The 112,805-nt window shown below is 59.9% G+C and carries 114 protein-coding genes, 1 tRNA gene and 1 pseudogene (1 of these 116 only partly in view); 47 read left to right on the top strand and 69 right to left on the bottom strand.

What is annotated here, in order from left to right:
• Positions 1-430, top strand: partial view of a cation diffusion facilitator family transporter gene (locus tag BM399_RS05555; protein WP_092865288.1) — the end only. It extends 554 nt beyond the left edge of the window; the window shows 430 of its 984 coding nt (coding positions 555-984); the start codon falls outside the window, past its left edge; it ends in the stop codon at positions 428-430.
• Between the two features lie 434 nt (positions 431-864).
• Here BM399_RS05555 and BM399_RS05550 read toward each other — a convergent pair whose 3' ends face one another.
• Positions 865-1,401 carry a single-stranded DNA-binding protein gene (locus BM399_RS05550; RefSeq protein WP_092865285.1) on the bottom strand — a complete coding sequence of 179 codons (537 nt, stop codon included), beginning with the start codon at positions 1,399-1,401 and terminating at the stop codon, positions 865-867.
• Between the two features lie 449 nt (positions 1,402-1,850).
• Between BM399_RS05550 and BM399_RS05545 the strand changes: the two genes are divergently transcribed.
• Positions 1,851-2,219 (top strand): YkgJ family cysteine cluster protein, encoded by a 369-nt coding sequence (locus tag BM399_RS05545; RefSeq protein WP_092865282.1) that lies wholly within the window; start codon positions 1,851-1,853, stop codon positions 2,217-2,219.
• Between the two features lie 644 nt (positions 2,220-2,863).
• Positions 2,864-3,256, top strand: coding sequence for a GFA family protein (locus BM399_RS05540; RefSeq protein WP_092865279.1), 393 nt, complete (start codon positions 2,864-2,866; stop codon positions 3,254-3,256).
• A 26-nt stretch (positions 3,257-3,282) separates the two neighbouring features.
• Here the strand turns inward: BM399_RS05540 and BM399_RS05535 are convergent, their stop codons facing one another.
• Positions 3,283-4,830, bottom strand: a complete 1,548-nt coding sequence (locus BM399_RS05535; protein ID WP_092865276.1) for a DHA2 family efflux MFS transporter permease subunit — start codon at positions 4,828-4,830, stop codon at positions 3,283-3,285.
• Entirely contained in the window at positions 4,830-5,873 is a 1,044-nt protein-coding gene (locus tag BM399_RS05530) for an HlyD family secretion protein (protein WP_092866391.1), read from the bottom strand. Before BM399_RS05530 ends, BM399_RS05535 begins: the two co-directional genes overlap by 1 nt.
• 679 nt (positions 5,874-6,552) lie before the next feature.
• Here BM399_RS05530 and BM399_RS05525 point away from each other — a divergent pair.
• Positions 6,553-7,170 (top strand): AAA family ATPase, encoded by a 618-nt coding sequence (locus tag BM399_RS05525; protein WP_092865273.1) that lies wholly within the window; start codon positions 6,553-6,555, stop codon positions 7,168-7,170.
• On the opposite strand, the gene BM399_RS05520 is transcribed toward BM399_RS05525, so the two are convergent.
• Positions 7,163-7,780, bottom strand: coding sequence for a hypothetical protein (locus BM399_RS05520; RefSeq protein ID WP_092865270.1), 618 nt, complete (start codon positions 7,778-7,780; stop codon positions 7,163-7,165). The two genes, BM399_RS05525 and BM399_RS05520, sit on opposite strands and share 8 nt — an antisense overlap.
• 336 nt (positions 7,781-8,116) lie before the next feature.
• Between BM399_RS05520 and uvrA the strand changes: the two genes are divergently transcribed.
• The 3 genes from uvrA (at position 8,117) to BM399_RS05505 (ending at position 13,523) form a co-directional block, all read left to right on the top strand.
• Positions 8,117-11,035, top strand: a complete 2,919-nt coding sequence (uvrA, locus tag BM399_RS05515; protein ID WP_092866388.1) for an excinuclease ABC subunit UvrA — start codon at positions 8,117-8,119, stop codon at positions 11,033-11,035.
• A gap of 138 nt (positions 11,036-11,173) precedes the next feature.
• Complete coding sequence (locus BM399_RS05510) at positions 11,174-12,598, top strand: AAA family ATPase (RefSeq protein ID WP_092865268.1); 1,425 nt, start codon at positions 11,174-11,176, stop codon at positions 12,596-12,598.
• A gap of 1 nt (position 12,599) precedes the next feature.
• Positions 12,600-13,523 carry a DUF4435 domain-containing protein gene (locus BM399_RS05505; protein ID WP_092865265.1) on the top strand — a complete coding sequence of 308 codons (924 nt, stop codon included), beginning with the start codon at positions 12,600-12,602 and terminating at the stop codon, positions 13,521-13,523.
• 973 nt (positions 13,524-14,496) lie between these two features.
• On the opposite strand, the gene arsH is transcribed toward BM399_RS05505, so the two are convergent.
• From arsH to BM399_RS05480, 4 genes and pseudogenes are all read right to left on the bottom strand, one after another.
• A complete protein-coding gene (arsH, locus tag BM399_RS05495; protein WP_092865258.1) occupies positions 14,497-15,216 on the bottom strand; it encodes an arsenical resistance protein ArsH in 720 nt (239 codons plus the stop codon).
• The gene (locus tag BM399_RS05490) at positions 15,216-15,923 is read right to left on the bottom strand and encodes an aquaporin (RefSeq protein ID WP_092865255.1); all 708 of its coding nucleotides are present in this window, start codon (positions 15,921-15,923) and stop codon (positions 15,216-15,218) included. Before BM399_RS05490 ends, arsH begins: the two co-directional genes overlap by 1 nt.
• Positions 15,924-15,953: 30 nt before the next feature.
• Positions 15,954-16,160 (bottom strand): annotated as a pseudogene (locus tag BM399_RS05485) (arsenate reductase/protein-tyrosine-phosphatase family protein); the annotation flags it as partial.
• The gene (locus tag BM399_RS05480; RefSeq protein ID WP_092865252.1) at positions 16,157-16,504 is read right to left on the bottom strand and encodes an ArsR/SmtB family transcription factor; all 348 of its coding nucleotides are present in this window, start codon (positions 16,502-16,504) and stop codon (positions 16,157-16,159) included. The pseudogene BM399_RS05485 and the gene BM399_RS05480, both read right to left, overlap by 4 nt.
• Positions 16,505-16,842: 338 nt before the next feature.
• Here BM399_RS05480 and BM399_RS05475 point away from each other — a divergent pair, with 338 nt between their 5' ends.
• Entirely contained in the window at positions 16,843-17,316 is a 474-nt protein-coding gene (locus BM399_RS05475) for a VOC family protein (protein ID WP_244531084.1), read from the top strand.
• 181 nt (positions 17,317-17,497) lie between these two features.
• Here the strand turns inward: BM399_RS05475 and BM399_RS05470 are convergent, their stop codons facing one another.
• The 6 genes from BM399_RS05470 to BM399_RS05440 all read right to left on the bottom strand — a co-directional run bounded on the left by BM399_RS05470 (position 17,498) and on the right by BM399_RS05440 (position 21,556).
• On the bottom strand, positions 17,498-17,908 hold the full coding sequence (locus BM399_RS05470) for a hypothetical protein (RefSeq protein WP_092865249.1): 411 nt from the start codon (positions 17,906-17,908) through the stop codon (positions 17,498-17,500).
• 218 nt (positions 17,909-18,126) lie between these two features.
• Positions 18,127-18,621, bottom strand: a complete 495-nt coding sequence (locus BM399_RS05465; RefSeq protein WP_092865246.1) for a TIR domain-containing protein — start codon at positions 18,619-18,621, stop codon at positions 18,127-18,129.
• 10 nt (positions 18,622-18,631) lie between these two features.
• Positions 18,632-19,498 carry a DUF4231 domain-containing protein gene (locus BM399_RS05460; RefSeq protein WP_092865243.1) on the bottom strand — a complete coding sequence of 289 codons (867 nt, stop codon included), beginning with the start codon at positions 19,496-19,498 and terminating at the stop codon, positions 18,632-18,634.
• Positions 19,499-20,394: 896 nt separating this feature from the next.
• Entirely contained in the window at positions 20,395-20,628 is a 234-nt protein-coding gene (locus BM399_RS05450; RefSeq protein ID WP_092865240.1) for a hypothetical protein, read from the bottom strand.
• Between the two features lie 189 nt (positions 20,629-20,817).
• A complete protein-coding gene (locus BM399_RS05445; RefSeq protein ID WP_092865237.1) occupies positions 20,818-21,102 on the bottom strand; it encodes a hypothetical protein in 285 nt (94 codons plus the stop codon).
• A gap of 205 nt (positions 21,103-21,307) precedes the next feature.
• On the bottom strand, positions 21,308-21,556 hold the full coding sequence (locus BM399_RS05440) for a hypothetical protein (RefSeq protein ID WP_143111336.1): 249 nt from the start codon (positions 21,554-21,556) through the stop codon (positions 21,308-21,310).
• Positions 21,557-21,683: 127 nt separating this feature from the next.
• Here BM399_RS05440 and BM399_RS05435 point away from each other — a divergent pair, with 127 nt between their 5' ends.
• On the top strand, positions 21,684-22,064 hold the full coding sequence (locus BM399_RS05435) for a hypothetical protein (protein WP_092865231.1): 381 nt from the start codon (positions 21,684-21,686) through the stop codon (positions 22,062-22,064).
• 23 nt (positions 22,065-22,087) lie between these two features.
• Here BM399_RS05435 and BM399_RS05430 read toward each other — a convergent pair whose 3' ends face one another.
• Entirely contained in the window at positions 22,088-22,450 is a 363-nt protein-coding gene (locus BM399_RS05430) for a c-type cytochrome (protein ID WP_092865228.1), read from the bottom strand.
• A 254-nt stretch (positions 22,451-22,704) separates the two neighbouring features.
• Between BM399_RS05430 and BM399_RS05425 the strand changes: the two genes are divergently transcribed.
• Positions 22,705-23,877 carry a serine hydrolase domain-containing protein gene (locus BM399_RS05425; protein ID WP_092865225.1) on the top strand — a complete coding sequence of 391 codons (1,173 nt, stop codon included), beginning with the start codon at positions 22,705-22,707 and terminating at the stop codon, positions 23,875-23,877.
• 134 nt (positions 23,878-24,011) lie between these two features.
• Positions 24,012-24,206 carry a hypothetical protein gene (locus BM399_RS05420; RefSeq protein WP_092865222.1) on the top strand — a complete coding sequence of 65 codons (195 nt, stop codon included), beginning with the start codon at positions 24,012-24,014 and terminating at the stop codon, positions 24,204-24,206.
• A 163-nt stretch (positions 24,207-24,369) separates the two neighbouring features.
• Here BM399_RS05420 and BM399_RS05415 read toward each other — a convergent pair whose 3' ends face one another.
• Complete coding sequence (locus BM399_RS05415; protein WP_092865219.1) at positions 24,370-24,657, bottom strand: hypothetical protein; 288 nt, start codon at positions 24,655-24,657, stop codon at positions 24,370-24,372.
• Between the two features lie 198 nt (positions 24,658-24,855).
• Between BM399_RS05415 and BM399_RS05410 the strand changes: the two genes are divergently transcribed.
• The 3 genes from BM399_RS05410 to BM399_RS05400 all read left to right on the top strand — a co-directional run bounded on the left by BM399_RS05410 (position 24,856) and on the right by BM399_RS05400 (position 27,189).
• Entirely contained in the window at positions 24,856-25,209 is a 354-nt protein-coding gene (locus tag BM399_RS05410) for a bactofilin family protein (protein ID WP_092865216.1), read from the top strand.
• 185 nt (positions 25,210-25,394) lie between these two features.
• Positions 25,395-26,102, top strand: coding sequence for a carbonic anhydrase family protein (locus BM399_RS05405; RefSeq protein WP_092866379.1), 708 nt, complete (start codon positions 25,395-25,397; stop codon positions 26,100-26,102).
• A gap of 241 nt (positions 26,103-26,343) precedes the next feature.
• On the top strand, positions 26,344-27,189 hold the full coding sequence (locus BM399_RS05400) for an SDR family NAD(P)-dependent oxidoreductase (protein WP_092865213.1): 846 nt from the start codon (positions 26,344-26,346) through the stop codon (positions 27,187-27,189).
• 65 nt (positions 27,190-27,254) lie between these two features.
• Here BM399_RS05400 and BM399_RS05395 read toward each other — a convergent pair whose 3' ends face one another.
• The 5 genes from BM399_RS05395 to BM399_RS05375 form a co-directional block, all read right to left on the bottom strand.
• Positions 27,255-27,512 (bottom strand): hypothetical protein, encoded by a 258-nt coding sequence (locus tag BM399_RS05395; RefSeq protein WP_092865210.1) that lies wholly within the window; start codon positions 27,510-27,512, stop codon positions 27,255-27,257.
• Between the two features lie 303 nt (positions 27,513-27,815).
• Entirely contained in the window at positions 27,816-29,051 is a 1,236-nt protein-coding gene (locus tag BM399_RS05390) for a GGDEF domain-containing protein (RefSeq protein WP_244531083.1), read from the bottom strand.
• Positions 29,052-29,389: 338 nt separating this feature from the next.
• Positions 29,390-30,652: an MFS transporter gene (locus BM399_RS05385; protein WP_092865204.1), complete on the bottom strand. Its 1,263-nt coding sequence runs from the start codon at positions 30,650-30,652 to the stop codon at positions 29,390-29,392.
• A 43-nt stretch (positions 30,653-30,695) separates the two neighbouring features.
• Positions 30,696-30,923 carry a hypothetical protein gene (locus BM399_RS05380; protein ID WP_244531082.1) on the bottom strand — a complete coding sequence of 76 codons (228 nt, stop codon included), beginning with the start codon at positions 30,921-30,923 and terminating at the stop codon, positions 30,696-30,698.
• On the bottom strand, positions 30,868-31,602 hold the full coding sequence (locus BM399_RS05375) for a hypothetical protein (RefSeq protein ID WP_092865201.1): 735 nt from the start codon (positions 31,600-31,602) through the stop codon (positions 30,868-30,870). The genes BM399_RS05380 and BM399_RS05375 overlap by 56 nt, the downstream gene beginning before the upstream one ends.
• A gap of 192 nt (positions 31,603-31,794) precedes the next feature.
• Here BM399_RS05375 and BM399_RS21475 point away from each other — a divergent pair, with 192 nt between their 5' ends.
• On the top strand, positions 31,795-31,926 hold the full coding sequence (locus tag BM399_RS21475) for a hypothetical protein (protein ID WP_280140530.1): 132 nt from the start codon (positions 31,795-31,797) through the stop codon (positions 31,924-31,926).
• Between the two features lie 198 nt (positions 31,927-32,124).
• The gene (locus BM399_RS21470) at positions 32,125-32,247 is read left to right on the top strand and encodes a hypothetical protein (RefSeq protein ID WP_280140529.1); all 123 of its coding nucleotides are present in this window, start codon (positions 32,125-32,127) and stop codon (positions 32,245-32,247) included.
• Between the two features lie 81 nt (positions 32,248-32,328).
• Here the strand turns inward: BM399_RS21470 and BM399_RS05365 are convergent, their stop codons facing one another.
• On the bottom strand, positions 32,329-33,363 hold the full coding sequence (locus tag BM399_RS05365) for an energy transducer TonB (protein WP_092865195.1): 1,035 nt from the start codon (positions 33,361-33,363) through the stop codon (positions 32,329-32,331).
• Between the two features lie 220 nt (positions 33,364-33,583).
• Between BM399_RS05365 and BM399_RS05360 the strand changes: the two genes are divergently transcribed.
• Together BM399_RS05360 and BM399_RS05355 are read left to right on the top strand one after the other, a co-directional pair.
• Complete coding sequence (locus BM399_RS05360) at positions 33,584-34,426, top strand: DUF72 domain-containing protein (protein ID WP_092865192.1); 843 nt, start codon at positions 33,584-33,586, stop codon at positions 34,424-34,426.
• A gap of 111 nt (positions 34,427-34,537) precedes the next feature.
• On the top strand, positions 34,538-34,885 hold the full coding sequence (locus BM399_RS05355) for a hypothetical protein (RefSeq protein ID WP_092865190.1): 348 nt from the start codon (positions 34,538-34,540) through the stop codon (positions 34,883-34,885).
• A gap of 23 nt (positions 34,886-34,908) precedes the next feature.
• Here the strand turns inward: BM399_RS05355 and msrB are convergent, their stop codons facing one another.
• Positions 34,909-35,322, bottom strand: a complete 414-nt coding sequence (gene msrB, locus BM399_RS05350; protein WP_092865187.1) for a peptide-methionine (R)-S-oxide reductase MsrB — start codon at positions 35,320-35,322, stop codon at positions 34,909-34,911.
• Positions 35,323-35,946: 624 nt separating this feature from the next.
• Between msrB and BM399_RS05345 the strand changes: the two genes are divergently transcribed.
• The gene (locus BM399_RS05345) at positions 35,947-36,231 is read left to right on the top strand and encodes a hypothetical protein (protein WP_092865184.1); all 285 of its coding nucleotides are present in this window, start codon (positions 35,947-35,949) and stop codon (positions 36,229-36,231) included.
• A gap of 96 nt (positions 36,232-36,327) precedes the next feature.
• Here BM399_RS05345 and BM399_RS05340 read toward each other — a convergent pair whose 3' ends face one another.
• Positions 36,328-36,765 carry a hypothetical protein gene (locus BM399_RS05340; RefSeq protein WP_092865181.1) on the bottom strand — a complete coding sequence of 146 codons (438 nt, stop codon included), beginning with the start codon at positions 36,763-36,765 and terminating at the stop codon, positions 36,328-36,330.
• Positions 36,766-37,059: 294 nt separating this feature from the next.
• Here BM399_RS05340 and BM399_RS05335 point away from each other — a divergent pair, with 294 nt between their 5' ends.
• Positions 37,060-37,515, top strand: a complete 456-nt coding sequence (locus BM399_RS05335; protein ID WP_143111335.1) for a hypothetical protein — start codon at positions 37,060-37,062, stop codon at positions 37,513-37,515.
• A 5-nt stretch (positions 37,516-37,520) separates the two neighbouring features.
• Here the strand turns inward: BM399_RS05335 and BM399_RS05330 are convergent, their stop codons facing one another.
• On the bottom strand, positions 37,521-37,802 hold the full coding sequence (locus tag BM399_RS05330) for a hypothetical protein (RefSeq protein WP_092865175.1): 282 nt from the start codon (positions 37,800-37,802) through the stop codon (positions 37,521-37,523).
• Positions 37,803-37,985: 183 nt separating this feature from the next.
• On the opposite strand from BM399_RS05330, the gene BM399_RS05325 reads away from it, so the two are divergent.
• Together BM399_RS05325 and BM399_RS05320 are read left to right on the top strand one after the other, a co-directional pair.
• Positions 37,986-38,396, top strand: a complete 411-nt coding sequence (locus BM399_RS05325; RefSeq protein WP_092865173.1) for a thioesterase family protein — start codon at positions 37,986-37,988, stop codon at positions 38,394-38,396.
• A 79-nt stretch (positions 38,397-38,475) separates the two neighbouring features.
• Positions 38,476-39,678: a DUF1134 domain-containing protein gene (locus tag BM399_RS05320; protein ID WP_092865170.1), complete on the top strand. Its 1,203-nt coding sequence runs from the start codon at positions 38,476-38,478 to the stop codon at positions 39,676-39,678.
• 60 nt (positions 39,679-39,738) lie between these two features.
• Here BM399_RS05320 and BM399_RS05315 read toward each other — a convergent pair whose 3' ends face one another.
• The 3 genes from BM399_RS05315 to BM399_RS05305 form a co-directional block, all read right to left on the bottom strand.
• On the bottom strand, positions 39,739-40,596 hold the full coding sequence (locus tag BM399_RS05315) for a L,D-transpeptidase (protein ID WP_092865167.1): 858 nt from the start codon (positions 40,594-40,596) through the stop codon (positions 39,739-39,741).
• A gap of 208 nt (positions 40,597-40,804) precedes the next feature.
• Positions 40,805-42,271, bottom strand: a complete 1,467-nt coding sequence (locus tag BM399_RS05310) for a cryptochrome/photolyase family protein (RefSeq protein ID WP_092865164.1) — start codon at positions 42,269-42,271, stop codon at positions 40,805-40,807.
• A 40-nt stretch (positions 42,272-42,311) separates the two neighbouring features.
• On the bottom strand, positions 42,312-43,988 hold the full coding sequence (locus tag BM399_RS05305) for a tetratricopeptide repeat protein (RefSeq protein WP_092865161.1): 1,677 nt from the start codon (positions 43,986-43,988) through the stop codon (positions 42,312-42,314).
• A gap of 181 nt (positions 43,989-44,169) precedes the next feature.
• Here BM399_RS05305 and BM399_RS05300 point away from each other — a divergent pair, with 181 nt between their 5' ends.
• The gene (locus BM399_RS05300; RefSeq protein WP_092865158.1) at positions 44,170-44,730 is read left to right on the top strand and encodes a thioesterase family protein; all 561 of its coding nucleotides are present in this window, start codon (positions 44,170-44,172) and stop codon (positions 44,728-44,730) included.
• Here the strand turns inward: BM399_RS05300 and BM399_RS05295 are convergent.
• Complete coding sequence (locus tag BM399_RS05295; protein WP_092865155.1) at positions 44,727-46,292, bottom strand: NAD(P)H-hydrate dehydratase; 1,566 nt, start codon at positions 46,290-46,292, stop codon at positions 44,727-44,729. The genes BM399_RS05300 and BM399_RS05295 overlap by 4 nt on opposite strands.
• 305 nt (positions 46,293-46,597) lie before the next feature.
• On the opposite strand from BM399_RS05295, the gene BM399_RS05290 reads away from it, so the two are divergent.
• Both BM399_RS05290 and glnA read left to right on the top strand, forming a co-directional pair.
• On the top strand, positions 46,598-46,936 hold the full coding sequence (locus BM399_RS05290; protein WP_045838054.1) for a P-II family nitrogen regulator: 339 nt from the start codon (positions 46,598-46,600) through the stop codon (positions 46,934-46,936).
• 100 nt (positions 46,937-47,036) lie between these two features.
• On the top strand, positions 47,037-48,446 hold the full coding sequence (gene glnA, locus BM399_RS05285; protein WP_092865152.1) for a type I glutamate--ammonia ligase: 1,410 nt from the start codon (positions 47,037-47,039) through the stop codon (positions 48,444-48,446).
• Positions 48,447-48,511: 65 nt separating this feature from the next.
• Here the strand turns inward: glnA and BM399_RS05280 are convergent, their stop codons facing one another.
• Both BM399_RS05280 and BM399_RS05275 read right to left on the bottom strand, forming a co-directional pair.
• Positions 48,512-48,820 (bottom strand): hypothetical protein, encoded by a 309-nt coding sequence (locus BM399_RS05280; protein WP_092865149.1) that lies wholly within the window; start codon positions 48,818-48,820, stop codon positions 48,512-48,514.
• 69 nt (positions 48,821-48,889) lie between these two features.
• Positions 48,890-50,086 carry an MFS transporter gene (locus BM399_RS05275; RefSeq protein ID WP_092865146.1) on the bottom strand — a complete coding sequence of 399 codons (1,197 nt, stop codon included), beginning with the start codon at positions 50,084-50,086 and terminating at the stop codon, positions 48,890-48,892.
• Positions 50,087-50,309: 223 nt separating this feature from the next.
• Between BM399_RS05275 and BM399_RS05270 the strand changes: the two genes are divergently transcribed.
• Complete coding sequence (locus tag BM399_RS05270; protein ID WP_177228047.1) at positions 50,310-50,852, top strand: TetR/AcrR family transcriptional regulator C-terminal domain-containing protein; 543 nt, start codon at positions 50,310-50,312, stop codon at positions 50,850-50,852.
• 19 nt (positions 50,853-50,871) lie between these two features.
• On the opposite strand, the gene BM399_RS05265 is transcribed toward BM399_RS05270, so the two are convergent.
• From BM399_RS05265 to BM399_RS05255, 3 genes are read right to left on the bottom strand one after another with little or no spacing between them, the layout of a single operon-like run.
• Positions 50,872-51,978, bottom strand: coding sequence for a pyridoxal phosphate-dependent aminotransferase (locus tag BM399_RS05265; RefSeq protein ID WP_092865140.1), 1,107 nt, complete (start codon positions 51,976-51,978; stop codon positions 50,872-50,874).
• Between the two features lie 26 nt (positions 51,979-52,004).
• Positions 52,005-52,442, bottom strand: a complete 438-nt coding sequence (locus BM399_RS05260) for a DUF1489 family protein (RefSeq protein WP_092865137.1) — start codon at positions 52,440-52,442, stop codon at positions 52,005-52,007.
• A gap of 56 nt (positions 52,443-52,498) precedes the next feature.
• Positions 52,499-52,930, bottom strand: coding sequence for a hypothetical protein (locus tag BM399_RS05255; protein WP_092865134.1), 432 nt, complete (start codon positions 52,928-52,930; stop codon positions 52,499-52,501).
• Positions 52,931-53,109: 179 nt separating this feature from the next.
• On the opposite strand from BM399_RS05255, the gene BM399_RS05250 reads away from it, so the two are divergent.
• From BM399_RS05250 to BM399_RS05230, 5 genes are all read left to right on the top strand, one after another.
• Positions 53,110-53,568 carry a hypothetical protein gene (locus BM399_RS05250; protein WP_143111334.1) on the top strand — a complete coding sequence of 153 codons (459 nt, stop codon included), beginning with the start codon at positions 53,110-53,112 and terminating at the stop codon, positions 53,566-53,568.
• Positions 53,569-53,623: 55 nt separating this feature from the next.
• On the top strand, positions 53,624-54,109 hold the full coding sequence (locus tag BM399_RS05245) for a methyltransferase family protein (protein WP_092865128.1): 486 nt from the start codon (positions 53,624-53,626) through the stop codon (positions 54,107-54,109).
• Positions 54,110-54,122: 13 nt separating this feature from the next.
• Entirely contained in the window at positions 54,123-54,854 is a 732-nt protein-coding gene (locus BM399_RS05240) for a hypothetical protein (protein ID WP_092865125.1), read from the top strand.
• Between the two features lie 95 nt (positions 54,855-54,949).
• Complete coding sequence (locus BM399_RS05235) at positions 54,950-56,290, top strand: hypothetical protein (protein ID WP_092866376.1); 1,341 nt, start codon at positions 54,950-54,952, stop codon at positions 56,288-56,290.
• Positions 56,291-56,371: 81 nt separating this feature from the next.
• Positions 56,372-57,394, top strand: a complete 1,023-nt coding sequence (locus BM399_RS05230) for a DUF6232 family protein (protein WP_244531081.1) — start codon at positions 56,372-56,374, stop codon at positions 57,392-57,394.
• 8 nt (positions 57,395-57,402) lie between these two features.
• Here BM399_RS05230 and BM399_RS05225 read toward each other — a convergent pair whose 3' ends face one another.
• Positions 57,403-57,843, bottom strand: a complete 441-nt coding sequence (locus BM399_RS05225) for a GNAT family N-acetyltransferase (RefSeq protein ID WP_092865122.1) — start codon at positions 57,841-57,843, stop codon at positions 57,403-57,405.
• A gap of 239 nt (positions 57,844-58,082) precedes the next feature.
• On the opposite strand from BM399_RS05225, the gene BM399_RS05220 reads away from it, so the two are divergent.
• Positions 58,083-59,192 carry a polysaccharide deacetylase family protein gene (locus tag BM399_RS05220; RefSeq protein WP_092865119.1) on the top strand — a complete coding sequence of 370 codons (1,110 nt, stop codon included), beginning with the start codon at positions 58,083-58,085 and terminating at the stop codon, positions 59,190-59,192.
• A gap of 119 nt (positions 59,193-59,311) precedes the next feature.
• Here BM399_RS05220 and BM399_RS05215 read toward each other — a convergent pair whose 3' ends face one another.
• The gene (locus BM399_RS05215; RefSeq protein WP_092865116.1) at positions 59,312-59,854 is read right to left on the bottom strand and encodes a DUF1269 domain-containing protein; all 543 of its coding nucleotides are present in this window, start codon (positions 59,852-59,854) and stop codon (positions 59,312-59,314) included.
• 326 nt (positions 59,855-60,180) lie between these two features.
• Between BM399_RS05215 and BM399_RS05210 the strand changes: the two genes are divergently transcribed.
• The gene (locus tag BM399_RS05210) at positions 60,181-61,701 is read left to right on the top strand and encodes a Do family serine endopeptidase (protein WP_092865113.1); all 1,521 of its coding nucleotides are present in this window, start codon (positions 60,181-60,183) and stop codon (positions 61,699-61,701) included.
• 150 nt (positions 61,702-61,851) lie between these two features.
• Here BM399_RS05210 and BM399_RS05205 read toward each other — a convergent pair.
• Positions 61,852-61,938, bottom strand: a tRNA-Leu gene (locus tag BM399_RS05205).
• A 252-nt stretch (positions 61,939-62,190) separates the two neighbouring features.
• On the opposite strand from BM399_RS05205, the gene lipB reads away from it, so the two are divergent.
• Entirely contained in the window at positions 62,191-62,898 is a 708-nt protein-coding gene (gene lipB / locus BM399_RS05200; protein ID WP_092865110.1) for a lipoyl(octanoyl) transferase LipB, read from the top strand.
• Positions 62,899-63,002: 104 nt separating this feature from the next.
• Here lipB and BM399_RS05195 read toward each other — a convergent pair whose 3' ends face one another.
• A complete protein-coding gene (locus BM399_RS05195; protein ID WP_092865107.1) occupies positions 63,003-63,380 on the bottom strand; it encodes a hypothetical protein in 378 nt (125 codons plus the stop codon).
• Positions 63,381-63,623: 243 nt separating this feature from the next.
• On the opposite strand from BM399_RS05195, the gene BM399_RS05190 reads away from it, so the two are divergent.
• Positions 63,624-64,472, top strand: a complete 849-nt coding sequence (locus BM399_RS05190) for a LysR family transcriptional regulator (protein WP_092865104.1) — start codon at positions 63,624-63,626, stop codon at positions 64,470-64,472.
• 112 nt (positions 64,473-64,584) lie between these two features.
• On the opposite strand, the gene BM399_RS05185 is transcribed toward BM399_RS05190, so the two are convergent.
• From BM399_RS05185 to rpoZ, 11 genes are all read right to left on the bottom strand, one after another.
• Positions 64,585-66,603 carry an acetyl-CoA carboxylase biotin carboxylase subunit gene (locus BM399_RS05185; protein WP_092865101.1) on the bottom strand — a complete coding sequence of 673 codons (2,019 nt, stop codon included), beginning with the start codon at positions 66,601-66,603 and terminating at the stop codon, positions 64,585-64,587.
• Between the two features lie 215 nt (positions 66,604-66,818).
• Positions 66,819-67,829: a hypothetical protein gene (locus BM399_RS05180; protein WP_092865098.1), complete on the bottom strand. Its 1,011-nt coding sequence runs from the start codon at positions 67,827-67,829 to the stop codon at positions 66,819-66,821.
• Positions 67,830-68,416: 587 nt separating this feature from the next.
• Positions 68,417-69,136 carry a DNA repair protein RecO gene (gene recO / locus BM399_RS05175; protein ID WP_092865095.1) on the bottom strand — a complete coding sequence of 240 codons (720 nt, stop codon included), beginning with the start codon at positions 69,134-69,136 and terminating at the stop codon, positions 68,417-68,419.
• A gap of 21 nt (positions 69,137-69,157) precedes the next feature.
• A complete protein-coding gene (era, locus tag BM399_RS05170) occupies positions 69,158-70,096 on the bottom strand; it encodes a GTPase Era (RefSeq protein WP_092865092.1) in 939 nt (312 codons plus the stop codon).
• Positions 70,089-70,796 carry a ribonuclease III gene (rnc, locus tag BM399_RS05165; protein WP_092865089.1) on the bottom strand — a complete coding sequence of 236 codons (708 nt, stop codon included), beginning with the start codon at positions 70,794-70,796 and terminating at the stop codon, positions 70,089-70,091. Before rnc ends, era begins: the two co-directional genes overlap by 8 nt.
• A 21-nt stretch (positions 70,797-70,817) precedes the next feature.
• The gene (gene lepB / locus BM399_RS05160; protein ID WP_092865086.1) at positions 70,818-71,576 is read right to left on the bottom strand and encodes a signal peptidase I; all 759 of its coding nucleotides are present in this window, start codon (positions 71,574-71,576) and stop codon (positions 70,818-70,820) included.
• A gap of 197 nt (positions 71,577-71,773) precedes the next feature.
• Positions 71,774-72,190, bottom strand: coding sequence for a holo-ACP synthase (gene acpS / locus BM399_RS05155; protein ID WP_092865083.1), 417 nt, complete (start codon positions 72,188-72,190; stop codon positions 71,774-71,776).
• Positions 72,187-72,999: a pyridoxine 5'-phosphate synthase gene (locus tag BM399_RS05150; protein WP_092865081.1), complete on the bottom strand. Its 813-nt coding sequence runs from the start codon at positions 72,997-72,999 to the stop codon at positions 72,187-72,189. The genes acpS and BM399_RS05150 overlap by 4 nt, the downstream gene beginning before the upstream one ends.
• A 49-nt stretch (positions 73,000-73,048) precedes the next feature.
• Positions 73,049-73,603: a DUF2062 domain-containing protein gene (locus BM399_RS05145; RefSeq protein ID WP_092865078.1), complete on the bottom strand. Its 555-nt coding sequence runs from the start codon at positions 73,601-73,603 to the stop codon at positions 73,049-73,051.
• A 57-nt stretch (positions 73,604-73,660) separates the two neighbouring features.
• A complete protein-coding gene (locus tag BM399_RS05140; RefSeq protein WP_092865075.1) occupies positions 73,661-75,886 on the bottom strand; it encodes a RelA/SpoT family protein in 2,226 nt (741 codons plus the stop codon).
• Between the two features lie 101 nt (positions 75,887-75,987).
• Entirely contained in the window at positions 75,988-76,452 is a 465-nt protein-coding gene (gene rpoZ, locus BM399_RS05135) for a DNA-directed RNA polymerase subunit omega (RefSeq protein ID WP_092865072.1), read from the bottom strand.
• A 392-nt stretch (positions 76,453-76,844) separates the two neighbouring features.
• Between rpoZ and BM399_RS05130 the strand changes: the two genes are divergently transcribed.
• Together BM399_RS05130 and BM399_RS05125 are read left to right on the top strand one after the other, a co-directional pair.
• On the top strand, positions 76,845-77,486 hold the full coding sequence (locus BM399_RS05130) for a LabA-like NYN domain-containing protein (protein ID WP_092865069.1): 642 nt from the start codon (positions 76,845-76,847) through the stop codon (positions 77,484-77,486).
• 30 nt (positions 77,487-77,516) lie between these two features.
• Complete coding sequence (locus BM399_RS05125) at positions 77,517-78,179, top strand: uracil-DNA glycosylase (protein WP_210186948.1); 663 nt, start codon at positions 77,517-77,519, stop codon at positions 78,177-78,179.
• Here the strand turns inward: BM399_RS05125 and BM399_RS05120 are convergent.
• From BM399_RS05120 to dapA, 3 genes are read right to left on the bottom strand one after another with little or no spacing between them, the layout of a single operon-like run.
• Entirely contained in the window at positions 78,160-78,702 is a 543-nt protein-coding gene (locus tag BM399_RS05120) for a peroxiredoxin (RefSeq protein WP_092865064.1), read from the bottom strand. The two genes, BM399_RS05125 and BM399_RS05120, sit on opposite strands and share 20 nt — an antisense overlap.
• 33 nt (positions 78,703-78,735) lie before the next feature.
• Positions 78,736-79,209, bottom strand: coding sequence for an SsrA-binding protein SmpB (gene smpB / locus BM399_RS05115; RefSeq protein ID WP_045836749.1), 474 nt, complete (start codon positions 79,207-79,209; stop codon positions 78,736-78,738).
• Positions 79,210-79,232: 23 nt separating this feature from the next.
• Positions 79,233-80,123: a 4-hydroxy-tetrahydrodipicolinate synthase gene (dapA, locus tag BM399_RS05110; protein WP_092865061.1), complete on the bottom strand. Its 891-nt coding sequence runs from the start codon at positions 80,121-80,123 to the stop codon at positions 79,233-79,235.
• A 282-nt stretch (positions 80,124-80,405) separates the two neighbouring features.
• Here dapA and BM399_RS05105 point away from each other — a divergent pair, with 282 nt between their 5' ends.
• The gene (locus BM399_RS05105) at positions 80,406-82,613 is read left to right on the top strand and encodes a lytic transglycosylase domain-containing protein (RefSeq protein ID WP_092865058.1); all 2,208 of its coding nucleotides are present in this window, start codon (positions 80,406-80,408) and stop codon (positions 82,611-82,613) included.
• Positions 82,614-82,643: 30 nt separating this feature from the next.
• Positions 82,644-83,627 carry an alpha/beta fold hydrolase gene (locus tag BM399_RS05100; RefSeq protein ID WP_092865055.1) on the top strand — a complete coding sequence of 328 codons (984 nt, stop codon included), beginning with the start codon at positions 82,644-82,646 and terminating at the stop codon, positions 83,625-83,627.
• On the opposite strand, the gene BM399_RS05095 is transcribed toward BM399_RS05100, so the two are convergent.
• The 7 genes from BM399_RS05095 to BM399_RS05065 form a co-directional block, all read right to left on the bottom strand.
• Positions 83,567-85,393: a hypothetical protein gene (locus tag BM399_RS05095; protein ID WP_092865052.1), complete on the bottom strand. Its 1,827-nt coding sequence runs from the start codon at positions 85,391-85,393 to the stop codon at positions 83,567-83,569. The genes BM399_RS05100 and BM399_RS05095 overlap by 61 nt on opposite strands.
• 198 nt (positions 85,394-85,591) lie before the next feature.
• Entirely contained in the window at positions 85,592-87,742 is a 2,151-nt protein-coding gene (locus BM399_RS05090) for an OmpA family protein (RefSeq protein WP_092865049.1), read from the bottom strand.
• Positions 87,743-88,098: 356 nt separating this feature from the next.
• Positions 88,099-89,121 carry an NAD(P)-dependent oxidoreductase gene (locus BM399_RS05085; protein ID WP_244531080.1) on the bottom strand — a complete coding sequence of 341 codons (1,023 nt, stop codon included), beginning with the start codon at positions 89,119-89,121 and terminating at the stop codon, positions 88,099-88,101.
• Positions 89,122-89,267: 146 nt separating this feature from the next.
• Entirely contained in the window at positions 89,268-90,602 is a 1,335-nt protein-coding gene (locus tag BM399_RS05080) for a cytochrome c (protein WP_092865043.1), read from the bottom strand.
• Entirely contained in the window at positions 90,599-92,752 is a 2,154-nt protein-coding gene (locus BM399_RS05075; protein ID WP_092866370.1) for a xanthine dehydrogenase family protein molybdopterin-binding subunit, read from the bottom strand. Before BM399_RS05075 ends, BM399_RS05080 begins: the two co-directional genes overlap by 4 nt.
• Before the next feature lie 11 nt (positions 92,753-92,763).
• On the bottom strand, positions 92,764-93,216 hold the full coding sequence (locus tag BM399_RS05070) for a (2Fe-2S)-binding protein (protein WP_092865040.1): 453 nt from the start codon (positions 93,214-93,216) through the stop codon (positions 92,764-92,766).
• 164 nt (positions 93,217-93,380) lie between these two features.
• Positions 93,381-94,301: an alpha/beta fold hydrolase gene (locus BM399_RS05065; protein ID WP_244531133.1), complete on the bottom strand. Its 921-nt coding sequence runs from the start codon at positions 94,299-94,301 to the stop codon at positions 93,381-93,383.
• Positions 94,302-94,709: 408 nt separating this feature from the next.
• Between BM399_RS05065 and BM399_RS05055 the strand changes: the two genes are divergently transcribed.
• The 4 genes from BM399_RS05055 to BM399_RS05040 all read left to right on the top strand — a co-directional run bounded on the left by BM399_RS05055 (position 94,710) and on the right by BM399_RS05040 (position 98,666).
• Positions 94,710-95,375: a DedA family protein gene (locus tag BM399_RS05055; protein ID WP_092865031.1), complete on the top strand. Its 666-nt coding sequence runs from the start codon at positions 94,710-94,712 to the stop codon at positions 95,373-95,375.
• A 191-nt stretch (positions 95,376-95,566) separates the two neighbouring features.
• Positions 95,567-97,027, top strand: a complete 1,461-nt coding sequence (locus BM399_RS05050) for a phenylacetate--CoA ligase family protein (RefSeq protein ID WP_092865028.1) — start codon at positions 95,567-95,569, stop codon at positions 97,025-97,027.
• A 78-nt stretch (positions 97,028-97,105) separates the two neighbouring features.
• On the top strand, positions 97,106-97,375 hold the full coding sequence (locus BM399_RS05045) for a hypothetical protein (protein ID WP_092865025.1): 270 nt from the start codon (positions 97,106-97,108) through the stop codon (positions 97,373-97,375).
• 283 nt (positions 97,376-97,658) lie between these two features.
• Entirely contained in the window at positions 97,659-98,666 is a 1,008-nt protein-coding gene (locus BM399_RS05040; protein WP_092865022.1) for a zinc-dependent alcohol dehydrogenase family protein, read from the top strand.
• A gap of 57 nt (positions 98,667-98,723) precedes the next feature.
• On the opposite strand, the gene BM399_RS05035 is transcribed toward BM399_RS05040, so the two are convergent.
• The 9 genes from BM399_RS05035 to ccoN are packed head-to-tail and all read right to left on the bottom strand — an operon-like array spanning position 98,724 to position 107,257.
• Positions 98,724-99,416: a sulfite exporter TauE/SafE family protein gene (locus BM399_RS05035; RefSeq protein ID WP_092865019.1), complete on the bottom strand. Its 693-nt coding sequence runs from the start codon at positions 99,414-99,416 to the stop codon at positions 98,724-98,726.
• Positions 99,409-99,594, bottom strand: a complete 186-nt coding sequence (gene ccoS / locus BM399_RS05030) for a cbb3-type cytochrome oxidase assembly protein CcoS (RefSeq protein WP_092865016.1) — start codon at positions 99,592-99,594, stop codon at positions 99,409-99,411. Before ccoS ends, BM399_RS05035 begins: the two co-directional genes overlap by 8 nt.
• The gene (locus BM399_RS05025; protein WP_092865013.1) at positions 99,591-101,786 is read right to left on the bottom strand and encodes a heavy metal translocating P-type ATPase; all 2,196 of its coding nucleotides are present in this window, start codon (positions 101,784-101,786) and stop codon (positions 99,591-99,593) included. Before BM399_RS05025 ends, ccoS begins: the two co-directional genes overlap by 4 nt.
• Positions 101,771-102,259 carry a FixH family protein gene (locus BM399_RS05020; RefSeq protein ID WP_092865010.1) on the bottom strand — a complete coding sequence of 163 codons (489 nt, stop codon included), beginning with the start codon at positions 102,257-102,259 and terminating at the stop codon, positions 101,771-101,773. The genes BM399_RS05025 and BM399_RS05020 overlap by 16 nt, the downstream gene beginning before the upstream one ends.
• A complete protein-coding gene (gene ccoG, locus BM399_RS05015) occupies positions 102,256-103,734 on the bottom strand; it encodes a cytochrome c oxidase accessory protein CcoG (protein ID WP_092865007.1) in 1,479 nt (492 codons plus the stop codon). The genes BM399_RS05020 and ccoG overlap by 4 nt, the downstream gene beginning before the upstream one ends.
• Positions 103,731-104,654 carry a cytochrome-c oxidase, cbb3-type subunit III gene (gene ccoP / locus BM399_RS05010; protein WP_092865004.1) on the bottom strand — a complete coding sequence of 308 codons (924 nt, stop codon included), beginning with the start codon at positions 104,652-104,654 and terminating at the stop codon, positions 103,731-103,733. Before ccoP ends, ccoG begins: the two co-directional genes overlap by 4 nt.
• Positions 104,651-104,866: a cbb3-type cytochrome c oxidase subunit 3 gene (locus BM399_RS05005; RefSeq protein WP_280140527.1), complete on the bottom strand. Its 216-nt coding sequence runs from the start codon at positions 104,864-104,866 to the stop codon at positions 104,651-104,653. Before BM399_RS05005 ends, ccoP begins: the two co-directional genes overlap by 4 nt.
• The gene (gene ccoO / locus BM399_RS05000) at positions 104,841-105,578 is read right to left on the bottom strand and encodes a cytochrome-c oxidase, cbb3-type subunit II (protein WP_092864997.1); all 738 of its coding nucleotides are present in this window, start codon (positions 105,576-105,578) and stop codon (positions 104,841-104,843) included. The genes BM399_RS05005 and ccoO overlap by 26 nt, the downstream gene beginning before the upstream one ends.
• 14 nt (positions 105,579-105,592) lie before the next feature.
• Positions 105,593-107,257: a cytochrome-c oxidase, cbb3-type subunit I gene (gene ccoN / locus BM399_RS04995; RefSeq protein ID WP_092864994.1), complete on the bottom strand. Its 1,665-nt coding sequence runs from the start codon at positions 107,255-107,257 to the stop codon at positions 105,593-105,595.
• 140 nt (positions 107,258-107,397) lie between these two features.
• Here ccoN and BM399_RS04990 point away from each other — a divergent pair, with 140 nt between their 5' ends.
• Positions 107,398-108,030 (top strand): hemerythrin domain-containing protein, encoded by a 633-nt coding sequence (locus BM399_RS04990; RefSeq protein WP_092864991.1) that lies wholly within the window; start codon positions 107,398-107,400, stop codon positions 108,028-108,030.
• A gap of 4 nt (positions 108,031-108,034) precedes the next feature.
• Entirely contained in the window at positions 108,035-109,369 is a 1,335-nt protein-coding gene (hemN, locus tag BM399_RS04985; RefSeq protein WP_092864988.1) for an oxygen-independent coproporphyrinogen III oxidase, read from the top strand.
• Positions 109,370-109,454: 85 nt separating this feature from the next.
• On the opposite strand, the gene BM399_RS04980 is transcribed toward hemN, so the two are convergent.
• Complete coding sequence (locus BM399_RS04980; RefSeq protein ID WP_244531078.1) at positions 109,455-110,789, bottom strand: amidohydrolase family protein; 1,335 nt, start codon at positions 110,787-110,789, stop codon at positions 109,455-109,457.
• Here BM399_RS04980 and BM399_RS21335 point away from each other — a divergent pair, their 5' ends adjacent.
• Positions 110,790-111,074 (top strand): hypothetical protein, encoded by a 285-nt coding sequence (locus BM399_RS21335; RefSeq protein WP_244531077.1) that lies wholly within the window; start codon positions 110,790-110,792, stop codon positions 111,072-111,074. It begins immediately after the preceding gene.
• A 1,109-nt stretch (positions 111,075-112,183) separates the two neighbouring features.
• Positions 112,184-112,486 carry a hypothetical protein gene (locus BM399_RS04970; RefSeq protein ID WP_092864979.1) on the top strand — a complete coding sequence of 101 codons (303 nt, stop codon included), beginning with the start codon at positions 112,184-112,186 and terminating at the stop codon, positions 112,484-112,486.
• The last annotated feature ends 319 nt before the right edge of the window (positions 112,487-112,805 follow it).

The following is a 112,805-nucleotide window of genomic DNA, read 5'->3' as shown; positions in this document are numbered from 1 at the left end:
TCTTGGTGGATACGATTGGGCCGATGGCGTCGCATCGATCTTGATCGGTTGCGTTCTCGCTTGCGTCGCGATCTTCATGTCGAGCGAAATCCGCTCGCTCATCGTCGGCGAAGCGGCATCGCGACCCGTTCAAACCGGCATACGCGAAATCATCGAAACGGAAACGGGCTCCGGCAAACCGATCCGTAAGATCAACGAAATTCGGACGATGCACCTCGCACCCCAGGACATCCTGGTAACGGCGAGCGTCGATTTCGATGATTGGGTAAGCGCGAGGACGGTCGAGGACGTGACGGCGCGACTGCAGAAGGCGATCAAATCACGCTATCCGGAAGTCCATAATCTCTACATCGAGGTGCAGTCGGAGCAGACGTTTGCAGCGAGCAGAAACGCGTCTCACGTCCAAGTCGTTGGCAGCGCCGCCCACTGATACGCAGAACGCTGCGATTCCGCCAACGACTGTCCCTCTGTCCGAAACCAGCGCCCGTCGCGGCTCGCGCCGGGGGAAATTAAGAGGCGACATCGCATCAAACAATAATGGGCTGACTAAACACCCATGTTGACGCCATTTCAAAACAAACCCGCGTGACGACCGGTTTCTCAACATATCCGCAAGACCGCGGATGGCGACGGGCACTCACAAGAGCGCCACGAGCAATCAGACGTCCGCACTTGGCGGCCGCCTCCCCGGAGGGGAGTCGCCAAGTGCCAAGTAGAAATCTGGCGTCCCCACAAGGCCGCTCGTGGCGGCCGGCTCGCAGAACGCGAGTCGCCACGAGCAAAATCAAACTTCCGCACTTGGCGGCCGGCTCCGCGTAGCGGAGTCGCCAAGTGCAAACTAATAAAGCGTCGCCAAGTGCAAACTTAGAAAGGAATCTCGTCGTCGATTGCCTTGTCGAAGCCGCCCTTCGGAGCGCCGGTCTTGGCGACGCGACGCGTGTCGCCACCGCCTGAGCTGCCAGAACCCGAGTTGGACGAGCCGAACCCGCCGTCCGAACCGTAATCGGCGCCGCTCTCCTGCATCCCGACCGATGCGCCACGACCGCCACCGGCGCCATCAAGCATCGTCAGCGCACCATTGAAGCCCTGAATGACGACCTCGGTCGAATACTTCTCGGCGCCGCTCTGATCGGTCCACTTGCGCGTCTGCAGCGCGCCTTCGATGTAGAGCTTCGCGCCCTTCTTGACGTACTGCTCGATGACCTTGCAAAGCGGCTCGCTGAAGACGACGACGCGATGCCACTCGGTCTTTTCCTTGCGCTCGCCCGTTGCCTTGTCGCGCCACGTATCGCTCGTCGCGATGCTCAAGTTGGCGATCGGTCGGCCGTCTTGCGTGCGGCGGATCTCAGGGTCCTTGCCGACATTGCCAACCAGAATGACCTTATTGACCGACCCTGCCATTCGTTCGTCTCCTTAAATGAAATGCGATGACCGCCAGATCGCATATTGCGTTGGCCGCCAGATCGCAGCGCCGACGGAGTTCCTACACGCCAGCACCAATTGAGTTGCATCGACACGCCGCTCAAGCGAGCGGAATCTCTCTGCCGATATTAAAGGCTCGTCGACCGGCCTTCTTCCAATCATTTACTGTTGTCCACGGCCTTGGCGTCTGAAGTCCAGACGCGCGGCAGACCGTGGGACGTTCTCTAATTGTTCTATATAGGAAACCGCCCCATCCGCGCAAGTGGGGTCGTGCAGGGCCTCACAGTGACACTGCGAATCCTCACCCCCCGCCCCAGCCGCCAAATTGTGTTGCGGTGCCAGGAATGTCTTCTTGACTGACATGCAGCATCGTCTAGGCCGTTGTAGATAATAGCGCGAGCGCGCGCCCTCGGAGCACCACGCCGCAAATGGCACACTACAATTGCCTCAACTGTCCGGGATATTGCTGTTCGTATCCGGTTATCGCGCTGAACAAGCGCGACGTCGAACGCCTCGCCAAACATTTCACGCTGAAATACGAAACGGCGAAGCGGCGATTCACGCGCGAAGGCCACGGCCACAAATACCTGATGCGCCGCAAGGGCGATAAAATCTACGGCCGCATCTGCCAGTTCTTCGACACCAAGGAACGCCGCTGCACGATCTATAAGGCGCGCCCGGCCGCCTGCCGCGATTATCCGGGCCACGGCCGCTGCGGATATTATGATTTCCTGATGCACGAGCGCCGCTGCCAGAACGACCCGACGTTCGCCGCCATCACCAATCACAAAGACTGACAGAATTTGCCGCGCGTGGCGGCCGGCTCCAAGCGGAGTCGCAAGCGCAATAACGTCCGGCACAGGCGGCCGGCTCCCCCGCAGGGGAGTCGCCAACGCGCAATCAAAATAGAAAACCCCGCCGGATCCTCGGATCACGCGCGGGGTTCTAACCTTCGATGGATGGCCCAGATTATAACCGGACCTTAATTGAGGATGCGGTTTCGCCGCCCTCACGAATAATCCAAATTGTTATGGAAACAGCCCAGCCAAGCGCGGCCAAGTTCTCGAGAGCGCTCACCTTAGCTGCTGACCTCGCGAACGTCCTCGAGGTCTCGTCTGATAACCCGGTGGAGTCATCTCCTCTCCTCGCAAGAATTGCGCCGTCACGCCTGCTACCTACCGCATCAGCTCGGGGCCATTACGCGCTCACGAACAGACACGGCTCGCTGTCCAAACCGCAGCTCATCGGCCCATCGGCCGAGACGCATTTACCGGAACGGTCAGCGAAAGCAGCACCGTCACAATACAAATGTGTGCTTCAAACCTCTTGTCGTCAACCCGTCACGAAGCGGAAATCGATCACATTATCGCCCCCGCATATTTCCTCTGTTATGTACGGGCACTCGCGTCAGAACTGAAATCACCAACGAAAGACGACAACGATGACAGCAAAGAAAAGCGGCGGTTGCCTCTGTAAAAGCGTGCGTTTTGAAGTCGACGGCACGCTCAATCCCATTGTGGCGTGTCACTGCTCGCAATGCGCCAAGACGAGCGGTAACTTTGCGACAATGACGAGCACCGCTGCCGGCAACGTTGCGATGTTGTCCGACGAAGCGCTCCGTTGGTTTCAATCGTCCGAGACGGGGAACAGGGGCTTCTGCTCGCGCTGCGGCAGCAATCTGTTTTGGAAACAAACAGATGCCCCCGACATCTACATCACAGCCGGAACACTCGACCAACCGACGGATCTCAAGATCAGCGGGCACATCTTCGTCGCGTCGAAATCCGACTACTACGACATCACCGACGGCTTGCCGCAAAAAGACGAATGGTGACGATCGGCTGGCGGGGGCGCGTCACGTTACGCGCTTTCGCCGGCCGTGGCGTGATGCGCCTTCACCGGCTTGGTATGGCGCAGCAAGAACACGAGCGGCATCGAGAGAATGGTCAGGTACATCATCAGCCGGAAATTATCTTCGTAAGCGATGTTCGCCGCCTGGGCGTTGACCAGATCGTTGACGATCGCCTTGCCCTTCTCCGTGTGCAGGTCGATCGTCGAACCGAGATCTTGAACGGCGCGGCTATAGGGTGAGATGTGGCCGGCGAGGTCCGAATGCATGATGTCGGAATTTCGGGTCAACAGGAACGACGTCACCGAAATGCCGACGCTCGATCCGACATTGCGCATCAGGTTGAAGAAACCGGTCCCTTGCGCGTTGAGCGCATCGGGCAGCGTCGCGAAAGTCACTGTGCTGAGCGGCACGAAGACGAAGCCGAGACCGAAACCTTGGATGATCCCGGTATTGATGATCGTCGCTTGCGAGATATCCGCCGTGAACTGGCTCATCTGATAGAGCGAGATGGCGGTCATGACCAAGCCGGCCAACAATAGATATTTGCTGTCGACGACCGATATCAGCCGTCCAACCAATACCATCGCCGCCATTGTGCCGAGGCCCCGCGGGGCGAGAACCAGTCCGGCTGTCATCACCGGATAGTTCATTAGATCTTCAAGATAAGGCGACAGCAGAGACAACGTCGCAAGCAGCACCGCGCCGACGATGAAAATCAGCACATTCCCCATCACGAAATTTCGGTCGACGAACAATCGACCGTCGAGGAACGCCTTTCGCGCCGTCGCCGTGTGGACGATGAAGAGGTAGAAGCCGAGGATCGCGAGCGCAAATTCGATCTTGATTTCCGTCGACGAAAACCAGTCGAGTTGCTGGCCCCGGTCGAGAAATAGCTGCAGAGACGCTATCCCTAGACTAAGCGTCGCGAAGCCCATCCAGTCGAGCTTTTCGTTGGGTATTTTGTCCCTTTCCGCCAGAAAGAACCAGCCGAGCACAAACGTCAGGACACCGAACGGCACGTTGACGTAGAACACCCAGCGCCAGTTGTAATTCTGGGTCAGCCAGCCTCCGAGCGTCGGCCCGAGGATCGGCCCCAGCATCACGCCGATGCCGAAGATCGCCATCGCCTGTCCGCGCTGAGAGAGCGGATAGCTGTCGAGAAGAACAGCCTGAGACAGCGGTACGAGTGGCGCGCCAAACACGCCCTGCATGACGCGGTAGGTGACCATCTCGCTGATGTTCGTGGCGGTCCCGCAAAGCATCGAGAAAATAATGAAGCCGACGACACAGATGAGGAACACCGGGCGCCGGCCGAAACGCGCATCGAGCCAGCCCGTCGCCGGAGTGATGATCGCGGCGGCGACGATGTAGGAGGTGAGCACCCATTCGATCTGGTATTCGGTCGTTGCGAGGCTGCCCTTCATGTACGGCAGCGCGACGTTGGCGATCGTCGAATCCAACGCCTCCATCAGCGCCGCCGTCATCACGCAAACAGTTACGAAGGCCAGTGTCGAACCCGCCAACGGCCTTGGTGCTGCTGCGGCGGCGCCCGACATCAGCTGAATCCCACCAAGCCGGTCAGGTCGCGCCACAGCGTTCTAAGCGTGCGGTGATAGCCGGTATCGATCGAGACGGTCGCGCTCGCGCCGTCGCGCATCACGACGTTCGGGTCGGGCTTCGTGACGATGAGCCGAACCGGCATGCGCTGCACGACCTTGACCCAGTTGCCGGAGGCGTTCTGGGCCGGGATCAACGCGAACACGGATCCGCTTGCCGGCGTGATGCTTTGCACTTTCGCCTGCAGCGTCTGCCCCGGATAGGAATCTAGAACGATCGTCGCCGGATCTCCGACCTTGATGTGCGTGAGATCCGTTTCCTTGATATTCGCATCCACCCAGGTATCAGACCCGATCAACGAGAAGGCCGACGCCCCGACGGTCAAATAGCTCCCCGGCTGGATATTCTCGACCCTTGTTGCGGTCCCGGCGAAAGGCGCGAGGATACGGGTGAGGCGCACATTGCGCTCTGCGAGAGCGACCTTCGCTTTCGCCGCCATATAGCTGGCGTGCTGTTCGATCGGTATGTCGACGTTGCCGCCCAAGTCCGCCAAAGTGGCTGCGGCATTGGATTCTGCTGCCCGCTCGGCCTGCTGGGCGACGCGCAGCTCCTTCTGCGCCTGATCGAATTGCGCCTCCGTTGCCACGGCATCCTTCACGAGCGCACTGATGCGATCGAATTCCTGTTTGGCGTAGACGACGTCAGCCTTAGCCTGCGCCACATCCGCTAGATTCTGCTTGTAGGTCGCGACGAGCGCTCTGAGCTTATGGCTGACGGTCTCCAAGTTGGCCTTCGCTCCGTCGAGCGTGATCTGGAAGGGCTCCGGATCGATCACGAACAGCAGCTGGCCTTCCTTCACGAGTTCGTTCGGCCCGACTGCCACCCGGCTCACCTGGCCCGCAACCTGCGGGTTGATGGTGACATTGGCGGCGTGGACGTAGGAATCCTGCTCGCTGACATACGTGCCGCCGGTCAGGTAAAGCCAAAGCCCAATACCAGCGGCGACGACTGGCCCCAGGATCAGCAATGTTCGCCGTATCACCGGATGCTTCGGCTTGTCGTCAACCGTAACGTCTTTGGTTTTGAGATCCGTGGCAGTCGAGGTCACAATGGCGCTCCAACAGTCGCCCCCCTAAGGGTCGCCCCCAAGGCACGTTTCCCCTCCGGCGCATCGGGACGGCAGTTCGGCCCCACTGAAGGCTGGCTTCCGCCTCAAAAGCGCGGAACATTTGCAAGCGCAGGTCTTTGCTGCCTCGAAGGAACACCAGGCCCAGCCATTATGAAGCTGGCGGGAAAGAGCAATGTTCCATCGAGAGAGTATCAGCCCGGATTCTTGCGGGACGACTTCTTGAGTTGCTCGGTATTTGCTAAAACGAGCCGCAACTTCGCGGCACCCCGAGATCGCACTTAGCGAACCGCACTTAGCGAACCGCATCGCTGGATATTTCGATCAGCAAATCCGTTACTTGATCGGACACGCCTTATCGCAAGGCTGAGCCTCGCTCTTTTCAACGGAAGCGCGGAAAATGGAAACCGTTTCCTTCACGCAGTGCCCGCCCGCCTGAACGACACGGCTGAACGACACGCACGATGTTGTCGCCGGCCTTCCCCTCTGGCATAGCTCGGACGCATCTTCCGCGACCACGATCGGCTCGACGCGCCGCGCAGAACACAGCGGCCGTCTTGACCCAAAAAGAAACTTAGGAGCGACCCTCAAAGCCATGCCTCTATTCCTGATCACGGGCCACAGCGGAACAGGTAAATCGACGCTCGCCGCCGAGTTGTCCCGGCGCGGATTCCGCGCGATCGACGCCGACATCGATCAGACCCTGACCGAGTGGAGATGTCTGAAAACAAAGAAGGCCATCCCAACGCCGGAGCGCCCCGTCGATGTCAGCAAGCACGGGATTTTCTGGAATGAGGAGATAATGGAAGAATGGCTTCGCTCACCGAAACCGAGATTTATCTGCGGGATTAGCGGCAACGTGGAAATGTACCTGCCGCGCTTCAAGAAGATTTTTGTGCTTGAAGCATCCGAAGCCACGACGCGACGACGCCTCCTTTCCAGGACCGGCAACTCTTTCGGACAAGACGCGCGCGAATGGAAAGGGATTGTCGCCGCCCGGAAGAAATGGAACCCCTGGTACGCCCATAGGCACACGGTATTGAACGCCGAAAGTCCCGTCGACGACCTTGCCGAACAGATCATCGAAACGCTTCCGGCATTGGCGCGATTCGATGCCTATTCGAGGCTGGCGAAGGCCGTGCCGCGAGAATTCGCTTTTCTAATTGCGCATGTTGCAACAACAGTTGCGGAACCTGCGCTTTGCCTCACCTGATCGGGCACGCCTTATCGCACGGCACCGGCTCGCTCTTCTCGACGGAGCCGCGGAAAATGGAAACCGTTTCCTGGACGCACTGCCCGCCCGACTGAACGACGCGGATGATGTTGTCGCCCGCCTTGCTCTGGCAAAGCACGGCAGCATCCTGCGCGATCACGATCGGCGTATCGCTCGACGGCTGCAATTCATCAGCGAAGGCGCGCGATATCAGAAGATCGACGAGGCTTCCCGATCTCGAGGCCGGCTTCGGCAACTGCTCGAACGCGATCCACTCGTAGTTCACCTGGCCATCAGGGCTCTTCACCCGGATCGAGATATCGCCGGTCTTTGAACATGAGCCCACATCCACCCGCGCATTGCCTTGCGTCGCGAGCGACCGGTAGTCGATCTTGCAATCGAAATTCTTCTCGAGAAGCTTGGCCTGCGCCAGCCGGTGATCGACCTGGTTGAACGGCACGTCGTTTTTCCACGAGAAATAGAGATTGCGCGCCGTCGGGACGGCAGCTGCAACGGAAACCGCAAGCACGAGCAGCTTGACGACCGAAATGCTCCGGTTCACCGGATGCGCGGGGTGCGCAAGATTCAGCAGAGATGGAGCTTCGCTCATTGATATGCCCTCCCGGTAGCGACGCTTGACTGGTTTCGGCGAGCCTTACCGTGCCGTCAAGGCTGAATGCTGACGGCTTGCTGACAGACCCGTGAACGGATGCCCGGGAGGAAACATTCTCGCCGGGCAGGGCTGAGCCGGGCTTCCGGGTCGCCGGGGTACCGCCCCCACCGGCAGCCGGCTCCGAAAGCGACCTAAAGCCTTGAAATCCCGACGCCCGCGCATCATCTGTGAGCGCTTGCTCGGGTCGCATTGCCGCCCCAGCCCCCCTCGGGTAGACGTTACCTCATGAAATCACCTGCGAAAAAGCCGCCCGCCCGCGCCGGGTCCGAACTGATGAAAACTATCCACGTGCGCGGGGCGCGTGAACACAATTTGAAAAACGTCGATCTCGAGATCCCGCGTGACGCGCTCGTCGTCTTTACGGGGCTGTCGGGCTCGGGGAAGTCGTCCCTGGCGTTCGATACGATCTACGCCGAGGGCCAGCGCCGCTATGTCGAAAGCCTTTCGGCCTATGCCCGCCAGTTCCTCGAGATGATGCAGAAGCCCGACGTCGATCACATCGACGGTCTGTCGCCCGCCATCTCGATCGAGCAGAAGACGACGTCGAAAAATCCCCGCTCCACCGTCGGCACGGTCACCGAGATCTACGACTATCTGCGTCTCCTCTTCGCGCGCGTCGGCGTTCCGTATTCGCCCGCGACCGGGCTCCCCATCGAAAGCCAGACCGTCGCGCAAATGGTCGACCGCGTGCTGGCGCTGCCTGAGGGCACCCGCCTTCTGATCCTCGCGCCGGTCGTGCGCGGCCGCAAAGGCGAATACAAGAAGGAAATCGCCGAGTGGCAGAAGAAGGGCTACCAGCGCGTCAAGATCAACGGCACCGTCTACGACATCGGTGACGCCCCGAAGCTCGACAAGAAGTACAAGCACGACATCGACGTCGTCGTCGATCGCATCGTCGTGAAGAAAGACTTAGGCACCCGCCTCGCCGATTCCTTCGAGCAATCCCTGAAGCTCGCCGACGGCCTCGCGATTGCCGAATACGTCGACAAGCCCCTCTCGAAATCCGAGACCGAAGGCGCGAACAAGTCGAAGAACGATACGCACGAGCGGATCATCTTCTCGTCGCGCTTCGCCTGCCCCGTCTCGGGCTTCACGATCGACGAAATCGAACCCCGGCTCTTTTCGTTCAACGCCCCCGCGGGCGCCTGCCCCGTCTGCGACGGCCTCGGCTCCGAACTCCGCTTCGAGCCCGACCTCGTCGTGCCGGACGGATCGCTCTCTCTCGAAAAGGGCGCGATCTATCCGTGGGCGAAAACCGGCGTCTCGTCTCCCTATTACGAGCAGACGCTCGAGAGCTTGGCGAAGCACTACAAGATTTCGATGAAGACGCCGTGGGAGCGGCTGCCGAAGCACGTGCAGCTCGCGATCCTCTTCGGCTCGGGCGACGAAGACATCGTCTTCACCTACTGGGACGGCACGCGCAATTATTCGACCGAGAAGCCCTTCGAAGGCGTCATCGGCAACATCGCGCGGCGCTTCAAGGAAACCGACTCTGACTGGGTCCGCGAAGAGCTGTCGCGCTATCAGGCGGCGCACCCGTGCGAAGGCTGCGGCGGCTACCGGCTGAAGCCGCAGGCGCTCGCCGTGAAGGTTGGCGGCAAGCACATCGGCGAAGTCTGCGATCTCTCGATCAAGACCGCCAACGACTGGTTCGCGGAAATCCCGAAGACCTTCACCAAGCAGCAATCGGAAATCGCAACGCGCATCCTGAAGGAAATCCGCGACCGCCTGAAATTCCTGAACGACGTCGGCCTGACGTACCTCACGATGTCGCGCGCATCCGGCACGCTGTCCGGCGGCGAAAGCCAGCGCATACGCCTCGCGTCCCAGATCGGCTCGGGCCTGACCGGCGTGCTCTACGTCCTCGACGAGCCGTCGATCGGCCTCCACCAGCGCGACAACGATCGCCTGCTCGACACGCTGAAGCACCTCAGAGACATCGGCAACACCGTGATCGTCGTCGAGCACGACGAGGACGCGATCATGAGCGCCGATTACGTCGTCGACGTCGGACCGGGAGCGGGCATCCACGGCGGCCGCATCGTCGCGCAAGGCACGCCGCAGGACGTCATGGACAATCCGGCGAGCCTCACCGGCGAATACCTGTCGGGCGTCCGCTACGTGCCGGTCCCGAAGAAGCGCCGCGCCCCCGACAAATCGAAAATGCTCACTGTCACCGGTGCGCGCGAAAACAACCTGAAGAACGTCTCCGCCTCGATCCCCGTCGGCCTCTTCACCTGCATCACCGGCGTCTCCGGCGGCGGAAAATCGACGCTGCTCATCGACACGCTCTTCAAGGCCGTCGCGAGGAAGCTCAACAACGCCAAGGAACATCCGGGCGAGCACGACAAGATCACCGGCATCGAGCACTTCGACAAGATCATCGACATCGACCAGAGCCCGATCGGACGCACGCCGCGCTCGAACCCCGCGACCTACACGGGCGCCTTCACGCCCATCCGCGAATGGTTCGCAGGCCTCCCCGAAGCGAAAACGCGCGGCTACGAGCCGGGACGCTTCTCCTTCAACGTCAAGGGCGGACGCTGCGAAGTCTGCCAGGGCGACGGCGTCATCAAGATCGAGATGCACTTCCTGCCCGACGTCTACGTCACGTGCGAGGAATGCAAGGGCAAGCGCTACAATCGCGAGACGCTCGCCGTCACCTTCAAGGAGAAGTCCATCGCCGACGTGCTCGACATGACGGTCGAGGAAGGCGCAGAGTTCTTCAAGGCCGTGCCGTCGATACGCGACAAGCTCGAAACGCTCGCGCGCGTCGGCCTGGGCTACATCCACATCGGCCAGCAGGCGACGACGCTATCGGGCGGCGAGGCGCAGCGCATCAAGCTGTCGAAGGAGCTGTCGCGGCGCGCGACGGGACGCACGCTGTACATCCTCGACGAGCCGACGACCGGCCTCCACTTCCACGACGTCGCGAAACTTCTGGAAGTGCTGCACGAGCTTGCCGACGCGGGCAACACCGTCGTCGTCATCGAGCACAACCTCGAAGTCATCAAGACGGCCGACTGGGTCATCGACCTCGGCCCCGAAGGCGGCGACGGCGGCGGCACTATTGTTGCTGCCGGCACCCCCGAAGACGTCGCCAAGACCAAGGAAAGCTACACCGGGCAATACCTGAAGCCCGTCCTCGCGCGAAAGCCCAAGCCCGCGAACAAGAAACTGGCAGCGGAGTAACTTAGGAGATTAGGCTAAATGGCCCGGGCTTAGCAATCCGCCCCCGGCGTCATAGGGACTCCAGCTGTGGTTGCAAGATTCCCTATCTTATGATGTTAGTTCTTCAGTGAAATCCTATTGCTTAGCATTAGAGGGAAGATGTCTGTGGCAAATGGAGATGAACCCCTCATTAGTTTCCAACTCATTGGACTTCACGGATACAAAAACATCCGGCTCGATTTTCAGAACAAAACAAAAATTGTGATTGCCGAAAATGGCGCCGGAAAAACAATTTTTCTATCCTCGCTTGACGCATTTCTTTCGCGCAATTTTTTAAAACTATCAAATCTTCAGTTCGACCGAATAGAATGTGAACTGGCGGGACTACCACGTCCACTCATACTCCACAGAAATCAACTGCATACAATCAGCGAGGACGCTCAAAGGTTACTTCAAGAATTTACCCTGTATTCAGATGCGAGCGAAGCCGACGTACGCGACGCTGTCCGTCGAATAAAGCACCACGATTTTCGCGAAGTCCCAATATTTCACCGCGTATGGACGAATTCGCCCTGGTCATCCGAAGGGACATTAGATCGCATTCGTGTGCTTCAAACAGCTCTCGATGTTGATCATTCAGATGAGGCCGAGAACGTCAGCTCCACACTCAAAACCATTCTAGGATCCACCGAAACTCTATATTTACCCACCTATCGTCGTGTAGAACTATCGAGATCCAAACGCGAAAATCGACGCCTACACGGTCGCCCATCGCGACTACAACGAAGATCTCTTTCTGAGGAGCCTTTTGAGCAACCTCTTTCCACGTCAGGCATCAACTATGGCTTGGCTGACGTCGAAGACAGATTGGGGTATCTCACCGAATACATACAGCGTCAGTCAAATATCGGTTACCGCAAAATTAGCGCAGCCATTATCGACGATTTGCTCGCAGGCCGTTCTGCAGTTCGTGATGCGCAGCATGAACCGCTTCCAGAAATTGACACGCTGAGATTATTTTTTTCCCGAATCGAACAGTCATCAAACGATGCAAAACAGCGGCTTGATGCTATTACAAACCTTTACAATAGCGGCCAAATAAATGACGTGGGCCACGAGCCTTTGCGTTATTTCCTGGCGCGACTTGCGAAGGTGGTGAACCAAACCAAGGAAGTTGAGTCGGATATAGAAAGATTCGTTCAGATTTCGAATGAATATCTTAGCCGCTCTGGTGACCAGAAGCTACTTCTGTACGACGCGACTCAGATGAAAGTCAAAGTCATGAACGTCTGGACAGGGACTGAAATTCGGCTGGACGATTTATCATCTGGAGAAAAACAAGTCATTTCTTTATTCGCGCATCTCTACCTGAGTCAAAGGCAGAAAATCGTTTTGATTGATGAACCAGAATTGTCATTATCAATAGAATGGCAGAGACGGTTGTTACCAGATGTTGTCAACTCCCCAACTTGCCTTCAGCTGCTAGCGATTACACACTCTCCCTTTGTTTTTGAAAACGAGTTAGATGCATGCGCGAGTCCGTTCGACGTCACGCGCACCCGCAATGAAACAATAGGATCCTGAAATGTCGTCTTTGGTCTCAGATCTAAGACGGAGTAGGAAAAGTCCAATTGTTCTCAAATTACAGATTCTAGCTGTTCGATCGCGTGAGAAAACAAAGCCGATCTTTGTATTCGAGGGCTTCGAAGATATTGGACCTTATTGCGTATGGATATCGCGTTGTGACGACTCAATCATTTTCGAACCCATACTCGCAAACGGAAAAGATCAAATACTTATATTCAGATCGAAATTTGCCCCTCACGACAAGCAGTTAAGCCAGGGAGTGCATTTTTTCGTCGACCGCGACTTTGACGATCTGAAGGGGCAGTCACAAAGTTCCGACATATTCATGACTGACATGTACTCGACCGAAAACTATCTTGTTTCACCAAAAGTTCTCTCAAGTGTTCTTATCGATGAATTTAAATGCATCGGCGAACAAATTGATCGAGCGCTTTCTGCCTTCGCTAAAGACTTAGAGAGTTTTTGCGAAGGTATGTCGCCAGCAAACAGGCGCATTTTCTATGCTCGCCGACTCTCAATCGGATTGATAGGCAGCGGAATTGATAATCGTCTCGCCAAATACGTTTCGACGGAACTCGCGGCCGTCAGAATAATAGCGACCTCAGACGATTTGAAGGCTTTGATCCCCCTTATGCGCGAGCCTGGAGCTGAAGAGACAAAGCAAATCGATCTAGAGTTTGAGGGTCTGGATTCGCCCTCCCGACATCGGGGCAAATTTATCTTGGCATTCTTCCTGAAATGGCTTGAACTGTTAGCTGTAGAACGCCAGGCAGGTAGCAGAGGGATATTCGACAACTCGGTTCGACTTCATTTTTCCACCCAACACCTCACTATGCGATCTCTTGCGACAAGGTCCGATGTACCGCAGGGACTGAGTGATTTTTTGAGACAAGTTGGGAAGCGGAACATGGGTCCAGCTTAAATATCCTGCTCTCTATTTTGGTTGCGCATCGCGACTCCGCTCTGCAGAACAGACCGCGATGCGCGGCGCTTGGTTAACCCCCACAAAAAACTTATCCCCGCCCTCTCCGCATCCCCAATAATCCCCTCACCCATCCGGCAAGGGCATCGCACGAGGCGTCGCGCGGCGCTCGGATGGGGCAGCCTCACCCGCGAGCCCTTACTTGTCTGCTTCTGACCCAAATCGGACACGCATCGATGGCCATGCGGTGCGCCTCATAAATCGCACTGCGGGAAATATCTGTGCCGGCAACGGTCCTTTACTTGGCAACCGCCAAGCACTGGACTAGCGTTCGAGTAGATTTGTCCGCACGGGGGGTTGCAATGCAGGTTTTCAAGTTAGGCTTCGTGGCCGCGGTCATGGTAGGCGCACTTTCCGCGATGGCTCAGGCAGCCGAATGTACGAGGGTCGGAGCCATTGGCGATAACGTCACCCACGATTTGGCAGTTCTGTTCTCCACAAACGCACTTAAGAATACGATTGCCGGGCGAGGGCTTATAGGGAAGGGGCCCGTGAAAACCACCTGCACCGGCTCGGGGATGATCGAGTGTCACTCCTCGCAGATGGCCTGCAAGGGCGGGACGCCCGCAACCTGCTTAGGCGCCTGGCTTTGCTTCTGAACGCGGAGTTAGACGTGGACTCGTGATGCTTTGGGCTACTTTTGGCCCGAAGCAGACCACTTAACCCGCGCTCTCAATTTGCACCCAGCGCCTTCTACGTTCCCCCAAAAAAAACTTATCCCCGCCCTCTCCCCATTCCCGATAATCCCCTCACCCATCCGGCAAGGGCATCGCGTGAGGCGTCGCGCGGCGCTCGGATGGGGCAGCCTCAACCGCTTTGCGAGCACGCGCGCGATGCGGACAAGACGCGACATTCCCGCGCCTTCCGGCCGGCTCGCCGGAGGCGAGTCGGAAGGCGCAATCGAAAAGGCGCGCTAGATGGAGCGTTGGTTGACCCGCCGTGACAGCTCCTCGGCGCTCTCCTTCCGCTCGCTGTAGCGATCTACGAGATAGTCCGCGCGGTCGCGGGTGAGCAGGGTGAACTTCACCAGCTCCTCCATCACGTCCACCACGCGGTCGTAGTAAGACGACGGCTTCATGCGGCCGTCCTCGTCGAACTCGGTGAAGGCCTTCGCCACCGACGATTGGTTCGGAATGGTGATCATCCGCATCCAGCGGCCAAGCACGCGCATTTGGTTCACGGCGTTGAAGGACTGCGAGCCGCCGCTGACCTGCATCACCGCGAGGGTTTTGCCCTGCGTCGGCCGAATGGCGCCGGAGGACAAGGGTATCCAGTCGATCTGGGACTTCATCACCCCGCTCATCGCGCCGTGGCGCTCCGGCGAGCACCACACCTGTCCTTCAGACCACGCTGCAAGCTCGCGCAGCTCCTGCACCTTGGGGTGCGTTTCCGGCACATCGTCCGGCAGTGGAAGCCCGTGCGGGTCGTAGATCTTGGCTTCGGCGCCGAAGTGCTCCAGCAGGCGCGCCGCCTCCATCGTGAGGAAGCGGCTGTACGACCGCGCGCGGAGCGAGCCGTAAAGAAGAAGGATGCGCGGCTTGTGGCTTGCCGTGGCGGCGAGCTTCTCGGCGGCCGGAATGTGCAGATGATCATGGACGACGTTGTGCAGGTCATCCGCGCCGTTGTTGGCCATTACGCTATCTTCCTTGTCAGCACAGTGTTGGTCTCTCTTCTAGGTGAAGGATGGAAGAGCCATCCAGCCACGAGCATGGCGAGCAGCGCACCCGCGAGCTGCGCGGCAATGAAGGGTGGAACGTCGGCTAAACGGATGCCCGCGAAGGTGTCGGAGAAGGCGCGGGCAATCGTCACCGCCGGATTGGCAAACGAAGTCGATGCGGTGAACCAATACGCGGCCGTGATGTAAAGACCGACGTTGACCGCCATGGCCTTGGGTCTTGCCTGCAGCGTGCCGAGAATGGTCAGCAGCAGGCCGAAGGTGGCGACGCCTTCCGCGAACCATTGACCGGTTCCGGTCCTCGCCTTCGTCGCCATCTGCATCAGCGGCAGGTCGAACATCGCGTGCGCCGCAGCCACGCCGACAAGACCTCCACAGACTTGCGCCAGGACGTAAAGGAGCGCGAGGCGGAAGCTGATCCCGCCGCGCAGGCAAAACACGCCTGAAACGGCGGGATTGAAGTGCGCGCCGGAAACAGGGCCGAGGACCGTGATCAACACGACGAGAATGGCTCCGGTCGGAAGCGTGTTGCCCAACAGCGCGAGAGCGTCATTCCCGGCCGAGAGCTTGGCGCCCATGATACCGGAGCCGATGACCGTGGCGAGGAGCATCGCCGTGCCGAGGAACTCCGCGCCAAGACGCTGGCCAAGGGCATACGGTCCCACGTCTCACGCCCTCTCAGGCGTCACGTCGATTTTGGCCCGCAGCGCGCTCGTGTCGTAATTGAGTTTGTTGAGCAGATTGATCGCCAGCGGATGCACTTGCCCCTTGGGCATGCTTCCGGCGCTGTAGCCTTTGAATTTTCCCGCGCCAACGCGGTTGATGATGGCCTCGGCGATGATCGAACGGGCGGAATTGCCCGTGCAGAGAAAGAGAACGTTGAGGGGGCGGTCTTCGGTCATTTCGCATCTCCCTTACACAACTTGCGCGCTTTCTTGATCGTTGAACCGCAAAGCTCCGGCTGACCCTGGCAGCAGTCTTCCGTCAGGAACGTCAGCATCTGGCGAACCCTGTCGAAATGCACCGCATAGCGGATGTAGCGGCCGACCCGCGTGGCGTGGATGAGGCCCGCACGGTCCAGCTCCTTCAAATGGAAGGAAGCCCCCGTTGGGGTCGCGCCGACGGCATCGGCAATCTCTCCTGCAGGCAGACCGGAAGGGCCTTCCCTCACCAGAAGGCGGAAGATGGCCAAACGCTGGTCATGGGCCAGGGCGGCAAGGCAGGTCACGGCGTCTTTGCTGTTCATAATTACACACTACAACATTTGTTGAATCATGCAAATGTAAAAATGGATCGAGACGAAGCATTCGAGGCGCTCGCACGAAGACCCAACGCCGCGGAACATTGGTTGGCGCAACCGACTCGCGTTCCGCGAGCCGGCCGGTTGCGCACGCTTATTGCCTTATTCGAACTTCAATAATGCATGAAAGAAGCAACATTCCCGCGCCTTCCGGCCGGCTCGCCGGAGGCGAGTCGGAAGGCGCCCACAAAAGACACTTCCCCATGTCGGAACTGGACCGGCGAGACCGTCTTAAGAAAACCAAGCACCTAAGCGATCGAAACGTCTCTCAGGGAGGACACCGCGTGCCCAAGAACACGATTTGCGTCTGGTACGACAAGGACGCCGAAGCCGCCGCCCACTTCTACGCCAAGACCTTCCCGGACAGCAAAGTCGGCGCCATCCACTACGCGCCGAGCGACTACCCGTCCGGCAAGAAGGGCAACCCGCTGGTGGTCGAATTCACCGTCGCCGGCATCCCGTGCATGGGCATCAATGGCGGCCCGGAGATAAAGCACAGCATAGCTTTCTCCTTTCAGATCGCCACCGACAATCAGGAGGAAACCGACCGTTATTGGAATGCCATCGTCGGCAACGGCGGCAAGGAGAGCGAGTGCGGGTGGTGCAGCGATAAATGGGGCGTCAACTGGCAGATCACGCCGCGCGTATTGATGGAGGCGCTGGCTGCCGGAGGCGACGAAGCAAAGCGCGCGTTCGAAGCCATGATGACCATGCAGAAGATCGACGTCGCCGCCATCGAAAAGGCCCGCCGCGGCTGACGCCATCGAGTCCGCGCCCGCGATCACTTACCTCCCCCTTGCGGGGAGGGTGGCGCAAAGCGCGGCTTCCGGCCGGCTCCGCGGAGCGGAGTCGGAAGCCGCAATCAAAAAGCGCCGGGTGGGGGAAGCGGCCAGCAGCGCACGGCGGCCGGCGCGCGGAACGCGTGTCGCCGTGCGCCAACTAGAAAAATCTACCTAGAAACATCGCGGCTTCATCCGAGATCCCGACGATCTTGTTCGTCGCCTGCCGGTAGAATTTGAAATTGAGCTCGGTCTCCGGACGGCCGTCGTTCCAATCGGAGAAAGCCTTGAGCTTGGCACGACCCAGCGGCTGCTTCGCGAGCGCTGTGCGGCGGATCGTGACGCTCACGCGCGGAGTTTGCCGCTCGACACCGGGCTTCCTCGGAGTCGCCTCAGCCGAAGTGACGACGCCGCGCGCGATGAGCCCCTGCCCACCCTCGTTCTCGCTCGCGAACACGAAAATAACGTCGCCCTCGGCGATGAGCTTCCCGCCGTACATCGTCTTCTGCGCGACGAACACAAACGTCCCCGCACGCGGATCGACAACCTCAGCCTTGATCGCGAACGCCATGCTTCCTCCGCTGCACCGAGGTCAAGGAAACCAACACGGGACAGTATCATGAAGCCGGTGCTGGCGAGAAAGCCGAAGCCTGCGAGCAAGAAGCAAGCGGCGGAATAACTTACCCTCCCGCTTGCGGGGAGCGCGGCGCGCAGCGCCGGGTGGGGCCGGCAAACGAAAGTACGTAGCCTCTCGCGAACCCTTTGCCTATTCGGGCAGGGCGGACACGTCTACGTATCGAACTGCTTGTATGAATACGTCGTCTTGGCCTTCTTTTCTGCTGCACTCAATCGGCGGAAAAATCCGGGAAAGTTGGTCATGGCGTGCTTGAGCGCCTTAAGGGTATAGGGAATATGCACCACACAGGCCTTATCTCGAATAATGGCAGGACACAGGTCAGCATCCTGTCCATTCGTTTTGTTAAGATTGGCCGCGATAATGGGTAGGCCGAGATCAAGCGCGAGGTCCAATTCCCATCGAATGTATTTGTAAAGATTTTTCGTTTTTTCGCCGATCAAAACAACAACCGCGTCTGATTCTTCCATCCGCTCTCGCAACTTCGACTTAACATATTGCTCGTATTGCGCACGCCCGCTCATTGAGTCCAGATCGTGAGCATCGTTATAGTCAAAATCGATATTTTTATTTTCTTTCCATCCCTTAATATAGGCGTATGCCCACTTGTCGTTGTCGCCATCGAAGACGATGTATGCAACATTAGCCACAGCCCCCCCCTTAATCCGATTGTCTCGCAATCCAAAGAGTGTGCTCTCGCGAAAACGCCTTCTCTGCATCATTCACGAACTCTGAAAAACTCGCTTCATTGGTCACAGCGTCCGCCATGGGACGGATCAATCCTATTTCGTGGGCAGCAACCGTGTAAGCGGCGGCGAGCTCATTGAATTTTTTAATCTGCATCCAACCAACAATAGACGTGGCAACGACGATCAGCGGTTCAATCGGCCAAAACTTCCAATCGGGATAAGCAATGCGAGATAGGACCATACTGCCCGCGAGAACGTAAGCGATGCCGCTTATCCAAAACCACAACTTTGCGCAGTCTCGATTGGTCTTTGACTTGCGATTGTACCAACCGCGCTGTTCATCTACGCGGTGTTTAAGGTAATAGGTCATCCGATCGACCCGCTTTAGCCCTCGCACCTCGACCATAGCTTCTGTTATCTGATTGTTGCCCGACCAGTCATTGGTTATCTGCTTTGCCACATCCTTGTTCTCACGAAACATTTTGTGCAGTTCGTCGCGTAATTTTAGCTTAGCAGTCGCTTCATCACCCTCAAAAGGCGTGGCTCGCATCATGTAGCGCCACGTTAAAGTTTTCACGCTCTCAGCGAGTGCGCGACAACGATACCACCACTGCTCTGGCTTGGTCTGCGCCCGACTCACGAGGACGAGCAAACCCACGAAGAAAACACCTGCGTAAAGCACGCCATAAATAACATCGGTAAAAAAATTCATTGAGAATACGGCCGCGAGGAATAGTACCATGTACTCTCCACGGATAAGCCGCAAGAACTTGGACTGATACAGGTTAGAGGCTGCATCAGCGTCAAGGAATAAAGCAGGATAGTCTTCTTGCTTCATGTCGTCTTCGTCCCCCAGCGAAGCGTGCTCCGCAAATATGATTCAAGCTGGGCCCCATTACAACAATCGCGGAATAAAGAAATGAACGCGGAAGTGCAAAACGTAAAATAACTAGCTTTGCAAGCGAAGTATCGATTAGCACGGATCCGATCCGGCGAAGAGACGGGAATTTCTGGATGAGATCGAGAACAAAAATGAATCTTAGCATCCGTGCACTAGTGACAGGATTTATTTTCCTGCCAGGAATCTCTTATGCATCATGTTATAAACCCGACGCACCATCATGCGTGTATGGCTACAGCAGATTTGACGACCAGAACGAATTCGACAGCTGCAAACGCGGAATGGTGTCTTACAAATTCGGAATCGAAGAATTTTTGTCTTGCTTGAGACGAGAAGCCGATGAAGCCACTACCGATTACAATAATGCAGTGACGAAGTTTAATAGCCGCGCATCGCAATAATCCCACCAATAAAACTTATCCCCGCTCTCTCCGCACACCCCATACTTCCCCTCACCTCGCCTCGACGACCGACGGACAGTCTCGAGACCCGTTTAGCGACTGGGGGTGGGGCGTAGGTGATCGTTCGCGCGCAAGGACGTAACGGCCCAAGGCGCGAACGCAGGATTTGGCGCGATGCTCGGAGTATGCAGCACCCCTGCTGGCGGCATAAGGAACCGCCCATATCGCCCAAATGGAAAAGAGTGCCTGCGGCGGAGCGCCCCCGAAGCGCTTTAAAGTTCCGGAACACTTTTAGCGCTTCCCGCGCTCCGCTTCCGTTTTTTATTTGCACACGGCGACTCGCCTACTGCGAGCCGGCCGCCGTGTGTGCTTGCTTACTTCACCGGCCGCTTGCGCGCGCCCGTTGCGTCTTCCTCACATCAAAAACTCAAATTAATACCCGCCATTCGGCGGGCTGCGATGGACGCGGCCGCTCGGGATGTGGCGGCCGGTACCGGTACCCCATCTGTGCAGCATCGAGCGCTCGCGCGGGCTCAATGGCTCTCCCGTCCGGGCCTTTGCGCGAGCGCCCTCGACGCCGGAGATCGACTCAGCCTGCGCCAACGGCGCAAAAAACGACGCCAAGATCAACGCTGCGCCCGCAGCAGCCGTCCAATTCCTTTTCATCACTGAACTCCTTGTCGTGTATCCGGCCCCAAGTCTTCAGGCGGGAGTGCCAGCGCATGGATGCTCTGACATAGCGTTGCCAACTCGAACGCTTCGCGACCGTTCCAACGAAGCGGGCCGCGGCATTAGGCCCAAAAGAAAAGCGGCGGACCGGAAGTCCGCCGCTCAAATCGGTGCAATTCGATGCAATTAGTAATCGTACGGTCCATAGTATCCGCGCGGACCAACGTACACGCTGACGCCCGGACCATCGTAGCCGTAGCTGTAGTCATATCCACGATAGCCGCGCCAGGAATCGTCGTTGCCGCCGTAGCGGCGCAGCTGCTCGCGATCCTGTCTGTTCAGATATCGGCCCTGGCGTTCCTTCGCACGCGCACCCTCGACACTGGAAATCGAGTCCGCCTGCGCCATAGGGGCAACGAACGCCACCATCAATGCGGCCGCTGCCGCTGCCGTCCAATTCCGTTTCGTCATTGCGCTCACTGTGTCTCTCCGACTGTTCGGTTAAGCAGGCGTTGACATGCCCGCGCATACTGTTGGGAACGCGATGCGCGAGCCCCTGTTCCGGCCACCCGGGCGGCGGAAAGACACACCAGCTGCGCTGGAAACGCCTATCTTCCCGCATTTGCTCGCGAAATCACCCGGCCGAGCAACGGCCGCCCCGCTCGGGCCGCCTGCCCTATCTGTAGCCGCGTTCCGCAGCATGGCGACGGGCCCGGCGATACTCGAAATCACGGTCGCCGCCGCGCCAAGTCTCGTGCTGACCGCTGAAACGCTCTGCGGGGTACGCGGGGTAAAGGTTCCGGTGCTGATAGTTCTTAGCGCGTGCAGCACGCGCCGCGCTTGCCGCCGTCTCCGCCTGCGCCGCCGGTGCAGCAAACATGACGATCAACGCGGCACCCGCCATAAGCCGCCAATTCCATCTCATCACTGAACTCCTTGTCGTATCTCTTAGCCACGGCTAATCAGACGACTCGAATGCCTTCGCCAACCGTTTCTGCAATGCCATTTGGGCACTACTGGCGGAAAAGACAGACCTGACGGGGAGAACAACAATGACCGGATTAGCAAGCCGCTTCTTCGCATCCGCGCTGATTTACGCCGTGCTCGGCATGACGCTTGGCCTTGTGATGGGCATGACGGAAGATCATGCTCAAATGCCGACGCACGCACACATGCTCGTCGTCGGCTGGGTCAGCTTCGCGCTATTCGGATTTTTCTATCATCTCTTCCCAGCCGCAGCTAAGAGCCGCCTCGCAGCCGCGCATTTCTGGCTGGCCGAGGCGAGCCTGCTGATCATGCTCGCCGGCCTCGTCCAGATCTTCATGGGACGCACCGAAGCGGGCCAGCCCTTCGCTGCGGCAGGCTCCACCGGACTATTGGCGTCGATGATCCTTTTCGCGATCGTCGCCTGGCCGTCCGTGCGCCGCGCCTGAGGATAACTCGTGCGTGTAACTCTCTATTTGGCGTTCTCTTTCGCCTTCAGGCTGTTGAGGTAAGTCACGATCGAATTGACCTCATCCGCCTCGAAGGTGAATTCCGGCATGTCGGGATGCCCGGAGACGATGCCCTCGGCGAGCGATTCCTCGAGGTCTTCAACCGGATAGCGCTCGACGACGTCGCGGAACGGCGGCGCCTGCGGATGCGGACTGGCGCCCGTCAGTCCGAGCGCATGGCAGCGCGCGCAATTCTTCTCGAGGATCGCCAGGCCTTTAGCGGCAGCGTTATAATCGTCCGGTGGCGCGGCGAAGCCTGGCGACACCGCGGCAAGCGTGCCGAGCGCCATCGCGATGATCCGGATGCAATTGCCAAGATTTCCCATACCTGCCCCCTGTTTGCCCCTCTGTCAGGTTGCGTTGCGCTTCCTCGAGGCGACCCTAACCACATCGCACCCGACACATATTGATTTTAGACAATCCATATAAGCCCCAGTCGCCATTTCTGGCGTTCCCGGCGCTTAAGATACCGTCGAACGATGTCGTTTTAACCGGCGCTAAACCAAACCCCTATCGGACCGGCCGTCAGCCGGGACAGCGTGTGGCATTCCGAGCTATCGTCACAAAAAACGGGTGTTTCATGCGCGTCCTTTTCACCTTCCTCGCAATGCTCTTCGCCTTGAATTGCACGGCACCCGCGCTCGCCGAAGAGAACCTCAACACGATCCTCGATCCCATCCGCGCCAAATATCAGCTGCCGGCCCTCGCAGCCGCGGTGGTGAAGGATGGAAAGCTGGTCGCGGCCGGCGCGGTCGGCGTCCGCGTTTCCGGCAGGGACGCGCTGGTGACGGTTGACGACCGCTTCCACCTCGGCTCCGACACCAAGGCGATGACGGCGACGCTCGCGGGCATGCTGGTCGATGAAGGCAAGCTCCGCTGGGACTCGACCATCAGCGAGGTGCTAGGCCCCGTCATCCCCGGTCTCCGGCCGAGATTTGGCGCCATTACGCTGCGCGAGCTTCTCTCCCACACAAGTGGCGTGGCGGCTGACAACGACGAGATCGGCAGGCTCTACTTCGACGCGGACGCGCACGACCACTCGCTCACCGATTGGCGCTTGCGAATGATCAAGGACTGGGGCTCGAAGCACGATCCGAGCTTTGGAAATTCGGGCAAATTTCAGTATGCGAACCTCGGCTATGTCATCGCCGGCGCGATGATCGAGAAGGCTTCCGGCAAGCCTTGGGAGCGGCTGATGTTCGAGCGCATCTATATGCCGCTCGACCTCAAGACCGCCGGTCTTGGTGCGCAAGCGACGTTCGGCGAATACGATGCTCCGGTCGGCCACCGCGTCGACGACAAGGGCAAGGTAACCCCGTTCCCCTGGGGCCAACCGGCTGATCTTCCAAGTTCCCTTGGCCCCGCCGGGCTCGCCCACATGAGCATCAAGGACTTCGCGACGTGGGCCGGATGGAACGCAGGCGAAGGCAAGCGCGGACCGGCGCTCGTCAAGCCGGAGACGCTGAAGCGCATCCATCAGCCGGTCGTTGACATGGAGATTAAGAACCCGAAGCCCGGCACGCCGAAGACCGGATCCTACGCACTCGGCTGGGGTCTGTCGAAGTTCGACTGGTCAGATAAACCGCTGCTGACGCACAATGGCTCGAACGGCATGAACTTCGCGTCCGTCATTGTTGATGTCGATCGTGACTTGGCGATCGTTGTGGCGACAAATATCGGCGGCCCCAGAGCCGACCCCGCCACGCTGGAGGTGATGAAAACGCTCTATGCGAAATATACACGAAATATGTGAAGGGACGGGGCGCGTGCAAAACGAAGGTAACCATCCTAACGCGGACGAACGCCCCGATCTAAGATAGAATCGTTCCGCCGTTACGCATCGGCGGGCGGCCTTGCAATATTTCCTCAGCGATCTCGGACCCAAACATGTTCCACCTCCCCTTCTGGCAGCGGCTTCTCATCACCGTCATCGCGATGCTGTTCGTGAGTTGGATTGCCGGCCGTGTGTGGCTCTCCATTCTCAACTTCCCGTTGCCGAGCTACATCGGAGGTTTCGTCGGCGGCCTGACCGCTCTGCCGGTATGGGAATTCTTAAAGCGGATTAGACCACGCGAAGCCTAGTGAGCGGTGGTCGATTTCCGCGAGGCGAATGCAGCCCCTCCTGCAGACGGCGGGATTCGCGAAGCGGAATAGCCAAGGCTGCTTCGCGAAATGCTGAGGCGCACGGCCGGCGGCGGTCGCGAGACGCGACAGAGAACCGGGCCACCGCGCGCCAGCAAAATTTCTAATCCCGAAGCACCGAGCGGATCTGATCCTCGTATTGCTTCACCGCGTCGAGCGCCCGCGCCTTCATCACGGGATCTGACCCCGCCTTCGAGGTGAAGCTTTCGATTGCCGCTCGTGCGTTGTTCACGATCGTGGTGGCGGATGCCTGCGGGTTCATCTCGCGGCTGGCGATTTTCTGCAGAAGCTGCGTGAGGATGACGCCCGTGGCGAGCGACAGCCCCGAGAGCTCGGCGATCTCGCGCTTCATGTCCGCGATTGCCGCGTTCGTATTGGTGTTGTCCGCCATGACAATAAAGACTCCTTTTAGTGCCGGTTTCCGGGCGGTTGCTAATACGATTGGCTGCGAACGCGCAAGCGGTGTTGCAAGCCGCCGCGAAAACAATTTGAGGCGAGACGTCACATCGTTCAGTCAGGCCCGAAATTCGCCACCAATCTTTCCAAAAGTGCCCCCGCGGGAAACGGCATCAGCTATGGGGCGATATCAATGATCGAGCGAAAGCCGGGAAACATCGGCCGCACGCTTTCCATCCCACGCACGGCGACGATTGAAGGGGGCGTAGATTACCCTGGACCCGTCGTCATCGACGGGACCGTCCTTGGCGACGTTAACTGCCTCTCGCTCATTGTCACAGAACGCGGCGTGATCGAAGGAACGATCAAGTCCGAGGAGGTGACGGTGATGGGCGAGGTTACGGGCGAGATTTTCGCAAACCTGCTGACGCTCAAGGCCGCCTGCTCGGTCAACGCTGACATCGTGCACAAGCGGCTGTTGCTGGAGAACGGCTCGTTTTTCGAAGGCAAATCGCGCCGCCACACCGACCCGCTGCAATTGCTATAGCGGGGGCCAGCTGGCAGCCGGCTCGACCAGATCGGCCCGGGGGCCACTACTGGGGAGCACTTAAGCTCACGCCGATAAAAAGAACTCACCGCCTGCCGCGAACTGGTGCATACAGTGCTTCGGGGCAGCGGCGCACCGTTCAGGCTTATGCGAGCTGATTCCTCTTCGAGCCAAGGGGGATGGCCATGTTCTCACGTCGTCAGTTCTGCCGTAGCGGAGCTATCGCTGCGAGCCTGCTCACACTTGACCGGGCCTTCGCGGCCGGGCAGTGCGAGGCATTTACGAAAGCCCGGCAGGCGGCGATCACGCCTGATGAAGCCTTGGCGGGCCTGAAGGCGGGGAACCAGCGCTTCGTCTCCGGGAAAACGCTGAATTGCAATCTCATGAAGCAAGTGCACGCCACGGCAACCGGGCAATACCCGGCGTCCATCGTGATCGGCTGCATCGATTCCCGCGTGCCCCCTGAACTCGTATTCGATCAGCGCATAGGCGACATTTTCAGCGCCCGCGTCGCTGGCAATGTCGTCAACGACGATATCATCGGCAGCTCCGAGTTCGCGACCAAGCTCGCCGGGGCGAAACTGATTGTCGTGCTCGGCCACAGCGAATGCGGCGCCGTCAAAGGCGCAATCGACGGCGCCAAACTCGGCATGTTGACGGAGCTGCTCGCAAAGATCAGCCCCGCCGTTGAAGCCAACAAGGATGCGCCGGGGGAACACACGGCGAAGAACGATGATTTCGTCCAGCGCGTGGCAATCTCGAACGCCAGGCTCGGAGTCGAAAATCTCACGAAAAATGGCAGCGTCCTCGTCGACCTCGTCGCCGCAAAGGAGCTGAAAATCGTCTCCGCGATGCACGACATCGCAACCGGCCGCGTCACCTTTCTCGACTAGGCCCGACGACCGGGGCCAGCCATCGCGCCGGGGAGTCGGCCGCTTTACACCGCACCTGTGAGCCGGCGGGTCCACAGACTAGGCGCTTCGGGACCGACACCGCGATGCGGAAGCCGGCCAGCCGGACTAAAGCACGTGTGCGTACGGGCCTCTGTTCCCCAGGGAACAGCGCGACCTCGCCCCGGAGCCGTTGCTCGCGTAATCTCTTGGATGACCCTAACCCGGGAGAGGTTTTCCGATCATGCCAACAGTTCTCGTCACCGGAACATCGTCCGGCTTCGGTCTAGTGACGGTTGTCGAGCTTGCAAAACGCGGCTGGGACGTCGTCGCCACCATGCGCGACCTCGCAAAACGCCACGAGCTCGACCGTGCGCTGGCCGCCGGGGGAGCGAGTTCGAACGTCCGGATAGAGCAGCTCGACGTGACCGATCCGCAATCCATCGACCGCGCGGTCGCGAGCCTTGGCCTTCCTGATCGCCCTCTCGACGCCGTCGTCCAAAACGCCGGCGTCGCGGTCGGCGGCGTGTTCGAGGATCTGGACGAACAACACGTGCGCCATGTGATGGAGGTCAATTACTTCGGAGTGCTGGCGCTGACAAAGCGCTTGCTGCCTACGTTCCGCGCTCAGCGGCATGGGCGGATCGTCATCATTTCGAGCGAGGCCGCCTTCGCTGGCATGCCAGCGAACTCACCATACACGGCATCCAAATGGGCGATCGAAGGATGGGCGGAGTCCCTCGCCTACGAGGTCGAGCATTTCAATATCGATATTATATTGGTCGAGCCCGGAGCGTACAAAACGAGCATCTGGGAAAGCTCACCGCGAGTATTGCCAAAGACGAGCCCTTACTTTCCCATGCTGCACCATCTCGAGGTTGTGGTTGACGCGCATGTCGCAAAAGCTGCACGGGACCCGGTAGAGGTCGCCAAAGCGGTCGCCAATGCACTTGAGACCAAGAGGCCCAAGTTTCGCTATGCGGTCGGGCCGACGGCGAAGTTCATGCACTTCGCGCGCGGCAAATTGCCAAGCACGCTCGTGCGCAAAATCTTCATCCGGTTTTTTTCGTTGAATAAGGTCCGCTGGTGATCCGGACACAGCAATCCGCCGCCTGCTTACGGCAGGCGGCGGTCGCCGGATCTCGAACCGGCTACTTACTGGTGCTCGCGCTTGTAGAGCTCGATGTCGGCTTGCGTGACTTCGCTCGACTTGCCGAGCGCATGAATGCAACTCTCGGTCAGCATTTTGCGATGTTCGCGCATGCACTGCCTTCCAGCTTCCGAACCGACTTTATGCTGGCTGCAATAGGCTGCGTAATCGGAACTGCACGCATCCTTGACAGCTTGGCTCACCGCGAGAGCACTACCGGACAAAGCAAGCGTCACCGCCGCAAAAATTGCGAGCCTTTGCATTTCGATCTTCCTTCAAAGCTATTCCCCAGAGGCAACGCAAATGACGTGACGTTGTTCCGCGGTCAATAGCGACAAACAGAAACGCAACAGGGCAAGAAGGATGTCAATGAAATCGCACGCGTCACACGCATGTTAGAAATCGACTGATGCATGAAGAATGCGCATATGCATGCATTGAAGTTTAGCAAGACGCTGCGAAGCTCAGCACGCGCCGATGAGCGATCGCACAACGGAAAGCAGTCCCTTCGAATTCAATTCGACGAAAATACGCGCGGCTTGAGACTTATCGGCACAGAGAGGATTTCACTTCGAACGAAGTTTGCGATCCGGCATCTCGACGATGTCTGCGGTCGGCAGGCGTGGCGAAACCTGATTTCGTCCGTTGCGCTTCGCCGCATATAGCGCCGTATCTGCAGCGGCAATGATGACGCCAACTCGTATCTCGCGGCTCACAACGGCGGACGCGACGCCCATGCTCACGGTTACGACTTCGCCCAATGGTAACGCGGGATGCGGAATTGCAGCGTCTTCGATCGCGCGCCTGATGCGCTCCGAAATCCTGACGGCGGTGGCAAGATCAATCCCGCGCAGGACGAGAATGAATTCTTCCCCGCCGAACCGGAACGCCGCATCTACGTAATCGCGCAGCTCGCTCTGAATGATGCCGGCGACGCGCTTCAGGCATACATCGCCTGCCTGATGACCTGCGGTATCGTTGAATGACTTGAAGCGGTCGATATCGAGCAGCACGATCGCGAGTTCCAGCCCGGCAGACTTGCTCTGGTTGCAAGCTTCTATCACTTCGTCGAGCGAGCGGCGGTTGAGAAGACCGGTCAACGGATCGCGGCGGGTCTCGAGGTCGAGATCGCGGCGCTGTAGACGTCCCCGCAGCGACAGAAGAAAGTTCATCCGCATTTCGCGTTCGAGCACGTACGAGGCGAAGATCGACAGGACAACGGCACAGCCGAAAACGGCATTCGACGAGATCTGATATTGGAGCGGGTAGGCGGGAAGCATTGCCAGGGCCGTGGCGTGGATCGCAAAGCACCCAAGACACGCCGCGACCGCGTACCAGAACCGAACCCGCTCAACCATCGTCACGAAAAGCAGGATCAAGATGATGACTTGGTGCTGAGCGTCGTGGTGCTGCCCGTGTGCAACCAGCATCAAATAGAAGTTGCTGCCCGCTCCAAGGATGACGGCGCCACCTGCCACAATCAATTCGCGCACCGCGACGGGCGGATTGAGGTAAAGAGCCGCGATCAGGAGCAACGCAATGGGCGTAACAACCCCAAGGCGCAGCCACACCGCTATATGAAAAGTATCGGGCGCCGTCAGGCGGTCCGATATCAAAAACAGATTGTAAAGCACGATGCCGAACAGGCCGCCGATAGCGAGTTTCCGGCACCGCTCGGCAGCGCCTTCGCCTTCGAATGCCGCCTCGAGCCGGCGGGGAAACATCAACAACGGGAAGCCAGAATCGATCGTCCTCTCGACGATCGTCGAGTCGATGCCGGCAGGGATAGAATCGCCCGTCACTCGGTCCACCACACGCAAACTCTGCTTGGTTCATCAGCATGAGCAAAACCAACGTTAGGGCCGGCGCATTAATAGGAGGTACACAGATGAGGTAAGCCTGGAGGCATGTGAGCAGTCCAGCGCTCTCATTTCAGAAAACATCGGAACTTAACTGAAGCCGGTTCAAAATCAGCCCCACCGGCGGCGCCAAAAACTTCTGATACTTTTCAATACGTTGAGAAAAGCTAACGCCGCGCTCCGCTCCGGCTGCCGCGGCCGCTTTCCACTAATAGCTGTTCAGATCACATCGGCTTAACCGCGGGGTATCTTTGGATATGCTTGCGCGAAGCTTAAGGCCGTCAGCGAGCCACGGCTTCATCAACCGCTGCGTCGGAGGATTGCAACCGCCGGGCCGCCGGCTTGACCATCAAAAGTAAAAGACCCGCTACCAGGATCATCCCGCTCGCAAACTGAAACGTGGCGCTGAACGGAACCTGCTGCTCCTTCAACCTGCCGCCGACGTAGGTCATGACACCGCCCGCAGTCGTCCCTGCAAAGTTCAGAAGCCCGTATGCCGTGGCTCGAAAGCGAAAATCGACAACCGTGCACACCGCCGGCATCAGGTTCGCATCGAGAAACCCTTGCGACATGCCCGCGACGACGATGCAGCCGAGAATGACGGGAACGTATTCAACGGCCCCCATCAGAAAGAGGCAAGGCGCCGCAATGATAAAACCGATGGCCGGAACGAGAGCACGCGCCCGCAGGTTCCAACCCGCCCACCAATCCGAAACGTTGCTCGCAATCAGCATTCCGAAGAATGCCGCGCCGTTGAACGTCATAGGACCATAAACGCCCGCCCATGCCGGATCGACACCGAGTTCCGCGCGGAAGAACTCTGCAAGCCAATTCCGTACCGGCCAATACGCGGCGCCATCGAGCACGTTCATCGCAAGGAGCAGCAGAAAGCCCGGCGTCGACAACAGCGTCGAGAACGCGGCCCCACCCTTAGAAGGAACGTCGACATCCTCAGGCGCCGTCGAATGCGCGCCGTCGGACGAAGCCGGGAAAATGATCGTCAGCAAAAGCGCGTACGCTACGCCGATGGCTCCGACAACGAGAAAGACCGCACGCCAGCCGAACGCTTCCGCCATGAAGCCGCCGAGCCCCCCGAGCACCGATCCCGCGTAAACCCCGCTGAGATGCAAACCCGTTGCCCGGCTGCGTGTCGGTCCGCGGTGATATTCGACGATCAACGCCACGGCGGCAGGCATATAGAAGGCCTCGCTGATCCCGAGCGTCGCGCGCGCAAGAAGCATGCCTTCGAATGAGCTGACGAGCCCGCTCGCAAACGTGGCGGCCGACCAGACGACGAGACTGGCCAAAATAACGGGCTTCTTGCCGACCCGGTCGGCAACGTAGCCCGCGACGGGCGAAAAGATGCCGTAGACCCAAAGAAAGACGGACGACAGAAGTCCGAATTTCTCGTCACCGAGGCGAAGATCGGCCTTGATCGGACCGGGCATCGTGACGACGAGCTGCCGGTCGAGATAATTGAGCAACGCGACAGCCCACAGCATGCCGACAATCGCCCACGCTACGCGGCTTGCTTTTGCTGTCATTCCCACGCCCAAGACCCCGGAGCGACTTACGCCGAAGCCGCCCTCACCGCAACCGGTAGCAGTTATGGAAGACGCGGGGGGATCGCGTGACGTCGTACCCGGCGAGGCATTGAATGAGATAATTTTCGTTGGGCTTCTTGAACAGAATGAAGGTCGACCGGTTGTCGAAATTGCTGGCGTAGCCTGCGATCTCCCAGCCCGACTTCAGGAGATCTTCAATTGATCCGGCGGATTCTTCCGAGATGGCATCGGCGTAGGCGGCACCAGACACGACCGGCGCGATCAGAATTCCCGCAATTAAAGCGGCGCACGTCATCCGAGCAAACATCGAACATCCTCCCGGCCTGATCAGCCGCGGAAGCAAAGGCCGCGGGGGAACTCCGGCTCCGGCCACGCAAGGGTAGCATATTGAGGCCGAGCAATCCCGCGATCGCGGTCTGCCATGGGATCAATAAGACCGCGCCGCTGTCATATGTATTCGTCATCGGCAACAACAAGCCGAGAATAGCTCCCGCCGCGACGATGCTGAGGGAAGCGACCCTGGTTCTTAGCGAAGGCACGTGCAATGCCGCTCCGGTCCAAGTGATCCCGGCGCCGACTGCGCCCGCGACAAAGCCCGCGACATAGGACTTCAGCGCACTGGGCCCCGTCGCCTCGAGCAACGGCCCATCGATCTGGATCGCGACGTTGACCGCCGCTTCCCATGCGATCCACGTTGTCAGAACGGCAGTGACCGCACCGGCGACGGATGTCAGGCTGCTGGAATCCGGGCCAAAGCGCCAGACGCCAAAACCCACGACCAGGCCGAACCACAGTCCGGTGAGAACGAGGTAGATGCCGGGACCCGGAGCCGCGCCGTAATTGCCGCCGATAAGCTGGCTGCCGACCAGCCCGGACAACAATCCGAGAACAGATAGAATGAAGGCGGGATGGCGAAGACGCGCTGACATGCAGAGCACTCGCGACGATGAGAACGGATCGGATTAAACCGCGTCACAATGGCTGGAGCATGGTCGAGAGAAGGCGGACGCCGTTTATTCAGCGCACTTGGTAACCTGGGAACAACCTTAATCGACTAGACGTTAATTGCCTGCGCTCATTCATTATACCCACCGCAGTCAGTCACACCGGGAGAAAGACCAATGAAAGTCGCCGCTCTTGGAATATGCATTGCCGCGTTGATGCTTGGAGCCTGCCGTCGCGAGACGCCGGAATACACACCGATGAAGCTCGGTGGACCAGCATCGGTTTCTCAAGACGCTCCGCAGCGCTAATCGCACATTGAAATTGCATAGTGCAGCGCCGGCGCCACTCGTTCAGCGTCTCGCCAGCGCTGCTTCACTTTGACTATTGAGACCGACCCTGAGTCGAACTTACCCTTATCCCAACGTCTGAAGAAACTTTTCGAGGTCACGCACAAGTTGGATCGACAGCGGATTATTCGCTGCATCGATGGACGATTTGGAGCGATCATGACGGAAAAGACTGACGCTATCTTCCTCCTTGCTCTCCTCATCTTGACGATTGTCGGCTTGGCCGTTTCGTCGGCCACGCACGCAGAGGACCAAGGCTTCCCGACAGAATATCTTCGCTGATCAAATCCTATTGCAGCGCATGACCGGAAGCGCGAACGATGCCTGCGCTTCGCCCTCGAACCGCACGACGAATGAACGATTTCAGTCGTAAATATACGTGACCATGAACGTGCGGTCGGCGAGGTTGGAACCAGCAGGCGGTATCGGATAGCTCGTCTGCTTGGCGGCGAACACGACGTCCTGACTGAGTGACGGATCCTTCGCGCCGGACAGCAACTTCACCTCGACGACGTTCCCGCTTTCCGAAAGCAGTATCCTGACCGTCACCCGGCCGAGCGCTCCAGTGAGCTGCGGCATCGTCTGTTGCAAGGCGCGGATCACTGCTCGAGCGAACGCATCATTGAGGCCCGATCGCGTAATGCCGGGCGGCCGCTGGAATGCGGCTCCGCCCCCGCCCCCGAACGACGGCGCCACTGGCGTTGAAAGATCGAGAGCCGCAAGGTTCTTCTTTTGCGGCTTCGCGGGCGGTTTGGATGCAGATTTGCTCGGCGTCGGCTTTTTGGTCTCGGGCTTGCTTTCTGTCTTAGCCTCCGGCTTCGGCGTCGGCTTGTCGCTGCTCTGCGTCTTCGAAGGATCTTCCGTCTCCAGCGAGAAGAGATCCGGAGGGATGCTTTCGGGACTGACTTCTTCCGGCTTGGCCGCAGCCTCTTGAGTGGGCTTCACCGGGTCGGGTTCCGCTACCTCCTCCGGCACATCCGGAGGCGTTTCAGGCTGCGGCTTCTCCTGCTTCTGTGGCGGAGGGGGAGGTTCAGGCTGGGGCTGTTGCTGGGCTTCTTCCGGCTTCGGAGTTGGGACCGGCTGCGGCGGCGGCTGCGCCTCCTGTGTCGGCGCCATTGGGCCGGGCGGCGGCGTCACCGGCTCATCGGCCATCGCGCGGCTCTTGAGATCGGCTTCCGTCACCAGCGAAACGCTGATCGCATCGTCGGCGCCGTTCTCGCTGCCCAGACGCTTGGCATCGCCATTGTGGGCGGCGCTTATGAAAAACGAGGCGTGTAGGATCGCAGCGCACGCGAGCGCGATGTAGAAATTTCGCTCGCGATTCGACGCGCCCGTGCCCCAGCGCGCGAAGCCCGCAATAGAAAGACCAGCCGTTTGCCCCACGTCCTCGGCAGTCATGTTTCTAAGTTTGATCCCAACGGTAGCAAATTACTCTTCTTGCCCCGGCCCGAACCAGGAATGATAATTGATCGGCGGAAAAACGCCGAGATGGCATATCCGCGATTATCTATGATGCGCCCCGAGGTCGCGGGAAAAACAATTCCATCCAAACTAGGCGATTCGCTGGACCCGATGATTGACGCTCTTTACATCGAGAAAACGGCGCGGGCCTCGCTCCATGCCCCGTAAAAGCGCAACCGGCAGTATCCGCGCCGGAATCGGCGGATGGACGTTCGAGCCCTGGCGCGGCGTGTTCTACCCCGATGGCCTTCCCCATTCACAAGAGCTGCCATACGCCAGCCACCATCTTGCCACGATTGAGGTCAACGGCACCTACTATCGCACGCAAAAGCCGGCGACGTTTGCAAGCTGGGCCAAGGAAAGTCCCGATAATTTTGTCTTTTCCTTGAAAGGACCCCGCTACACGACGAACCGCCGCGTCCTGGCCGAGGCGGGTGAATCGATCTCGCGTTTCATCGATTCCGGCATAACCGAACTCGGAACGAAGCTCGGTCCCCTGCTCTGGCAATTCGCACCGACGAAAAAGTTCGACGAAGCGGACTTCGCCGCCTTCCTCGATCTCCTCCCGGCGAAGGTCGGCGGACACAATTTGAAACATGCGGTCGAACCGCGCCACCCCTCGTTCTGCACGCCGGAGTTCATAGCACTTGCGCGGAAAAAATCCGTCGCCATCGTCTTTGCCGATCACGCGACATACCCCGCGATCGCCGACGTCACGGCCGATTTCGTCTACGCGCGCCTACAGAAAGGCCAAGACACGATCCCGACGGCTTATAAGCCGAAGGCGCTCGGTGAGTGGGCCGAACGCGCGAAGGTCTGGGCATCCGGCAGCGTGCCGCAAGATATTCCGACGATCGATCCGAAGATCAAGCCCCCGCAGAAATCGCGAGACGTCTTCGTCTACTTCATCCACGAAGGCAAAGTCCGCGCTCCGGCTGCAGCCATGGCCTTTCAAGAGCTGGTCTCGCCAACGGGCAAAGTAGGGAAAACGCGCGCCTGATCCTAAACGCCACCGGTCGTTCCTCGAGGAACAGGCAGCGCAATCGTCCTCCGGCCATAACCGCTTGCACGCAGCTGAGGCTGCTGCCGTGGCCGGCCAGGAGATGACCCGATGCTCAGCAACTTCGAAGTCGCACTCTATTCTTTTTCATTCGTTCTGTTGCCGCTCGCGCTTTACTCGCTGGCGACCGGCTCGGCGCCGCCTGAAAACAGTCGGTTGACGGCGTATTACCACGCCGAGAAGTATCTCGGCCCCACAGGAAACGTGATGCTCGTGGCGCTATGCGGCGCCAACCTCGCAAAGCTTGGCATGCATTTCGGCTTCATCCCGCACGCGAGCCCGGATCTCGACGGTCTGATAGCCACGCCGTTCATGGTCCTGATGGTCGCTTACTTGGTTCTCTGGATCCGAGCGATAAGGAAGGTTCGCCGGCTCGAACACGACGACACCCACGCTTAAGCGGGAAGAAATGCCCCCGAGCTTTACTTCTTACCCGCCGCGTCCGTCTCGTCGAGATTGAGGCAGACGGAGTTGATGCAATAGCGCTTTCCGCTCTCGGTCGGGCCATCGTCAAAAACGTGGCCGAGGTGCGAGCCGCAACGAGCACATGTGATCTCGGTGCGAACCATGCCGTGAGTGGTGTCGGTATGATATTCGACCGCGCCCGGAAGCGCCTCGTCGAACGATGGCCAACCCGTGCCGGAGTCGAATTTCGCATCCGACGAGAAGAGCGCGTTGCCGCACGCCGCGCACGTAAACGTGCCGTCGCTGTCGACTTCCAGATACTCGCCTGTGAACGGCGGCTCCGTACCCTTTTCGCGCAGCACCCGATATTGCTCGGGCGACAATCGCTTCCGCCACTCAGACTCGTCCATCGGCATCGTTTTCTTATCCATGCGCCCTATATCGTCCAACCACTGTTGACCTTCAAGAGCATACGCTTGGACGTTGGCCGCCGTTACCGCCGGGCTCGCCAATCCGGCCGGCGAACGTAGAAAGGTCTGTCCGGAGGCGGTGTCGCTAAGCAGGGTCGCGAATAACAGCCGCTCGGCCAACCCCACCGGTCCATGAGGTCCGCATTTTCATGCGTCAGTCGACCCGCGCGGTACTCCGCACGCGCGTGCTCTACATCAAATATCGAATCCCCGCTGGCGGCGGCATTCGAAAGCAGCACCGGAAGCGCCAACGCGATCAGGATACGAACAGCAGTCCTCATAGCTCACCCATTCACCTGGTTGTTTTTCAGCGAGAATGCCCCCTCGTTGCGAGCATCACAATGAATCTAGCGCGACCGTCGCAAGCCCCGCTGCTGCAAGCCGAAACATGGTGAGGAATTCGTTTCGCCGCGACGTCGCGGGTGATGAAAACATCAGAATTGGCATAAGTCCACCGCCATCGAGCATCGGCAAATGCCTCGCCTATGCCACGTCGAGGGAGCGAATCTGGTAAATAGGGAGAATAAATCCGGGGCTCCGTGGCGATCGCCGTGCCCCTTCGCCGAAACTCAAAAGGAGCACAAAATGTCGGACCGGACCCAACTTGCAATTGGACGCAATTCGATATCTGTACCCCGAATGACGAAACGGCTCGTCGAAGCCGTCATTGCAACCGGGCTGACATCGCTGGTCGCTTTCGCCATTTTGGTATTGAACAACGTGCTGACGAACCGCGGCGGATGGCTCGAAGGCTTCGATGTCTGGCGCGCATTCATGCGTCAGCCGGCAATCCTGGGAACGATGTTCCTGACCGCGCTCGTCACCGTGATGTTCCTCACGTGGCAGCGCGACCGCCTCACGAAGCGCTGAGACCCGCGCGACAATCAGAAAACAAAAACGGCGAGATAAAAATCTCGCCGTTGCCGTTTCAGGAGAACCGTTCGTCAAGAGAAGCTGCAGCGTTGATCACTTCTTCAGCGACGCGTTGCACTGGCTATAATAGCCGCCGCCCTTCTGGATCCACTTGAGCCCACCATTGCCGTTGTTCGCCTTGTTGGCCCTGTATTGATCGAGGCAGGTGTGCATACGGGCTTTGCCCGCCGTCTCCTTGGAATATTTTGCGTCTATTGCCTTGGGGAAGACAGCGGCGCCGGCAGGGGCCGGTGCAGTCGTCTCGGTCTTGGCAGCGGGCTTTTCCTCGGTCGTTGCCGGAGCAGCCGCCTCACCCCCGGCGCATTCCTTCTTCCGGAATTCGTTCCAGGTCTCGCCGTTCAAAGTCCCGGCAGACTTCGCTGCCTGGTACTTCACGCTGCATTCTTTCGTCGAAAGTGCAAAGCTCGGGCTCGCGCCCACGGCAACGAATGTCGCGAACACTGCTGCCGAAACCAGAAAGCGTGACGTCATCTGAATTCTCCTTGGACGGCGCGATGAAGAAGCCGGCCCGCAAAAAACTATATCCCCGCCCGGCAGCAAAGACAAAGACAGGTGTTGCGCTTTCGCATGCCCGGCCACGATATAAGCATTCGGCGATACTGCGGAAATGCGGATTCGGGTCTACTTACTAAAAAGTATAGGCATAGCCCTCATTTTCGGACGAAGAGAAACGGTTCGAGCCTGTGCGGAGCCATTCCCTGACCGGCATGGCGATCAGGCGCGGAACACCCTAAGCTTGTCGATACAATTGGCGTGGAGGAAGCGATGTCCCTTGGGCATCATAAAAGCCTGGGATCTCTAATCGGTGCGATTGCGGCGAGCATGTTCTGGGGGAGCATGTGCTGGGAAGCGGCCGCCGCCGAGCCTCCTGAGGACATCGTGGGCACCACCCGCGCAGCGGTTGCGACCGCCCGTCTGACGCCGCGGGACACCGGGTCCCGCTACGGTCAGGCGTTGGGCGCCGCTGAACTCTGCACGGGTGCGACGGTAACCGACAAGGCGTCGGCGCTTCCCGCCCTCTACGCGGACGCCGAACTCGAGGAATTCAAGGCGCAGCAGAAGAAGATCTACGACGCCTGGATCAGGGTCAAACATTGCGTTCGCGAGGATGATCCGAACCAGTGCAAGGTCATCATCGACGAAAGCTGCGCAGCTGCCTTGACGGAAATTGGCCCCAAGGGCACGGCCCTCCCGGGATTGCTGGAATTTTCCCGGCCTTGAGGGAGCTATCGCCGGAAAAGCAACCCTGCGCTCTCGACTACGGCCCAAAACATCAGGACGGCGGCTACGGCCGGAAGCGTGATATTGCCGAGGACCGCTGTCGTCGACAGGCTGGATAGCCACGGCTGAAGGTCGGCGCCGAACGCAAAGCACGCGTTTTTCGCCGCATCGTTGATCTCGCACCGGGCAACCAGCGCGAGGAGAGCGGCCGCGGCAATGCCCGCGAATGGCGCGAGTGCCAGCACCATCGAAAATGCGATCACGAACCAGCGAAAGCGGTGAAGCACGCGTCCCCTCGGAGGCCAGGCAAACCCCTTCTAGTCACGCCGCATCTTGATCGGTCGGGGGAGCGTTGTGCATCGCATCGGCGAAACGAGGTTAACGTCGCAAAGAGCCTGTCATTCATCCTCCCTATTGATCTGGCAGATTTCGCACCTTATGGCCTGCAGGATGAACAGGAGCGGGCTGAAATGGCTGATTTATCATTGTTGAAAGTGGGCCTCGAAGGATCGGCAAGTGCGCTTGTCACTGAAGAACGTCTCGCAACGAAGGTCGGCAGCGGTGACGTCCCGGTCTTCGCCAGCCCGATGCTCATTGCCTTGATGGAAGCAGCAGCCGTCGACTGTCTCGACGGGCATCTGCCGGATGATCACCAGAGCCTGGGCGTCCACCTCAACGTGACCCATTCTGCTCCCACCCCGATCGGCTTCACCGTTACGGCGAAGGCAACCTTGAAAGCGGTCGACGGACGCAAGCTGACCTTCGACGTCTCGGCCAGCGACGGTGTCGAACAGATAGGATCCGGTGTGCACACGCGAATTGTCGTCGACACCCCCCGCTTCATGGCGCGTCTCGCCGCCAAATCTCTGCCACGACGTTAGAGGAAGCCTGCAGCACTCGTCCGCTCGCGCTAGCCGTCTTGAGTGCGCCGCACGGCAACACCACCGGAGTTTCTGACCTATGCGATTGTTGCCAGCTCTCTTTGCCCTCGCCGCCTCGCTGGCTGTCGCCGGACCGGCCGCCGCGGCCGAGCCCTGCACCACGAAGGATTTCGCGGCCGCAATAGACCAATCGGGCGCGAGCCTCAGAACGCTGACGCTTGAAGCACAACCCAAACTCCAAGAACGCATGCAGCGCTATCGGGCCGCTCTCAAACTCAGCGATACCGATTACGAAAACGTGGCGCTGGACGCGATCCAGGACGCGACGCTCGATGACCTCGACCAGAAGAGCAGCGCGCTGTTGCTGCGCGTGGATTCGCTCGGCCGCGTGCCGGAGGGCGTGCAGCCCGATTGCGCGAAGCTGCAGGAATTGCACGCCGCCGCCGACGAGCTGAATACGGTCATCAAGAGCAAGTCCGACTACATGCTGAAGCGCCTCGATGAGAAGATCGCCGAGGCCCATCGCAACGCCCAGCCCACAAAGCCCGTCGCTTCGGCTGCGCCTGCCGCGCCTCCGAAGCCGGTTCAGAACACGCCGCAAAGTCCGGCCCCAAGTGCGCCAAAGGCCAAAAAGAGCCCGCCGCCCGAAGTCGTAGCGAAAGCAGCTCCAGCGCCGTCAGAAGGCTGGGCCGCGAGTACGAAGCACAATGATGCGAGCGGCCCACCCGTCGTCGCCATGACGCAGCCGAATGAAGGATTGCCGTTCCCGCCCCCTGCACCGCTACCTCCCGCGGAAGGCGGCTATACGATCGACGAAATCCGCGACGCGACGCGGGGTTTCTTCGGCACGGTTTCGACGAGCCTTGCGAGCGTCATCGAGCATGCCTTCAAGCAATTCGGACGCCCGACAGCTTACGTGCTCGGAATAGAGGGCGGCGGAGCATTCCTGGCCGGCCTCCGCTTCGGCCAGGGCAACCTATTCATGCGCTCGCAGCCCGGCGTCAAAAAAGTCTATTGGCACGGCCCCTCGCTCGGCACCGACTTTGGCGCCTCCGGATCGAGAACGCTTTTCCTCATTTACAATATGGACGATCCGGCCGCGCTCTATCGCAACTTCACTGGGATCGACGGCTCGGCATATTTCGTCGGCGGCGTCGGACTGACTGTTCTCAAGGGCGGACCGGTCATCATGGCGCCGATCCGCTCGGGCGTCGGCATGCGCCTCGGCGCAAACGTCGGATATCTGGGCTTCACCGAAAAGCCGACTTGGAACCCGTTCTGAAGTCCGCAAAAAAAGGCCCGGAAACACCGGGCCTTTTCTTTTTGAGAAGTCACATCGCTATCAATAAGCGGAACCGTACGTGTTGTAATAATTTTTCGGCTTGGCCGGGACTTTATAGACGTACTCGCCATTCTTCTGCCGATAGACCTTCGTCGGCACGCCATCGATGTAGACGTAGGCGTATCCCTTATGGTCTTTCTTTTTCACGGGCGGCGCATCGTAGGATGAATCGGCGCTTCCCCAGCTGTTGCCCCAGAACCAACCGCCCTGGTTGCTATTTGCAACGTCAACCTCCCGGCGCGACTCCCGGCGGCTCGCAACAGCCCCGTCGCGCCAGTTCGGACGTCCGTGAACGCTGACACGCGTCAACTGCAGCCCATGGCGCTGAACGAGATTGTAAAAGGTCTTCGCATTCCCGGGCGCAAGCCGGATGCAGCCGTGAGAAGCCGGAGCACCGAGCGAACGTACGTGTGACGTGCCATGCACGGCCACGCCGCCATTGATGAAAACGGCATGGGGCATCGGCGCGTTATCGTATTTGCGCGAATACCACATTTTGGAGGTCCATTCCGGGCGAAAGTTTCCGGTCGGCGTAGGAAATTGAGCGGTGCCTGACGAGATCGCCCAGGTGTAGAGGTGGTCGCCGTTGACCGAAACGCTCATCGTCTGACGGCTGAGATCGACCGAGGCGGTCAGCGTCGGCGGCGGCAACGGCTGCGGCTTTGCAGCGACGGGTGCTGGCTGTTTTGCGGCTTCCGGAGCGGCGGCTTTGCTCGCGTCCCCGAAGAACATCGTTGTGCCCGACTGGGTTTCGGTGGTCGTCGCTGCCGGAGCGTCGGTTTTCGACGTCTCAGCGAACACACCGGCCGAAGGAACAGCAGCGAAAACAATCGCCGCCAACATAAATGCCCGCAACATCACAACTCCCTACGCAATACGCGACAAGCTTCTTCACACCACGATAATATCTCGAAAGATGCTGAACGGTTAAGAAAATCACGAATAAATCGCGTCTCATCAAGCCCGGAAATTCAAATAGATTACGAATGTGTTTCTTATATCGCGATGAGCATTTCGCTTCTTATGCCCGCATTCAGCCGATAACGGCTTGAATCCACTCCAATACTCAGTCGCGATTTTCTTTTTTGGGAGTGGCCTTTATTTGCTCATAGGCTTGTAAGGCGCGAACACGTGCATAGGCATGTTCGACGAGCGGCCGAGGATATGACTTTCCGAGCACAACTCCTGCCTGCGCCAGGCTCTCAGGCTTCGCCGTCCAAGGCTTATGAATTGCATCTGCCGTTAATCCCGCAAGCTCGGGCACCCAGCGCCGAACGTAGTCGCCATTCGGATCGAACTTCTCGCCCTGCAATACAGGATTGAAGATGCGGAAATACGGCGCCGCATCAGCCCCGCAGCCAGCAACCCACTGCCAGCTCGCGGAATTGTTCGCGAGGTCGGCATCGACGAGCGTATCCCAGAAGCACGCTTCCCCCGCCGTCCAAGGAATAAGCAGATGCTTGACGAGAAATGACGCCACGATCATCCGCGCGCGATTGTGCATGTAGCCCGTGGCCCATAACTCGCGCATTCCGGCATCGACGATCGGATAGCCGGTTTTTCCGCGTTGCCACGCTTTCAATTGCCCAGCGTCTCCGAGCCAGGGAAATTCCGCGAATTCGCGGCGAAGCGGCTCCTCAGGCAATTTCGGAAAATGAAAAAGCAGCGAATACGAAAACTCGCGCCATACGAGCTCTCGCATAAATGTCTCGATCGATTGATCGTTTGCGCTCTTTCCGCGCGCCGCGTCCGCTGCCGCCCGCCAGCAGGCGGCAGGTGAGATCTCTCCGAAAGCCAGATGCGGCGAGAGGCGCGACGTGCCGTCCCTATCGAGTTGATTGCGATCTATCGCATACGTCGCGAGCCCCGTTTTCGTAAATTCCGCCAGCCGGGCGCGCGCTCCGCTTTCTCCCGGCTGCCACGCCTTGGCGAGCCCCCGCGACCAATCGGGTTTCGACGGAGAAAGTTGCCAGTCGCGAAGATCGTCTGATTTCGGCGTTCGCGAAGGCGCCTTGATCCGATCCGGCGCGGCCAACGCTCTCGGCAGCGTCAGATCTTTCGTGAATGCCCGCCAGAATGGCGTGAAGACCTGGTAGGCGCCGCCGGCCTTCGTGCGCGTCTCTTCAGGCGTCCTCAGCAGGCGTCCGCCGTACCGCTTGAACGCGACGCCCATATCGTCGAAAGCCAGCTTCAACTGATCTTCCAGCGCAGCCACGGACGGCTCGTAGCCTCGCATGAAATAGACCGCCGTCGCTCCAGTCTCTTCAACGACGCGCGCGAGTTCGCGTGCGACCGCGCCACGACGGAGGATGAGCTTTCCGCCGCGAGCGGCGATATCACGAGCGAACGCCTCGATTGTCTTGCCGAGCCACCACCGCGACGCTCCGCCAAGCGCCCATTGGCCGGGCGTTTCATCGTCGAGAATGTAAAGGGGAATAACCGGCGAACCGGCGGCGACGGCGGCATTCAACGCCGGATGATCGCGCAGCCGAAAGTCATTGCGAAGCCAGACAATGACGGGCGCGCTGCTCATTCATCCCGTCGCAATCTCGCCGTCCGTGACGGCTCCACCATCAGTTGCCAAACAAAAGATCGAATATCGTTTTCGGCTTCGATCGCCGTTGCGAACCGGCATCGCTCGCCTGACCCGCACCATAAGGGCGCCGCTGACCGGCGACGGCGACGTTGACGGGACGAAGCTGATATTGGTCCGTCGCGCCATCGACGCTCGCGACCTGCAGCGTATCGCCATCCCACGTCCAGGTCGCCACCCGGTTGCCGAGCCGATCCGGTTCGATCGCGATGACCTTTGCCGATGTGATGTCGATGATCGCCGCCAGCTCGGCATCCTCGAAACCGCCCTTTACCGCCACCCGGCCACCCGAAAACCGGAGTATCCCATAGCTGGCGTACGGCGGCGGCTTGACCTCCCAAGCGAGCAGTTTCGGCAGTCCCGTCCCGGTCATCTCGAGCGGAACGCGGATCTGCGGATACTCTTCGCTGGTCGCCACGTAATCCTTTCCGCTCAGGACGACGTGCCATTTTCCGAGATCGAGCGATGGCTCCGGCTTGTCATCCGCATCGTCGGGGGGCGCGCCGAGCCGCTTCAGTGCGTCCGCCGCGAAACGCCAGCTCGGCCGTAACTGCAGCACGCGCCGCAAATCCGTAATCGCGGTGTCGGCGGCCCCGTTTGCTTCCTCGATCTCGCCGCGCGCCCAAAGCGCTTCCGGCGAGTTGGCATCGAGCTTGATGGCCGTTTGCACGTCCTTGGCGCCAATGTCCGCCTGGCTGTTTTGCTTGTAGACGAAAGCACGGAAGGCGAATGCGACGGGCGAGCGCGGATCGAGTTCAATCGCGCGGTTGAGGTCGGCATAAGCGTCGTCCGACGCCTCTGCCAATCCGTTGGCGAGACCGCGCCCCTCGTAGGCCGCGCTGGATTTGCCGTCGAGCTCAATGGCCCGCGAAAAATCCTTGATCGCCGACGCGGTATTGCCGTCCAGCAAATACGCATAGCCGCGAACAACATAAAGCTCGCTGTTACCGACGTCGAACGCGACGGCGCGGGAAAGATCTTCGATCGCCTCTTCCCTTTGCGCCACCGCCATGCGTGCCTCGGCACGGTTTCGATAGGCGGAGGCAAAACGAGCGTCCGAGTTCACCGCGCGCGAAAAATCGCGGATCGCTGCGTGCGGCTTACCGGCTGCGAGGTAAGCGAGACCACGGCCCGACAGCGGTGGTGCACTCGCCGGCATCAGCTCGATAGCCTTGGTGAAATCAAGAATGGCATCACCGGTTTTACCGGCCTTCATTTTCGCATTGCCGCGGTTTGAATAGGCAGCCGCGTATCCTGGCGCCAGCACGATCGCGCGATCGAAATCCTTCAGCGCTTCGCCGTACTGCCCGAGCGCCAACAGCAGATTGCCGCGATTGTTATAAGCCACGGGGTATTCGGGAAAGAGCTCGACTGCGCGATTGTAATCTTCGAGCGCCAGCTTGGTTTCGCCGAGCCGCACGTTGGCGACGCCCCGGTCATTGAGAATCGTAGCGCGCCGATCGTTGGCAAGCCCCGTATCTTTCAACGCCTCCGTATAGGTTGTAACGGCTTTCGCAACGTCGCCACGAACGAGCTGGGCCGCGCCCTCTTCAACCTGCGACGGCGCCGAAGCACCCTCGGACGCAAGCGCTGGCCCAATCGCCAACGGCGAAGCCAATGCAAGCAATACCGACGCCGCGCGAAAGCCCCTTTTCATTATCTGAGCCAAATTCCTTTTGGGTGCCTTGGACCGCGATTCATATCTTACACGAGGTAGGGTGCCATTGTGACCCTCGGACGGGCAATGGCGAATTCCGCTCGCGGCTTCCCGTCCTGTTGACGCATACGTAAAAGCTGCCGTAGGAGGCCCTGGTGCGAGTTGCTCCGGAGACCCGCCGATGAACCTTTGGTTCAGACTGATATGGGTTCTGCTGACGGCCCGCAGCCGCGGCCACCTCGACATACCGCGTCAGACGTCCGTGCTTCAATTTCGGGTCTGGCTGCACGACCTCGACATCTCCGCCCATATGAACAACGGCCGCTATCTTACGATGATGGATCTCGGCCGCCTCGACGTCATGGTGCGTTCCGGCCTCTGGCGTCAGGTGCTGAACCATCGTTGGACGCCGATCGCCAGCGCCATCACGATCCGCTTTCAGCGTGAGCTGAGACCGTTCCAGAAGTTCCGGCTCGAAACGCGTCTGCTCTGTTGGGACGCGGCTCTTGTCGTGATGGAGCAGACGTTCATCATCGACGGCGGAAAGCGCGATGGACAGGCCGCCGCTCGCGCCCTGTTCAAAGGCGGCCTCTACGACCGGAAAGAACGGAAGTTCGTAGAGATCGCCCGGCTGATGGCCCTCCTCGGTGTCTCGGAAGTGAGCCCTCCCTCGACGCCCGAGGTCGAAGCGTTTCTGCACGCAGACGATCAGCTCAAGCAGGCGGGGCGCGTCACCACCTAACGTCTGCCCCTCGGCTTCTCCGCATAAAGTTTCTGCAGAACCTTGGGCAAAACGTCCGGAAGATCCTCGGCAATCAGGCCGATCCCGAAAGCGCTGGCGGCCTCGCCATGCAGCCAGACAGCCGCCGACGCAGCTTCAAATGCCGGCATGCGCTGCGCCAATAGCCCCGTAACGATACCGGCAAGCACGTCGCCTGAGCCCGCCGTCGCGAGCCACGACGGCGCGTTCGAATTGATGATGGCGCGGCCGTCGGGCGCCGCGATGACCGTATCCGTGCCCTTGAGAATGATGACGGCCCCCGACTGCTCCGCTGCCGTCCGCGCGCGCTCGACTTTGGAACCGGGAAGCTCACCGAAGAGCCGTTTGAACTCACCTTCGTGCGGCGTCATCACGACCGGTGCTTGCCGCCCTTTGATCGCCGCGAACAGCGTGGACGGCTGAGCCGGGCCACGATCACCGTTGCGCGCAAGAAATCCCATGCTTGCCTCGGCACGATCTCCGTCGTCCTCCGGATCCGCGAACGACGTGAGCGCATCGGCATCGAGCACCACCGACGCCGATGACTTCAGGATTGCCAGAACATCGGCCACTGTATCCGGTCCAACGGACGCGCCCGGACCGATCAGAACCGCGTTGCGCCGCTGGTCGCGCAGGAATTCCGAGAGCGCCTTGGCTCCCGACACGGAGCGAACCATGATCGATGTGACCTGTGTCGCAATGATCGCCGTTGCAGTCGAATTGCCGACGATCGTGACGACGCCCGCGCCGGCTCTGAGCGCGCCCCGCGCGCCCAGTCGCGCAGCGCCCGTTTGCAACGCTGGCCCCGACACGATGACCGCATGACCTCGGTCGTACTTATGGCCTCCGTCCGTCGGCCAATTGAAATCCGAGATCCAGATCCCGGGCGCATTCTCATGCAAGCGAGGCTTCAAGGTTTCGAGCACGCTCTCGGGGATGCCTATGTCTGCAACGGTGACCTCGCCGCAAAGGTCGCGCCCCGGCATCAGGAGATGCCCCGGCTTTTTGCGGAAAAACGTGACCGTCCGCCGCGCCTTGATGGCGACGCCCCTCACCTCTCCGCTGGCCCCGTCGACGCCGCTCGGCACATCGACGGCAAGCACCGGCAGCCCACTGGCATTGACCGCCTCGACCAATTCGGCCGCATCGCCCTCGATCGGGCGCGAAAGACCGGCTCCAAAAAGCGCGTCTATGACGAGATACATGCTCTGCAGAGCATCGGGCGTGGCGGCCCGAATGGGCAATGGCCAGCGCCGGGCCATTTCGGCGGCGTCGCCCTTCAAAGCGGACTTGTCGCCGAGCAGGAACACGCGCACGTCGAAGCCGACATTACGCAACAGCCTCGCTGCGACGAACCCATCGCCGCCATTGTTCCCCGGCCCGCAAAGTACGGCGATGCGCGTATCGGGCCCGCGTGTCATCAGCGCAGCCACATCTGCGACCGCTTTGCCGGCCCGCGCCATAAGGTCCAGACCGGGCGTCCCTCCCGCCTCCGTTAAGCGATCGGCTTCCCCCGTTTCCGCGGGCGTCAACAATTCATTCATGTCATGTTCCTGGTGCGAGCCTGATGGGCGAGACGGGGAGCGCCGCGACCTGCCTTTAAATTCAGCGTTTGTTCGGTTGAGACAGAAATGGGCATGGAACTCGCCGGAAAATTATACATCCGGCATCAAATTTAGGCGTATTAAGCGCTCGGCGACGAACTCCGAAGCCGGAACTACACGCTAAGCTGCTGACATATGTGACGTTTTTCAAAAACACCACAGGTGGCACGGCCTCTGCTAGCCTTGGGGCCACTGGGCAAGCGTGAGTTTCAAACGACATGCTGTCCACGATTCAAGGGGCGAAAATGAAAAAGATTGAAGCGATTATAAAGCCCTTCAAGCTCGATGAAGTAAAAGAAGCGCTACAAGAAATCGGCTTGCAAGGCATCACCGTCATCGAGGCAAAAGGGTTCGGCCGCCAGAAGGGCCACACCGAACTTTACCGGGGTGCCGAATATGTCGTCGACTTCCTGCCGAAGGTGAAGATTGAGGTGGTTTTGAGCGACGACATGCTGGACAAGGCAGTCGAGTCCATCCAAAAGGCCGCGAAGACAGGCCGCATCGGCGACGGTAAGATCTTTATCTCGTCCATCGAAGACGCTATTCGCATCCGCACCGGTGAATCCGGGCGAGATGCCATCTAAACCGAACTTTACAAAAGCTGACCACGCCTGAACCGGCCTTTGTCGGCCCAACAACCGGCATGCGTGTGTTGCAACGAAACGCCTAGACAGGGGAGTGTCTATGAAAAACGCGAGTGACGTCCTGAAGTTCATCAAGGACAAGGAAGCCAAGTTCGTGGACTTTCGGTTCACGGACACCAAAGGCAAGATGCAGCACGTCACCGCCGACGTCAGTTGCGTCGACGAAAGTATCTTCACCGACGGTTACGCCTTCGACGGCTCATCGATCGCTGGATGGAAGTCGATCGAAGCGTCCGACATGACGTTGATGCCGGATCCGGCAACGGCCCATATCGACCCCTTCTTTGCTCAGACGACCGTCGCGATTTTCTGCGACGTGCTCGAGCCCTCGACCGGTCAGCCCTATGAGCGCGATCCGCGCTCGGTCGCCAAGAAGGCCGAAGCCTACATGATGTCGCTTGGCATCGGCGACAAAGTCTACTTCGGCCCCGAAGCCGAATTCTTCATCTTTGACGACGTTCGCTTCTCGACCGACATGTACTCGGTCGGCTTCGAGGTCGACTCGAGCGAATTGCCGACGAACACGGGCGCAGACGTCGAGACCGGAAACCTCGGCCATCGCCCCCGCGTAAAGGGCGGCTACTTCCCCGTTCCCCCGATCGATAGCGCCCAGGACATTCGTTCCGAGATGCTCTCGGTCCTCTCGGAGATGGGCGTCGCCGTCGAAAAGCATCACCACGAAGTTGCGGCCGCCCAGCATGAGCTCGGCGTCAAGTTCGGCCCGATGATCACGATGGCCGATCACATGCAGATCTATAAGTACGTCGTGCACAACGTCGCTCAGGCCTACGGTAAGACGGCGACGTTCATGCCGAAGCCGGTCTATGGCGACAACGGCTCGGGCATGCACGTCCACCAGTCCATCTGGAAGGGCAGTACGCCGATGTTCGCGGGCGACAAGTACGCGGACCTCTCGCAGATGTGCCTTTACTACATTGGCGGCATCCTGAAGCACGCGAAGGCTATCAACGCCTTCACCAATCCGTTGACCAACTCCTACAAGCGTTTGGTTCCGGGCTTCGAAGCTCCCGTGCTGCTCGCCTATTCGGCGCGTAACCGCTCGGCATCGTGCCGCATTCCGCACGTCACGAGCCCGAAGGCGAAGCGCATCGAAATCCGCTTCCCCGATCCGGGCGCGAACCCCTACCTCGCCTTCACGGCGATGCTGATGGCCGGCCTCGACGGCATTCAGAACAAGATCGATCCGGGCCCGGCCATGGACAAGAACCTTTACGACTTGCCCCCGGCCGAGCTTGCCAAGATCCCGACCGTCGCGGCCTCGCTTCGCGAAGCGCTCGACAGCCTCGACAAGGATCGTGACTTCCTGAAAGCGGGCGGCGTCATGAACGACGATATGATCGACGCCTACATCGCGCTGCGCATGGAAGAGAACATGCGCTACGAGATGACGCCGCACCCGGTCGAGTACGACATGTACTATTCGGTCTAAGGGCTGCTCGGCAGTTTGGAATACGAAGAGGCGGCTCGAAAGGGCCGCCTTTTCCTATTGTGCGCTCAGTAGAAAAAAAGGACCCCGCCGCACACGGCGATCAGCGCGTAATAGAAAAACTTCTGCTCGCGAACGAGGAACCACGTCACGATACGGCGCGGGATGTCGGACCAGTTGCAGCGGCCAACCGCGCCGAGCGTCAAGCCGAGCACCAGTCCGATAATAAGGGAATTGAACTCAAGCCCCTCGGTCAGGGAGCGCACGCTCTCAGGAACATGACCGGAAAACCAAGGGAGCACCGCAAAGAAAGCGGCGACCGTCATCGCGCCGAATGCGAGCACGGAAAAAAACGACAGGATGGACCGCACGATCATGGTCGAACTCGGAGAATATCCGCAACGCTGAACCTTGCATGAGGCTAGCGCTGAGACGCGAATAAACCGTTAACCATGATCCAGTGCCTCAGCCGCCCACCGGCGCTCCATACGATTGAAGACGAGTAAGGCGATACCGGTAATGACCATCGTCACGATAACGATGGTGACAAAGCCGTGTACGGCATCGTCCATCATCGCCATGCCGGCAGAGATCGGACCGACAAGAGCGCCGAGCTGGTACATGATGATGAATGCCGCGTTCACGGCCGCGAGGCCACTGGCCGATACCCGTTCGCCGATGATGGCGAGGCCCAGCGCATAGAACCCGAGAATGACGCCGCCCATCAGAAACGCAGTCATGTATCCGGCGACCGGATTGGTGAGGGCAAGCGGCAGCGCGAGAGCCAGCGCAATGAACAGAAGCACCGATACGATCATCATGGCGAAGCGGGAGACGCGGTCCGACAACCAGCCGACCGGATACTGCAGCACGATGCCGCCGACCGTCGTGACGGTGAGCAAAGCCAAAGCGGGGTACTGAGACCATCCGGCCGCGAGCGCCACGTTCGGGATCAACGAGAGAACGGTGATCTCGGAAAAGCCGCCGACAAACGCAGCGACCATCGCCACCGGAGCCCAGCGAAAAGCAGCAGCGACATTGAGACTGGTATCGTGCTCGACCGGCGGAGCGAGCTGCCGCCCGATCATGACCGGGAACCCGGAAAGCCCCGTCACCACCGCCGCGGCGAGAAATGGCAATGGCCCATGGAGACCAAGTGCCTGCAACAAAACTGGCCCTATCGCATAGCCCGTGAAAAAGACCATTGCATAAATTGCGATGACCCGTCCGCGCGTCTCCTCGCGCGTGACCGCATTGATCCACGTCTCGCCAACGAGCCACGGCATCGCAAAGCCGGCACTCATGAGAACACGGATCGCAATCCAGGCCCAGGGCGATTGAAAGAGAGCGAGCGCCAAGAAGCCGAGAGCGCCGATCAAGCATCCGCCAACGATTGAACCAACCGGTCCGAACTTGGCGATCAAACGGGGCGCGATTGGAAGCGCCAAGAGGATTGCAAAAGGCGGAGCCGCCCCTGCCAGTCCGATCATCCAGCTCGGCTGATTCCACAGCTCGAAGGTCAGCGAGGTGAGCGGAAAGCCTATGCCGAACGAAATCCCGGTGCCGAACGACGTCGAGCAGACGGCTGCGATACTCAACAGCCTTTGGCGCTCGGTTATTCCGTCATCAATCGCAGACGTCATGTCCCTCGCCGCCCGTTCATTTCAACAACGTTGGAATAATGCTTGACTTGCCGGTCCGCAAGGGCAAATTTCAACAGTGATGAAAACGAAGCACACTCGTGGCCAAAGAGGGCTTTTAGAAGCCGACCTCGTTCACGCCTCGCTCATGGAAGTTGAGCGCGCTGGCCTGGAGGGATTCGGCCTTCGGTGTGCCGCGCGGGCAATTGGCTGCGACGTTGCGACATTGAGTTACCGCTTTGGCTCCAAGGAGGGCCTTGAACGCGCCATCGCTCATCGGTTGCACGAAGAGGTCGCCGCCCCGAAGTCGCAATTGAGATGGCAGGCCCGCCTCACCGGGCTGGCGAATGCATATCGCCAGGTCGCCAAGCGTTATCCGAACGCCTTCCCGTTGTTGCTCCGCTTCTGGACGACCGGACCGCGCGACATGCAGATCAGCGAAGAATGGCATCAGGCTCTTTATGACGCAGGCCTGCGTGAGGCCGATATTCCGCCGGTAGCATGCGCGACGTACGCAGCCGTACTCGGCGTCTGCTCGGGAGAGATCGGCGGCTTGCTCGACAAACCCAGCGTCGCAACTCTGAGAGAAATTGAAGGGCAGAGCGATCTGCCGCTCACAAAGAAGCTGCTGCCGATTTTTGCCGACCTCAGCGACGACGAGGTTTTCGATACCATGATCGGTATCCTAATTTCGGGCATCGAAACTCGAGCGGCGAAACAGGGTTTGCGGAAGAAGAAGCCGCGAACTCGGAAATCCAAAGATTCCTGATCAAGGGTCCCCGATGATGTCAGGCGTGCACTGAAGCAAGCACATCCGACAAAGCACCGGCGAAAAGTGCGAGATCTTCATCCTGCCCGCACGAAATGCGGATGAAGTGCTCCAATCCCTTCGCGACCGGCTTTCTGACGAAGACGTCCCTGTCCAAAAGGCCGGTAAGCACGCGCGATGCAAACGCGCCATCCGCTCCACAGTCGACGGCGACAAAGCTGGCGGCGGAGGGAAGCGAGGAAAGTCCGTTCGCCTCCGCGATTGCCCTGATCCGGTTTCGCGATGCTGCAATCTGCGCCACGGCACCTTTCAAATAATCCTGATCGCGAAGGGCGGCATAAGCGCCAAGCTGCCCCACGCGATTGATCCCGTAATGATTGCGAACCTTATCGAATGCTTCGATCGTGCTCCGTTCCCCAACGGCGTAGCCGATGCGAGCGCCCGCAAGCCCGTAAGCCTTCGAGAAGGTCCGATACCGGATGATTTGAGGATTTGAAACGTCGATCGCCGGTGATGTCGGCTCGGGTGCCGTATCGCAATAAGCTTCATCGAGAACGAGCAGCGTTTCGGGAGGAAGCTCCGCAATGAACGCCGCAATGTCGCCGGCGGTCCACCACGTCCCCATCGGACTATTCGGATTGGACACATAAATCAGAGGCGCGCAAACGGTCTTGGCCGTTTCGATGAGGCGCGGAACGTCCTCGCGAAACGCGCGCATGGGCACGGCATGCACCTTTCCCCCATGCGCCAGAACGTGAAAATTGAAAGTCGGATAGGCGCCGTCGGTCGTGACGACAGGACTGCCCGGCGTCAGAAACAACGAGCATGTGAGACCGAGAAGCCCGTCGATCCCCTCGCCGACCACGACGCACTCGACCGGCACCTCGTGATACGCGGCGATCACCGCGCGCAATTCATAGCTCTCGGGATCCGAGTACTTCCAATTTTCGCCCGCCGCCTCGCGCATGGCCGCGACGGCAAGCGGCGACGGCCCGAAAACGCTTTCATTGGCACCGAGCCTGGCGCGAAAGGGACGGCCTCGTGCGCGCTCCATCGCCTCGGGACCGACAAACGGTACGAGCTTCGGCAGTGCTGCAACTGTCGGCGTGAAAGGGGGACGGGACATGGATGGCTCGAATTTCGGTTCGATGTTCAGATCAGACACAAGTCGGCGAGCTTCTTACGCATATCAGCGGGCATCGATGCAATCTGATCGCTTTTGCCCGGTGTGAGATCGGGAGGAGCGTCGTCTGCGCTGAGATACCGCCAGCCTTGGAACGCGCGACGGGGGCTGGGGCGGACAGGAATGAGCGGCGGGGCGAAGAGCAGAAGACAGCACGGCGTGCCGTCGTCCTTTGTGCCGTCTTCAAAGCCGACGAGCTTCTGCCGCACGAGAATGACGCCCTTCATCACCCAGTAGATCGAACCGCCATCAAGCAATTCGGTCGTTCGTTTCGGCGATTGGAACGTCCGATGATAAACGCAGCGCTTGCCGTCGTGGGTCTTATACGGGCGATGTTCGGTCTGCCAGGCGGCGAGATCCTCGATCGTGCTGGCGCCGACGCAGAGCTTGACGAGGTGCAATGTCATGGGAACCGTTTTTGCACCAGGACAGGGTCAACGGCAACGGGACGATCCAGATCCGCTCAGGGCTTGGCAACGCAGCTTCCGGCGTACTGGGCGAAAACCGGCTGGCCGAAAAGCCCAAAGTGCCGCGAATGCACGGCTGGGAATTTTCCGGTCGCAGGGTCACGGTCATAAATGGTCGTAAGATTGAGAAAGCCCTCGTTCACGACCTCGAGGAAATGATTGGCGTTAATCGCGCGTACGATTTTGAGATTGGCGGCTGTGCGCCCGTCGAGAATAAGCGACGCCGACTGACTCTCCAGATCGATGCTTCCGATCTCGAACGTCAGGTCTTTTGGCGGAGCGGCTTGATACTTTCCGGCTTCGTAGGTCCAGGCGTAACCGTTGTCGAAATCGCACGTGACGTGCCCTGGTATGTTCTCCTGAGCGAAAGCCGCCGCCGGGCTCGCCAAAAGCGCCACGATCAAAGTTCCAATCCGGCAATTCAGCATTGCAATATTCCGTTTCGCAAGAAGTCCCCAACCGGTGTTCCGAAAACACCGGGAATCGTAGCAACCTGAACGCGGCCGTCGTCGATGCCGCAGTCGGGTGTCGTCTGCACTCGCGGTTTGCCTTGAGACCGCCGCGGACATGGTATGGGCTGCGCCCCTAACCTTTATGGCGAGAGGCCATGCGACCAACAGCTTTATTTATCCTGCTCTCATTGGCGATGGCATTGCCCTCTGCGGCCCACGCCAAGAAGCAGAAACCGGATACGCCGGACGACAAGCTCAATTGCAAACAGATTTCGGGCCGGATGCAAGTGCGCATTCTGCAACTCCGCGGTTTCGAGGATAGGAAACAGGCTTCGGGTTTGGCACGCGGCATACAGGCCGGCATGGCGGCGACGTTCGGTAATCTTTCGCACGGCACCGACCCTCAAGGCGCCTACGCCGAGGATATCAAGTCCCTCCACGCGTACAATCAGCGCCTCGTCGAGTTGGGTTGCAAGAGCTACGACCTCGAGTCGGAACTCAAGAAGACAGACCCGCTCGCAACTCCCTCGCCGACCATTCCGGCGCCGAAAAAGAAGAAGGCCCCGGCTTCCGTCGAGCCCAGAGCCACACCGGCGCCCGCCGCGGCCAACTAACTGAAGTCTATTACGTCCGGCTGACCACGGCGGCATTTGGCGATAAGCTAGTCGCATGACCGACCGCGACTCCGCTTCCTCCCCTATGGGAACCGTGATCCCTTGGCCGCCGCTGCTGCTGGTGGGCGCAATCGCGCTCGGCTGGACGCTGACGATTGTGGCGCCGTTGCCGTGGCCGGGGATCGATGACGCCCCCGCGCACTGGCTGGGCCTCACCTGCGGAATTCTCGGAATTTTATTGATCGTCTTTGCGTTGAGGGCGCTCGCGGCAAATCGAACGAAGAACCCGCCGCACAAATCCCCGACGGTGCTCGTGACGACGGGCCCCTACGTCAGGTTCCGCAATCCGATCTACCTTGGCGAAGTCTTGCTCCTCCTTTATGGAGCCGAGATCACCAAATCGATCTGGTTCGTCGTGGCCGCGGCGCTATTCGCCGTTCTGGTGACGGCGCTGCAAATCATTCCGGAGGAGCGCCACCTGGAAACGATCTTTGGCGACGCGTATACCGACTATAAATCCCGCACACGGCGCTGGATTTGATATCTGACCCGCCATGAGCACCGATCTTGCCGAAAAGGAACGTGAGTTCATAGCCGCGCTCGCCGAGGACACGGGCCGCGACCTCGCCGGCTGGATGGCGGCGATCGGCGAAACCGGCCTCAGGCAACGCAACGACATCATCGATTGGCTTCGTCACCAGGGCTTTCAGTTCCAGTGGGCCTCGTGGCTCGAGCGCATTCATCACAATGATGGCCGGCTCATTTATGCCGACACTGGCAACCAGCCGCGAACCGCGAGCCGCCAACCGTCGCCCAGGGATTCAGGGAGGGATTCAGGGAGGTATCCAGCGAGGGATGCAGGCGATGAACCACCTGCCCGCGCGCGGCCATTCCGTGACCTGAAACCCCAACCGCCGCCTGCAGCGCCAACGCAGCCGCCGGTGATCGGCGACCCGATCCAGCACCTCCTGAGCGACGCCAAAGGTTTGCGGCCGCTCGCCGAGCATGTGCTCCGCGAAGTCGGCCGCGCCGTGCCTACGACCGAATTTGCAGCGACGGCCACATTTGTCATGATGTCCGCCCCCACCCCCTTCGCCGCGTTGCATGCCGGGCCAAAAAAGCTGCGTCTTTACGCAAATTTTGGACCTGCAGGCGTCAATCGCAGCATACCCGCGGAACCGGCGAACAAAAGCGCCCCGCCGTTCCGGGAGATGCTGGTGCTGGACGATGTCCGCAACGTCGACGAGGACTTCCAGCGCCTGATCCGCGCGGCGGCGGCTCGATAACATTGGCGAGCCCCCCGTTCGATTGCATCTACCGTGTACGGCAGGCACCATTGATTTGCCGGAATTTTCGCGCCATTGCGGCTGTGGAGGCGTCGATGTCGGCAAAGCAGGGACCCGCAAGGGCTCGATATCTCGCAATTATTTTGATGCTAGGGCTGTCGAGCGGCGTTAGCGCCCAGACCGCGAAGCGCGACGCCATTGCCGATTGGCTGAAGACGGTCGAAGGCAAGACGGCGGCGGAAGCTCCCGACAACGCGCTCGATCCCACCAAAAAATCGACGAAGCCCGAGATTCCCGCGCCACCGGCAGCGATCGCCGATCCGCGCGATGGCGATCCACAATACGAGCAGGCCAAAGCGCTGATGACCGCGATCGACGCGATCCTGAGGGATGCGGCGACGACGCGTGTGGGCGCGGGTAAATTGCCGAGCCGCGACGAATTCATCATCCCTCCCTTTTGGAAGGAGACGCGCGAAGATCGCAACGCCAAGGTCCGCGATCTTCTCGATGCCGCACTTGCAATCGTCACCAACGCGCCAGTCGTCGAAGTGCAAAAGCGGGTGGAGGTCCTACGTCACAACATCCGCGAGCTCGAGGACGCGAACGTCAAGCTGAAGGAGAAGCAGCTCGTTGCGCCGAAAGACGCAACACTGCCCGGCATCCTGAACGACACCGTCGCCTCGATCGAAGACCAGATTACGGAGAACAAAAAAAGGATCGAAGCAAACCGCGCCGAGATCAAAAGCCAAAAAGCCGAGATTGCTACGGCTTTGAAAAACTCCGGCATCGATCTCGCACAGGATCAGGTCGATCTGTTGCTCGACAGCGTGCTCTCGGGCGATCTCGTTCGCCTCGTCGCCGTATTCAACGCGGCGAAAATGATCGACGGGCAACTGGCAAAGCTGATCGGAACGACCGGCGATAACATGGAGGCAGCCCGGCGCTATTTCGCCATGCACGCCGCCCTCTTTGCTATGCTGGTCCAGGCGCAAGACGCCACGATCACGAAAATCGACACGCAGTACCTGCCGAAACTCGACGCCATCATTGCCGACATCGCAGCCGCGCGTACCCGGACAGCCGAATTGATGAAAGCGGAAAATCGGCCCGACCAGCAGCGCGCGCTCGAGTCCAATCGCGCGAGCCAGCAAGTCGCTGACGAAGCGGCAAAAGCATACAAGCGCTATCTGCAGCAGCAGCGCGAACAGATTGCCGGTGCTCGCCTCAAGGCGACGCACGACCTGAAAATCGCGGACAACACCTACGAGACGGTGGAAGCGAGCGTGCAGCTTCGAAATTTGATTCGCGAAAGCTCGACATCGTTCGAAGCAATTCAGAAACTCGAAGCCCCAAGCTTCGAGCAAATCTTCAAAAGCGATGAGTTGCGTAGGGAATTCGAAGATTTGACGCGCAAGCTCGACGTCCCCGCAAGCTGAAAAGCCTGTGTAACCGGGTGCCGAGGCTTCTGTTTCCGTGCCGCATCGACTATGCTCAGGCTCGGACTATTACGTTGTCCCATGATCAGGCATGCGATGGTGTTTTCGGGACAGATTAGAGAGAGCGCGGCGGCAACGAAGACGTTCGCGTCGCTGCGTGTAGACCGCCGTGTGCTGTCGACGCCGACGCGAACCATTGCGATCTCCAACATTTCCACGGTGAGTGTCGGAACGCACGTCACGCCGCGGCCGACGGCGTTCTTCTGGCTGCTCGCGGCATTGTTCTTTCTGATGACCTTGGGTTCGATGCGGCCGGACTTCTCATGGGGTCCGCTGACGCCGACCGGCGCAACGGTGGTGCTTGGTTTCATTGCACTCGCATTCGCGGGCCTCGCGGTTCGTCCCGAAGATAAAACGCACTATCTGCTGATCTCTTCGAACGATGGGATCCTCTCGCGATTTTCCGCGCCCGACCGCTCCATACTGGAAGAAGTCCGCAGCATTCTCACCGAGAAGATCAACCGCAACGACGAGGCGATGACGTTCAGCGTCGACTTCGAGCGCGGCCAGATCGAAAATCTTGCGCCCGCTCACTCCGGCGGTCACGCACCGAGCCAACAACAACACGTGACGACCGGCGGCCGCCCGGCCCACCCAGGCAATAGCGGCGCCCCTCCGGACCGAAATTCGCAGCCTGCCGCTCAGAGACCGCGCCCAGGTCCTGGTTCAGGTCCGGCCCAAGGTCCGGCAGAAATCTCCGGCCCCGCGCCTCGCCCGCAGCAGCAGCCGCAACCCCAGCGCGGGCAACCGGCACTATCATCGACGTTGAATGGAGCGGCCGCGCCCAGCCAATCGGCCGACGCGTTCATCGATTACACCGGCGTCCTTCCGGCGATCGTCGAAATGCACCGCTTCTATGCGCGCCAGGCAGGCACCCAGCATCTCGAACAACGCCTGTCCGAACTCGAGTTGCTCATGCGCGCCGGAACGCCGACCTCCGCACAGAAATCCAGGTTGCGCGAGCTTTCCGGCGAGATGTCCCAAATTCTCGGGGCCTATCCGCAGGCCGTCGAACTCTTCGACCACATCGACAGCCTCGTCTGACGAACGCCCTATCGCCGGTACTGGACGAACTCCGTCAGCTGACCGACGCGGTCGTAAAGCTTGCGAGCCGTCGCGTTGTCGTCCTGGGTCGCCCAATACGTCCGCTCCGCGCCGCGGCGATCCGCTTCCGCATATGTCGCCTCGATCAGCGCCCGGCCGACGCCCTGCCCGCGCACGTCGGAAGCGACGAAGAGATCTTCAAGATAGCAATACCAGGAGGACGACCACGTCGACCGATGGAAGACGAGAGCCGCAATGCCGACTGCGCGTCCCTCGGCGTCGCGAGCGATCAGGGCCATCATTTTATCCTCTCGCGAGAGAAGACGGCGCCACGTCAGCGCGATGACATCCTTGGGCACGCTCGCCTTGTAGAAAACGATGTAATCCTGAAAGAGCTTTAGCCACTCTTGCTCGTCGCTTGCCACCACCGGCCTCACGCTGACCGCCATCTGCTGCACCTTCCAATTTAACGTTTCCGCGACGCGGGTTGCCTCTATGCAGCACGCGGCAGGCGATGTCAGCCGGCCTGCACAACCGCAATCCTGCCTGCCATTTAACCGGCCCGCCCGTTATCGCGGCTATTCAGTAACAGAAGAAAAGCGATCGATGGCCCGTAATGCCCATTCCTTGAACATTGATGTGCTCGCCCGTACAAGGGCAATTCGGCTCTGGGCACGAAGCGAGAAAGATGCGGCAACCTTCGATTTACATTGCGGCCTTGGCGTCGCTTTTGGCGTTTGCAGCGTACAATCCGCTTTCGGCCGAGTTCGAAGCCGGAGGATCCGTTAAGTTGGACGCCTGCGCCGGCGATACGACTCGCTTGGGTGTCTCGCGCGTCGTCGAAATCGACCCGGCAGCCGGCGGCGATATCGGCGGCGACACTCCCGGCGCTCAGCAGCTGCTCAACGATGGCGAAGTCGTTCTGACCTTCGATGACGGTCCGATACGTTCGGTCACCAGGCCCATCCTGAAGGCTCTCGCCGACCAGTGCACCAAAGCGACCTTCTTCATGGTCGGCCAAATGGCGCTCTCCGACCCCGCGATGGTGCGGGAAGTAGCGACTGCAGGCCACACCGTCGGCACGCATACGTGGTCACATAAGAATCTCCGCGCCGTCTCGCTGGCCAAAGCCCAGCAGGAAATCGAAGCTTCGATCTCAACGGTATCGCTGGCCAAGGGAGCGCCCGTCGCGCCGCTTTTCCGCTTTCCCTATCTGAACGGAACGAAGCAGACCTCGAGTTATCTCAAGGACCGGAATATCGGATCGATCTGGGTCGACGTCGATTCCAAGGATTACCTGACGCGTAGCCCGAAAGTCGTCCAGCAACGCATCCTTGCCCAGCTTGCGAAGACCAAGAAGGGCATCATTTTGATGCACGATATTCACGCGTGGACTGCCGCCATGCTCCCCGATCTGTTGAAGGAACTTCAGCAGCGCGGCTTCAAGGTCGTTCACTTCGTGCCCAAGGGCCAGGTCGAGACGATCGCGTCCTACGACGACGCGGCCCTTAAGGCAATCGCGGCCAAGTCTGCAAAAAAGACCGCGAATCCGATCGCTGCGCGCTCGATCGTATGGCCCATGTCCCCGGCGCCTACGCCGACGGAGGAAACGGACGTCGCCGCAATGGCACCGCCTGGATCGAAGCACAAACCGTCCCGCTACAAGAAAATCTCGACCAAGCCCTCGATTTCGGAAGATCTATCGGGCGAAACTTCGGGAACTCCGGCGCCGGCCGGCAAACCCAAAAAGGGCGGCAAGCCGAAGGAACCGGATTTGCCCTGGTCGTTCTTCAATTGACCGTACACTAGCCGCCCCACGATCGATCACGCGGACTCCGCGCCTATGCGCACGCGCAGCACGGCCCGATGGTGCGCGACGCACTCCAAGCGCAACCCGACAATCGGCTGCCACGGAATTCAGGACGTCGGATTGGGATTTGGATTCGGCGGCGGCGACGCTTCCGGAGGCGGCGGAAGGTGAGCCGAGATTGCCTCTCGCAGAGCTTGCTCCTTCGTGTGATCGAGCGAAGTCTGCAGCAACTCGCCGCCCGTGCCTTTGATCGCCTCCAATACCTTGTCTTCCGTCATCTTCCTGATTTCGACAAACAGGGCGGCGCTTCCCGGCTTCAGCTTTGACGCTAGCTTCTTCATGAAGTCGTCGTTGATGCCATAGTCGGCCAATGCCCCGCCGAGCGCACCCGAGGCGACGCCGACCGCCGCTCCGAGCAATGGCATCAGAAAGATCAAGCCGACCAAGGTGCCCCAAAAGCCGCCGGTTACCGCGCCCGCCGCGGTCGTATTCAAGAGCTGATTGAGTCTCACCTTGCCGTCTTCACGCCTCACCGCGATGACGGCATCGCCGATCGACAGCAGATACTGATTTTGAAGATCGAGAAGCTTCGCACGCATTTCCTCGGCTTTCGCCTCGGTCGGATAAACGATGACGATCAGATCGGACATGGCGTTCTCTCCAGCGTTAATGGTCCTGCGGATCTTGCGCCGAACGATCCAACTTCATTGCCAAGGAAATAGATCAAATTGGACGATGTCGGATTGCCCGGCTCACGCGGCTACCATCGTTGAGCGGTAACCATCGCATCTGCACGAATGTTCCGGCCGGCAGGGGTATTCGCGAAGCGCGCCGGCGCATCACCATTGCTTTCTGAATTTTAAGGCGTTGGACGGCTTCCGGAAAGATTGGCGCAGGCAAATTGGAGTCCCCCCGACGCGCCTGAACGCGCACGTCCCTCATTGCATCAGGCCTCATTTATTTAGGAACGACCAAGATGAATGACACGGCAAGCACCCCCAAAGTGAAGGGCATTATCGCTTCGCACAAACGAACGCTGGCGGCCTGCGCCGCAATTATCGCGGCCCTCGGCACGACCGCAGTCTTTGCCAACAATAGCAGCCTGCCAGGTTCTTCAATGCTGACGCCGGTCGCGAACCTCAGCGACTCTGCTGCGAGCGACCAGGGCGAGCCGGGCTTCGCCAACCTCGTCGAGCGAGTGAAACCTGCGGTTGTTTCCGTGTTCGTCAAATCGGAACGGATCGATGACGTCGCGGATGCGGCGGGACAGGACGACGGAGACAATCCGCTTCAGGGTCTACCCTTCGACTTCCGCCAACCCGATCCGCAGTCCGAACAGGGCAATGCCGAACCCCGCAAGCACGTGATGCAAGCGCAGGGCTCCGGCTTCTTCATTTCCGCAGACGGCTACATGATTACGAATAATCACGTCGTGGATCACGCCAAGACCGTTGAGATCGCGATGGAGGACGGAAAGCGCTATCCGGCGAAGGTCGCCGGTACTGACCCGAAAACGGATATCGCCCTTCTGAAAGTGGAGGGATCGTCCGACTTCCCGTACGTGCGCTTTGCCTCGCAGGCCCCGCGCATCGGTGATTGGGTTGTGGCGATGGGCAATCCGTTTGGCCTCGGCGGCACCGTCACCGCCGGCATCGTGTCCGCCAACGGACGCGACATCGGCGCCGGTCCTTACGATGATTTCATTCAGATCGACGCCCCGATCAATAACGGCAACTCGGGCGGCCCGACCTTCAACCAGAAGGGCGAAGTCGTTGGCGTGAACACCGCCATATTTTCACCATCCGGAGGCTCGGTCGGCATCGCCTTCGACATTCCCGCCGAAACCGCAAAGCGCGTTTCCGACCAGCTCAAATCGTCGGGCCAGGTCGTACGCGGTTGGATTGGCGTATCGATCCAGCCGGTAACGCCCGATATTGCCGAGACCCTCGGGCTGAAGGAGGCCAGAGGCGCCTTGGTTGACGAGCCGCAAGACGGTGGCCCGGCACTCTCAGCCGGCCTCAAGTCGCGGGATGTGATCGTTTCCGTAGATGGAAGGCCGATCAAGGATGGACGCGATCTTGCCCGCACGATCGCCGCCATCTCGCCTGGAAAAACGATCAGCATAGCCCTCATTCGCGATGGGCACGATAAAACAGTCGATCTGACTGTCGCGGCCTATCCGAGTGGTAAGACTGCCGAGATCGCCCCTCCGACCGGTAGCGCGACGAAGCTCGGCATGACGCTCGCCCCAGCCAACCAGGTGGAAGGCGCAGGCGGAGACGGCGCCGTCGTCGTGACCATCGACCCTGACGGCAAAGCCGCCGAAAAGGGCATTCAGAAGGGCGACATCATCCTCTCGGTCGGAGGCAAATCGGTATCGGGTCCGCACGATGTGACGCAGGCGCTCCAGGACGCCAAGAAGCAGAGCAAGCGCGCCGTTCTGATGCAGTTGAAGACGGCCCAGGGCAATCGCTACGTCGCCATGCCGACCGCTTGAGGCCGAGCGCGTTAACATTCGGGCCGGCAAGCGACTAACCAACTCTGCCGGCCAAGCATCGAGGAAAAAAAAACGGAGCCCGTCCGCCAATAGTTGGCGGACGGCTCCGGATGGAAACCTTGCTCAAGTACGTAAGCACTTGAAAATTAATGGTGCGGTTGAAAGGACTCGAACCTTCACGCCGTTTCCAGCGCTACCACCTCAAGGTAGTGCGTCTACCAATTCCGCCACAACCGCAGTTCAGACCCGTAAGATCTGGAATTCGCGAAGGGCTTTGGCGCTGCCCATATCCGCGAAGACGCCGACGTAACAGAGCCCTTCCACAAACGCAAGCGGCAGTTTGACAGGATCGTGTCGAACCCATGGGCTCGGACTCACTCTATATAATGAGGAGGTCACGCTAGGCTCCGCGCCGAGCCATCGAAACAGCGGTAGTTTCGTCTATTTTCGAGGTCCGCCGTCGTCAATGAACCATCCAGATTAACGCCGATGCCATCCAAAATATCGATTGCAAACTTGTCTGCCGCCGTCGATTGGACCGTTAGCAATGGCTACGTCGAATATGATCGCGCCCTCGACATCATGGCGCGCAGGACGGCGGCGATCCGCGAGGGCCGAGCGAAGGAGCTGGTCTGGCTCTTGGAGCATCCGCCGCTCTACACAGCCGGCACGGGTGCGAAGGAAAAAGACCTTCTGAATTCCGGCTCGCTCCCTGTTTATCAAACGAACCGCGGCGGTCAGTTCACCTATCACGGCCCGGGTCAGCGCGTGGCCTATGTGATGCTTGATCTCGAAACGCGCGGCCGTGACATCCGTGAGTTTATCACTCATCTGGAAACATGGCTGATCTCCACCCTCGCCGAGTTCAACGTGAAGGGCGAAACCCGGCGTGATCGCGTCGGCATCTGGGTGAGACGGCCGTCAAAGGGTGAAATGATCGAGGACAAGATCGCCGCGATCGGGCTGCGTGTCAGCCGCTGGGTATCGAGCCACGGCATCGCCCTCAACGTCGACCCGGATCTTTCCCAGTTCAGCGGGATCGTCCCGTGCGGGATCCGCGACCACGGCGTGACGAGCTTGGCGGACCTCGGCTTGCCCGTGACGCTTTATGATGTCGACGTCGCACTACGCGGAAGTTTTCAACAGATTTTCGGACCGACGAGGCTCGTTGAGCCGGGCAAAGCGCTGGAAATCTAGTCTCAAAGCGGACGATCGGCCCCGATCGCGGCCCCACAAAAGAAAAAGGCGCCTGCATCCGATGGGGACACAAGCGCCAAACAGGCGATGCCGCAACCTTTTCTCTACCTTATCTTCCTCTCTCCCGCTTTCGAGGCGCTGCCAGCGGGCGGCGCGAGCCCCTTTTCGGGAGAATCGTAGTAGAGAAATCCCTCTTCGACCGAGACGCTTTCCGAACCTTCGAGTTCGTACTCGGCATTCACACTATCGTTAAGGCGGATGATGCAGCTCTTCTGACAGACCCCGTCGATCACCTTACCTATTGGCAGAATCTCATCTTGGCGAGATGAGCCCTGGGTGATGGTGAGCTTGACCTCTTTATCACCTCGGTTGGTAATCGTGGCTGCGGAAGCAGCCGAGGTCATAAGAAGAACTGCGATCGCGCTAGCCGTAAGAGCCAGAAGGTCAAAACGGCCGCTCCTGCGATCGCGGCAGAAATTCATTACTTCTTCTTCTTAGCTGCCTTCTTGGCAGGGGCCTTCTTGGCGGCTTTCTTTGCAGCTTTAGCCATTTTAAATCGTCCTTCCGTTTGGATCGTTGACAGACGCACGTCTGTCGACCTGACTCGAGTCGGGTCGACTTGACATTGATAAGATTCAAGACAATGCACAAACGAAATTTGACGTTTGGTGATATCGGAAATTTCGATAGATGAGTTTTCCACTCCTCGATGAGGATCACACGCGATGGACGTCAATCTCGCTCGCACCTTTCTCGTCGTCGCTGAGACTGGAAGCTTCGTCGACACCGCACGCAAACTGAACATTACCCAATCAACCGTCTCCGCACGCATCAAAGGCCTCGAAGACCTGTTGGGACGGCCACTTTTCACGCGTTCCAAGTCCGGCGCGGAACTAACCGGCGCCGGCGAACTCTTCCAGAAGCATGCGCTCGCGATGGTACGCGTTTGGCAGCAGGCTCAGCTGCAGGTCTCGCTCGCCGATCAGCATCCCGAGCACGTCTCGGTTGGAGCACCGATGAGCCTTTGGGGTGGATTCCTATTGAAATGGGTCACGGGATTGAGGGTTCAGATCCCCGGGATCGCCGTTTCCGCCACTGCCGGCACATCGCCGATGTTGAGCCAGCGGTTGATAGAAGGGACGCTCGATCTCGCGATCATGTATCGGCCATCGCCTCCCCCTGGCCTGACTATCGAACACCTTTTTGACGAAGAGTTTGTTTTGGTTTCCTCGGCGAAACCGTCAACGCGGCGCGGAGTTAACGACTATCTGCTGGTCGATTGGGGCGCAGACTTCTTGCAGGATCACGCGGCCGCATTTCCAGAGCATGCCAACCCCGCGATCAGCCTCGATCTCGGACCGATGGGCCTCGATTATCTGCTGGCGAACGAGTGCTCGGGGTATTTTCCGGCGCGCATGGTGCGCAAGCTGATCGCACGCGGCCGGGTGAGAGAGCCCAAACGCGCGAGAAAATTCGTTTACCCGGTCTATATGGTCTATCCGGAAACGCGGAACGAAGAGGCTTACGAGCCAATTCTGCGGGGATTGAGGCGAGCGGCCGCGAAGCTCGGCTGATCGTGTCTGTCTTTTGCCTGGCGGCCGGCATCGCCAATGTGATGCCGCCAGGCACAATTTGATCTCGGATGGCGGCCCGCAACGCGGGGCCGGCAGCCACATACCGAAAAACTCAGGCGAACTCGAGGATGACCGCGTCGACCGCGAGGCTGTCGCCGGGTTTCGCCGCAACCTTTTTCACTTTGCCGTCGCGCTCGGCCTTCAAGATGTTCTCCATCTTCATGGCCTCTACGATCGCCAGATTGTCCCCTGCCTTGACCTCTTGGCCCTCGGACACGTTCACGGCCTTGACCAACCCCGGCATCGGGCACAGCAGGAACTTCGACATGTCGGCCGCAAGCTTGACCGGCATCAGCGCGGCAAGCTCGGCCTCGCGTTGCGTATAAACGTACGTCGGCGCCTGAATGCCACGATACGAAAGCGTCATGCCGTTGGAGATCGGACGCACCTGGACGGCGACATCTGCCCCGTCGACCGTGCCAAACCAGACGGGTTCGCCCGGCCACCACTCCGATGTGATCTCCATTGTCTTTGTCGGCTGGCCGTCGCCGTCGAGGATCGACACGTAGTAAGGCCCAGGAATCGCGCCGAGAACTTCGAGCTCGACCTCGGCCGATCCGATCCTGACGATACGGCGCTTGGCAAAGTTGACCGAGTGCCCCGACATCTGATCCGTGATGTCGCGGCGGCGCGTATTGCCCAGATGATCGATCGTCCCCGCCACAGCGGCGAGCGTAATCAAATCCTTGCCCTCGGGCGCGCGGGGCGTAAATCCTTCCGGGTATTCTTCCTTGATGAAGCCCGTCGAAATCTTGCCCGAACGCCAGCGCGGATGCTGCATCATCGCCGAGACGAACGGGACGTTATGCTGGATGCCGTCAATATAGAACGCGTCCAGAGCGGCCGCTTGCGCATCGATCGCCTCTTCACGGGTCGGCGCATGCGTAACGAGCTTGGCGATCATCGGGTCGTAATACATCGAGATCTCGCCGCCCTCGAAGACGCCGGTGTCGTTCCGAACCGTAACGCCGTCCTTGCTGCCTTCAGCCGGAGGCCGGTACCTAACCAAACGGCCGATCGAAGGCAGGAAGTTCCGGAATGGATCTTCAGCGTAAACCCGGCTTTCGACGGCCCAGCCCTTGAGCTTGATGTCCGACTGCTTGAACGGAAGCTTCTCGCCCGCCGCAACCCGGATCATCTGCTCGACGAGGTCGACGCCTGTCACGAGTTCCGTCACCGGATGTTCGACCTGGAGACGCGTGTTCATTTCGAGAAAATAGAACGAGCGGTCCTGGCCGGCGACGAATTCGACGGTGCCGGCGCTGTCGTAACCGACGGCCTTCGAGAGGGCGACGGCCTGCTCGCCCATCGCCTTCCGGGTCTTCTCGTCGAGCAACGGCGAAGGCGCTTCCTCGAGGACCTTCTGGTTACGGCGCTGAATGGAGCATTCGCGCTCGCCGAGATAAACGACGTTGCCGTGCTTATCGCCCAGCACCTGAATTTCGATGTGGCGAGGGTTCTCGATGAACTTTTCAACGAAGCAACGGTCGTCTCCGAACGACGACTTGGCCTCGGAACGGGCAAGCTCGAAACCTTCCGCCGCTTCCTTTGCGTCGTAGGCGATGCGCATGCCCTTGCCGCCGCCACCTGCGGAGGCCTTGATCATGACCGGATAGCCAATCTGGTTCGCGATCTCGACCGCGTGCTTGGCATCCTTGATTTCGCCCATGTAGCCGGGGACGGTCGAGACCTTGGCGGCGGCAGCCGCCTTCTTGCTCTCGATCTTGTCGCCCATCGCCGCGATGGCTCCGGGATTGGGCCCGATGAAGACGATGCCGTTTTTCTGAAGCTCGACCGGAAACGCCTCGCGCTCCGAGAGAAATCCGTAGCCCGGATGAACCGCCTCGGCGCCCGTCGCCTTGCAGGCCGCGATGATCTTATCCATCAGCAGGTAGGACTGATTGGCGGGCGCGGGACCAATATGGACGGCCTCGTCCGCCATTTCGACGTGAAGGGCGTCTCGATCGGCATCCGAATAGACCGCGACCGTCTTGATGCCCATTTTGCGCGCCGACTTGATAACGCGGCAGGCGATTTCACCGCGATTGGCAATCAGAATTTTTTTGAACATCGGCGGGTCCCGGTCCTTCCCGTAAGCACTTTCAAGTGCCTCAGCTTGTCGCAAGGCAACACGCCCTTCTAGAGGGTGTGGAAGGCGTCGTAAACACGCCACGAGTAGGCCGATGCCGCTAGCTGTGCGATCCGCTGCCGCACACCTGAAGATCGCCGGCGGCCGCCGTTCACCCGGACGGTCGGGCGGTCGCTAAGGAGAGGCGGGTTAACGCCTTAGGCGGCGTCGCCGAGCCTGCAGACGGCCTCGGTGAGAACAGGGTGAATCCGCGGGCTTTCCTGATTCAAATAGGAGACCAGCGCCTTCTCGCTCGGGCTCAAGCGGCCGTCGCGACCGAGGCGGCTGACGAGCCAAGTCGCCTCCGCTTCGGTGATTTCCTCATGCGTGATGATCTCGATGCGCTGATGCTCGAGCCGGGCCAGCGCCCGCTCCTCTGCCGTCTGATCGTGATACGCGTCCTGCACCGAAGCGAGGTTCGACTGCACCATCGACAGGAGTGCGGCGAGTACGGACGTCTGTTCTTCCGGCTCCTCGAGCGTTGCTTCCTGCCGAAGCGCCTCCTCGCGCGAGGGAACCGCGTAGCCCGATGCCGCCATCATGACGTTCGCGATGGCCTTCACGAAGAGATCGGTCCATGCGGGATTGGGCGCGGACGCCGAAATCGCTTCGTCTATATCGAAGAGAACGTCGGCCTCGGCACGCGTCACAGCGACGTTCCCATCGCCCGCGAATGCGTAGAGCATGCGGCGAAGAAGATCGACCTCGCCTTCGCTGATGGTGCCGGCCTGCAGAGCTTTGCCGTCGCGCAGCGGACCCGCCCCGTCGACGACAGCGTGCTTCACCTGCTCCAGCGCGAACTTCACGAGACTGACAGGCGCCCAGCGCGCCTTGTCGATGACATTGACGATAAGTTCGAGTTCCGTCTTCGTATCGATCTTCCCGTCTCTGGAAACGCGATCGATCAACCAATGACCGTTGTCGGCCGTGATGTAGCCGCGCGGCGCTTCCTGATAGACGATATAATCGGTGATGGCCTCGATGAAGAATTCGGGCCACTCGGGGTGATACGCATTGCAAGCGTTGTTCAGCGCGAAGAGAATTTCCGCTTCATCCGCCGAGATGATCCCGTCATCGTAAAAGACGCGCCGCAGAAGCAAAATATCGGACAAACCGATCGTCTGACGCTTTAACATCTCGTTTATCGGCAGCGACCGCAGCCCACTCATCGAATGCCCCCACACACCCAGGCCAACTACATGGTCCGGAGCGTAGGTCGTGATACTTAATTGCGACTTAAGAGCCGCACGAAATTGGAAACCCAAAAGGCCCGTCGACGGTACTGTGGCGCAGCCATCACAGACAGCCAAAGACGTTCGGGGGCCGCAGCTCCCCGCTGCGACCCCCGTAACCTCCCGTCGTGCTCCCGCGTGCGCGACGGGTAAGTTTCAGGAGAGTTATCTACACCTCAGAATGAATGGTTGCTGAAGGCTCGCATCGCCCGGTCCTGTTCGCGCATCCGGCGGCCGGCTCCCCGGAGGGGAGTCGCCGGATGCAAACAATAAAGCCCGTCCGGAAGGGGGGATTTCCGAACGGGCTGACCGGCTGAGTGCGGTTCTGGGCGCACGTGGCCAGTGGAATTGCTCCGGCCCGCAGAAGGCAAAACCTCCGCGGCGCGGTCGCTTGCCGCAAAGCCGCGTGATCCCGCAATCACTTCGCTTCGCAGTTGTTAGAAGAACGAGCGCCTGCCGGACATCCGTCGCCGGCCCGATCGAATACGCGTCGATGACCGCGAACAAAATCGCGCGACTGAACCTCAGGCCGCAAGCAGCGCAACGAGCCGCGCGCGCGATTGAGGGAGCGTTTCTCCCCGCGGGAGTAAAAGATGCTTTTCGATGAAATGCCCGGTGAGCGCAAACCCGAGACTGACGTCCTGCATCGTCACCGCGCCGGATCGCTGTTTCGTCAGGAACTGGGGAAGTGCCAGAAGCTTATCGCGATAGGGTTCGCCCGCCGATGCCGAGACCGCGCGACCGGACTTCGGCGACACATAAATGAGCTGATCATTGCTGCCCGTTGCCGCGCACTGGCTGAGATCGAGGCCGAAGCCCAGCTCATCGAGCAGCGCCATCTCCCATCTGACGAGAAGCGCGGGCCACACGGTCGCATCATTGAGAAAGCCGAGAACGAACAGCGTGATCTCGTAAAGATTGGGATGCGGATCACGCTCAGGCAGAAGCCGCGTGAGGGACGTGATGGAGGAAAGCGCCATCAACGCCTGCGCGTCGTCCATCGCCTCGGCAGCGAAAGCGCGTCGCATTTCGACGCTCATGGTGCCGAGTTGGTCGGCGAGACGCGCCTTCCATTCCGCATCGATGTGGTTGCCCGGCTGAAGAACGGGACGCAGCCGCCGCGAGCGGCCGCCGTGCACGAGTCCCATGTGCCGGCCATGTGCTCTCGTCCATAGATCGACGATCGCGGCAGTCTCGCCGTGGGGCTTTACCGAAAGTACAATGCCTTCATCGGACCATTGCATATGGGCTTAGGTACCGGCGCCTTACGATTTCGGGAAAGGCAGACCCATTTCCCGATAACGCTCAGGGTCGCTTTCCCAGTTCTCACGCACTTTGACGAATAGAAACAGATGCACCCGGTGGCCGGCCATCTCCTCGATCGCATGTCGGGCCGTGCTCGATATTTTCTTGATCGTATCGCCGCCCTTGCCGAGCACGATCTTCTTCTGGCTGTCGCGTTCGACGTAAATGGTCTGCTCGACGCGCGCCGAGCCGTCCTTCAGGCTCTTCCAGTCCGTGGTCTCGACGGTCGTCGTATAAGGCAGCTCCTGGTGCAGGAAGCGATAGACGCTTTCACGGGTCATCTCAGCCGCTTGCGTCCGCATCGGCACGTCCGTGACGTCATCTTCTGAATAGTGCCACGGACCCACAGGTACGAGATTTCCGAGATAGGATCTGAGATCCTTGATGCCCTGACCTTCCGTCGCCGAGATCATGAAAATGCGATCGGCAACAAGCAGCTCATCGACCATTTTCGCCAGCGACAAGAGCCTCGGCTTGTCGTCCACGCGGTCAATCTTATTCAAGATGACGATCTTCGGCATCCGGGCCGATTTGAGCCGCTCGATGATGCCTTTCACGTCGTCATCTATGCTGGCTGCCGCATCGATGACGAGCAGCACCGCATCGGCGTCTTCGAGCCCGCCCCACGCCGCGTCTACCATCGCGCGATCCAATCGGCGCTTCGGATTGAAGATGCCGGCCGTATCTATGAAGATGATCTGGCTGTTCCCTTCCATCGCGATGCCGCGAATGGGAGCCCGGGTCGTTTGAACTTTATGCGAAACGATCGCGACCTTGGCGCCGACGAGCGCGTTGACGAGCGTCGACTTGCCGGCATTCGTCGGCCCAATGACGGCAACGAAACCGCATCGCCGGTCACCGGCGTCGAGCGGCGCTGAACCTGTGGTGTTATTAGACATCGCCTATGTGCGCTCCTACGCCTTCCCGGGTTAGAAGAGCACTTGCCGCGGCCTGCTCGGCAATGCGCTTCGATGCCCCCTCGCCCTGTGCGGGCGCCTTCCCGGCGATCAAGACTTCGGCCGTAAATCGCGGCGCGTGATCCGGTCCGTTGCGCGCGACGACCGTATATCGAGGTAGTGCCAGCCCCTGACCTTGGGCCCATTCCTGCAAGGCCGATTTGGCATCGACCGCCACTTCCGGAACGAGCTCGGATTGTTCCCGCCAGAGCCTGTGGACAACGCCGCGTGCCTTCTCGAACCCGCCGTCGATGAACACCGCGCCGAGGAGGGCTTCCGCGGCGTCGGCAAGGATCGTTGTTTTATTTCGGCCGCCACTGTCGGCTTCGCTTTCCGAAAGAATGAGATGGTCGCCGAGCCCGATGGTGCGGGCGACCTTGGCACAGGCCTCCCCGCGGACGAGGCGATTGTAACGGCGGGCGAGTTCGCCCTCGCTCGCATCGGGATACTGCCCGTTGAGCGCCTCCGCGATCGCAAGACCCAGAACGCGATCACCGATGAATTCCAGGCGTTCGTTGTCGAACCGGGCAACTTTTCCACCGCGAACGCTCGCATGCGTCAGCGCACGCTCCAAGAGCGCAGGATCCTTGAACCTGTATCCCAGTTTGGTCTCGAGTTCTTTAAACTTCCGAGGTCTCAGCATGGCGCAAATGCCGCGTGGCGGTCACCGCACGAGATTGAAGAACCTGTTCCAACGGATGTCAAACGGCCAGGTCCAGGGCGCGTACCACCGGAAGGCATCGGGCTCATCGACTTTAGCGGAGAAGAAGATGATCTCGGCACGACCGATAAAATTCTCATAAGGGACGAACCCGACGGCGCTTCGAACACGACTGTCGGTGGAATTGTCGCGATTGTCACCCATCATGAAGTAGTGACCCTCAGGAACCTTGTAGACCCCCGTGTTGTCATAGGGTCCATTCGGGTCGCTATCGAGAACTTTATACTTCACGCCATTCGGAAGCGTTTCCTCGAACACCGGAATGGTCCGCTCCCGGCCCTCCTCGAACGTCGTGAATTCGCCCGCGGGCTCCTTCGGAATGGCCGCACCGTTAATGAAGAGCTGGCCGTTCTTCATCTGAATTTCGTCACCCGGGAGCCCGATGACCCGCTTGATGTAGTCGGTCGAGTTATCCCGCGGCAGCTTGAAGACGGCAACGTCGCCCCGCTTCGGTTCGGCGCCGAAAATCCGCCCTTCGAAGATGTTGGGACTGAACGGGAACGAGAACTTGCTGTACCCGTAGGATAGCTTCGAAACGAAAAGGTAATCGCCGATCAGCAGCGTTTCTTTCATCGAGCCAGAGGGGATATTGAACGGCTGATAAAAGAAGATGCGGACGAACATCGCAATGGCGAGTGCTTCGACGACGATGACGAGTGTTTCAAACCAACTCGATCTCGACGTCTTAATACCAACGCTCATCCGGAGGCTCCTCTGCGCCGCCAGGCGGCACTGGCCGGGGCTCGCTTCTTGTTAGGCGGTCCGCTATAGCGAGTTTGCCCCTGAGCCGCAACGACGGCTACAAACCTGACAAAAACGTAAGGAATAACAGCAACTCAACGCTGCCGGACAATGCATGTAGTAGCGCGTCCAAGACGTTTATAGCCGCGGCGAAATGGTCAGTCGCGTAGATTTTCTTGAGCCGGGACTGCGGAAATAATGACGATGGCTTGGGCCATCGGGTATTCGTCAGTCAAAGTGACGTCAATGCGGGCCTTGAAGCCCGCCGGTATCAATCGCGCGAGCTGATCGGCCGCGCCCCCTGTGAGCGCCAATGTCGGACGCCCGGATATAGCATTCACGACGCCGATGTCCTTGAGATGCACGCCGTAGCGAAATCCGGTCCCGAGAGCCTTCGACGCAGCCTCCTTCGCCGCGAACCGCTTTGCAAAAGTTCGGGCCGAATGCGCCCGTGAGAATGCCTTCCGGCGCTCTTCCGCAGTGAATACACGGTTGAGAAAACGATCGCCAAAGCGCGCGATCGTTCGCTCGACCCGCCGGATATCACAAAGATCGTTGCCGATCCCGATGATCATCCCGCTCCCCGCATGGAGAGCGCTTCTCGCGCCTCATCCATCAGGACGCGCATGCGCCGGACGGCCATGGAGAGGCCACCGAAGATCGCCTCCCCGATCAGGAAATGCCCAATATTCAGCTCGACGACTTCTGGGATGCGCGCAATCGGCTGCACCGTGTTGTAGGTAAGCCCATGCCCGGCGTGGACCTCGAGCCCCGCCGACGCTGCGGCATTCGCCGCTTTCTTATGCCGCTCGAGTTCGCGAGCGACGCCCGCCGCGTCGTGTTCGAGTGCGAGATGGCAATATTTGCCGGTATGAAGCTCGACAATGTCGGCGCCGACAGCCGACGCCGCCTCGATCGTCTTGATATCGGGCTCGACGAACAACGATACCCGAATGCCGGCATCCTTGAGCTTTGCAATCAACGGCGCGAGAGATTTCGCCGCCCCCCGCACATCGAGGCCGCCCTCGGTCGTCCGCTCCTCGCGCCTTTCCGGCACAAGGCAACAGGCGTTCGGCACATGGCGCAACGCGATGTCCAGCATCTCGTCCGTCGCGGCCATTTCCAGATTGAGCGGGCGCGTCAGCTCGTTCTTGAGCCGCGTAATGTCGCTATCGGAAATGTGCCTGCGGTCTTCGCGCAAATGCGCCGTGATCCCGTCGGCACCCCCTTCGATCGCAAGATGAGCCGCACGCAACGGATCTGGATGGAGGCCGCCGCGCGCATTTCTGAGCGTCGCGACATGATCGATGTTTACGCCGAGCCGCAACGCGCGAGCGGGCGTCGTCGATTGACCGGTTTCCGGAAGCTTACGGTTAGCCGCCACGTGCTTTTGCCACCAATGATGAGGAAAGGACTGTCCTGCCGCCGATAGTTCAGCGGAGCCTGCGGTGCCGTTGGAAAACGCGCACCGCTCGCCGTGTAGGATAGTAGCTAAACACCGCCGCTATCAAGCCGACGAGAAGACCGCCGACGATCATCGGCTCGACGATCGGAGAAAGATAATCGACCGCCGTATTGAGCGTCTCCGGCGAAGGAGCGCTCAACGTCGCGCCGAGCGCGTTGGCCGTGTCGGTAAAATGGTCGGCCGCATAGGCCGGATCCTGCCCGAGAAGAAGCGCCCCCGCGAAGTAAGACCCGCTCCAGATGGCGGGCCAGCTCAGGGGATTGCCGACGAAGGTCCCGAGCAGCGCCGCGGGCATGCTGACACGGAGGACGAAGGCCAGCGCAAACGCGAGAATGGTCTGGACGCCGAGAAACGGGGTAAAGGCGCTGAAAACGCCGATCGCGAAGCCGAGCGCCACCTGATGCGGCGTCGCGCGAAGAAGAAGTACTCGTCGCCAGAAGAACCGGATTTTCGAGCGCACGGCAGCTATGTTGAACAGCCTGGAACCGTCACGCTCTCCCGATGCTGTAAGCTTCTCGTTCAACCCACAACGATCCTATCGACTCTACCGAAATCAACTACCCAAAACGCATACAATAGCTCACTCGAACAGCCGTTCCACCTTGGCAACTGCGGATTTCGCCCTGAGTCCTGCAACGATGTGGTTCAAATGCACCAAATCGAAAACCTCGAGCTCGATATGCATCACCGTGAAGTCTGCAGCACGGCGAGCCATCTTGATATTGTCGATATTGCCACCCGTCTCGCCGATCACCTTGGCGATCTCGGCCAATGAACCGGGCGCATTGACGGCGGTCACGCTAATTCGGGCCGGAAAACGCTGGGGTCGCTCCGGATCGACGTCCCAGGTCACGTCGATCCAATGCTCTTCTTCGTACTCCTTCAGACGCGGTGAATGGATCTGAAAGACGCGAATCCCCTCGCCCGGAGCCATGACGCCGACGATCCGGTCCCCCGGAACCGCGCCTCCGGGCTCGAACGCAACCGGCAACTCCTGGCTCGGACCGCCGATTGAAACCGCCGTTGTGCTGTCGATCTCGGCCGTCCGGAACTTGAGGCTGTTGACCTTCTCGATGTTGAACCAGCCTTCCTGGTCCCGGGCGCGGCCAAAGCGCCGCGTCGGCTTATAGCCCTCATCTCCAGGCGCCTGCCCCTGGGGCAGGATGGCGCCAACCACGTCTTGAAGCGGAATATCGTTCCGCCCGACCGCCGCTAAGAGGTCATCGGCGGTCTTGAAGCCGATCTTTGGCGCTGCCGCCTTAACCTTCTCTTCCGAGTAATCGACCTCGAGTCCGGCAAGCGTCGAATTGACGAGCTGCCGCCCGAGCTCGATGAAACGCCGGCGTTCGGCCTCGCGCGCCGCTCTTCGTATCGCCGCCCGCGCACGCCCGGTAACGGCGAAGGCCTCCCACGCGGCCGGCCGGATGTGCCCCTTCGACGTTTCGATGACGACTTCGTCGCCGTTCCGCAGATGCGTATCGATGGGTACGTGCCGGCCGTTGATGTAGGCGGCGGTGGCCTCGTTGCCGATATCCGTGTGCACCGCATACGCGAAGTCGAGCGGCGTCGCCCCGCGCGGCAGCGCAATGAGCCGGCCCTTCGGCGTGAAGCAAAAAACCTGGTCGTGAAAAAGCTCGAGCTTCGTATGCTCGAGAAATTCTTCCGGGTTCGCCGCTTCGAGCAGCGAAGAAATCATCACCCGGAGACGGCCATAGGGGCTGTCGTCTACGTCTATGCCGGCCTCGAACTCATGGCCGTTCACGAGGCCGTGCTGCTGATCCTTGTAGAGCGCGTGAGCCGCGATGCCGAACTCGGCGATATGCTGCATGTCGGACGTGCGGATTTGCAGCTCGACGCGCTGATGACGGGGACCATAAACGGTCGTGTGTATCGACTGATAATTGTTCCGCTTCGGAGCGGAGATGTAATCCTTGAAGCGGCCGGGAACGGTGCTCCATGTCGTGTGCACGATGCCAAGCACCCGGTAGCAGTCTTCGATCGAACTCACGATGACCCGGAAGCCGTAGATGTCCGAGAGTTGCTCGAGGCTGATCTGCTTATGCTTCATCTTGCTCCAGATGGCATAAGGCTTCTTCTCTCTTCCGAACGTCTCGGCCTTGATGCCGGCGTCGTCGCACTTGCGCGCGATAGCCTGACGGATCTCTTCGACGAGCCCGCGATTGCGCTCGCGCATTTCCGCGAGCTTTTCGGTGAGCGCATCGTAGGCTTCGGGATGCAGCCAGCGAAAAGCGTGATCCTCGAGTTCCTCGCGAAGCGCCTGCATACCCATCATGCCGGCGAGCGGCGCGTAGATATCGAGCGTCTCCTCCGAATTGCGACGGCGGCTCTCGGGCCTCATGTGCTCGAGCGTTCGCATGTTGTGCAAACGGTCCGCGAGCTTGACGAGAAGCACGCGGATGTCGCTCGAGATCGCGATGAGAAGCTTGCGGAAGTTTTCCGCCTGTTCAGCTTTTTTGGAAACGAGATCCAGGCGCTTGATCTTCGTCAGGCCGTCGACGAGGCTGCCGATCTCCGGCCCGAACATCTGATCGATTTCGGTTCGCGTCGCATCCGTGTCCTCGATCACGTCGTGAAGCAGCGCCGTCGCAATCGTTGCGTCGTCGAGCTTCAGATCGGTGAGAATGGCCGCCACTTCGAGCGGATGCGAAAAATAGGGCGCGCCCGACGCACGCTTCTGATGGCCGTGCGCCTTCATCGCATAGACGTAGGCGCGGTTGAGAAGCGCCTCGTCTGCCTTTGGATCGTATTTGAGAACCCGCTCGACGAGTTCGTATTGCCGCATCATGACCCGCCGCACTCCTTCAGTGCGCAAGCGTAACCGAAGACGCAGCACACATTAAAGTGGATCAGTGCGAGCGTGATGTCGCGAGGCAGAAGAATTGAGTCTTAGCGAGAACGATCGCGCGGATCGCGGTCCCGTTCGCGCGAACCCGAACCCGAACCTGATCCCGATCCGATATTGGCCGAAGGCTCCAGCGGGGTCATGCTCTCCAAGCCGCGAAGAAGCTGCTCTTCCGTCATGACGTCGACCTGCGTATCGGACGAAAGATCGTCGCGTCCCAGCATCGGTGCGCGGCGCTCCGGCGGCAGCAACGGTGCTGCAACGGCTTCCGGCTCGTCGACTTCGGTATTTTTCTGGATCGACGAAATCAGCGTTTCGCGCATGTCGTCGGGCGACAGCGTACGCTCTGCGATCTCGCGCAATGCGATGACGGGGTTCTTGTCGTCGTCGGGGGCAATCGTAATAGCGCTGCCGTTGGTGATCGACCGCGCGCGATGCGCTGCGAGGAGTACCAACTCAAATCTATTCGGAATTTTGTCGACGCAATCTTCGACGGTGACGCGAGCCATGGGCAGAACCTTCCCTTGGTAAAACTGGCACGTTGTAGGGCATTATAGGGCGCAAACAGCCGATCGGACCGCCTTCCAGCGCCACGCTGATGCCTCTTTGCCACGTAATTGTGGATTAAGCAAGTAGTACACGGGAGAAGCAAAAGCAAAATTGCTCGCCCGGTAGCATTCTAACTCGATCGGGTTTAAATAGACTAATTGTCACAATTGTTGACTGGCATTCACATCTGATAACCCTTAGGAAAGCAGAGTTCTACACCGTAGATGCCTGAACCTGCCGTAATTACCTAAGTCCTTGTAGCCGATTAGAGACTCGGGCTTTCAACGCCCCCTCCAGCGAGATTACTGGACGCCGTTTAGTTCGGACCATTCCGCTTTTTAGGAAAAGAAAAATGCATTTTTATCCGACCGAACGAGTTGCACTCTTCATCGATGGCGCGAACCTCTATGCGACAGCCAAGTCATTAGGCTTCGACATTGACTACAAGCGCCTCCTCGGACTCTTCCGGCAGAAGGGTCAGCTCGTACGAGCGCTCTATTATACGGCCCTCGCCGAGGAGCAGGAGTATTCATCGATCCGTCCGCTGATCGATTGGCTGGACTACAACGGCTTTTCGATGGTGACTAAGCCGACGAAGGAATTCACCGACGCCACCGGCCGCCGGAAGATCAAAGGCAACATGGATATCGAGCTGGCTGTCGATGCCATGCGTCTGTCCGACAACCTTGATCACATCGTCATTTTCTCGGGCGACGGAGACTTCCGCAGCCTCGTCGCAGCGCTGCAGCAAAAGGGCAAGCGCGTAAGCGTCGTCTCGACCCTTCAGACTCAGCCGCCGATGGTCGCCGATGAGTTGCGCCGTCAGGCCGATCAGTTCGTCGACCTGGCCGATCTTGAAGAGCAGGTTGGACGCTCCCAGAGCGGCGGACCCGCTGGTCGTTCGCCACGCCAATATACGGCTCGCCCGCCGCTTTCTCCTGCACGCGACTCCAACTATCTCGGAGACGATGACCTCGCGGAAGAAGAAGTCTAAGAACTTTCTCTTCGACACGAGCATCGACGCATGGCACCCGGGGCAATGGGCAAAATAGTCTTTGGTCCCGAGCCTCCCGCAAAGTGTACGCGCTGCCCGCGGCTCGTCGCCTACCGCAAGGAAAACGAGAACCAGGAACCTGATTGGTTCAACGGAGCGGTGCCGTCCTTTGGCACCTCCCAAGCCCGTCTGCTGATCGTCGGCCTGGCGCCCGGACGAAACGGCGCCAACCGCACGGGACGACCCTTCACCGGCGATTACGCCGGCGATCTCCTCTATCAAACGCTGCTCGAATTCGGTTTCGCCAAAGGCGAGTACCGCGCCAGCCCCGACGACGGGCTGAAGCTTATCGACTGCATGATAACGAATGCCGTGCGCTGCGTGCCACCCCTGAACAAGCCGGAGCCGAGCGAAATAGCCAATTGCCGCCCCTTCTTCGAGGCTCGGTTGGCGAATCTACCGAAATTGAAGGTTATCCTCGCCCTCGGCCGCATAGCCCACGATCAAACGCTGGCAACGCTCGAGAAACGAAAAACGCTCCACCCGTTTGCCCACGGAGCGCGCCACGAGCTGAGCCCTGATCGCGTCCTCTACGACAGCTTCCATTGCTCGCGCTACAATACCAATACGCGCCGTCTGACGACCGAGATGTTCCGATCGGTTTTTGCCGAGATCAGGCGCGAGCTGGCCTGAGAGACGCCAGCAAATCCTGCGCATGCGTCCCGGGCGCTGTCACCGGATAGATGACGCGATAGATCACGCCGTTCCGGATAATCATCGTCAATCGTTTGAGATACGTCGCTCCACCCGTCTCGAAGCGCGGCAGCTTCAGTGCATCGGCGAACGCGAACGTCTCGTCGCTGAGCAGAAGATACGGGATACCGGCGCGCATCGCGAAAGCCTGCTGGCTGTCCGGCGATTGACTGCTGAGCCCGAAGATCTCGTAGCCGAGAAGCTCGAATTCCTCATGCGCGTCGCGAAATCCTTCCGCCTCCGGCGTCGATCCGTGCGCTCCCGGAATGATGTCCCAATCAGGCGGGTTGGCGACGCCCGGCGTCCCCGTCATCGGGTAGACGAAAACGACGGCTCGCTCCTGATAGCGGGCGAGATTGACGCTCGCCCCTCGTGTCGCGGTGAGCGCGACATCAGGAAGACGCGTCCCCGCGATCAGATGTTTGGCGGCCCCGTCGTCCTCAGGAATTGGGAAATTTGACATTGCACTCAATAGCACGCTGTTGACCGGTCGTGCTCAGCCCTTCTCTCGCATCAGACGTGCTTTCTGACGGTTCCAGTCGCGTTTGGCTGCATCCTGACGCTTGTCGGAGTGGTTCTTGCCTTCGGCCAAACCGATCTTGACCTTCGCCCGGCCCTTCTCGTTGAAATAAAGTTCGAGCGGAACGAGCGTCATGCCTTTCCGCTCGACCGCGATACCGATCTTGTGGATCTCGCTCGCATGCATGAGAAGGCGCCGTTTGCGGCGCGGCTCATGCGGAAAAAGCGCGGCTCCCGGATATTCCGCGATGTAGCTGTTGATCAGCCAGACGCCGCCGTCCTCAACCGAAGCATAGCTCTCCGCGATATTCGACTGACCGCGGCGAAGCGATTTCACTTCCGACCCGAGAAGCTCGATGCCTGCTTCCCAGCTGTCGGTAATGAAATACTCGTGCCGCGCCTTGCGGTTTTCGGCGACCAGCGTTGTGCCGTCGTCCCGTTTCGAAGCCATTGATCAATGCTTTCCGGCCGCCGTCACTCGGCGGCTTTTGCGTCGAGGAGATCGAGGCGCAGCAGAACTGCGTCTATCGCCCGGCGGCTCGCCTCGGAGACAGGAACCATGGGAAGGCGCATATCCGGAGTACCGAAGCCCAGCCGCGAAACGGCATACTTTACGGGCGCCGGGTTCGTCTCGATGAAGAGAACCTCATGCAGCGGCATCAGCCGATCCTGCAGCGCCAGCGCCTTCTTGAAGTCTCCGGCCATGCACGCATTTTGAAACTCGGCGCAGAGCCGCGGCGCAACGTTCGAGGCCACGGAAATGCAGCCATGACCGCCATGCGCCATGAAGGCGAGCGCCGTCGCGTCTTCGCCCGAGAGCTGGCAAAACTCGGTTCCCAGTGCAGCACGCGTCTGCGACGGGCGCGCGAGGTTCGCCGTCGCATCCTTGACGCCGACGACATTCTTCAACTCGAAACAACGCGCCATGGTTGCGACCGACATGTCGACGACCGACCGGCTCGGAATGTTGTAGATAACGATCGGTATATTGATAGCGTCGTTGATCGCCTTGAAGTGCTGATAGAGGCCTTCCTGGCTCGGCTTGTTGTAGTAGGGCGTAACGATGAGCACGCCGTCCGCTCCAACTTCCTCGGCATACTGCGAAAGCTCGACAGCCTCATCCGTCGAGTTCGAGCCCGTACCGGCAATCACGGGAATACGCTTCTTCGCGGCCTCTACGGCGAGCGCGATCACGCGCTTATGTTCATCGTGATCGAGCGTCGGGCTTTCGCCTGTCGTCCCGACAGGCACGATCCCGTGGGTACCCTCGCTGATCTGCCAATCGATGAACCGCGTAAACGCGGCTTCGTCCACCTTCCCGTTACGAAATGGCGTGATGAGTGCCGTAATTGAACCTTTGAACATGCGTTCGCCTTAACTTGAAAAGACCGTGACGAACACCGCTCGATGCTGCGCCCTTGGCCTTGCTCGGGAAATCAACGTGAAAGACTCATGCCGTTACGGCCATGGGTCACTGTCTCGCCGCACGCGCGTGCCACCTCGTACGGATTGAACCGCTTGCTTCAGTCGCCATGTCTCCGCTTAATACGGTCTAACGTTGCTGATGAGGCAAGCGGCGCGACATTAGGCGCTCGGAAAGCCCGCCGCAAGATCGGGCGGGTTGGGCGTTCCATCCTATAGGAAGCGATGCATCTAACCCCCAATCATACAATATTAATCCGCTCGCTTCCGCGCGCTTTGCCGAAATTCGCGGCGGCCGTCGCGATCCTTGGATTTGCCCTCGCGAGCGCGCCCGCCCGAGCCGAATCGGCGCAGAAGCCCGTGCCGGCGCCCCAGCTCCTGCCGGCCGAAAAGGACCAGCTCCGCAAATTCGATGCGGCCCTCGCGCCACTTTTATCGATCTCCCCTGATTCGGCAGACGTCGAAGCCCTGCGCCAGGCGATAGCCGCCGTACGCGCTAATGACATCGGCCGCTTTATGGAAGCGAAAGAGAAAATTAACGACCCTGTCGTCCGCAAGCTCGCTGATTGGATCCGCTTGCGGGCCGGGCTCGGCGAGCCGCCGGAATTTCAAAAGTTTCTAAAGGACAATCCGGCATGGCCGGACCGGCCGACGCTGACCCAGCGCTTTGAAGAAGCGCTCTTCACGCACGGCGGCACCGCGAAGACGATCAAAAGCTACTTCCCAAATACCCTGCCCGAGACCGGCGCGGGGTACGCGGCCCTGGCCTCGGCCAATCTCGCCGACGGCAAAACGGAAGAAGCTCGAAAGCTCGCCGCGCAGGCATGGCGCGAGATGAGCATTCCTCCGTCATTGGAAAACGGCTTTCTCGATCGCTTCGGTAGTCTGCTGTCGCCCGCAGATCACAAATGGCGCTTCGACCGGCTGGTGACGGACGACGTCCGCTATGCCGGAAATCGCGCCGATCGCGTCGCTCTCGCACACCGCCTCATTCCGCTTCTGCCCGAGAGCGAGCGCAAAAGAGCCACAGCCCGCCTCGCCGTATTCAATCGAGCGTCGAACGCGCAGGCGCTGATGAATGCTCTTCCCCCCGGCAGTCGCGACGACACGGGGCTCGCCTTTCATAAAGCGCAACTTTTGCGCAAAGCCGGAAAAACCGAGGAAGCGGCGGCAATCATCCTCGCCATTCCACCCAACCCGGACAAAATCGCAGCACTTGATGAATGGTGGGCCGAACGGCGCGAGCTTGCCTATGGCGCGCTGAAACTGGGCAACGCCAAACTCGCATATGATCTCGTCAAGGATGCGGGGCCCTTATCGGTCAATCCGCGTAAAGACCAGACGTTCTTGGCCGGATGGATCGCGTTCCGATACCTCAATAAGGCCGATGTCGCTCAGCGGCACTTCAAGGATATGGCGACGGCTGCCGATGGTCCGTTGAGCCGCGCCAAGGCAGCCTATTGGCTCGGCCGCGTAGCCGATGCACGCGGCGATAAGCCGGAAGCATTGAAGCAATACCGCGCGGCCGCGAAGAACCCGGATACCTTCCACGGCTTGCTTTCTATGCAAATGCTCGAGCCAAACCGTTCGAGCCTTGAGATGTCGCCCCCCGCCTACCCGGCGGCCGATCAAATCCAAAAGCTCTTGTCGTCCGACGCAGCAAGAGCCCTGGTCATCGCGCGCAAAGCCAATCTCCAGCGGGAAATTACCCGCACGCTGCTCGCCGGCCTTCGCAACTCGGCGAACACCGAAGCCGAGGTCGCAATGGTAGCTTACCTCGCCGACGCTTTGGGCGATCCGCAGATGTCGCTGCGCATTTCCAAGGTCGCGATCGGCAAGGGACAGAACCTGCTGACCTACGGGTATCCGCTGAAGCCCTTCCCGGGTTACGCGCCGTTGCGGGCGCCGCCCGAGCTTCCGCTCCTGCTCGGCATCGCGCGTCAGGAAACCGAATTCGACCCGCAAACCGTTTCGGGCGCAGGCGCCAAGGGTCTCTTGCAGGTGATGACGCCGACGGCGCATCACGTATGCCGCGACTACAAGATCAAATGTTCGATCCCGCGCCTTCTTTCCGATCCCCCGTACAATGTGATGATCGCATCCGCCTATATTGCCGATCGCATGGATGACTTCGGCGGCTCATATGTGCTGGGCCTCGCAGGCTACAACGCCGGCCCCGGACGAGCCCGGCAATGGATCCGGGAAAACGGCGACCCGCGCGATCCCAACGTCGACACCATCGACTGGATCGAACGGATCCCGATCACTGAGACGCGGGAATACGTCACAAAGGTCTTGGCGAACATCCAGATCTACCGGGCCCGGCTCGGCATGAAAAATCCGCTTCGGTTGAAGCAGGATCTTCTGCGCGACCGCGGCGACACGAAGGTGCCGGGCGACACGCAAGGCGTTGCTGAGAACAACGACGGTTGAAACCTTCAGGACAAGGGCGACGGCACACGAATGGCGACCGGGCAAGAATTCGAGGAAATCTACTTCACCTGCCGCGACGGGCTGCGCCTCTATGGGCGGCACTACCGGCCGCAGACTCTATCGCGCGCGCGTCCCGTGCTTTGCCTCGCTGGTTTGACGCGCAACAGCCGCGACTTTCATGACGTTGCCATCGCCTTGAGCCGAGGCGATGTTCCTCGCGACGTCTTTACGCTCGACACGCGCGGACGCGGCCTTTCCGATCACGATGCCAATTGGAAGAACTACGCCGTGCCGATCGAGACGCAGGACGTCATCGATTTCCTGACGATGCTTGGTCTGCATAACGTCGGTGTCATCGGCACCTCGCGAGGCGGCCTCGTCACCATGGTTTTGTCGGCCGTCCAGCCGTCGCTGATCGGAGCGGTCGTGCTGAACGACATCGGTCCCGTCATCGATGCCGAAGGCTTGGCGCGCATAGCCGGCTACGTCGGCCGCGTTCCGCTCGCGAAGAACTGGGAGGACGCAACGCGCATCGTCGGCGATCTCTTTCGCCGCGACTTTCCCAGGATGACGGATAAGGATTTCGAAGCCGTCGCCCGCCAGCTCTTCAATGAACGGAAGGGCAAGCCCGCGCGAGGATACGATCCCAAATTGGCGAATTGTCTATCGGTTCTCGACGGCCCAATACCGGAGCTATGGCCGCAGTTCGAAGCGATGAAGCGCGTACCGGTGCTCGTCATCCGTGGCGCAAATACCGACCTTCTCTCGGAAAAGACGGTCGAGGAAATGCGCCAGCGCCATCCCCGGCTCAAATCCCTCACCGTCCCCGATGAAGGCCACGCACCGCTATTGCGGGATGCGCCGACGATATCGGCAATCGCATCGTTCTTCGCCGAGACGGACGAGCCGCGTGACGGTGCGCGCTATGGAACGCTATCACGCAGCGATTTTGGTCACGTCTCGCGGCTGGTATCGACCTCGCCCCTGTCCACGCGCCGCGAAAATTCGGTCTGACCGCCGCTCGCCAGGATGCGCGCCTGCTCCACCCAGTTCTCGCGTTCGATCCGGCCCTTGAATTCGAGGCTTCGGCTGATGCGATCGATGTCGCCGCTCGTCCAGTTCGCGATCTGGTCGTAAGTGCCGACGCCTAAGGCGTTCAGCCGCTTCTCGATCAACACGCCGATGCCACGGATGCGCTTGAGATCGTCGTGGGATCCATCGGCCTCGCTCGACGGCGGTGCGCTCTCTTCTGCGGCCGCGTCAGCGTCAGTTTCGGCGTCATCCTTGGCGACAGGCGCTGGCGCTGCGGCTCCGTTCCGCTCTCGGATCGCGTCGGTGATCCTCGCAGGGATCGAGATCTTCGGATCGACCTTGGAGAGCGGCGAAATCGGCTCGATGGGCTTCAAGCCGCGCGTCACGCTGGCGGACGCAGCGGCGATTGCAGCAGCCGCGGCAGCAGCCATCTCCGCAACCGAACGTCCCTGGCTCGCAGCTGCGACACCAGACAAATCCGTCCGCTCTTGCCCGCTCGGCGGCGATGCCGGGTTGCCGCTATCCGACTCAGCCTTTTGCCCACGATCGTTATCCGTGGTGGACTTGGGAGCGGCAGCCGCAGCACTCGATTTGAGCGCCGCCAAACGGTTGCGCGAATAATACGTCTCCCCGCCCTTGGCGAGAATTTGCGCCTGCTCGACCCATTGCTCGCGGTCGATCCGGCCCGGTATTTGAAGGTCTTGGCCATACCGTTTGACGTCGGCCTGCGTCCACCCGGCAATGTCTTCGAAATAATTCACGCCAGCGGCCTTCAGCCTCTGCTCGATGTCGCCGTCGATCGCGCGAATGCGCTGAAAATCATCCCCGCCTTCGATGGGCTTCGCGACCGGCGGCTGAACGATCTTGGGCGCTGGAGCTGGCTGGGGTTCAGGCGCTCGTTCTGGCTCCGGCTCGGGTTCTGGCTGGTACTCGGGCGCGATCGCGGCTGGCGTTTCCGCTTTCGACACGTTCGCATCAGAATATCCGAGAATTGGCGATTCCAGCGGGACATCTTCCATTGCCACTTCCGCAGGCTCGGCCGCGGTTTCTACAGGCTCTTCCTTCTTCTCCTCCTCGACGGCCTTTCGAGAGAACGCACCGGGCATCATGGCGGACGCAGCCGCAGCGGCCTTTGCAGCGGCCACAGCGCCGGCAGCAGCCGCCGTCGTCGCGTCACGCAATCTCGCGGCGAGACCGCCAGGCCGTTCCGGTTTCGTGACGGGCTCAGGCTCGGGCAACAATGAAGGCGGCGCTTCTTCCGCTATAGGCTCAGGAGCTGGCGGCTCGAGTTCCGGCGGCGCCACAGGCTCAGGCGGCTTCGGCCGGTAAATCCCCGTTACGGGCTTCAATACCGAGGGACGCAATTCAACGATTGCGCGCCGGGGAATACCTTCGTTGGGATCCGGCCCGATCAGCGCCCGCAAGAAACGCGAAGGGTCGAGCACCTTCGGAGCAGGCCGCGGCTCCGGGCGCCGCAAGACGTCGATCTTAGGCTGCACGGGGTCGATCGCCCGCGGCGCGACCACGGGCTGCGGCATCCGAGGCGCCACGCGGCCACGAACGGGCGGCGGCGACGGCGACATGACCGGAGGACGAACAGGCACCTCGAGCTGCACTGGCGCCAAAACATCTTCGGAGAGATCTGCAGACGAGCCGAGAGCTACCCGCTTCACAAGGCAAGCAACGAACGCTCCCGCAAAATACGACGCGAGCAAAAGCAGGAATGTCTGCAACAGGAGGTACGTCATTTCCTACCTAATCGGATGCCCAACAATTCGCCCTGCACTTCCTTCAGCACTTCCAAGATCGGCCAAGTTCGGCACCTCAGGATTTCTTAGCGCCGCACGATACCCAGCCGGCGACGAGCCCCAGCGCAAATGCTGCTGCCATCCACCAGATCAATTTCAGGAACAGATAATCCATGGTTGCTTTCCCCGGCGTTCGTCTCAGTTGACCCGGACGGTGAATTCGATACGGCGATTTTTAGCGCGGCCTGCGTCAGTTGAATTGTCTCCGATCGGCCGCGTTGCCCCGTAACCGATCGTTGTCAGGCGGCGCGCATCGACGCCGTTCTGCGAAAGAAAATCCGCGACCGCGCGCGCCCGGCGATCCGCAAGCCGCGAATTGCGCTCATCCGTCCCCTCCGCGTCCGTATGCCCCTCGATTTGAATGCTGAAGGTCGGACACTCGTTCGCGATCTGAGCAAGATCCTTGAGCGTCTGCGTGCTGTCGGGCGTCAAATCCGCCTTAGCCCGCTCGAAGTTGATCGTGCCCTTGGCGGTCGTCTGGCGCATCAGCGTCTGGCAACTGTCGGCCGCTTTCTCCTCGACCGACATGATCGTGATCTCATCGCGGCTTTTGAAGCCCGGCGGCAAATCCGTCGAAAGCACGCTGCGGATGTCATTGGCGACTTGCTCGCTCTCCGCCGCTCCCTTGATCACGAGTTCCTTGCCTGAAATCGTAACTTCGCCGTTGCGTAACCGCGCCATTTCTTCAAGCCCGAGATGCGCCGCCGACGACCAAGGCTCGGACGCTGCGCCGACGATCTTCATGTTGTCGGTGACGTTCGACCCCGCATAGATCTGCTGTGCGATCTCGACGAGACGCAAGCGCGACGCGTCATCAGGGGCCTCGCCGCCGATCGTAACCATACCGTTGGCTTCGCGGCTCGCCTTCCACGTGAGGTCCGTCTTCAGCTGGCCCGTAAACGCGATATTCGTCGTCGTTTCGCACGTCTGGCCTGCGGCAGCCTTTACATCGCCCGGAACCGATTGCGAGGCCGCATAATCGTCGGTCTCACCCGAAACCACGAGCCGGCGATCGGTGAGAATGGATTTGCCTTTCTTGAGGCGCGGCAACGACGCGAGGCCCGCGACGACGCACTGCTGCCACCCGTCGGGCGCGCCAGGAGCCACCTGCGATTTGTCGTTCAGCTGCCGCCCCGGAAAGCGCGCCTTCACCGCATCGATAAGCGCGGCCCGCGCCGCTTCGCTCGGCATCATGCCGACAAGATCGAGCGCCGCCCCCTCGTTCACGATGCCCATCACATAGCCGCCGCCCGGCACGACGATATCCGGCTTCGAGAAGCGAATTTGATCGATGATCCGGAAGTTTTGCGGCACCTGAAGCTTCAACGTCTTTTTGACAGCCGAAGCGATCTGCTCGTCGGCCGCCTCGCCCGAGACTGTCAACTCGCGGTCGGCAATCGAAGCCTCGCCCAGCCGAAGTTGCGCCAGCTGTTCAAGCGCGATCGTCGCCGCCTTGCCCCATCCATCGGGAGCACCGGCCGCAATATCCGTGCGGTCGGAGATCGACATTGTGGAAAACAGCGACTTCGTGCGCGCGCCGAGCTTCTCCCGCTCTTCGTCGGAAGGCGCAAAACCTGAGACCGCGATCCCCGTGCCGCTCTTCTTTATCGACCATACGAAGGGCCGGGCGATTGGCAGCGCGATATCTTCATGCGCAAGGCCAACACCAGCCGGTCGCCGTGTTGCGAGCGCCGTCTTGATCTCCCGATAGGCAGCCGATGTCTTCGCCTCGCCCTTGATCGACAGATTGAGGTTGGCGAGTTCCGCCTCTCCGCGCTTCAACCCGGAAAGGCTGCGCATGCTGAAAACCGCACCCGCAAGCCACTGGCGGCGGTCGATCGAGCCACGCGCCAAGCGCATCTCGTCGGAAACTTCGCTACCCGGAAAGGCGGTGCGGGCGGCATCGATGAGCTCCCGTCTCGCCTCCTCCGACGGAACGTTTCCCGCGAGCCGGATGCGGCCAGCGCCTGGCGAAATCACCGACCAGCGGTAGTCCGCAACGCTGTCGATGAGTTCGGATCTGTTGCTGGCGACGCGGACGCCCCAGACGTTCTCCACTGAGGCAAGTGCCTTTTCTGGATCGCGCTCTTCCGGCGCCTTCCCCATCAGCACGACGTCGCGGCCGACGAAGCGAAGGCTGGCCCAATCGAAGCCCGCGCGCTTCAGCGCTTCGCCCGAGCGGTGGGCGAGGTCGTACTCGATATTGCCCTGCTCGAGTTGGACGGCAACCCAAGTCAACATCGCAATCGGGACGAGTCCCAAAAGCCAATATGATGGATTGCAGCGCATGCGCAGGCGACTCCGAATACTTACAGACAACGAAAGGGAGCGGACGAGCAAAACCCACTGGTGGGAAGCGATGCGCTAACCCGCCAACGTGGCCTACTCTGATCCGAACGGATCCCCTCGTCTCAAGTATAGACAAGTGGGAACGCCATTCCAAGCCGCGCTGAGCTCATGAAGCGTCCGCTAACCATCTGAGAGAAAAAGAAATCTTTCGCCCCCTGCGGAAGCGATCACGGCCTGTGGCTCAAGTACCGCTTAATACTTTTTACTTGCACGCCTTCACGGCAACGGCGTGGCGGCAGGGCCGAACCCACGAAACTGCCAGTGGATCGCGGGAGGCCGCCGAGACGTGACACACGCTAAGGAGCAAAGCCCGGCGGGAGGACAACCACTGAAAGGCCTGCAGCTCGCAATATACCGGCCTCGTCCGCCTCCCGGCCCGCCTCAAGCGCCACGCGCATTCTGATCCTCACGACCCGGCCGCCTTGGGCACTCGCCGCCACGATGTCGTCGACGACAGCCTGAGCATCTTGCGCCCCTGCCCCAACCGGATATCTCCGGGCTTCTCGGCGGGCGAACTCCGTCACGGCGGCCGGAACGTCTTCGTCGAAAAATATATGGTCGGCGCCGCGCAGCGTTCGGACGGCCCCAAGCGTCAGACCTTCCGCACCGCCTGGGCCGATTTCGATGATGACGACCGGGTGACCGCGGTCTTCAACCGCAACTTCGCCCATCAACTGATCGAGATCCGCCGGCGTCGGTCCGCGATCGGCATGGCGTATCGCGAAATCCGTGAACCGCTGCCAGAAGCGCCGCTTCTTCTCCATGGTGTCGCCGAAGCGATCGCTGTCGCGCCGTAAGGTGCGCGCAGCCTCGGCCCAGCTCTTGAAGCTTTCCGGCAGCAGCCCTTCGATGAGCGACCGGATCGCCTGACCGAAGACGGGCGCCGCGCCATCCGTCGAGATCCCGACGACAAGGGGCGAACGATTGACGATCGCGCCAAACTGAAAATCGCAGAATGCCGGACGATCGACGACGTTGACAGGCACGCCGGCTGCGCGGGCGGCAGACGCGAATTCGGCGGCCTCCGTATCGTCGCCCAAAGCGCCGACAGCGAGCGCCGCGGATCTCAGATCCTCCGGCGTCCAGCGGCGATCCTTCAAGACAAGCCGGCCGTTGGGTGGCGACGCCGCCAGTTCCCGAAAACCTTGGGCAAAGCTCTCCGCGAAAACTTCGACGTGGGCGCCCGCGGCCGACAGAAGCTCGGCCTTCCAGAGCGACGGCTCGCCTCCACCCGCCAAAACGACCCGCTTGCCGTCGAGCTTGAAGAAAACGGGGAGCACCGCCAGCGCCGCGATGCGGTGGGCAACAGGATCGGACACGCTCGGTCTTTCGTCTTGCATTGAGGATCACACGCGCAGCAACCCGGCGTCCAAGAGACGCCGGAAGGCTCCCGTGTTCCTATCGGCCGGACGCCGAACGAACAAGGTTTTCCGAGCGTGTCGGGCCCGGGAACGCGCAATGCCGCCTACTGCGATGCCTGCTGGCCGATCTTCACGACGTCTTGCGCCGTAATATTCGACTTCGCGGCACCGAAACGCGCGGTGACGTAGTTGACGACGGCGGCAATTTCTTCCGGCGAATAGGCTTTGCCGAATGCCGGCATCGTAACCTCGCCGTCGGGCGAGTGGCGGGTCACGCCCCAAATCACGGCCTGCGCGACATTCCTCGCGCTCGGATCGTTGATCGCGCGGCCGCCGACGAAGTTCGCGTACGACCGGACAGGACTTTCGCCCGACCATCCGTGACAGGCCGCGCAAGCACCCGCGAAAATCATCGCACCACGCTCGTTTTCGGAAATCTCATGCGCTTTCGGGAAGGCCGAGGCCAGCGTCGTTTTGGGGACCGGAAGCTCCGGATCGGAAATCGGCGGAATTGTTTTCAAATACGTCACGAGCGCTTTGATGTCCTCCGGCTCCAAATGCATCAGGCTCATGTCGATGGCCTCGCCCATCGGTCCGGAAGCCGTCCCGAAGCCTTCCACGTGACCATGCGCGAGAAACCTCGCCGTCGTGTCCGCATCCCAGCTACCGATGCCGGTCTCTTTGTCTTGCGTAATGTTGTAGGCCTTCCACCCGGCCGTGACCGCGCCCGCGAATTTTTTGCGGTTGTTGAGCGCCTGCATGAGATTGCGCGGCGTATGGCACTCGCCGCAATGGCCCAGCGCTTCGGCGAGATACGCGCCGCGATTCCATTCCGCACTTTGCTTCGGATCGGGCCGGAACCTCTCGTCGCTATTGTAGAGGAGTGACCAGAACACCATCCCCCAGCGTTGATTGAATGGGAAAGCAAGTGTGTTCGGCGGAGCCTCGCGACGAACCGGGGCAAGACTGAACAGATAGGCCTTGATTGCCAGCACATCGTCATCCGTCAGCAACGTATAAGATGTGTAGGGAAATGCCGGATAAAGGCGCGACCCGTCAGGCGCGATGCCCTTATGGACGGCTTTCAAAAAGTCGGCATCGGTCCAATTGCCGATACCCGTTTCCTTGTCCGGTGTGATGTTCGGCGAGTAGAGCGTGCCGAACGGGAGATTGAAAGCAAGGCCGCCGGCGTAAGGTTCGCCGCCCTTGGCCGTATGACACGCCTCGCAATCGGCCGCGCGCGTCAGATACTTTCCGCGCGAAACGAGATCGTCTTTTGATAGCTTCGCCGGAACGCCGGTCGGATCGCCGTCCTTGTAATCGGATAGAGCGACGGAACCACCCTTTGCAAATGCCAACGGCCCCGGCACGTAGATGATCCAGACCGCAGCGATGATTACGACGACTGCGAGCAGCGCCAGCCAATACGATTGCTTCATACTGGCTTTCTCCCAGCGAGCGCGTCGCGGTCGATGGGCAACCTTCGCAATCGAACCCCTGTCGCCGCGAAAAGCGCATTCGTAAGAGCAGGCGGGGCGGCGGTCGTTCCCGTTTCGCCGATCCCCCCAGGAAACTCCGTGCTGGAAATGAGATGCACCTCGATTTTCGGTGCCTCATTGATCCGCAGCATCCGGTAGTCGTGGAAATTGCTCTGCTCGACGCGCCCCTTCGCGATCGTTATTTCCCCGAACAACGCGGCGGCCAGACCGAAAATAAGACCGCCCTCGAGCTGCGCGACGATAGTGTCTGGATTGACGGCGATACCGGTATCGACGGCCGAAACGAACCGGTGCACACGCACTTCGCCATTCTCATCGACCTCTGCCTCGCAAACGGTCGCAATGAAGCTGGCGAATGCGGTCTGAGCCGAGATGCCCCTTCCTGTGCGCGCAGGAAGCGCTCCACCCCAGCCGGACTTCGACGCAGCCAGCTGAACGGCAGCCTTGAGACGCGGCGTAGCGTCGAGCATGTTGAGCCGATACGCGACAGGATCCGCGCCCGCCCGGTGCGCGAGTTCATCGATGAAACTCTCGCTCGCGAAGAAATTGTTGTTCGCCCCGACGCCGCGCCAGAACCCTGTCGGCACCGCCGGCGGCTCCGCCCTGACGTACTCGACCCGAACGTTAGGAACGCCGTAAGGGTTATCGGTCGCGCCGTCGACTGCATCGATATCGATGCCTTTCTGGAAGGCCGGAGGAAGCCAGCGGGCGATGATTGCCGCGCCGGTGATCCGTTGCGTCCAGCCGGTGATCTTGCCGTCTTTCACACTCGCCGCGAGGGCATCGTGATAGACCGGCCGGTAGACATCGTGCTGCATGTCCTCTTCACGCCGCCAAATGATTTTCACCGGCCCTTCGACGTGCTGAGCGATCCGCGCTGCTTTGACCGCCATATCGGGCTCGAGCCGACGACCGAACCCGCCACCGATCAGGAAATTGTGCACCGTCACTTTTTCGATCGGCAATCCGAGAGCTTTGGCGACCTCCGACTGGACGCGCGCGACAACCTGCGTTCCGGTCCAGACCTCGCAGGCGTCTTTCGTGAAGTGGACGGTGCAGTTGAGCGGCTCCATCGTCGCGTGAGCGAGAAAAGGTAATTCGTAGACCGCTTCGTATCGATCTCCGGCGGCGAAAGCTGCTTTGACGTCGCCCTGCTCTTTGGCGACAACGCCTTCGCCCTTGCTGGCCTTCCGCAAAGCATCCCAGACTTCGGCAGACCCAATCGCAACGTTCGGTCCCTCGTCCCACGTGACGTCCAGCGCACCGAGGCCCTGCATCGCAGTCCACGTCGAGTCGCCGACCACCGCGACAAGGTCATCCAGCACGACGACCTGACGAACGCCCTTTATGGCCCGGGCCTTGGTGTCGTCGACGCGCCCGACTTTGCCGCCGAAAACCGGGCATTCCGCGATCGTCGCAAACTGAACGCCGGACGGCATCACGTCGATGCCATACTGGGCTGTGCCGTTGGTCTTCTCCGGCGTGTCCTTCCGCGGGATCGGCTTGCCGATCAGTGTGAAGTCTTTGAGCGGCTTGAGCGGCGGATCGCTCGGCGGCTTCTGCGTTGCCGCTTGCGCGGCGAGTGCTCCAAAGCCGACTTTGCGCCCGCTTCCATCGTGGATGACCTCGCTATTCGACGCCCGGCAGCTCGACGGCTCGACATTCCATTGTTGCGCGGCAGCGGAGATGAGCATTGCTCGCGCGGTGGCGCCCGCCTTGCGAAGCGGCATCCAGAAAGCCCGCACCGAAGTCGAGCCGCCGGTCGCTTGAATGTGAAAGGCCGGATTGGCGTAAAGCTTCTCGTCGGGCGGCGCGTGCTCCAGAACGACCTTATTGAAATCGGCATCGAGTTCATCCGCCAGGATCATCCCGACGCTCGTATAAATCCCTTGCCCCATCTCGACCTGAGGCATGATGAGCGTCACGACATCGTCGTTGCCGACGCGAATGAACCCATTGGGCGCAAAGCTCTCATCTGCAGCGCGCGCAATCGGCAGGCGAAAACTGACAAGCAAAATGCCCGCGGCTCCCGCTTTGATAAGATCACGGCGAGAAAGGGGGCTTGCCTCGGAGGCTAGGTTTGTCCGCATTTGAACCTCCGTCATGCCGCTGCAGCTTTTTTGATCGCCGCGCGAATACGGACGTAGGTACCGCAGCGGCAGATATTCCCGGCCATCGCCGCATCTATGTCATCATCACTGGGATTGGACGTATGGGCAAGCAGTGCTGCCGCCGACATGATCTGCCCGGACTGGCAATAGCCGCACTGGATGACCTCGAGATCCAGCCACGCCTTCTGAACCTTGGCACCGGCATCCGTCGCGCCGATGCCTTCGATCGTCGTAATCGCGCGTTCGCCGACGGAACCGATCGGCAGCTGACACGAGCGCACCGCCTCGCCGTCGACATGAACGGTACAGGCTCCGCACTGCGCGATGCCGCATCCGAACTTCGTTCCTGTCAGTCCGAGCAAATCGCGAAGTGCCCAGAGAAGAGGCGTGTCGGGGGAAGTGTCAACGTCTCGGGGCTGACCGTTGATTTTCAGAGAGATCATCACGTTCTCCCGGCGCTTGAATGATCAATGCATTGCTTGCCGACGAAATCGCACGATGCCGCGCGACATCCTTCGACTGAACGCGTTTATATTACTGCTATAATTCAAATGATCAACGAGACGATAAGGCCGGGAAATTGGGGACCTCCCGGCCACCGATATAGTCAAGCAGCGTTATCGCTATACCTTCTTTGACGCTCGCTATTCTCCGCCTTCAACAAATACGAAACGATCGTTCGCGCGACCGGCGGTGCGAAGAGGATATTGCGATGGCCAAAGCCCGCATACGGCAGCAATTCCGCACCATCAGTTTCCGAAACGATCTCTTCGGCGCATCGAAACGAGACCTCGTGGTCCTCGCGGTCATGCACGACAAGGGCTTCGCACCCCGTCGCCCGCAAAAGCTTGACGACAGTGAAGCAGTTGAGCGAGCGGCCTGATATGCGCTCCAGCCGCGCCTCGAACGCGCGCCGTCCTGCGCCATCAAGACCCCACCGCTCCGCAAACTCACCCGTAACTTCCGGTAGCTTATTCGGACTGGCAACGAGAACGATACGCGGCGTCTCAAGGGCATGAGGCATCGGCTGCCGCCCCTCGGCCGCAACAAGCGAGATCATGCCGCCAAACGAATGCGCAACGATTGCGCTGAGCGGACCGAAGTGACGGCCAATGATCGCCGTCGCACGCGCGCATTCGATGAGATTGGTCGAACGTTCGCCGCTGAGCCCATGCGCCGGCAGATCGAAAAGAACGACGCGGTATCCCGCCCGGCGTATCGGCTCGGCGACGGCTGTCATGAATGAAGCTTCGCCAGTCCATCCGTGCACGACGAGCACGGTGCCCAACGCAACTCTGCGGTCCGGCTCGAAGACATAGGCTTGAATATCCGCGACCGGCGTCGCAATCCGGCGCCAGTGGGCATTGCGCAAGTGAAAGCGCGCCCGCTGCGCAAGCTGCAAATGATTGGCTGCGCGATAATGCGATAATTCCGGCATGCAAAAGAGCCGAAAAGCAGCGTCTCCGGCGAGGCCAGCCGGAAGATGCGACAGGGACCGTCCGGCCCATGCGTTTTTAGGCACCCACATCATTCTCTATTTCTGAAATCGGAGTTCCAAATGCGCAAGACCGCCCGCCAGATCAATTTGCCGCAATGGTTGACGGCATGTTGCACCGCTTCTTTGTCAGCCAGACACGACCATAGGATTTGTTAATACGGCGATAACCTTCAATAGGTTCCGCGATCGGCTTCAATGCCAGGAGACGCACACTGAAATAAAGTACGCTGTTCATATTCGGCGAAATGATTGACGCCGAAGACCAGCGGTCGCCTGCCATTGCTGGCCACCCGCCCCACGTTGTAGCTGGAGCCGTCGGTATTCCGTCGATGCGGTTCTCGTCCGCGTTCCCAAAGTCTTGATTATCGGCACAATGATCCTCCATTAGCGGACCACCTCTCGACAGCCTTTTGTCAGCCCGCCAAAAAGGAACGGCTATTGATATCGCCAGCAGAGCTGCATCATCTTTTTGAAACGTACGGCATCTGGACCGTTGGCATCATCGTCGGGCTCGAAAGCTTGGGGATTCCGCTGCCGGGCGAGGCGGTGCTGATCATCGCATCTATCTATGCCGCAACTCACGACGGCAATATTGCCATGGTCATCGCGGCAGCGACCATCGGCGCGATCGTCGGCGACAACATCGGCTATATCATCGGCCGTGAATTCGGATATCCGCTGGTTTTGAAATTCGGCTCCTATGTCGGATTGACCGAAGGCCGCATAAAGCTCGGTCAATTCCTTTTCCAAAAGCACGGCGGCAAGGTCGTCTTCTTCGGACGTTTCTTTGCCGTTCTTCGGTTCCTCGCGGCCTTGCTGGCCGGCATCAACCGGCTTGCGTGGCCGAGATTTCTTGTGGCCAACGCACTCGGAGGCCTCATTTGGGCGAGCATCGTCGGTATGTCTGCATACACCTTTAGCCGCAGCTTTCACGAGGTACAAGGACCGCTCGGGGTCATCGCGATTGCAATCGCAATTGGAATAGTGATTGCAATCTTCTTTTACCTAAAGCGTCACGAAGCGGAACTTCAGGCCGAGGCCGAAGCTTCTCTACCGGGCCCTCTCCCTGGCCTTCACACGGGAGGGCCACCGACCGTCCGCTGAGCCGCCTCAAGACGATCTCAAAATCAACGACCCCAGCCCAAAAGGATCGGAGTGATATCCTTGAAAAATCAGGACGGAGCCGACATTTCGATTTACCGGCCGTTATCGCCTGGAGAACGATGTTGCCTGCTTTTCGCCCGTGTTAGCCGCGTATCAATGATCTCTGGAACCATCTCGAAGGCATATCTCAAATGAGAGGATTTCTCGCCGCCGCTTACGATCAACTGAAGCTGGCGCTTGCTATCCGCTCTCTCCTGCCCCCGCGTCCGGGCGACCTCGCCGCCCGCGCGAAGGCCAAGGAGGAGCGCTTCCGCCATTTGTTGCGATATGCCTATGACAATTCCCCGTACTATCGAAAGAAGTTCCAGGGCATAGATCTGAAAACCTGCGCCATTACTGATCTTCCAACCCTTACGAAGGTCGAGATGATGGCGAACCTCGACGACATCTTCACCGACCGCGATCTTCGCCGCGCCGACCTTGAACGTTTCATGTTGGACCCCGCCAATATCGGGGCCTACTACAAAGACAAATTCGCCGTCTGCCATACCTCGGGAAGCCAAGGGCAACCGGCGATCATCGTTCAAGACAAGCCCGCAATTTTGACGACCTTTGCGGCCCAGTTCGCACGCGGCAAGAAATTGAGCCGGCGGTTCCTGCCCCACTTGCAGCGCTTGTTCAATCCGGCGCGCTTCTCCATCATCACGCAAAAGCCGGGGTTTTATCCAAGCAGTACATTCTTCAATTACTTCCCCGAGCGCGCCCGCCGCTTCCTCAAGTTGCAGCGCCTCTCCGTGTTCGATCCGCCCGACGTGCTCGTCGAGAAGCTGAATGAATTTCAGCCGAACTTCATCACCGGCTACACGAGCTCGCTCGAGACGATCACGCGCGAACTCCAAGCGGGCCGCCTGAAGCGTCCCCGCGATCTCGAGCAAATGATGAACATCAGCGAGCCGCTCCCCGAGCCGATCGCTGAACGCGTGGAAAAAGCGTTCGGAGTGCACATCACGAACGTCTACAGCATGGCCGAATGCATGGCCCTCACCTGCGGATGCCAAACGACACACGGCAGCCACCTGAACGACGAACTCGCGTTCCTCGAAGTCGTCTACGCGAACGGCAAGCCCGTTCCGAACGGCACACCGGGAAGCAAGGTGCTCCTCACGAACCTGTACAATATGGCTCAGCCCATCATCCGCTACGAGGTCGACGACATCGTCACGATCAGCGCGACGCCGTGCGACTGCGGAAGTCTCCTGCCGCTCGTGAAGGCCGTCCAAGGACGATCGAAGGATCAATTCTGGGTTAACGTCGACGGCGAGATCCGCGATCTTCCGTATTATGTTTTTCTCCTCGCCCTCCACAACGAGACGAGGCTGGCCGAGCATCAATTTCTTCAGACCGGTGTTAACCGGTTCGTTCTTCGCGCGGCGCCGCTCCCCGGCCAGACGCTGTCCGCCGAGAAGCTCCGCGAGTACATCCAACAGTCGGTGACGACTGAGGGGTTCGCGAATGTCATTCACTTCGACATCGAACTGGTGGATCGTATTCTCCCCGAGGAATCCGGAAAGGTCCGTCGCGCAAAGAATTTATTCGGTCCGCCACCGGCATCGCCTGCGCTTGAAGGACGTCCTGCGGCCGAAGTTCGCTGACGCAGCGCCACCCTTCTGAGGAACCCCAACTGATAAATCCAGTTGAAGGAATGCGGCTTTCTTTGCGGAGTATCAGTCATGACCAGAAAAATGCTGAAGATCGTCGACGGTCCCGATAAGCCTGCTTTGCGGTGCGCGCTGGCGTACCCTGATAGGGAGTACGTTCACTTCACTCTCGAGGGTGACGCGACGGACGCAGCGATCGCGCGCATCGAGGACCAGGCGGAAGGTTTTACGTTCGAGATCAACGGCTGGCTAACGACAGGCGTTCACAAAGGCGAGACGTTCTTGGGGATTTATAGTGTGGAGACGCGATCGGGGCAGATCGCTCTTGGCATCGGCGCTTGATCTCGTGGGACCGCTCAAATCACGCGGTCCTTATCAATTTTTGCCTTCCTTGTGAAATGCCCAGCTCACCACTTCCTTGCCGAAGGGTTCGCCGGCTTGCGCCAAGCTTTCCAGCAAACAAATCGATTTTTAATCCATTCCATTCTGCCGTGCAGCCGAACGAAGCGTCCTGATTCCGAAACGGGAAGCTCGGCGCGCTCGACATCGTGACACGATACGTTAAGAGAACGGCGCGCCTGCGGTATCGCGGGGGGATGCCTCATGAGAAGACGGAACACGTGACATGAAAGCGATCAAACTCACCGCACCCGGCGGACTGGACAACCTTGCCCTCGTCGATCTCGCGGATCCGGGCAAAACGGGGCGCGGCGAAATCCGCGTTCGCATTCATGCCAATTCACTCAACTTTCACGACTACCTCGTCGTCACCGGAAAAATGCCGACGGCTGATGGACGAATTCCGATGTCCGACGGCGCGGGCGTCGTCGAGGACGTCGGCGAAGGCGTCACGGAATTCAAGGTCGGCGACCACGTCGTATCCTGCTTTTTCCCACTTTGGCAGGATGGTCCGCCGGACGTCGACAACTTCGCCTCGACCCCGGGTGACGGCATCGATGGCTACGCTTGCGAAGTCGTGGTGCGCCCGGCGAATTGGTTCACCCACGCGCCGAAAGGCTACAGCCATGCCGACGCGGCAACCCTCACAACCGCCGGCCTCACCGCATGGCGCGCGCTCGTGGTCGATGGCCATCTGAAAGCCGGCGACACCGTTCTCGTTCAAGGCACCGGTGGCGTATCGATTTTCGCGCTCCAGCTCGCCAAGGCGATGGGCGCCGAGGTGATCGTCACGTCGTCATCCGATGAGAAGCTCGAACGCGCACGCACGCTCGGCGCCAATCACCTCATCAACTACAAATCCGTGCCGCAGTGGAGCGAGCGCGTTCGCGAGCTCACGGGCGGACGCGGCGTCGATCACGTTGTTGAAGTCGGTGGACCGGGCACGCTACCGCAATCCATCGCATCCGTCGCAATCGGCGGACACATCTCGTTGATCGGCGTGCTCACCGGCCTCGCCGGCGAAGTCCCGACTTTTCTACTGATGGCTCGGCAGGCGCGCCTGAAGGGCCTTATCGTCGGCAGCCGGCGGGAGCAGATTGAATTCATCCGCGCACTTGACGCGACAGGAATTCGCCCAGTGATCGACCGCAGCTTCAGCCTCGCGGAAATCGCCGATGCGTTCCGGCTGCAAGAAGGGGCAAGTCACTTCGGTAAGATCTGCCTGGACTTCTAACGCCTCTCAGCTGGACCGCTGGATAGCTTCTCCAAGCCGCTCGACCCCGCGACCAAATTATTTGACAACACACAGCACACTGGCGAAATGCTGCGGAAAGTAGACGATGGCGACACCCCCCGCCATGAGGGCGCCACCAGCCAAAAGATTGAGCCTCGTTCCCCCGGCGCGCCTGTTGAGCCACGAGATCCCGTAAGCTGATGCGATCACGGCCGGCACAGTGCCGGCGCCGAAGCCGAGCATGAAAGTCGCGCCTTGTGCGCCCGTGCGCGTCAGCGTTGCCAGCAACGCCGCGCCGTAAACCATCGGACAGGCATTGAGCCCCCAAACGACGCCGAGCATGACGGGGGCTAAGTATCGGCTCTGCCCCGTGGGACGCAGCAGGGAGTTTACACTTGAAGCGAGAACCTCCATGCCATGATCGATGAAGGACAGCCTCGGCATCAGTCCGGCGAGCACCAGCCCCATCCATAACAGCGACGCCCCCGCCGCCCATTGCAGAACGATCGGGCTCTGCATCGGCGTGCGAGACAGGATATCACCGCCAAAAGTTCCGGCCGCAACGCCGATTGCCGTGTAAGTCAAGATGCGCCCGGCCTGCATCAATAGGAGATTGAGATTTCTATCTCCGGAGGTTTTCGCGCCGAGCAGCAGGTTAGCTCCGCAGGCAATGCCACCGCACATCGCGCCGCAATGGAACGCGCTGGCGAGCCCGACGGTCATACCGCTGAAGAAGCTCTCGCTAAACATCGTCGGCTCGGCTCCGATCCGATTCCGCCGCCATGCGATCGTTGTCATCGCTGATCGCGCGCCACTTGGCACCTTCGAGATCGTCGAATTGGCCGCTGCGAAGTGCCCAGAGGAAGGCGGCGAGCCCCATCATCCCGAGCGTCAGCGCAGCAGGAATGAGCCAAGCAAGCGACGTCATGCCGATGCTCCGGCGTTGGGAAGGCGCAATGCCTTCGAGCGAAGACGAAGCGCGTTAGCCGTGACCATGATCGATGATCCCGACATGGCGAGCGCCGCTATCAAAGGCGTCACGTAGCCTGCCATCGCGAGCGGCACGAAAATCGAATTGTAGAGAATTGCGATCGCAAAGTTCTGCAGCGCTAAGCGGCGTGCGGCCTTGGCGACCGACAGTGTCTCTATGACCGGCCGAAGAACGTCGCCTTGAAAAACGGCGTCCGCCGTGGTCTGCGCGATATCGATGGCGGATGCCGGTGACAGCGAGGCATGTCCGGCAGCAAGCGCCGGCGCATCGTTGAGACCGTCGCCGACCATCAGCGTCTTGTATCCTCGCGCCTTCAGAACTTCGATTACCTCCAGCTTCTGGTCTGGACGAACCTCTGCAGTCCAATCCTTGATGCTGCAAGCCGCAGCCGTTTGCGCAACGGCGGCGCGTCGGTCTCCGGATAACAGTCTGACGAGATATCCTGCGTGCCGGAGTTCAGAAACGCACGCCGCCGCGTCCGTCCGTAGTTCATCCACGAAGTCGAAGCCGACAGCAGGCTTGCCTTCGGCCGCGTACCAGATCGACGCGTTCCGGTCCCCGACGCCAACCCACGCGGCCGACCCGACCTTCTCCTCGAAGCCCATGGACGTGGTGACGAGCCCCGAACCCGGAACTTCTTCGACTCCCTCGACGGCGCGCGTTTGAATACCCTCCGCACGTGCAGCCTTGGCCAGCGCTTGCGCGAAAGGATGCTTGCTCATCCCAGCAATCGATCCTGCCCGGCCCAGAGCAGCCACATCGACGCCATGGCTCGTCTCGAGCCGCAACTCGCCGGTCGTCAAAGTTCCCGTCTTGTCGAAGACGACGCAATCGATCTCGGCGAGACGTTCGAGCCCGTCAGGAGCTTTGACAATAACGCCTTTGCTGAACAGACGGCTCATCGCAGCGACCTGAACGGCGGGCACGGCGAGAGCCAAAGCGCACGGGCACGTAATGATGAGAACGGCGATTGCGTGCGTGAGAGATTGATCCCACGGTGCACCGAGCGCCATCCATAGGATGAACGTGAGAAGCCCGAGAACATGGACTGCGGGCGCGTAAATTTGCGAGGCGCGATCTGCAAGACGTACATAGCGGCCGCGGCTTTGCTCGGCGTTGAGCATCAAGCGGCCGATTTCGCTGAGAAGCGTGTTTTCTTCCGCGGCTGTAATGCGCACGCGCAGGGTGCCGCCACAATTGATCGTGCCCGCATAAACGGGATCGCCGATCGAAACGGCGCGCGGCCGCGTTTCGCCGCTGATCAGACTCTCATCGATATCGCTCTGGCCGGAGATCACCTGCCCGTCACCTGCAACGCGCTCGCCCGCGGCCACGGCGATGATCATGCCTGGCTTGAGCGTGCTCGCAAGCACGAGCTTGGTCGTTTGATCCGGAGCAACGAGTGTCGCGTTCGTCGCCCTGAGCCCAATCAGGTTCTCGGCCGCTCCGCGTGCCTTGGTCCGCATGCGTTCGTCGAGCACTCTGCCGATCAGCAAAAAGAACAGGAGCGTCGTCGCGGCATCGAAGTAGATCTGCTCCGAACTGCGCATCGTCTGGAACAGACTCATGCCCGTCGCGAGCAGCACGCCTAGCGAAATGGGCACATCCATGTTGAGGCGCCGTGACCTCAGTGCCGCAAGTGCCGACTTGAAGAAGGGTTGACCTGCGTAAGCGACGGCCGGCAGCGCGATGAGCGCCGATAGCCAATGGAGCAGATCCATGAGGGAGCGGTCCATGTCGCTGACCTCTCCGGACCAGACCGCCACGGAAAGCATCATGATGTTCCCGGCCGCAAAACCGGCAACACCGAGACGAGGGAGAAGCTCGCTCACACGCGCGGCCTGCTCCGTTTCGGCGTTCTCGATCAACGGCGCGGCGGGAAATCCAGCACGCTCGAGAGCTGCCGCGAGGTCGATCGTGGAGCTGAGAGACGGGTCGACCACGACGGATACGCGCTTGGTCGTCAGGTTCGCGCGGGCCGCCTCGACGCCACGGAGCGCGCGCAGCGTATTTTCAACCGAACGGATACAGTTCCCACAAACGATGCTCGGGACTGAAAGCACGATGGTCTGCCGCGCCTCTGCGCCCGGCGCCTGCGCGGCAAGCCCGGCGTCTAGGGCTGCTTCCATATCCGTTCCCTCGATCTGTAAACGACCTTGTCCTTCTCCACAGCGGTGACGGAAAGCGTCCATGTGCCTTCCGAAAGTACTGAAATGTCGGCAGCGTAAGTCCCGTTCCCCGAGGGCACCAAGTCAAAACGGCGATCGAATATGTCAGTCGTCGCGCGCCCGATTTCCGCCTTCACTAGCAAACCATCGATGGGTTGCCGGTTCTCATCCATCAACGCAATTGCTAGGCGGCCGGTCTTGGAATCGAACGTTCGGCTTTCATGCCATCCGAGCCGGTTCTGATCCGCTTCTTCCTGGAGCGTTTGATTGTAGGCCAAGCCTTTGCGATAGGCGTCGGCGGTGTCGCCGCTGAACGTAGAGACGGCTTTGGTGATCAAAACTGCATCCACGGCCGTCACGGTCAGAAAGAACCCGGCCAGGATCGCGAAGACATGCCACCCGCGAAGCGAACCTTTCGATACTGCGACGCTCATGACGGACTCCTGAATATCGTAGCGCGTGATGCCGTCTGGCCGCTCTCCACATCCTGCAGCTCGATCGTCACGGGCTCGGCATCCGACCTCAGTTCTTTCCTTTGGGCGCCGGGGAGCAACAGGAAGACTTTGACCGCCCTGACTTCTGATGGGTTGACTTCTATCGTCGGGTCGGTGCCGTCGAACTCCACAAACTTCGGCTGAAGATCGGCTGGCCCCTTGAAGCGCAACTTGAAGTGCCGCACCCCCTCGAACTTGTTCGCGATCTTGATCATGTAGCCGTTGCGTAGTCCGCCGTCGCTCAACACAACGAAAAACGGATTGCGATCCTGGATGACGCTGAACTCGAAGTCGGCACGATTGAGCAGCGACCATCCCATAAGAGACGCCACAAGCGTAATCATAACCGTATAAAGGATCGTGCGCGGACGAATGATCCGCCAGCCCTCGCGCGGCGAGCTCGTGGCGTTGGAGAGGTTGCCGATAGTCGTATAGGCGATGAGTTCGCGCGGCCGGCCGACGCGATCCATGATCTCGTTACACGCATCGACGCAGAGCGCGCACTGGATACATTCGAGCTGCGATCCGTTGCGAATGTCGATGCCCATCGGACAGACCGCAACGCAGGCCTTGCAGTCGATGCAGTCGCCGCGACCTTCCCATGTCGTGCCCGTCTTGTGGGCGCCGCGCGGTTCGCCCCGAAGCTCGCGATAGGAAATGAGAAGCGAATCGCGATCGACCATCGCGCCCTGAATGCGTGGCCAAGGACACATGTAAATGCAGACCTGCTCCCGGGCGAGCCCACCAAGCAGATAAGTCGTCAGCGTGAACAGTCCGAGGAAGAAATAGGCGACGGTCGGTGCCGTACCGTGCACCAGTTCGATGGCAAGTGTCGGCGCATCACCGAAATAGAAGACCAGCGCACCGCCCGTTGCGACCGCAATCGCCAGCCACGACAGATGAGTTATCGATTTCTTCCAGATCTTTTCGAATGACCACGGCTGGGAATCGAGGCGCAACTGCGCATTGCGATCACCTTGCCAGAAACGCTCGATGGCAATCATCAGGTCCGTCCAGACCGTTTGCGGGCAAGCGTATCCGCACCACATCCGGCCGGCGACCGAGGTGACGAGAAAGAGGGCCAGCGCTCCGAGAACAAGGAGCCCAGTGACGTAGTAGAATTCTTGCGCCCAGATTTCGATGGGGCCGAACAACAGCCGCTGATTGGCGAAGTCGAACAGAATGGCCTGATCGGGCAAGCCCTCGCCGCGGTTCCACCGCAACCATGGCACCACGTAGTAGATGGCAAGCGTAACCGCCATCACGATCCACTTGATGCCGCGAAAGGTTCCTCGCGCACGCTTTGGATAGATTTTCGTTCGCGGCACGTAGTCCGACTGCCGCGGAGGCGGCGTGGGGCGCCCCTCGTCTCCTCCACCGATCAGAAACTTGTTCGGCCGGTCCATCGTGTTCATTTCGGTTTGTCCGCGCCCGCCGCGGGAGCGGAGGCACTCGCAGCTTCTGCTTGCCCTCCGCCGAGGGAATAAACAAAGAGCGTCAGCATTTTTACCGCGACCGGATCGAGACGCTCGGACCACGCCGGCATCGCGCCGCCGCGCCCGGTCCGGATGCTCTGCATCACGGCCTCCTGCGAGCTGCCGTAGAGCCAGATGGCGTCCGTCAGGTTGGGCGCACCCATATCCTGATTGCCTTTGCCTTGATCGCCGTGGCACGCGGCGCAGTTGTCAGCAAAAATCTGCGCGCCTCTCTTTGCCGCTTCCTGATCGACGTCGAGATGCGAGAGCGAGCGGACGAAATTTGCGGTGTCCCGGATCTGCGCCTCATCGAGAACCTTGTCGGTTCCGAAGCGCGGCATCGCACTGTCGTGTGCGTTCGGATTGCCGCTTCTTATGCCGAATGCGATGGTCTGATGAATTTTGTCGAGATCACCGCCCCAAAGCCAGTCGTCATCGTTGAGGTTAGGATAGCCGATGCCGCCCTGCGCCCCGCGCCCGTGGCAACCCGCGCAATTCTCGCCGAACAGCGCCCCACCGCCCGCAATCGAGAACTGAAACAGCTCGTCGTTCTTGCGAATGTCGGCGAGCGACATCTGGGCGATCTGCGTGCGATATTTCGCGTGGCCTGACTTCCACGCCTCGATATCTTGCTTCACCTGATCGCGCTGGCTGTAGTTCAGTACACCCTTCGTGTAGCCGTTGATCGTCGGCCACGCGGGATACACTATCCAATACCCGATGGCCCACAAGATCGAGATATAGAAGGTATAGAGCCACCACCTGGGCAGAGGTTTATTGAGCTCGTAGATGTCGCCGTCCCAGACGTGTCCGGTCGTCTCGACACCCGTCACTTCGTCGATTTTTTTGCCCTGGCTCATCGTTTATCCTCATCGGCCGGGAGCGTATCGGCGCGAAACGGGATTTCCGAAGCCGCCGCGAACTTGGCTTTGTTGCTTCTGCGGAAGGCGTAGATGTATGCCGCGATCATGATGCCGGCGAAAATTGCCAGCGACACGATTTGCGTGACCATTTGAATGTCTTCGTAGGCCAAGGCCGAACTCCCCTTATCGAAGGTTTGGACCACTCGCATCGAACTTCGTGAAGTCGACGAGCGTGCCGAGCATTTGCAGATAGGCGACGACGGCATCGAGTTCCGTGGGCTCGACGTTCTCCCCCGCCGGCTGGCCATCGAACTTGCGCACCTGCGCCTTCGGGTAGCGCGCGACGAGCGCCTTTGCTTCTTTGGTGTCGGGCGATATCTGCGCCACGACATCCTTACCCGCACTCGCAATCATCTCGTCGCTATAAGGAACGCCAAGCGCCTTCAACGCCTTCATGCGCTTCGAAATGTTCGAGTAGTCGAGAAGCGTGTGATCGAGAAACGCATACCCCGGCATGATGGAAGCAGGCACGACCGAACGCGGATCACGCATATGCTCGACATGCCAGGCGTCCGAATACTTGCCGCCGACGCGCGCAAGATCGGGCCCCGTTCGCTTCGAACCCCACTGGAACGGATGGTCATACATGCTTTCCGCAGCCAGAGAGTAGTGGCCGTAGCGCTCGACCTCGTCGCGCAGCGAGCGGATCATTTGGCTGTGACAGTTATAGCAGCCCTCGCGCACGTAGATGTCGCGGCCGGCAAGCTCGAGCGGCGAATAGGGCCGCATCCCCTGCACCTTCTCGATCGTCGACTGAACGTAGAACAGCGGCGCGATCTCGACGATGCCGCCGATCGAAACGACGATCAGAGCACCGATCAGAAGTATAATCGAGTTTCGCTCAAAAATGGCGTGGTTCACGATTATCGCTCCTGTTATTCGGCTGGCATTGCGATGACGCCGGGACGCAGCTCAGGCGCCGCCGCTACCGCCGCCTGATCACGGACATCGACCGGCTGATCCCCCCGGATCGTGCGCCAGACGTTGTAGGCCATAATCAACCCGCCGAGCAGGAACAGCGCGCCACCCGCCGCGCGAATGACATACGGCCAGTGCATCGCCTCGACGGTTTCGATGAAGGAGTATTTGAGGAAGCCGAGGCGGTCGTAGGCACGCCACATCAGACCTTGCGTGATGCCCGCAACCCACATCGACGAGATGTAGAGAACGATGCCGATCATCGCGAGCCAGAAGTGCCACTCGACCAGCTTCATCGAGTAGAGGCCTTGCCGCTTCCACAGCCATGGCACCAGACAGTAGACGGCGCCGAACGAGATCATGCCGACCCAGCCGAGCGCGCCGGAATGGACGTGTCCGATCGTCCAGTCTGTGTAGTGCGAGAGCGAGTTGACTTCCTTGATGGACATCAGCGGCCCTTCGAACGTCGACATTCCGTAGAACGCCACGCTGACGACGAGCAGACGGATGACTGGATCAGTCCTGAGCTTGTCCCACGCACCGGACAGCGTCATGAGCCCGTTGATCATGCCGCCCCACGACGGCATCCAGAGCATGATCGAGAACGTCATGCCGAGCGTCTGCGCCCATTCGGGAAGCGCGGTGTAGTGAAGGTGATGCGGTCCCGCCCAGATGTAGAGGAAGATCAGCGACCAGAAGTGCACGATCGATAGGCGGTAGGAATAGACCGGCCGTTCGGCGCGCTTCGGAATGAAATAATACATGATGCCGAGGAACCCGGCCGTCAGAAAGAAGCCAACGGCATTGTGCCCGTACCACCATTGCGTCATCGCACCCTGAACGCCGGGAAAGAGCGGATAGCTCAGCGTTCCGAGAAACGACACGGGCAGCGCCAGGTTATTGACGATATGCAGCATCGCGACGGTGACGATGAAGCCCAGGAAGAACCAGTTCGCGACGTAGATGTGCGGCTCTTGGCGATCCTTCAGCGTACCGAGAAACACGAGGAGATAGGCGACCCATACGACCGTCAGCAGGATGTCGGCGTACCATTCGGGCTCCGCGTACTCCTTGCCTTGCGTCACGCCCATCAAGTAACCGGACGCCGCGATAACGATGAAAAGCTGATACCCCCAGACGACGAACCACGGCGCCCACTTGCCTGGGAGCCGAGCCTGGCTTGTCCGTTGAACGACATAAAGCGATGTCGCGATGAGAGCGTTGCCGCCGAACGCGAAGATCACGGCCGACGTGTGAACCGGTCGCAGGCGCCCGAAGTTGGTCCACGGCAAATCAAAGTTCAGCGCCGGAAACGAAAGTTGCCAAGCCAGAATGTCGCCAACGAGAAATCCGACAATCCCCCAGAAAACGCACGCCACCGTCGCAACGCGAATGGGACCGTCGAAATAGCCGGAACGCTTCTCTTGTCTGAGGTTCGTCGGATGCGTGGCAACGTAGAAGCCGGCTGCCACCGCCGCCGCCAATACGATAAGCCCCTGAAGCCGGAGGATCTCCTCCTCTCCAGCAAACGCGAACACAAGACCGATCGCGCCGATGATGACCGCGCTTATCAGCGCCAGCGTATCGCTGAGCCCAGAGCGCTCGTCCAATACGTCCTGCAAAGCTGCCTCCCGATCCGAATTCGCAGCGCACAGTCGAATAACGGGCCGCTGGCAGCCTTGATCTAGGTCATGTTCGACATAACGGGCGGCGGTAAAACCGCATCGCTAAAACGCGGCCTCAGTTTTTCGAGGGTTCACTCATGACGGATGCCAGCCCCGCAAAGCGACTGGATGATGCTGGTGTCTGCCGGACGCCCCATCCCCTGGAGATCATTGAAGAAGAGCACGCCCTGCAGTTGGAGTTGTGCGCTCTTCTGGAAAGCATCGCCGACAACCTGCCGGCCAAACTCGAACCCGCGTTGGCCGTGATCGCGATCTCTATTCTGAAGGGAAGCGTAAAGGCGCACACGAAATTCGAGGAAGACGCGCTTTTCCCGATTCTCAGAGGGCGTTTGTCGTCGAACGACACCGTCGTTCAGGCACTGGCGTCTCTTAGCCAGCAACACGAGTGTGACGAAGACATCGCAGACGAACTCGTCGAGGCGCTAACGGACGCGTTGCAAAGCGGCGCGCCACAGAACCCAGAGACGCTTGGCTACATTCTTCGCGGCTATTTCGAAAACCAGCGCCGCCATATCGCATGGGAAGAAAGCGTCGTTTTGCCAGCCGCACGCAAAGCCCTGACCGTCGAAGACCTCGCACGCCTTCAGGAATGGATCATGACGAGCGACCATCCCCGTTGCATCAGAATACCGCTGCTGACACTCAGAGCCGGGAAATCATCATCGTCAATCTGCGTCAAATGCCCCGCCTCGCTCGGGCAGGAGAAATAACGGGATGTCACCAGATTTCGTGCGCCGCATGAGCACTCCCGTTCCACGATATACGAGCTATCCGACCGCCGCTCAGTTTCGAGACACCGTCGGCGCTCAGGACTTCGCAGCAGCTCTGACCGAATTGGCGGACGACACGCCGTTTTCGCTCTACGTGCATGTGCCGTACTGCAAGAAGCTTTGCTGGTACTGCGGCTGCAATATGAAAGTTGCACGCACCAAGGAGCCGGTGATCCGCTATTTGAAAGCTCTCGAAGCCGAATTGCTGGCCCTGGCACGGCTTGGGCTCTCCAAGCACAAGATCTCATATATGCATTGGGGTGGCGGCTCGCCCAACATCCTGACCGGCGAGCAGATCCTGGCGTTGGCAGCGCGCATTCGTGACTCGTTCGAGATCGACGCCACCGCCGAATTCGCCGTCGAGATCGACCCGCGTGAAGCGAGCGCGTCTCTTGCGCAGGCTCTGAAGCGCGCAGACGTCAATCGTGTATCGATTGGGGTCCAAGACTTCGACCCAGCCGTTCAGGCCGCCATCAATCGGCAGCAGTCGTTCGAAGTGACGTCGGCGTGCGTTGATAGTTTGCGGGATGCCGGTATCGACAAGATCAACGTCGATCTCGTTTATGGACTGCCGCTGCAGACCCGATCTGGAATAGAGGCGACCGTCGAGCAGGTTCTTTCGCTGCGCCCCAATCGGGTCGCGCTATTTGGATACGCGCACCTGCCCGCGCGCTTCGCACACCAATCGATTATTGATTCCAAGACGCTCCCCGACAGCGTCGAACGCTTTGCCCAGTCCCAAAGAGCCGCGCGCATACTCAACGCCGCAGGATACGTCCAGATCGGACTCGACCATTACGCCCTGAAGGACGACCCCTTGGCGCTCGGACCCGTCCGCCGCAACTTTCAAGGATATACGACAGATACATCAGAAAACCTCGTCGGTATCGGAGCGTCGGCCATCTCTTGCGTCGGCAGCGCATATTTTCAGAACGTGTCGTCTCCGGCCGAATACGAAAAGCGTATTGCAGCGACAGGGCTCGCCACGACCAGAGGCGTCAAGCTGACGGACGAAGATTGCGTTCGACGCTACGTCATCGCGAAATTGATGTGCGACTTCAGCTTTTCCGAAACCGACATCCGCGAGCGCTTCGGAGCGTTAGCATCGCGCGTCATTCTGGAAGGCCGAGAGATGGTCGAGGCGGACACCCCAGGTCTTCTGGAGAAGGTCGAGGGCGGTTTCGTTGTGACACCCCGCGGCCAGCCATTTGTGAGAAGCATTGCGGCGTGCTTCGATACCTATCTCGACTCTGATACCCGGGGCTCGCCGGCAGTCTAGTCGCCGCTCATGCGAGCGTCGTCGACGAGCATCAACGCGAGCCGGATATGGCCCGCGCAGATGCTCGCCTCAATTCGTTGAAGACTTATGTCCCAGTGTAGAAGAAATCATCTCCGATTTGTGCATAGTCCGGCCAATCGCCTTCGTGCACGATTTTACCTCCGACGATTGTCATCGCTGACTTCATCCACCGAAGTTGGGCGTCGGAGACCTTCAGTAGATCGGCGCTCAAGACTGCCATATCGGCAACCTTGCCCTCTTCGAATGATCCCTTATCATCGTCGAAGTTCTGATATGCGCTGCCGCCGGTCCATATTTTCAGCGCTTCCAGTCGCGTGATTTTCTGGCTGGCATTTTCGGGAATCCCGCGGACGTTTATCCCTGTCGTCGCGTAGTAGATGTTGAGCCAAGGATTGTTCGGGGCGTAGTTACTGCCGTCGGTTCCGCCGCCGACCGTTATTCCGGAATCGACGATCTGCCGATAGGCCGGTCCGCCCCCTCTCTCCAACCGGTCGAGATAGCGTTCGTTCTCGAGATCGACGCCGACACCGAGATCCTTCAAAGCCTTCAATTGCGCAGGCGTCGTCTGGAAGCAGTGGATCAACTGCCAGCGAAGATCTTTAAGCGGATACTTCTGGTTTATGCGTTGGAACGCCGCCAGCTGGAAATCGACGTCGGCGAAGAAGTCGGTGTGGTTCTGTAGTTTCCAGCCCGCTTTCGCGATGGCTTCCGCGGTTGGTTCGAACAGCGTGCTCGATGTCACCGGACGGGTGCCGATCGACTCACCGAACCCGCCGGCACGGAACATATCATCGCCCATCAATCGGAATACATTCTGGACGCGTGTGTTGACTTGATCCGGATTGTTCGACGCATAGTTCAGCCGATGGCGAACGTGCAGCATGCCCTGCCGCCAGAGTTCGAGCGCAGGGTAATCCTGTGCCGTAACGGCGGCTACGCCCGGATCGAGGACGTTGGTTACGCCGTTGCTGAGAGACCAGGCGTTGTTGTCCCACGTTTGACGAAGCTTATCTTCTGGCGTTTGAACGGCCTGAAGCACGGCGAGCGCCGCTTCCGGCGTGGCGTTGATGCGTCCGGATGCATCGACGGATATGCCCGCCGCCTCGAAGACTCTTTTGCCAAGCGTATTCGTAACGGCAAACATGACTTCAACGAACCCGGCACGCCCTGAAAGATATACCGCGTGTTTGGGACATGCCGCATCCAGCTCGGCCAACGTCGGCGGCCTTTTTTCATTAAGTTGAATGTAGTGCCAGCCAAGGTGACAGCCGACGAACCGCCCCGCCGGCACACCCTTTGCCCGACGCACGAGCAGTTGCTGAATTTCCTTGATAGAGAACGCCGTTTCAATGTCGCGCACCTCGTAGTCCGGAGTCGTACCGGTCCGAGAATGATGCACGTGCATATTGATAAGGCCCGGGATCACAGTCCGCCCGTTGAGATTGATGATACGAGCGCCCGAATCCAGTCCTTTTGTCGAGCCTATCGCTGCGATGCGGCCATCCTTGATCGCCATCGAGCTGAAGGACTTGTTTTGTCCGTCGAGAAACTTGCCGTTTATCAAGCCAATGTCGGTCGAAGTACCTTTGCCTTTTTTGCACCGACGATCTTTGCCCAAACTTTTGAAATCGAAATGTTTAAAGGCAGCGTCGGCATCGTCGGTAAGTCCTATCGTCATCGTTGATGCCGCAATGGAACCTAGCGCTGCACCCGCGAGTAGATCGCGGCGGGATAGTCCCGTTTTTGGTTCGCTTGTCTCAGAACGCTTTTCGATCGAATTTTCGAATGTGCCGTCTGCGTTTCCTTTGTTATTTGTCATTTTCCTGTCACTCCACCGGCTGTGCGGATTTAATTACCGCTTCGCCACGATAGAGCAGAGACAGAAGGCGCTACTCGGCGTGCGACGCACGCATTTGGGTGACAGCGAACAACAGATCACCCGCAATGTTCAATAAATGCCGCGACGGTCGATCCCAAACCGCGACCAACTCGAAGCTCTGGTCCGTGATCGAAGCGACCTCATCACCAAGAGCCGGTTTTGCATTGAAGGTGACAGCGCCGTCTGGCGGATCGCTCGCAAGCTTGAGGGGCACGCGCCGACGAACGGGGCCTAGGCTTCGAAACCCCCAGCCGATCCTAGGCCTCGCGCCGACGGCCCGCGTACTCGACATGACGCGAAGCCCCAGCGCGAGGCGCCGGACGGATAGAGACCGTTTCCCATCGGCCGGCTGGTTTTCTTGGATGCCCGTGAACAGCGTTGGACTAGTCTGGACGGGATTTCTGGCGGAGACGGAGTCCGCCAAACCTTCAAGTAACATCCTTCACTGTTTAAGAAATTCCAATGGGATTAAAATTCATCCCACGTTTCGTCCCACATCTAATTCGCCATCTAGTGTCTCTTGTCGCCGGAGCTCGCCACGGAGCAGGACGAGAAGCGATGAAAATTCTCGCCAGTAATCAGACCAAGCCGACGTCGGCAAAATCGTTAGCGACAAACGGAAAGTCGCATCGCGGTTTCCTCGAGTAATAAGGGCAGCGTGCTTCTCCGAGTCCCATGACCTTGTTCAAAACCCGCGGCTGCAGGAGTCCGCGACGACGGTTTCACGAGGGAACGAACGTGCCCTTCGACCAGCACCTGAATATCGTTGGCCGTCGCGCTCCTGCAATGAGCGGCTCACTCAGCATTTCCACAGCTTGCATTTCACGCGATCTCACAAGGCATTCTGAATGACGCTGAGATTTCAATATTGGCAATTTCGCCACCAGAGTGAGCCTAGAATTTTCTTTTCGGTGATGCGCGATATCTGGTCGGGCACGCAGGCGGACAAACAGCTAATGGCACTCGAGCTGGCAGAGAGCAGGGCGTGCGGCGCTCTGCTTGCATCAGCCATGCTACGTGTTCATCCCGACGCCGATCCAAAGCAGATTGCGTCGTCCGCATTTCTGATCTGGCAATTGGGCGAGGCGACAATGCGGTTGGCTATTTCGCTCAACCGCACTGAAGGGGACGCGATCGTGGATGCGTTCAAGCGCATCACGCTGCGAGAGCTGCTGCTTCCTCAATCGCCCCGCCGCCGAGCCGCCGGTCGGCAGTGATACCGCTCATCTACGCGCAGCGCTGGCAGTGCCCACCGCAATCAACCCGATGGACGCCCGGTTGTGGCCTGAGCAGGCACGGATCATCACTTCTTCTTGCATCCGCTAATGCGAAGCGAGCAGACGAAAACTGCCATCGCGCTCCACCATATTCGAACGACGAATTCTTCGGATGAAGACCTCGTCGCCATCACGCCTGGTTCGGGAAGTCAAGAACTGGGAGATCAAAAATGTGGCTGCACACGAAGCTGAGGAAGCTTTGAAGCTGATCGATGCGTTTGAGAAATCTTATGGCTGTTCGCTTGCCCAGTTCATTGAC

It is taken from the genome of Hyphomicrobium facile (assembly GCF_900116175.1).
Classification (GTDB): Bacteria; Pseudomonadota; Alphaproteobacteria; order Rhizobiales; family Hyphomicrobiaceae; genus Hyphomicrobium_B; species Hyphomicrobium_B facile.
The sequence above is the reverse complement of the archived record's forward strand: the minus strand, read 5'-3'. Positions and strand labels throughout refer to the sequence as shown.

Coding starts and splice junctions, on each gene's coding strand:
- BM399_RS05550 (WP_092865285.1), bottom strand. CDS start 1,401: ATGGCAGGGTCGGTCAATAAGGTCATTCTGGTTGGCAATGTCGGCAAG.
- BM399_RS05545 (WP_092865282.1), top strand. CDS start 1,851: ATGGCACACTACAATTGCCTCAACTGTCCGGGATATTGCTGTTCGTAT.
- BM399_RS05540 (WP_092865279.1), top strand. CDS start 2,864: ATGACAGCAAAGAAAAGCGGCGGTTGCCTCTGTAAAAGCGTGCGTTTT.
- BM399_RS05535 (WP_092865276.1), bottom strand. CDS start 4,830: ATGTCGGGCGCCGCCGCAGCAGCACCAAGGCCGTTGGCGGGTTCGACA.
- BM399_RS05525 (WP_092865273.1), top strand. CDS start 6,553: ATGCCTCTATTCCTGATCACGGGCCACAGCGGAACAGGTAAATCGACG.
- BM399_RS05520 (WP_092865270.1), bottom strand. CDS start 7,780: ATGAGCGAAGCTCCATCTCTGCTGAATCTTGCGCACCCCGCGCATCCG.
- uvrA (WP_092866388.1), top strand. CDS start 8,117: ATGAAAACTATCCACGTGCGCGGGGCGCGTGAACACAATTTGAAAAAC.
- BM399_RS05510 (WP_092865268.1), top strand. CDS start 11,174: ATGTCTGTGGCAAATGGAGATGAACCCCTCATTAGTTTCCAACTCATT.
- BM399_RS05505 (WP_092865265.1), top strand. CDS start 12,600: ATGTCGTCTTTGGTCTCAGATCTAAGACGGAGTAGGAAAAGTCCAATT.
- arsH (WP_092865258.1), bottom strand. CDS start 15,216: ATGGCCAACAACGGCGCGGATGACCTGCACAACGTCGTCCATGATCAT.
- BM399_RS05480 (WP_092865252.1), bottom strand. CDS start 16,504: ATGAACAGCAAAGACGCCGTGACCTGCCTTGCCGCCCTGGCCCATGAC.
- BM399_RS05470 (WP_092865249.1), bottom strand. CDS start 17,908: ATGGCGTTCGCGATCAAGGCTGAGGTTGTCGATCCGCGTGCGGGGACG.
- BM399_RS05460 (WP_092865243.1), bottom strand. CDS start 19,498: ATGAAGCAAGAAGACTATCCTGCTTTATTCCTTGACGCTGATGCAGCC.
- BM399_RS05450 (WP_092865240.1), bottom strand. CDS start 20,628: ATGAAAAGGAATTGGACGGCTGCTGCGGGCGCAGCGTTGATCTTGGCG.
- BM399_RS05445 (WP_092865237.1), bottom strand. CDS start 21,102: ATGACGAAACGGAATTGGACGGCAGCGGCAGCGGCCGCATTGATGGTG.
- BM399_RS05440 (WP_143111336.1), bottom strand. CDS start 21,556: ATGAGATGGAATTGGCGGCTTATGGCGGGTGCCGCGTTGATCGTCATG.
- BM399_RS05435 (WP_092865231.1), top strand. CDS start 21,684: ATGACCGGATTAGCAAGCCGCTTCTTCGCATCCGCGCTGATTTACGCC.
- BM399_RS05430 (WP_092865228.1), bottom strand. CDS start 22,450: ATGGGAAATCTTGGCAATTGCATCCGGATCATCGCGATGGCGCTCGGC.
- BM399_RS05425 (WP_092865225.1), top strand. CDS start 22,705: ATGCGCGTCCTTTTCACCTTCCTCGCAATGCTCTTCGCCTTGAATTGC.
- BM399_RS05420 (WP_092865222.1), top strand. CDS start 24,012: ATGTTCCACCTCCCCTTCTGGCAGCGGCTTCTCATCACCGTCATCGCG.
- BM399_RS05415 (WP_092865219.1), bottom strand. CDS start 24,657: ATGGCGGACAACACCAATACGAACGCGGCAATCGCGGACATGAAGCGC.
- BM399_RS05410 (WP_092865216.1), top strand. CDS start 24,856: ATGATCGAGCGAAAGCCGGGAAACATCGGCCGCACGCTTTCCATCCCA.
- BM399_RS05405 (WP_092866379.1), top strand. CDS start 25,395: ATGTTCTCACGTCGTCAGTTCTGCCGTAGCGGAGCTATCGCTGCGAGC.
- BM399_RS05400 (WP_092865213.1), top strand. CDS start 26,344: ATGCCAACAGTTCTCGTCACCGGAACATCGTCCGGCTTCGGTCTAGTG.
- BM399_RS05395 (WP_092865210.1), bottom strand. CDS start 27,512: ATGCAAAGGCTCGCAATTTTTGCGGCGGTGACGCTTGCTTTGTCCGGT.
- BM399_RS05385 (WP_092865204.1), bottom strand. CDS start 30,652: ATGACAGCAAAAGCAAGCCGCGTAGCGTGGGCGATTGTCGGCATGCTG.
- BM399_RS05375 (WP_092865201.1), bottom strand. CDS start 31,602: ATGTCAGCGCGTCTTCGCCATCCCGCCTTCATTCTATCTGTTCTCGGA.
- BM399_RS21475 (WP_280140530.1), top strand. CDS start 31,795: ATGAAAGTCGCCGCTCTTGGAATATGCATTGCCGCGTTGATGCTTGGA.
- BM399_RS21470 (WP_280140529.1), top strand. CDS start 32,125: ATGACGGAAAAGACTGACGCTATCTTCCTCCTTGCTCTCCTCATCTTG.
- BM399_RS05365 (WP_092865195.1), bottom strand. CDS start 33,363: ATGACTGCCGAGGACGTGGGGCAAACGGCTGGTCTTTCTATTGCGGGC.
- BM399_RS05360 (WP_092865192.1), top strand. CDS start 33,584: ATGCCCCGTAAAAGCGCAACCGGCAGTATCCGCGCCGGAATCGGCGGA.
- BM399_RS05355 (WP_092865190.1), top strand. CDS start 34,538: ATGCTCAGCAACTTCGAAGTCGCACTCTATTCTTTTTCATTCGTTCTG.
- msrB (WP_092865187.1), bottom strand. CDS start 35,322: ATGGATAAGAAAACGATGCCGATGGACGAGTCTGAGTGGCGGAAGCGA.
- BM399_RS05345 (WP_092865184.1), top strand. CDS start 35,947: ATGTCGGACCGGACCCAACTTGCAATTGGACGCAATTCGATATCTGTA.
- BM399_RS05340 (WP_092865181.1), bottom strand. CDS start 36,765: ATGACGTCACGCTTTCTGGTTTCGGCAGCAGTGTTCGCGACATTCGTT.
- BM399_RS05335 (WP_143111335.1), top strand. CDS start 37,060: ATGTCCCTTGGGCATCATAAAAGCCTGGGATCTCTAATCGGTGCGATT.
- BM399_RS05325 (WP_092865173.1), top strand. CDS start 37,986: ATGGCTGATTTATCATTGTTGAAAGTGGGCCTCGAAGGATCGGCAAGT.
- BM399_RS05320 (WP_092865170.1), top strand. CDS start 38,476: ATGCGATTGTTGCCAGCTCTCTTTGCCCTCGCCGCCTCGCTGGCTGTC.
- BM399_RS05315 (WP_092865167.1), bottom strand. CDS start 40,596: ATGTTGCGGGCATTTATGTTGGCGGCGATTGTTTTCGCTGCTGTTCCT.
- BM399_RS05310 (WP_092865164.1), bottom strand. CDS start 42,271: ATGAGCAGCGCGCCCGTCATTGTCTGGCTTCGCAATGACTTTCGGCTG.
- BM399_RS05305 (WP_092865161.1), bottom strand. CDS start 43,988: ATGAAAAGGGGCTTTCGCGCGGCGTCGGTATTGCTTGCATTGGCTTCG.
- BM399_RS05300 (WP_092865158.1), top strand. CDS start 44,170: ATGAACCTTTGGTTCAGACTGATATGGGTTCTGCTGACGGCCCGCAGC.
- BM399_RS05295 (WP_092865155.1), bottom strand. CDS start 46,292: ATGAATGAATTGTTGACGCCCGCGGAAACGGGGGAAGCCGATCGCTTA.
- BM399_RS05290 (WP_045838054.1), top strand. CDS start 46,598: ATGAAAAAGATTGAAGCGATTATAAAGCCCTTCAAGCTCGATGAAGTA.
- glnA (WP_092865152.1), top strand. CDS start 47,037: ATGAAAAACGCGAGTGACGTCCTGAAGTTCATCAAGGACAAGGAAGCC.
- BM399_RS05280 (WP_092865149.1), bottom strand. CDS start 48,820: ATGATCGTGCGGTCCATCCTGTCGTTTTTTTCCGTGCTCGCATTCGGC.
- BM399_RS05275 (WP_092865146.1), bottom strand. CDS start 50,086: ATGACGTCTGCGATTGATGACGGAATAACCGAGCGCCAAAGGCTGTTG.
- BM399_RS05265 (WP_092865140.1), bottom strand. CDS start 51,978: ATGTCCCGTCCCCCTTTCACGCCGACAGTTGCAGCACTGCCGAAGCTC.
- BM399_RS05260 (WP_092865137.1), bottom strand. CDS start 52,442: ATGACATTGCACCTCGTCAAGCTCTGCGTCGGCGCCAGCACGATCGAG.
- BM399_RS05255 (WP_092865134.1), bottom strand. CDS start 52,930: ATGCTGAATTGCCGGATTGGAACTTTGATCGTGGCGCTTTTGGCGAGC.
- BM399_RS05250 (WP_143111334.1), top strand. CDS start 53,110: ATGCGACCAACAGCTTTATTTATCCTGCTCTCATTGGCGATGGCATTG.
- BM399_RS05245 (WP_092865128.1), top strand. CDS start 53,624: ATGACCGACCGCGACTCCGCTTCCTCCCCTATGGGAACCGTGATCCCT.
- BM399_RS05240 (WP_092865125.1), top strand. CDS start 54,123: ATGAGCACCGATCTTGCCGAAAAGGAACGTGAGTTCATAGCCGCGCTC.
- BM399_RS05235 (WP_092866376.1), top strand. CDS start 54,950: ATGTCGGCAAAGCAGGGACCCGCAAGGGCTCGATATCTCGCAATTATT.
- BM399_RS05230 (WP_244531081.1), top strand. CDS start 56,372: ATGATCAGGCATGCGATGGTGTTTTCGGGACAGATTAGAGAGAGCGCG.
- BM399_RS05225 (WP_092865122.1), bottom strand. CDS start 57,843: ATGGCGGTCAGCGTGAGGCCGGTGGTGGCAAGCGACGAGCAAGAGTGG.
- BM399_RS05220 (WP_092865119.1), top strand. CDS start 58,083: ATGCGGCAACCTTCGATTTACATTGCGGCCTTGGCGTCGCTTTTGGCG.
- BM399_RS05215 (WP_092865116.1), bottom strand. CDS start 59,854: ATGTCCGATCTGATCGTCATCGTTTATCCGACCGAGGCGAAAGCCGAG.
- BM399_RS05210 (WP_092865113.1), top strand. CDS start 60,181: ATGAATGACACGGCAAGCACCCCCAAAGTGAAGGGCATTATCGCTTCG.
- lipB (WP_092865110.1), top strand. CDS start 62,191: ATGCCATCCAAAATATCGATTGCAAACTTGTCTGCCGCCGTCGATTGG.
- BM399_RS05195 (WP_092865107.1), bottom strand. CDS start 63,380: ATGAATTTCTGCCGCGATCGCAGGAGCGGCCGTTTTGACCTTCTGGCT.
- BM399_RS05190 (WP_092865104.1), top strand. CDS start 63,624: ATGGACGTCAATCTCGCTCGCACCTTTCTCGTCGTCGCTGAGACTGGA.
- BM399_RS05185 (WP_092865101.1), bottom strand. CDS start 66,603: ATGTTCAAAAAAATTCTGATTGCCAATCGCGGTGAAATCGCCTGCCGC.
- BM399_RS05180 (WP_092865098.1), bottom strand. CDS start 67,829: ATGAGTGGGCTGCGGTCGCTGCCGATAAACGAGATGTTAAAGCGTCAG.
- recO (WP_092865095.1), bottom strand. CDS start 69,136: ATGCAATGGTCCGATGAAGGCATTGTACTTTCGGTAAAGCCCCACGGC.
- era (WP_092865092.1), bottom strand. CDS start 70,096: ATGTCTAATAACACCACAGGTTCAGCGCCGCTCGACGCCGGTGACCGG.
- rnc (WP_092865089.1), bottom strand. CDS start 70,796: ATGCTGAGACCTCGGAAGTTTAAAGAACTCGAGACCAAACTGGGATAC.
- lepB (WP_092865086.1), bottom strand. CDS start 71,576: ATGAGCGTTGGTATTAAGACGTCGAGATCGAGTTGGTTTGAAACACTC.
- acpS (WP_092865083.1), bottom strand. CDS start 72,190: ATGATCATCGGGATCGGCAACGATCTTTGTGATATCCGGCGGGTCGAG.
- BM399_RS05140 (WP_092865075.1), bottom strand. CDS start 75,886: ATGATGCGGCAATACGAACTCGTCGAGCGGGTTCTCAAATACGATCCA.
- rpoZ (WP_092865072.1), bottom strand. CDS start 76,452: ATGGCTCGCGTCACCGTCGAAGATTGCGTCGACAAAATTCCGAATAGA.
- BM399_RS05130 (WP_092865069.1), top strand. CDS start 76,845: ATGCATTTTTATCCGACCGAACGAGTTGCACTCTTCATCGATGGCGCG.
- BM399_RS05125 (WP_210186948.1), top strand. CDS start 77,517: ATGGCACCCGGGGCAATGGGCAAAATAGTCTTTGGTCCCGAGCCTCCC.
- BM399_RS05120 (WP_092865064.1), bottom strand. CDS start 78,702: ATGTCAAATTTCCCAATTCCTGAGGACGACGGGGCCGCCAAACATCTG.
- smpB (WP_045836749.1), bottom strand. CDS start 79,209: ATGGCTTCGAAACGGGACGACGGCACAACGCTGGTCGCCGAAAACCGC.
- dapA (WP_092865061.1), bottom strand. CDS start 80,123: ATGTTCAAAGGTTCAATTACGGCACTCATCACGCCATTTCGTAACGGG.
- BM399_RS05105 (WP_092865058.1), top strand. CDS start 80,406: ATGCATCTAACCCCCAATCATACAATATTAATCCGCTCGCTTCCGCGC.
- BM399_RS05100 (WP_092865055.1), top strand. CDS start 82,644: ATGGCGACCGGGCAAGAATTCGAGGAAATCTACTTCACCTGCCGCGAC.
- BM399_RS05095 (WP_092865052.1), bottom strand. CDS start 85,393: ATGACGTACCTCCTGTTGCAGACATTCCTGCTTTTGCTCGCGTCGTAT.
- BM399_RS05090 (WP_092865049.1), bottom strand. CDS start 87,742: ATGCGCTGCAATCCATCATATTGGCTTTTGGGACTCGTCCCGATTGCG.
- BM399_RS05080 (WP_092865043.1), bottom strand. CDS start 90,602: ATGAAGCAATCGTATTGGCTGGCGCTGCTCGCAGTCGTCGTAATCATC.
- BM399_RS05075 (WP_092866370.1), bottom strand. CDS start 92,752: ATGCGGACAAACCTAGCCTCCGAGGCAAGCCCCCTTTCTCGCCGTGAT.
- BM399_RS05070 (WP_092865040.1), bottom strand. CDS start 93,216: ATGATCTCTCTGAAAATCAACGGTCAGCCCCGAGACGTTGACACTTCC.
- BM399_RS05065 (WP_244531133.1), bottom strand. CDS start 94,301: ATGTGGGTGCCTAAAAACGCATGGGCCGGACGGTCCCTGTCGCATCTT.
- BM399_RS05050 (WP_092865028.1), top strand. CDS start 95,567: ATGAGAGGATTTCTCGCCGCCGCTTACGATCAACTGAAGCTGGCGCTT.
- BM399_RS05045 (WP_092865025.1), top strand. CDS start 97,106: ATGACCAGAAAAATGCTGAAGATCGTCGACGGTCCCGATAAGCCTGCT.
- BM399_RS05040 (WP_092865022.1), top strand. CDS start 97,659: ATGAAAGCGATCAAACTCACCGCACCCGGCGGACTGGACAACCTTGCC.
- BM399_RS05035 (WP_092865019.1), bottom strand. CDS start 99,416: ATGTTTAGCGAGAGCTTCTTCAGCGGTATGACCGTCGGGCTCGCCAGC.
- ccoS (WP_092865016.1), bottom strand. CDS start 99,594: ATGACGTCGCTTGCTTGGCTCATTCCTGCTGCGCTGACGCTCGGGATG.
- BM399_RS05025 (WP_092865013.1), bottom strand. CDS start 101,786: ATGGAAGCAGCCCTAGACGCCGGGCTTGCCGCGCAGGCGCCGGGCGCA.
- BM399_RS05020 (WP_092865010.1), bottom strand. CDS start 102,259: ATGAGCGTCGCAGTATCGAAAGGTTCGCTTCGCGGGTGGCATGTCTTC.
- ccoG (WP_092865007.1), bottom strand. CDS start 103,734: ATGAACACGATGGACCGGCCGAACAAGTTTCTGATCGGTGGAGGAGAC.
- ccoP (WP_092865004.1), bottom strand. CDS start 104,654: ATGAGCCAGGGCAAAAAAATCGACGAAGTGACGGGTGTCGAGACGACC.
- BM399_RS05005 (WP_280140527.1), bottom strand. CDS start 104,866: ATGCGAGTGGTCCAAACCTTCGATAAGGGGAGTTCGGCCTTGGCCTAC.
- BM399_RS04990 (WP_092864991.1), top strand. CDS start 107,398: ATGACGGATGCCAGCCCCGCAAAGCGACTGGATGATGCTGGTGTCTGC.
- hemN (WP_092864988.1), top strand. CDS start 108,035: ATGTCACCAGATTTCGTGCGCCGCATGAGCACTCCCGTTCCACGATAT.
- BM399_RS04970 (WP_092864979.1), top strand. CDS start 112,184: ATGCGCGATATCTGGTCGGGCACGCAGGCGGACAAACAGCTAATGGCA.